Consider the following 115,343-nt stretch of genomic DNA (forward strand, 5'->3'; position numbering starts at 1 on the left):
CGTTGTCCAGTTCGATGAAAGGTTTTGGAAACTGAGTGCGGGACAGCGGCCAGAGCCGCTTGCCGGCGCCGCCGGATAGGATGACGGGAAGCAAATTCACGTAGGTAATTGCCTAGAATGCAATCACCTGATCGTAGCCCAAGTTGACCGGCCTGATAGACAAGATTCGAAAAGTCTGGCAACCCTGAGAAGCGCCAGCCGGCGCGGACGAAAAAAAGGCGGCCGAAGCCGCCTTTCAAGAGGGATGAGTTCTTATACGTTAGCGGATCAGGCCGCGCGCTGCTGAGCCTCTTCCCAGTAGGAGTAGGTCCGCAGCACGTGCAGTTCCAGAACCGCCTGGCCGCGCACGCCATGCAGGGCCGCCGGGATCACGGCGTCGCCGCTGGTCCAGCGCATCGCCACGCCATGCACATCCTGGGCCGCATGCAGCCCGCCCAGTTGCGAGTCGAGCAGGTCGATGTCGCGTCGACCGGCTTCGTCCTCGATGGTGATGCGGACCAGGCCCACGCCGATCTTGCGCAGGTCGCGGCGGGCATGCGCGGTGGTCTCGCGCACCACGGCCGAGCGCGACAGGATATGCAGGTCGCTGGCTTGCGCGCCGGCCGGCAGCACGAAACGCATCACGCCTTCCAGCTGGCCTTCCGTTTCGGCACGGACTTCCTGGCCGTTGACCGCGACGCGCAGGTCGGGATCGGCCACGCGCACCGAGCGGGTCATGGCTTCAGCACGCTTGAGCAGGCGCTTGCGCACGGCTTCGACCGCGGGGCCGGAGCTCAGCACTTCGATGCCGTCGATGGCCGGGCGGCCTTCGGCCGGACCGAAATCCGGGTTCATCGCCACGCTGTCGGCGTTCTGGAACATCGAACGGTTGCCGGTGTCGACATACGATTCCGCGGCGGCGCCTTCGGCCAGCAGGATGTCGAAGCGATCCAGCTCGACGTGGAAGTACTCGAACGACTGGCGCGAGAAGTCCTGCGTGATCGTCTTGCCGTTGACCAGCAGCATGGCCGGGATCAGCTTGCCGTCGAAGAACATGTGGTGGCCGGGCGACACCGTCAGGTCGCGATGCGGCACGTTATCGGCGATCGAGCCCTTCTGGAATACGATCGGAAAAGCCCGGATCGCGTCCTTGGCCGGAATGCGAGCCTTGCGCAGCGAGCGGTAGCCCAGCCACTTGACCGTGGCGACACCACCGCTGGCGGTGCGAACCTGGTCGCCTGCCTTCAGGTCTTCGACCTTGACTTCGCCGTTCGGAGTGGCGATATGCGTGCCCTTGAGGTAGCACGCATAAGTCATGGTACCACCCTGGAAGGTGACGAGATTGGGATCCAGCCCTTCAGCGTTGAAGCGGCCAACGACTATTCCCAAGTCATTCCGGAAGATCAGGTCGCCGCCGCTATACTCACCGCTGGTCGCGCCGACGACCTGCACCTGGTCACCTGCCGTAATCCCCGAAATATTGGGGAAGGCGGAAATGTCGATATTCAGACCAGTCTGGTCGTAGATGAAGGTAGACGTGCCGTCACCATCGAGATTGATGTTGATGGTGTTCAGCAGGCCGGCATTCAGGAAGGCCGGCGACATCGTCAGGGAGCCGCCGTCAGCAATGTTGTAGTTGAACGTAGTCAGCGCGCTGACACCGGCCAGGCCGCTCAACACGACGTCGGCGTTCTCCATTACGTTCACGGTGTGCGTGGCCCCAATGCCCAGCGCTACGGTCTGGCTGAGTTCCAGCGGGTCTGTGGAGCCGCCGGTGTTCGTGATGTTCAACGTGGTATTGCCAACAGCATTGATATTCGCAGTCAGCGAATCGCCTTCATATGAGCCCTGGTCGACAGTTCGGTTCGTGCCGGAGAGCAGGTTGAGGTCAATAGTGGCCATGAAGCACCTTTACACGTTAAGTGGTAGCAAAAGTAGGCGCAAACGTTCCCTGTGCGAGCCGGGCTGGATCGCAACGAAACTGGGTGAGAAGAGGGGGAGCGCTGCGGTCAGGAAGCGAACAGCCGTGCGCGTCAGGAAGGCGGCGACATCATCTTTCTCCCATATGGAAAGCTTGCTGTCTTGCTATTGGGGACGGGTTCGTCCGGTCGGGTAACTGGACATCACATAAATCGAGATGCAGTTACTGGGCTGAAGCGTATCGACTTAACTAGAGAGATAAATTGCAATTTATCTTTTATTGTTATTAAAAGGCTCTCTACGTCTCTACATGTGTGCGTTGCAACATCATGTAGTACTCGATAAATCTATGAGATTTGCAGGTAATTTGTTGCTTGTGCAAATGTAAGTATAGAAACTTTAATACTCAATATAATACATTTAGTTTCTTATGGAGTGGTAGTTGGCCCAGATATTGCATCATAAGTTCACAAGTTGAATCGGGTGAGCAGTCGAAAGACTGAGCGGAATAACCTCTTAATGAACTATTGTGAGATAAATTGAAATAATCGATGCAACAAAGCCCTTCCGCGCAAGCGAGGAAGGGCTTTGGGGTGCGGATTGTTGCGAAGCGGCCGCTAGGGCCGCATCTGACTGTGCGTCATGGCGCGCAAAGCGCGTATCGGTAGGCGCTTTCGACGATGAGCTGGGCCATTTCATTGCTGACCATGCTTTCGGCCGTCCGCTGTCGTAGGCGTGTCGCGGTTTCGGCGTCCGGCGCCATTTCCGCCAACGCACGCGCCAGCGACCCGGCTTCGCGCAGGTCGAACGTCAGGCCGCATTGGCCATGCTGGAGCAGGCAGTCGCTTTGCGGCGTGCGTTCGGCGAGCACCAGCGTACCCTGTCGACGCAGCGTATCCAGGTCGGATAGCCAGTCCGGGCGGCCGGCATGCCGGCCCGGCACCATGCGTATGACAAGATCCGGCGTCGTGTCGCCCAGTCCTGCGCCGCCACGCGCGTCGGCCGTCGCCAGGTGTGCCTGCATGCCGGCATTCATTAGCGCCGCTTCCAACTGCGCTACCGCGGCATTGGGCCCGATCACCTGCAATCCGAAGCCGGGCAAATCGATAGCCGCGGGCAGGGAGTCGCCCAGCGCAGATATCCGCTCGGACGACAGGTCACTGACATCCAGCAAGGCAATCCAGCGTCGGCTATCCGCCGGTCGAGCAGGCGCTGTCGAGCCAGCCGGGGCAGACCAGGGGGGAACCAGGAATATCCGGTCGCGGTGTATGCCGGCCTGCAGCAGCAGGGCCGCCTGCCAAGCATCTGTCACGATCACGGCGTCTGCCCGGGCGGCGCAGCGCAGTTGCTGGGTATACGCCTGCCGCCACCATTCGGAGTCGGGCGGCGGCGCCGAAGCGTCGGTGACAGGACATGGGCTTGCTGGCTCCTGCCATTGCATCACGATCGGAAGCCGGTACTGTGCGCCAAGCGCGAGGGCCCGCAAAGCCAGGTCGTATCCGGACCGGCCTATATGTGCGTGGATGAGGCCTACCCGTCTACGCGAGATCCAGTGAGAAGAGAGCAGGGTATCGAAACGCAATAGATCCGTTCGCTTGACCCGGGCATGAGCTGCCGGGGTCAGGCTGTCCAACTCGATGACCTCCACGCCGTCTTGCACGCGGTGTGTGTATGGCCCGTCCGGACTTGCCTGCTGGGTATATTCCGTCGGCACGATGACCAACGGTTTGAATCCCTGTTCATACTGTGCGGCGGCCAGCGCAATGGGATCGTACAGGCGGCCATTGGGCGACGCCTGGGGCGCCAAATGAGCGACAACATGGGCCAGGCCGGCATGTCGTCCGCATTGGGCGTTCGGGGCCAAAGGCAACCAATCCGACATTTCGTCCAGCGCGGCCAGGGCGTAGCGTGATTGTTGCCGCATATACCCGCGCACCTCAGGCGCCTGCTCGAGCAAATAACAGGCTTCCCGCAATAGCGCCGGCGCGCCAATGCGCCAGGCCAGGGCCTGGATTTCAAGCAAGTACTGGCGCTCGGTCTTGCGTGCAGTCAGCCAGTGCCAGGCGACGCGTTCTGCGCCTTCCGCATCGGTTGCTTCCAGTCTGGGCAGGTCGGGCAGGGTGTAATCGTAGGGTTCGGCCGTCAATTCGCCCGTGATGGGCGCCTGTTCCATGCCTGACCAGCGTTGTAGATGTAATTCCAGGCGAACCGCCTGCGGTGGCGGAAGCAGTGGCCGTAGCGTCACGGCGGCTATCGAGCTGTCTCCCACCGGCACATAGTGAAACCGCCGTTCCAGGTGCGTGGAATAGGTAAACCCCGAATGAGGCGCATCCAGCGGATCGCCGTGCACATCGTAAAACTGGAAGCACACCACGGCGCCCCTGGGAGCCGTCTTCGATACCTTGCCATGCACCCTTGCCTTCACTACCCAGCCCACCGCAAGGTCTTCGACCTGCAGTGTCAGTGATTGCAATACCGCAGTCGCCTCGGGCGCGCGCGGCCGCCGCGGCTGTGCCGTCGTTTCGGGAGCCAGGGTCAGCATGCCACGGATTCCTGCATCGATGAACTCAATACCTTGCGCACGGCGGTACAGAATTTGCCTGACAGCAATACCGGGTCGTGGCGGGCGAGAATATCGTCGAACAGGCCGGGCGGCGGCCGGTGACGCAAGGCACGCTGCAGGGCGCCAGCCAAAGCGTCTGGCTGGTCGTCTGCATACAGCAGAGTTGGATCATCGGCGAACACCTCCGCCATCCCACCCGTCGCCGGGGCAACCACCATGCGCCGGAAGGTGGCCGACAACAACGCCACGCCCGAATTCAACGTGGCCAGGTACGGAGCAACCACCACATTGCAGGCATTGAACAGGACCTGTACTCGCTGGTCGCGCACGTTGCCCGGCAGCAAGTGAATATCTTGGCGGCCCCGGGCCTTGGCGCGCAATTCGGCAAAATAGGCCTCGTCATCGACCTGTCCGGCAATCAGCAGGACGCAGCGTTTCGACGGTTCGCGGGACCGAAACGTATCGTAGGCGTCGATCAGCTCGGCCAAGCCCTTGTAGGGCTGGATGGATCCGAAACTCAGGAATACATAGTCATCGGGTTCCAGCCCAAGATCCTGGCGCGATTGATGCGTCGACACGACGTTAGCGTACCAATCGCCATAACTGGGATGTGGCACGCGCACCACTTTGCGTGGGTCGAGATGGAAGTAGGGCGCGACCAGGCGTTCCGTGTCGTCGTTCATCACGTGAATGAGGTCGGCTGCCTCCGCAGTCAGCCGGCGCAAGGCAAGCTCGGCATCATGCCACTTGATCCGGTGCGGCATGATGTTATGGATGGTCCACACAACGCGCAAGCCGCGGCTCCGCCACAGGGCCAGCTGCTCTTTATAGTGGGCGACGCAATTGTCGGCTTCGTCCGGGGTGGTGGCTTTCTGCAAAATGCCGGATAGCCAGTGCAAGTGGATGACGGCATGGTCGCGCCATGCCACCTGCCCGATATCGTCTAGGTTCAGCACCGGCAGTACCGAAAGCCCATGCGCTTCGGCTTCGGAGTAGAGCAACTGCTGATATGGGTTCACTTGTGCCACGGGGTAGTACATGAGCACGTCGGGCAGGCCATCATTCGCGGCGCTGCCTGCAAGAACGGCCGACACGAATGCATTGGGCCAGCTTTGCGCGCCGGAGGCCAGGTCGTCGATTCTCATGCGGCTTGTCCCAGTTCATCGAGGGCAGCGTCGACCCAATAGCGGCCGACGGCGGCAATGTGCAGTTCAATGGTTTCCCCGCCATGCAACTGGTGTACCTCGCTGGGCAGGCTTGCCAGGCCGTTGGTCCATCGTCGTGCCCGTCCGCGACGGAATTCCGGCTCGTGCAGGCCCGTCCATGCGGGATGACTGAGGTCCAGGTGGCGTGACCCTGCTGCACTGTGGATCACGATATCCGCAAGTGCCACGCCCAATATCCGGCTGTCTTCCAGCGGGAAAAGCGTGGTGTCGCGCGCGCAGGCACTGCGAGATACGATACATAATGGGCTGGTGGAGATACTTGCCGGCACCGTGGCGCGCCATATCCCGGGCTCGTAGGCTGCCAGGCCGACCGACTGCCTGCCCAATTCCAGGCGTAAGGCTGGGTCAGGCGACAAGCCGATGCGAAATCGAGAGGCCGTGTACTGCAATAACCGCTGTCGACACTGCTCCACTGCGTAATGGGGCGCGCATGGTGTGGCAGGATCCGCAATCAAGTCCAGCCCTGCCCATGGGATATCCGACAGTTCCATTTCAGGAGGGCGGAAGTAGCAGATTTGGTGGCTATCGGTACCTTGTCTGATCGACTGGCCGTTGACCAACTGGTTTGCCAACAAGATCTGGTCTCCGTGCCGAACAGGCTGTCCCGGCGCCAACGCAACGCGGCGCAAGGGGATTCCAGGAGCAAGGGCATCGGCTTCGAATACCACCGGGGCCAGGCGGGCCCACGTCACGGGCTCTATACAGGCACGCAGCTTCACTGTCGACGACGTGCTGGCGGGTGCATGGGCGAAGGGGGCATGATCGACCGGAAAAAGCGGGGCAGCGCTATCCACGCGGGTATCGTCCATAGCCGCACAAAGTCCAGATGGTAGAGATTCAATCTCGCCGTGGGTTGGCATGTTCCAATCGAGATGCGCGGTTTCCAAGCCTTTGACCGAGAGTGCGATGACAGCACCTTGGGCGCCGGCCATGCTGCTTGTACAAGTGCCGTTGAAGCTTCGCAGGGCGCCGCCCAGATCGCGGATTGCCAACCCGAGTCGGTCACCAGGCGACATGCCGGCGATCTGCAATGGGGGAGGGGACTGTGTTGCTGCCCAGGCCGCAGTCAGACAACCAGTGCCATTGGCATTGAAAGTGATGGAAAATTCGCTGTGTGGCGCGCTGGCGCTTGCCAGTGCTTCCTCGCTAATACCCACGCAGGCATGTGAGGCAACTTCTATGTGCACTCGTGTGCCAGATACCCGACTGTGCCAGCTGGCTATCCAGCCAGTAGCGCCTTCGTCAAGATGTATATGGGCCTGGCCGTTCGGTTTGCCTGCATATCTCAATCGCACGTTAGCGGCCGGATGCTTGATCAGCAGGCGGCTGTTCTCATGCAAGGTCACCTCGACTGGCGCGTCGTCTTTGCTGTGAGACGGAGCTTTCAGTATTCGGGTTCTAGCGGCTAGTACATTGAACCTGCGGGCTACCGATTGCTGGCGTGTCATCTGGCGATATCGTTATATTTGACGAAATTTGAAAGAATGTGTTGTGCGTCGTGCCATGGCCGCCACCACTGTCTCCAGCCATAGCGTGCATTTATACCGCAATAATTCAGTCAGAACGAGAGGATCGGCCGGCGGCCGTGTATCTTGCGCGGCACCCGGTTCAGCCGTCCTAGTAAAAATCGCCAAGCGTGCACATTACGCTGCTGGCTGATTCAAGCAAGTTCCCGCAGCTTTTCTACCGGGCTTTGCCGCATCAGGAGCCGGGGTATCGAGCCGGCGACGCTCATATCGATGCTCTGGCGACTATAGAAACCGCCATTGACCTGGGTTGTATGGATGACAGTATTTCGGAACCAGCGAAACAGTCGAGGATCTGGCCGCTTGTTATATCGCCAAAACTCGTCAAGGGATCCTTGAAACGTCAGCCCCGGCATGTCGTAGATTGCATCGCCCAAGGCAATCAGCGGTTTTGCGTGAACCAGCGCCGATCCTCCTACCGTGCTGTTCACGGTGACGACGCCGCGAGCATGGTTCAGCAGGGCCGGCAACGCTCCGCTTTCGAGATATACGATGCGTTGGAGGGGTAGGTCGAACTCTGCGCAAAGGCTTGCAATGATCTTCCGGTAATCCACCAGCCCGATGTCCAGGGGATGATTCTTGATCACCAAAACCGCGTCAGGCCGACAGGCACGGGCAAACGAACTTATCACCTCGCGCAACAGTTGTTGCATGTCGTCGAATGGGGAATGCAGGCGGATCTGCGTATCACTGTTCAGTTGCAGCGGCAGCAGCCAGAATGGAATACGGCCATAGATCAAGTCCTGGATGGCTTGTTCGTCGCGTTTTCTGGTGAGGAGAACGCAAAGTGCCCTGCGTAGATAGTTTGGATATTCAATGGCCGCCGAGACAGGCGCATGGGTGCGATAGCCGGGATAGCACAGTGGGTTGCGGATCCCGGCAACATGGTAGACGACGTCATGCCACGCGCGCATCAAGAATGCCGACGCAAACGACTGCCCATTTCCATAATCCGGAATACCCGGGCCGACACGACGGTACCAGGCTGGATCGCGGGGGAGTTGTGAATGTGCATTTACCCCATCGCGCTCGAGTGTGATCCAGTAAGGTCGGAAGTACCCTTCCTCGAACACATGGATGGGCAGGCCGCGGGCTCGCGCGAGTTCGATGGCAGGACGATGGAGAGGACGCTGATCACCGAACACGACGAGATCGGTGTGGCCTTGCCGATCAAACAGTTCGGCATAAAGCGCTGGCAAGCCTTCGGCTCCGGATCGATATGTGCGCTTATTGCCGTTGTTCCAATACCAGCTATCGCCCGCGTTGAAGTTCACCTTGGTAACGTCATGCTGCGCGGCCAGCAGCGCCTTGCCGAGCCGGCTGAAAAAGGGCGAACAGACTCCCTGCAGCAATAAGAATCGGCGCTTCATGGTTTGCGGAACGCTTTGGCGATCAGGCGGCGCAATGGGTGATATCGCGGCTCGTCACGCCATTCCAGGAGTTCCTGGAGTGCTCGCTCGACAGTGCAGAAATGGCGGGTCTTGCGGCTGACGTAGGTAGGATACAGAATCAGCGTTGCCGCAACCAGCTCATCGAGTGTCAAGCGGCGATTCCGCCGCGCCGCGACTTCGCTACTCAATCCACAGTCGCGCGTTAGCCCCCAGCCGGCAAAAAAGGGCTGCCCCCATGTCGTCACTGGCAAACCTCGCAGCAGTGCTTCGAATCCGGCGAGTGAGCTCAGTACATGCACTTCATCCACTTGATCCAGAAGCGTATGAAAGGGGATATCTCCGATGACCTCGTCGCACCATTGGTGTGCCTGGGATTCCTCGCTCCCTTGATTGCGCAGACCGGCCAATACATCAGGATGAGGTTTATAAACCAGCCAGGCGTGGGGATGCGCCTGGCGCACTGCTTGCAGCAGGTCAATGTTGCGCCGAATCCGGTTGGCACCATATTTGATTGCGGCATCGGTCTCGACTTGGCCGGGTACCAGGATGACGTTGCTAGCATGCGCCGGTCGATGCCACCGCTGCGATTGCTGCAAGTTGTACTTGGTGATGCCTTGTGCCACCAACGCGGCACGTAGCCGAGCGGCGCGAGAGGTCAGTTCGGCGTCGAACTGGGTGCGGGACAGCAAGAGCTCGAGGTCCGAGGAACTGCGCGCGTCGTAATAGATTCCCGTCTCGTCGATTACCCACGATAGCGGCCGTATCAGTTCGGCTCCCAATCCTACGGAGCGAATAAACCCGTCTTCGATGCGCAAGACGGCCGCCTGGCTGCCGTAGCCTCGCTCCGCCAGCTCAGAAGCGTGTTTGTGGCCCCATGTGACCAGTGGCGTGTCCGCCGGCGGGAGCGATGGTAGTGTATTGACGAACGTGATCTCGCTGCCTGCCAGGAAGTCGCGAACAAAAGTTTGCTTCCATCTCGAAAAGCCGTATGCAAGCATGTTGGGCGCAAAACGCTGGCGTTGTTGACGCTGTAGGCTTAGCCAAGTCAACACGGTCTCCACTTCGCAGGAGCGATTCGTCTCAGGATCAAAGTACCGTGGGTAATCCACCAGCGATGCATGGACCAACTGCTCCAATGTGGCTGCGCCCCTTCGGCCGGGCGCGGGCAACCGATCATGGGTGAGGCCCCAGCCAGCATAAAAGGGCATTCCGTACACATGCACAGGTTTATTCCACAACAAGGCTTCGAAGCCAACCTGCGATGTCACGGTATAGACCGCTTGAGCATGTTCTATCAGCGTGGCTGGATGGACTGGTTCCGCAATGATGCAAAGGCGCGATCGTCCAGCCAGCGCCGCAATATCGAAATGCCCGAGCTTTCTGCCGCTGGCCGCCTCTGGATGCATCTTCAGAACGACGTGGCAATCAGGATGGGCTGCCAGTGCATCGTTCAACATTGTCGAGAACGCTTTCGCATCCGCCAAGCCTCCCGAGATTGATGCATCGGCGGCCGTTTGGTCTGCGACCAGTACATAGCGTACAGGCAGCGCGGAAGGTGCCAAATCCCGCGTATGGTTGTACTTCGAAACCCTGCCTTGCTGCCAAGCGCGAATCAATCGCCGGGCACGGGAGACCTGCGTACTGTCCAAAGGCCGGCCAATCAGCCGTTCCAGGCGGGATGGGCGGGCGGCATCGTAATAGATGCCTTCATCGTCGACCACGACCGAGAGGCTGGGGCTGGTGCCGTCGCCCAGCGACCGAAGGAAGCCATCCTCCAGCAGCCAACATGGGCGCCGGTGGCGGTTCGCAAGGGTACGGGCACGTTGCCCGCTACGCTTCAGCCCCCAACCAATGTAGGCGGTATGCTGTTCGCAAGGTAACAAGCCGGCCGTGATGGACACCGGCACACCGAGACGGGCGGACAACTCGGACTGGCGCCATATGCCCCAGTCCAGCCAATGTACCGCCGCACGCTTCGCCGACATGAATAAGTCAGAATCGTTGGCCTAGCAGAATTGCTTGCAGAATAGGAGTAATAATTTTTTGCCACTCGTAGACTGCTGCATTTGTGACATAAATTGCGTCTTCTGGCTGTACCAGGAATTCCTTCGCCAAGAAAATGGACTCCGGGTTGCGCATGTTTAGTCGAAAAACTTGGGCGCGCGGGCTCTGAGGGTCTTCCTCGTTGAGGCGGAACACGAAAACCCCGGTCGGGTCGGCCTTTGACTCATCAAGTCCTCCAACTGCACCGAGTGTTTCCAGTAGACTGGGATTGGCTGATGGAAGATCATGCAGGCCTGGCTGCTTCACCGAACCCATGGCTACGAAGCGCTGACGCGCTCGTTCTACAACGATTTCAGAGCGAGGAGGGACCGGCTGGTTTCTACCTTGTAGCAAGTCTTGGTAGCTGTAGGTGTAAACCTTACTGCCGGTACGCACTATAACCTTCGCCAAATGCGGCTCAAGCAATGGGCCACCTGCTTGATTAATTGCGTCAAGTAATGTTAGTGGTCCTTGGAGTGCGGAGAAACGCCCTGGTGATTTGACTGCACCTGCTACAAGCACTGAACCGGACAGATCTCCGACCAGTTCTGCATGCACTTGAGGGTCGATTGCCTTGCCCTTTAGACGCTTCTGTACGGCGTGCTCCACCTGACCAAGAGTCATGCCAGCAACTTTGATATCCCCGACGTACGGCAGCGATATCTTTCCTGACGCATCCACACGCACCTTGGGAAATACAGTGCCCCCAGCGCTAAGCGGAGTGAATAGGGCGCCTTCCTGAGCGCTGTCAGAAATCATGATGCCGATGACATCACCGGGAATTAAATAAACATTACTCACCCGCAATTGGGAGACATCAGAGGTTAACGAAGGTGCAGGGGCACGTCCGTAGGTACCAATCGTAGTCGCGGTGATATCGACAACTTCATAGCGAGGATCGGTGCGTCCTTCTTCGACAGCGATAGTTGCTCGATACGGACCTGCTCCGGACAAGATGCCGCAACCTGCGAGCGATGAGACAAGTAATGCTGTCGCTACGTTACGACAAACGGTGCGCCAGTACGGAGGCGCCGGCCTCAGTCGGAGTTGTCCGAGTTTTGAAAAATTAGCTGCGTTCATGGCGTTACTGTTCAGTCGCGATGGTCTTCGATCGTGGCAATTACGAAACGCGCTACACCGTACAGTAGTAGCAGCAACACGAATAAGGTGGCCAAATTGTAAAGACGGTCTGGGTAGATTGCCCGCTGTGCAAGATTGGGACTGACAACAGTAACTAGGCTGCGTATCTTTTTTGAGGCTTCAATCCGGGCATTTTCTAGCGCGGTCACCGCAAGCTTATAACTTTCTTCCGCGATGCCCGCATCAATTGTGAGATTCTGAAACCTAGAGGCAATCACGTTTAGCCGATCTCCATCAGCTGCTGACACAAGATGTTTCTTCTCGCTATCGAGTTGCTGCTCGATGGCCCGGATTTTTGTGCGTTGCTGCTGAACTTGAGGGCTGGAAGAATTGAGCGCCGAGAGTAGGGCCTTCAAATGGGCGCGCTCTGTAGTTAGTAAAGTCTCGAGTCCGGCTATAATCTCCGAGCGAGATTGCGCGACGGCATTGGCGTCTAGCAAATTATTAACGCTTTGGAAGGCAATCAAGTCCTTCTTCTTTTCTTCATAGTTGCGCTTTGCATTTCCCAATTCGACTTCAAAAAATTTCATCTGATCACGAGCGATTTTATGGGAAATTTCGTTTACAAAACGCTCGCTCTCCTTGAGGATTCCTCCAATCATGTTCTCCGCCAATTGAGCAGTGGGAGCCTGTACCTCAATTTCCAATAACCCAGTTTGCACATCGAAATGGACCGTTACGATGCGGTTGTAGAACTTAAGCAGGTCTTCAGCGGGTTCATCTTCCGAAATAAAATACAGTGGATCAGTATTCTGTGTTGAATAAGCCTGGATCCAGTTAAATTCCCTTTGCAGATAGTCCATCATGTCTTTGGACTGTACGAATTCCTGTAAGAAAAGCGTCTCTTCGCGCGAAGTAGGATTAGTGCCGCCCATAAGAAGAGCTAGACTTGGAATGTTAGCAGCCTGACCGTCTTGAGGTTGGCGAACTACGACTTTGGAGATACTGACATATCTATCCACTGCAAAGAACGCATAGTACAAAGCCACAACGATCATCGGTATTATTACAATATAGATGAATAGTGGGACTTTTTTGAGTTTATCGAGGTTGATCACCGAGTGCCTCATGGTTAAGCTTGGTATGCGTTAATGCCTTCATTAACGTCTTCAAAAACTTCGACTGCTCCATCTTTGACTAGCAGCACTAAATTGCAGAGTCGTCGGATTTCTTCCATTGAGTGACTTACCAGGATAACATTCGACTTTTTGAGTTTCTCTGAAAATACTGCGTGAGACTTTCTTTTGAAGTGCGCATCGCCAACCGACATTATTTCATCGATGAGATAATAGTCAAAATCAAATGCCATGCTTAGGCCAAAGGCCAGTCGCGATCTCATGCCCGACGAATATGAGCGAACCGGCTCGTCAAACCATTTCCCAAGATCGGCAAAATCCTGGACATATTGAATCTTATCTCGCATTTCCTCGCGGATTGCGCCGTAGACTCGGCATACGAATTTAACATTGTCACGCCCGCTCATGCTTCCTTGAAAGCCGCCACTAAGCCCCACAGGCCAAGAAACACTCCGGTCTGTCACGACACGGCCGACGTCGGGCTGATCGACTCCTCCAAGCAAGCGCATTAACGTAGATTTGCCCGCACCATTTCGCCCAATCAATCCGATATTTCGGTTTGGCGGAACCTCAAGGCTCAGATTCCGAAAAACATAGCGACGCCCGCGAGGAGTCCAATATGATTTAGTGACGTTGCGAAGTTCGAACATTATCGAAGCTACAGAGCCATGAGTCTAAAGCGGCGAACGCGATAAATGGCGCAGGCCAAAAACATAAATACAATCGTACACTCGACTACATACATGGCGGATACCCCGTCATATGGCCGGTAGTGTTTAAAAGTGCTTTCGCGAATTAAATCGACGATATGGAGATACGGGTTCCACAGAATATATTTCATGTATTCTTCGGGAATTCGGTGGAGCGAAAATACGATGCCCGAAAGAAAATACAATGGCAAAAACAAAAGCGTCAATACGAATTTCGTCTCCGGGACGGCTTCTGCAATTAATGCGAGCAGAATGCCAAAGGCAAACGAAAATACAATTCCCAATCCTAAAAAAGTCAGCCATAAAATAGAATCGTGGATCGCAGTGTCATGCCCGTGCCATGTCAGGCCTATATACAAAAACATGAACACGATCGCCGAAATACAAAACTCGACTATAGTTCTGGCGGCAAACGCATCTGCCGGCTGAATTTGCTTGTATGAAAAAAGGGACTTGTTCGCATCCACGCTATTCATCAACTTAAGCGCAATGTTCTTGAATAGCAGAAAAGGAGCGATCCCCACCAGTAGCCATACAAAGAAGTCATAGCCAATAGAAGTCGCCCCACGGAGACTGACGAGCGTCGCGAGAGCGGCCATGTGCGCCATGGGCTCGAGCACCACCCACAGAGCTCCCAGTCGCATCCTGCCAAATCTGCTGCGCATTTCGCGCAGAACAAGTGCGAACACTACAGATCTTGTTATTTGAAACGGCGATCGTTGGCGCATAGGAAGGGGTGAACAGGGCAGAACTGACGCATTCTAACGTATCGGTACTGACATGGCACATTCTTTTCCATTAAAATTCACGTCAGAACACATCTTTCTCCCTATAGTCATTTTTTGTTTCGTACACATGGCCTATCAAGCGACGTGTATCGTATAACTGCAAAGGCCGCTTTGATGTTATTTTTGCGAAATCTTTTTCGGAAATCCACGGTGCGTCGCGTTGACGGAAGGTATGGCGCATTGAAAGTGGCGCTTATTGCTGACGAGTTGACCACGGCTTCTCTTTCCGTCGAATGCCAGATCCGTAACTTGACGCCACAAAACGCAGTTGAAGTGTTAAGAACCTGGCGGCCAGATTTGCTTTTTGTCGAGTCCGCGTGGCATGGCTATAGGAATGCATGGAAGTATCAGTTAGCTAGCTATGACGGATTTCCAAATCGAAACAACCGCAATCTGAAAAAAACTTTGGACGCTGCGGCAGCCTTGCAAATTCCATCCGTATTCTGGAATAAAGAAGACGGAGTCCATTATGCTCGCTTTATTGATACGGCCAGTCTGTTTGAAAATGTGTTCACCGTGGATGAGGGATGTTTAGAGCGATACAAACTTGATTTGCCGTCGTACAATCATGTAGGTACGCTAATGTTCTCGGTCCAGCCTCGATTTCACTACCTATTGGATGGCAAGCCCACGCAGCGAGGTTTTGGCTGCTTCGTGGGAAGCTATGGCACGCATGTCCATGCTCGCCGTCGCTACTGGCAGAATATGCTTTTTGAGATGGTAGCCCCCTATGGGCTCCATATATACGACCGCAACTATAGGCGTAAGGCGCAGTGTTATCGGTATCCAGTGATGCCTGGCCTGAAAGTATATCGTGGCGTTCCCCATCCCGAGACCGCACAGGTATACAGAAGCTATCGCGTGAACCTAAATGTAAATACAGTCGAAAACTCCAGTACAATGTATTCTCGGCGCTTGGCGGAGATTTTGGCGGTGGGGGCGGTAGCAGTTACTACACCATCGCTAGCAGCGCACCAACTATTTTCTGATTACTGTTTCATCGTCAATACGCCCGAAGAGCTTGCTGCAGTCCTTGAGGAGGTGAAGGGTAGTGGCTATTCAAAGGCTCAAGAGCGGGCCCATCACGGTGCCGATATGATTGCTCGTCACCATACTTGGGAACAGCGGTTGGCCCAGATCGAGTGCCTAGGCCTCTTTTAGTATTGAATTTCATGCCAACGCAGGTCTTGTGGTTTTCATCCTATTAACGAAATCTTGCACAGCCTTCAACGAAAATAAGGTGGACTCATCGTCAAAATGAAAAGGTGTTGGGGACCAGATATGGTTATCCGGGCATTTTCTCATGTTGCCATACTCAATGAATTGGGCTGATGACAGAGATTTACGTTGAACGGCAAACATCTGGTCAAACATTTCATTAGCTTGGTCAACCATTCGAGCGTCGAACGGAACGCCGCTTTCAGTGTGATATTGCCAATAGCTCTTATTGATCAAAACTCGGTCCCTTAACCCCTGGGCATCGAGCGTCTCGATGAACTTAAACCAACCGTCTTCCCAGTGGTGCATGAAAGAAGAGCCGCCACTGGGTACGAACGTAAGTTGCGGGCTTCGACGTAGGCCCGCAGCTTTCAGTTCCAGTGAGTAGGTACAGCGGCCAAACTTATTTGCGACCAAGTCGAAACGCTCATCCACTAAGTCAATTACAATGACATCCGGTTCAATGGTACGCAATCGAGGGATGGCCTGTTTGAGAATGTCCATGGCGACTGTGCGTCGTTGAAATGGAGACTTCAGATTGGCGCTCCAATGGTCGGCGAATGGGGAAGGGGCGAACAACGAGCCGAACGAACTGCGTGCGGAGTAAAGTAACAAATCGAAGCTGCTACGATCCATTTTATTGAAGATGTCTCGCGAAACGCAGCTTCCAAAAATGGCGACCTTCATCATTTCTATATCCTTCCATAACTTGACAATCAACTTCGATGGAAGCTTCCAAGTCAAGTTTATTCACGTCGTCTATCATTATTACGCGGCTTGCTTTACTCTAACCAACCGGACAGTATCGGTTGGCGCGTAAATTCGTATTGGCTTTTCTTGTTTATTTTTGAAAATCAAGCCTAGTACGAGGTTGTGTGCGGAAAGAACTTCGAAAATATTCTTAAACGCCTCTGGTTTCTTATAGGCCAACTCTATTACGGCCTCTTGATTGAAGCCGTCTTTTTCTAAATTGACGTGCTCCACCAGATGTTGGAATTGTTGCTGAATCTTGTCAAGCTCGCTCCAATGCCATTTTCTTCCCAACTTAAGCTGCGACTTTTTCCAATCCGAATGAGTGATGACTTTCTCGGCTCGCGACGCTGGCCGAGGAGCCTCTCTCGGATATTTTATGTGGAAATAGTGGATTTCTGGCTCTTTTTTTACAAGGTTGGGGCTGGTTCTGACAATCGATTTGACGCCCTTAAGCCTGCTTGTCAGGCTGGTTCCGCGATAAGCTGCCTCTGGCCAGACACGGTTTTCAAACGGTAGGCAGGCAACTTCCTGATCTAAAGCGGTCATCAGGCGGAACGTAATCAAGTGCTCTTTTCTTGATCTATCGTCAATCGAGAACCCTAGCCGGATGGTCGCAGCGCTATATAATGGATGTGCTTTTCCGCCAGTCACTCTGCCCCAGTGCTCGCACAACCCATTATGAAACCTTCCTCGATGCTCAATATAAAAACGATCGAGTGCCGCTGGCATTGTCATTCCCTGATTAATACTCCATTCGCGAAGCATCTGGTTAAAGTTACTCGTTATCTCCTCTCGCACAGGTTGTTGCAAGATATCGAGATTTGTAACCATGAGTTTTATTGCATCGTCTAGCGTCGCATCGGGTGCAAGTTGTTTGGAGTAGAGCGCCTTGTAAAACTCCGAGTTGCCACCTCCAAGTCGGAAAACTGCGTCATTCCGTATTAGCGTGGTGAACGCTCGGTCAAGATTATTCTTGCATCCTGACGAAGCGTATGAGAAGGCAAGTAGCTCCTCCGTCAGGTCCGTGCTTGTCAAGTTCCTGCGAAATTCGTCTACAACACGAATTTTTCGAAGATTGTATTTTTGGATAATAAAGTTGGAGACGTTGGCATCCGGAGAAGGGTATGAGCCATTAGTATTATAGTAAAAAGCGTCTTTCGTATTCGATTTCAATATCGCTGCAAATACCATGCGGCTATCCATGCCGCCGGTAATGTCAGCAATTTTTATCGGATAGGAGGCATTAGCGATAGCGCTCACATTATCGCAAATATCACTTACTGCCGCGTCCAGTAAGTTATCAAAGGACTCCTGTGCGCAATAAAAATAATCATCCCCTTTTTTTCGTTTAAATGAAAATTCGCCTTGGGGGCCGATGATTAGCTCATTATCGAATGGAAGGTAATAGAGGTTCTTATATGGCCCGACGTTCAGTGGCGCGCTTACAGAAATTTCGTTGACCAAGTGCTTCAAATGCCTGGTCATTTTATGGCCATACATTTCTGTCATGATGCTCTCAAGCAGCATGGGGTTATTTGTCACTGCATTAAAACGGTCGTTCTTATAGTAGAAGAGTGGGTACAGGCCCAATTGGTCGGTGGTTGCACGGAAATACTCCGAGTCATGTGCTTTAAAAAATCCGCCGATAAAAAAAGATCCTCGCCCGTTCTCCGAAAGGTCGAAGTAGCCTTTAGTCGATTTGATGTCTATATCTTTGTAGTGTTTTTTTTCAAATACCACTTCACCGTCAAAGAAAAACGTGGGCACCGTACGGAAGCTATTGCCAGTTGTGCTATTGATATATATATGCGAGCCTAAGACTTCATTGGAAAAAAAGTAGGTATGCGGATTATCTATCAATGAGCCATGAAACGTTCTTCCGATTACCATTTCGGGCGTTATCTTAAACTGACGTCCTTTCGGTTGGACGAACACAAATTCAATGCTCATGTTTTTCCATAATTCAAAAAAGCGAAACGTGGGGCGATCGCAAACTCGGAAAAAAGCGCCTTGTGGCAATTGGCTGAGAATTCTCGTTTTCTACGTGCCTTCAAAACTAATAATGGAAGTTATATCGTTTTCAGTTTGTGCAGGGAGACCGATTTCGATTACTTGAGAGGCAACATACTTATTGGCTAGAGTAGAAACAACAGAATATACCTTAGAGCCGGCGACCCCGCATTTTACGCTGATGTTAAGCGGAGCATCACTCTTAAAATCCATCAGCATGCAACGATTTGAAAGCTTCGAGGTGACCCGAACCTGGGTACCGACAGTCTCAATATTCTTATGTGCATCTACATGCCAAAGCAACTTGACGCCGCGTGCTTGGCCATCAGTACTGCGAATGATGTCCCTCACTCTAATGAAAGCATGCTCGAAGGCAATATGCCTATTCATTACTAGATCTTCAAACCCGGAGAAGGAAAAAGTGAGAGCTTGCTCACCCGTATGAGGACGCTCATCAACGAGCCACCAGCCATTTTTAATTTCCTCCCAAGGCTTATACCGTGCTCCATCTACGATCGCCACGTTATGTGCATCGCGTGATCGGACATAGCGGCGAATAGGATCGGATTTGTTGTAGTTGTACATACCGGAATCTATCAGCCAATCTTCCCCATATGCATAGATGATAAGATGACCTTCATCTTGCTGCCTATGATATTGGCTCAAAGGACCCGCTTTGAAGATCGTATGTGTGACCTGCGTAAAATCGGCTGGGCCAGCCCATTTATCCCGATGTATGGCATATCCGGATGTCGGGAAGACTTGGTAAGTAGATGTTGGACGTACCCCTGACTTCCCTTTCGTGAAGACGTAGAGAAATTCTCGATACTCCTTGGTATGCCCCAATATTTCTCGAAATGAATCCGTAGGGCGTAAAAGCTCAGAATCGCCGATTATGGGCGTAAATCCGTCAGGGCGAAGTATATGAATAATATAATTCATAATCAATTTCGCCTTCGACATGAACTCTGTGGCCAGGGTGCCGAGATCATGCTGATCGAATTCCTGAACAATGGAGATAAATACTTTAAATACGAAGATGTGATAAGCGGGACTATTTTCTACGTGGACCCCATCCTCTGTATAGGCAAAATGTAGCTCAGAGCGCAGCCGGTCTAACGCTATTGCGCGCCATTGATTTGCATCCTTCCAAGCGGCTGCGCCCACCGTACCCAATAGCAACAGCACACGTGCCTGCTCCAACCCATGGTTAGTGTGTTGAGAATAAAAATCATTTCTCATCAAAATCGAGCCATGCTTTTCCAGCAGCTCAACAGCTTGTGGGCAATTCTGGGCGAACGATTCTTCTGAGCCGATGGCGACCGAGTGCGCGTAGAACCACAGCACGTGCTCAGCTCGCAATGCTGTGCCGTGATCATGCCAAACAAATTCATTCAGATCGGTGCCACCAGGCTCAGTCGTCAGGAATTTGGCGCACCAGTGGTTGACCAGTTGAGCGCCAATCTCAAGGGCCTTTCTGTCACCAGATTGAGCATGATATGCAATCAAATAACCCAGAGCCGAAAGGGTGCCCCATCGCCACTGCCATGAGCGATTATGTACTGGATTTTGATCCCAATCCAAGCGATATGGGACAGACGGAAATGGGCCCAGTTGAATTTTTTTTTCGGTGACGATCTCCCGCCCACGTGCCGCAAAATCTGTATTCTTCTTTAAAAGAGAGAGCCTTTTTTCAATAAAGTCCAAGCGCATATTATATGGTTGCCGGCGCACGTGATGCCTATAATTAGAATTCAATTTTGAAAGGAACAGTTTTATCGCCGCTTTGAAGGAACCGCAATTTGCGCGTATGTATATACTCGAAGCGGTTGGTGCCTACGTAGATCTGTTCGGCGGTATCCCATTTTCCCTGGTGTGCAGGCGCCGAGATTCGAGCAATAAGACGGCCTTCACAGATAAGATCCGCGAAGTTGCTCGTCACTTTAGGCTCTATCTTCGGATTCAAGATAAAAGTATGGATGCTGGTAAACTGTTTTTCTGAGCTACTTTGGATCGTATCCTCAACGTCCAATGTATTATTGGATAGGCGAAATTGTCGCTTAATTTCGTAGCCTTTTATCCGTTCGTGCTTAGCTAGCAGGTGGAATCCTGAAGCAGTTTCTTCCCATTCCACCAAAGCACTGCCTTGCGCGTATTCGGTTCGGTCACAAAACGATTCGCCCATTATTGTGACCGTATTGTGCGCATCCGCGTCGCGTAGCTTCGTATCGAGATTATTTCTGTAGACAGTATATCCAACGTCGTCGAATAGCATCTTTCCATTAATTTCCAAGCAGAATGACAATTCGTCATCCTGCTTATGATTGTGCGAATTCCACGCACACGTGGCCGCAAAATGTAAATTTGTATTGGCGGTAGATTTGCGTTTGTAGAAAAACATTCCGCCAGCACAATAGAGGCGATTTCCCTCTTTTCCTATTTGCTCTCGCACCTTATCTGATTCTTTAATTTCAGTGCATGCTGAGAGAATGGAATTGTTGGGCTGTCTGAACGAATCTCCAAGTGGAAAATATTCTCCGCAATCGCGCAATGCAAAGGCCAGCAACTGCCGTGTGTTGGAAGTCAGCGCGGGTGCGTAAGCACTATTTCCCTTTAGCGAGGTATAGTGCTTGAGAAAATCTCGCGCTAACGGATAGTTATGTTCTTGATAAGAAACCGAATGTTCGCGTGTAATGCCGGTAGGGTCGAACATTTGCTTGAGTGTATTGATGCCTCGCTCCAAAATCTTTTCCTTATTGATTTTGGGCCTATAGCGATGATCTGCCTCATATAAGTCTAGTAGAGCGATATCTGCCATTAATCCATGGTTGTGGCCAGCACGATACATCGTCGGACTTTGTAAGTTGGCAATATCCCTGATAATGAGTCGATTGCACAATCCGACACCTGGCACATCATCCTTTGATTCGTAGTATCGCCTGAACGTAATTAATTGCTGTAAACGTATAGTCGCAGTATGATCGCCACGTAAATTATTATAATACGGGTTGTTTATTTCCTTCACGCAGTGGAAATTATAGAAACTACGAAGTACGGTGAGTAGGTTCTCTCCCAGTATTTCCGGGTTGATCCAACGAAGACTCATGAAGTGATGTTGCCATGATTTCGACTGGAACGGATCCATTCGCCACTCGATAGGAAGGTGAAGGGTGACATTATCGAATGCTTGATGACGAACGACAGCCAGTTTTTCATTGATCATAGCTATGGTGGCGGGATTTTATATAACAACGGGGAATTTAGTTTGATGCGGTAATGAATAATTCCAGTTCACGCTGAATTGTGCGTGCAAAATTCAAGTGATTGCTTATCCGTTTGCTGGCAGCGAGTGATTTTTCTAGAAATTCGGTTGGATGATTGAACGCGTGCTCGATCGCATTCGCGAGGGATGCAGCGTCTTCCGCTGGGCACATATAGCCTTCCTTTTCGGAAAAGAATTCGCTAACGGCAGCCACGTCTGACGTGATCGGCACCAATCCGCTTGCCATAGCTTCGTCTCGCGAAACCCCTTGAGTGTCCATACGAGTAGGGCAAAGAAGAATGCCGTATCCCTTGTGTTTTTTCGAAATTTCCCGGTGAGTTAGAAATTTCTTGGTAAGCGTGACATTGCTGAAACTAGCAAGAGGCCTCGTTGTATCGTCATACAATTCGCCATCCCCGCAAAGTTCGAAATGTAAATTCTCGAAAAATGGTTTTTTCGACAACGCAAGAATGGCGTTAACTGTTAGGTCATTTGCGTAAGTGCGGCCGGAGTATGGGCGGATTGATAGTATTTTTGTACGATCGGCCGCTGTTTTTTGAGAGTAGGTGAATATTGTGTTGTCGACAAAATTTGGAATTACCTGGAATTTGTCGTGTGCAAGTGATACGCCGATATCTTGCTCAGTAGTATTTTTGAGCCAATTCGAGACAAACACGATTGACAGATTCTTGCTGGGATGACTAAGTACTGTGCGCCAGAATGACTTCCGGTTGTCGCTCAACTTTTTCTTGCGGGCCACTTGCTCCGGTGTCATATCCACAAATTCATATGCACGTCGAGGCCATAGTTGAATTTCGGAACCGTGAGCCCATACCGTCACCTTGATCGTGTCGAGAAATTCTTTGAGCACATTCCACATATTCGTATCCAATATGTGGACCAGAACATGTTTGTAACGGCCAGATTTGAGAGTGTTGCGCAGCAGCGTGGCATCGCCTGACGCAACATCTATATTCTCGAACTCGCGATAGGGTTGGCTGGGTTGACTGGTGATGCGAAAGATCTCAACTGGATGGCCTTCCCGGACATAGGCTCGGACTCTCGTATGCAGGAAGCCATAGCGATATAGATCATCATAGGCAGGATACTGCTTGGTAAGCACCAGGATAGGCGAGCGTCCGGCGATGACGGCCGGCTTCTCGCCATGTGTACCGAGCACCAGTTTGTGGATTTTAATGTCCGCCGCTCCCAGAACCCGAAGGCCAAAGCGGATGTAGACGCATTCGTTCGGGATGGCCAAGGCATGAGTACCACTGGCCCCCATCATGGAGTGCGAGATCTTCTTGCCGTCCTTGTCCTGAAATTCGAAGACGGTCCTGACGTCACCAGGATCATCGCAGACCAGTTGAAACTGGCTATTGAGGACCATGTTGATATCTTCTCGCCGATACGCAGTGCGCACATACATATAGGCGTGCTTTTCGGGCGGCAAGCGCGACGTGATTCGAAGGGCGTTGCCATTCATCTTGAGGGTGATCAGCTTGGATGCTGGCGGCACAATTGCTTCTGCCAGCTCGGCGGCTGATATGGAAGGCAGGTCATCGTCCGAATCGCCATTCAGTGTTTCAGCAGGAACCATCGATTCCGCCAGCGGAGCGAGATCGCGCACCAATGACACCCCGCCTAGCGCGAACTTGAGGTCCCTGACTAGAGCAATAGACTCGTCCGGCGCGTCGGCGCCGCTGGCGAGATAATTGAATTCGTCGATAGCCAACGTATTGCGCTGTTCTGTCGTCGCGCCGTCGGCGTTCGTAAGCCACGCTGTGAGTTGGTGGTCATTCACCGTGGTAATGCGTACGGCAGCGGCGCGCAGCGGAAGCTCTTTCATGAACTTATATTGTTGGCCGTCATTGCGCAACGAGCTCTGACCCGCCTCGTATCGATATTGGGCTGCTTTGCCATATGCATCGGCGGCGGAACAATAGGTAGCTGCCCAAGCCAGATCGTCGGCGTAGTGTTCGCCATAATAATCTTGTGGGTGCATCAGCCCCAGCAATTCCAACTGGCTGGCATTGGTGCGAATCGCCGCAATCAGCGATTCGGCCGAATCGTGGTGACTGATTCGAGTATCTGTCCGGTCAATTTCTGTCATAGACAGGGTAGTCAGCACGAATAAGCGGCAGCCTGGATGCTTCTGGCGGCGCAAGCCGTCTGCCAGCGTACGCAGCTCCGCTTGATTGTTTGCTGTTGCGACAAACCCAATTCCGGGAATCTGGCTGATGTAGCTAGTGTTCGAGAGTTTCGCCCTGATATAGGCCAGTCGGTGCCTGTACGTATGCTCGGCCATGACCTTGCGGAGACCTGCGAGGCGAAACTTCCGATACATAAGTTCGTCGCCACATAGCTCGCGTACTCTGTTGTCGATCTGATCCGCGCTATCTGAAGAGATCACTAGGTCACCGAACAGCAGGCGCATGCCACGCGAGAAGTTGCTGACGACGACTGTATTAGACGCCAGTAGTTCGAACACCCGGCGTGCAAACATTGTTTGCGACTGCTTGATGGTGTTCATATTGATGCCATATCGATAGCCCTTATAGGCGCGATCGATTTCATCGAACTTCAGGGTACCCAGGATATATCGGCTGTACTTTTCCGGAAACTGATAGTGCGGATGCGGTTTCTCGTAGTTGCGGTCGTAGATCTCGACGGGACGGAATTGCTGCACGGTGTCGATCAACGCAGCGAAATCACGTTGGCGTTCCGGGTAGCGTAGGTAATACGAGCCGGCGAAGTTGAAGGCGTCCTTTCGGTCGTAGATCTCTATGGGATTATGCGTCGCAGGTTGGGCAGCAAAGGGCAGAAGATAAACCCGATTGTGTCCAAGGATCTTCTTGTATTTTGGAATGCAGTCAATATCGGTAGTGAACACGTGGTCCACTAGCGAAGCCAATTCGATGAACGTGCTGAAGTGGACCGGGTCCTCTTTATTCCAGAACATGCTGGGAACTTGATTGGCCTTTGCCCATTGCAGCAATGCCCGAACTTCCTCGGTGCAGTTGCTGACCTTGCGCGCCCAAAGATCTTCCACACCCTTCCAGGCCGATTCGATGAAAACAAGGTCAGGCTTGAATGCTTCGATTTCTTGCTGCCAGCTTTCCGGACGCAGTTGTAGCAAGTCGCATTCTGGCGCATAGGAATGGAACGTGAATTCATCCATGATTGCCGCGATGCGGGTTTTGGCGGCCTGTTCCCCAATCGTGACGGCGGGTTGGCTGACCAGCATGGTCGGCGACTGGGGGGGGCGTATGACAGGCCTGCTTGGCGCTGCGGTAGTAGTGGCCTGTCCTTGAGCTGATAGCTTGCGCTGTTTGCGTTCGCGACGTGCCTTTGCTTCGCGGCGGATGCGCATCAGATCAGAGGGGAGCCTGGAGAAAGCAGACCAGGACTTGAAACCATGTAATAGCGCGTACCCAAGCTGGAACGACTGGGTGTTGCGGGTTTGCTCTACTTGATGCAGCGCCTGTTCTTTTTCATGCTGCAGGTTGCGTACGCGACGCTCCAAATGGCGGATCTTTCCTTCAGCCTCTTTCTCCCGGCCCTGGGCATCTCGATATTGACCGAGCGCGTCCCGGTATTTGAGTTGTGCGTCCTTTAACTGTGTGGACACAGTGGTCAGTTCCATCTGCGCACGGGCGAGCTTGTCCTGCAGCTCTTTGGCCTGTGCCGCTGCCCGGGTTTGGGTTTGCTCGTTCTGGGTGCGAACTTGTAGTAGTTGCGCGTTGAGTGTCTTGAGTGACAGTTCCGCCTGGCGATGCTGGCCAGCCAGTTGTTCTCGGGCTGTGCGCAGCCCTGTTACTTCCGTTCGCAGGGCCGCCATTTCTGTTTGCAGCATAGCCAGCTGCTTTTCAGATTGGACTTTGTCTGCTTCCAGCGATGCGAGCCGTTGCGCCGCTTGTTGCTGATCTTGTTCGTATTGAGCGCGCAGAGCGGCGTACTCCGCGAGCCTTGAGTCCAGGGATACTCGCAGTTCTTGAATGCGCTGCTCGAACTGGGTCCTTTGGGTGTGGGTAGCCGTCTCGCTGGCGTGAAGTTGCTGTGCGGCCTCTTCGCGCGCCGTTTGCGCATCCCGCAAGGCCTCGGCCGCCTGGGCTTCCAGTTCCCGTGCCCGGGCTTCCAGGTCCCTAATGCGTGACTCGAATTGTTCCCGTTGAACTTTGGCCGCCACTTCGCCAGCCAGCAGGCTCTGCTTCGCGGCATCTCGAGCGTTTTCGGCGTCGCGCGCATCTCGCTGGGCATCCGCCGCGCGGCGCTCGAGCTCCTGGATACGCAGGTCGCGTTCGAGTTTTTCGTGGCGCAGCACTGCGATCTGCTGGACTTGCTCCAACTCGAGAATGCGGGATTGCGCCTGCACCTGGGCAACTGCCTGGGCCGCCTGGTCGGCGGCGGATTGGCGAGCCTGGAGTTCAGCCTTCAGCTCGGCGATCTCTTGCTGGGCCGCAGCTTCCGCATCTTTCTGGGCGTGTTGAACGGCTTCGAGCTGTGCGCGCAGGGTGGTTGCTTGCGATTCATGTTCGGCTTGCAGGCTGTCCAACGCCGCCAGCCGCTCCGTGGCGTCGTCGTACTGGGCCTGCATGGCCAGGAGCTGCTCATGCGCGGCGTGGAGCTTGTCCACGGCGGCTTGTTCGGCGTCTTTAAGTGCAGCTTCCAGGTCTTTGACCAGGGCGTCCGGCCATGTAGTCGTGGCGGGGGTGCGTGCCAGCACCTTCTTGCGCGCTTTGCTGACAAACGCGATGGCGTCGCCGAAGACACGGGTTTCCTGGGTATCGAAATGACGTCCCAGGTGGCGTGCCGGCTCACGCACGAAAAATGTATGGCGGGCGCGGATGGTGTCTTGTACGCCCAACGGCCACAGGGTGATCAGCCTGCCTTCGGGCTTCAGCTTGCGGTAGGCGAGTTCGATCAACTCGCGCGGCTTGCTCGCCTGGGCAATGCTCTCGGTCAGGATGATGGTGTCGAAGCTGCGGTCGATGAGAGAGGGCACTTCATCCAGGTTGCCTTCATGAAGCGTCACCGCGCGCTGCACCTGCGCGGGTTCCTGGCCGATGAAAGCGCGCGCCTGTTTATAGACGACAGGGTCGCTGCACAAGCCTACGACGGTCTTGCCATCACGAGCCAGCAGGATGAGCGCGGCTGCCTGGCCGCAATCTGCTTCAAGTATGTGGTCGCCCTGGACCTGCTCGCAGAGCCACGCCAACCGGTCCTGGGCCTTCTGCATGAGGTCCGTGCCCAGTTTGCCGGCGTACGCTTCCCATCCTTGTTGCTGCATCGTAAGTATGGCTGACATAGCTATCGTCGTATTCCAAATCCAAAAAAGGGCACTTGCACCGGGACCATGCCGGTGCCAGTGCCCACAGGCTTCCAGTGGCGGCGGCGAGGCGCCGCCGCCGGTGTCGAGTGGTGCGTCAGGCCGTGGGCAAGCCTACTACGTCGACGACATGCAGGCCCTCGCGCTCGGGCCAGGTGATCTCGGTGAACTGGCCATGCTTGACAAGTACGGCGATTACGTCAGCATCGGCCAGGGCTTCATCGAGCGTGGCCAGGCGGCCACGCTTGAGCGTCGCCGGCAGCTTCTCGATGTAGGGTTCGACATAGAGCACGTCGCACGGCACCTGCTCGCTGATGTCCTGTGCGATGTGCAGGGCAGGGCTCTCGCGCAGGTCATCGATGTTCGGCTTGAAAGCCAGGCCAAGCAGCGCGACCTTGATTTTTTCCGGCGCGGTTCCACGGGCCTCGACTTGGCTGATTGCGGCCTTGATCTGCGCCGCGACCCAGTGCGGCTTGCTGTCGTTGACCTCGCGGGCGATACGGGTCAGGCGGGCCTGTTCGGGGGTCTTGTTGACGATGAACCACGGATCCACGGCGATGCAGTGTCCACCGACGCCGGCGCCCGGCTGCAGGATGTTGACGCGCGGATGATGGTTGGCCAGCTGGATCAGTTCCCAGACGTTGATCTGCAGCTTGTCGCAGATGAGGGAAAGTTCGTTGGCGAACGCGATATTGACGTCGCGGAACGCATTTTCCGTCAGCTTCGACATTTCGGCGGTGCGCGCATTGGTCTCGAGCAGTTCGCCCTTGACGAAGGTGCGGTAGACCTCCTTGGCCTTCTCGGCCGAGATGGCGTTGATGCCGCCGACGATGCGGTCATTTTCGACCAGCTCGCGGACGACCTGGCCGGGCAGCACGCGCTCGGGGCAGTAGGCGACGTAGATGTCGCTGTCGGTGCTGCCTTGCAGCGGCAACTTCAGGTCGGGGCGCAGTTCGGACAGCCATTGGACCATCTGCTCCGTAGTGCCGACCGGCGAGGTCGATTCCAGGATGACGATGTTGCCCGCTTTGAGCACCGGGGCGATGGCTTCGATGGCGGCCTGGATATATGACAGGTCGGGCTCGTAGTCGCCCTTGAACGGGGTGGGGACGGCGATCAGGAAGGCGTCGGCGGCTTCGGGCTTGGTGGTGGCTCGCAGAAAGCCCTCTTTGACTACCGACTGGACGATTTTTTCCAGGCCGGGTTCGACGATGTGGATGGCACCCCGGTTGATGGTGTCGACGGCGTGCTGGTTGATGTCTACGCCGATGACCTTGACCTGGCGGGAGGCCAGCATGGCCGCGGTCGGCAGGCCGATGTAGCCCAGGCCGATAACCGAGAAGGTGGGAGAAGTCATGTTCGAGCTCATTTCTGGGTCTGCGAGGATTGGAAGTGTTTCAAGAGCGCCTGGACAATGCGCTGCGAGGCCTGGCCGTCACCGTAGGGGTTATGGGCATAGGCCATTTTCTGGTACGAGATGTCGTTGTCGGTCAGGTCGGAAACGGCCTGGACGATGCGTTCGGTGTCCGTGCCGACCATGCGCACCGTGCCGGCCGCCACGGCTTCGGGGCGCTCGGTGTTGTCGCGCATGACCAGCACTGGCTTGCCCAGCGAGGGGGCTTCTTCCTGGATGCCGCCGGAATCGGTCAGGATGATGAAGCTCTTGCCCATGAAATACACGAACGGCTCGTACTCCAGCGGTTCGATCAGGTGCACGTTCTCCAGGCCCTTGAGCAGGCGGTTGACCGGCTCGCGGACATTCGGATTCAGGTGCACCGGATAAACGAAATGCATATCCGGATAGCGCTGGGACAGCTGCTGGATGGCGCGGCAGATATTTTCGAAGCCGTTGCCGAAATTCTCGCGCCGATGGCCGGTGATCAGGACGATGCGATTATCGCCAGTCAGGTACGGATATATCGCTCTGCGAGATCGCGCTGCAGTTCGGCATTGGCGTCCACTTTGGCCTTGACCGTAAGCAGCGCGTCGATGACGGTATTTCCGGTTACCAGGATGGCGCTTTCGGGTTTGCTTTCGCGCAGCAGGTTCTGGCGCGACTGTTCGGTGGGCGCGAAATGCAGGCTGGCCAGGTTGCCGGTGAGCTGCCGGTTGGCCTCTTCGGGCCACGGCGAGTAGATATTGTGTGTACGCAGCCCTGCCTCGACATGGCCGATCGGCACGCGGGCGTAGAAGGCGGCCAGCGAGGCGGCCAGCGTGGTCGTGGTGTCGCCATGGACCAGCACGTAGTCCGGCTTGAAATCGTCGAGTACGCCGCGCATGCCTTCCAGTACACGCGCCGTGATGCTGTGTATAGATCCTGCCCCGGACGCATGATGTCCAGGTCGTACTGGGGCGTGATGGCAAACAATTGCAGTACCTGATCCAGCATGTGGCGGTGCTGGCCGGTAACGCAGACGCGCGCCTCGAAGTCGCCGTGGGCATTCAGCGCTGCGACGACGGGAGCCATTTTGATGGCCTCTGGTCGGGTCCCGAAGACTGTCAGGATTTTCATATTACTGGGAACTTCTCCAACAAAATACAGAAGAGGCCGAACATGTCGTCGGCGACGGGCCACGGAAGAGAGCGGAATGGCGAACCTGGAGTGTCTTGCTGCACCTCTGTCTTCAAACCGCGCCTGCTCGATTGTTATTGAGCGGGCAGGCGCAGCAGAACCGGAGTGATGGTTTCACCTCTGAGTAGGGGCTAGGTGCATGCATGTACATCGATAGCTGCTCAAAAATGAGAGCCTATCAATAAACTAGCCCTGCCATATGACTGCGATGTGGCGCAGATTGGCATGTTGCAAGTAATTGTTTTGTTGCCTGCAAAATTGGCCATAGTTGTTAACGTTGTTTACATATGGACGCGGTTTTGAAGCTAGCCTGTAGGAATTGTAGATCGTCCGTGCATAAAAATTACAGAATAATTTGGTCAATAAAAATAAAGGGCTAGGGGGGAAGCGGCGCAGGCGAGCCGGCCTCGGGACGCAGGAAATAAAGTTGCTGCCAATCGTCGAGCTGGGTCCGGATAATGCCGCTGAACAGGTCGTCCAGCTCCCGCGCGAGGCGAAGCTGCCCGGCGTCGTCGCCAGCGGACGGGATGGGCCGGTCCTCGAGGATGTGCAGCTCGAAGCGGGCGCCTTTGCTGCGGCGCAGGTAGACGGGCACCAGCGGCGCGCCGGTGGCGGCCGACAGGCGTATGGCCAGGCTGAGGTTGCTGCCGTAGGGCAGTTCGCGGCCGAAAGTGGGGAAATACACTTGGCGGCCGCGGGCTTCATCGAGGTGTATCAGTACTGAACCGCCCGGTTTGCGCAAGTGCTCGACCAGTTGGCGGGCCGCCTTGAGGCCGGGTTCCAACACGGCGGCGCCGTGTTTGCCGCGCAGTTTTTCGCTGAGGCGTTGGCGGAAGCGGTTCGGCAGGCGGCGGCTGATGGTCATGCCGGGAGAACGGATGATGCGCATCAGGCACATGCCGAGCAAGTCGCCCAGGTTGCCGGTGTGCACGGATACGAAAATGCGCGACGTCGGCTCGGTTTGCAGTTGCCGCAGGCGCTCGGCGGGCAGGGCGGTGACCCGGCCGCCGTCCCAGATGCGGTCCATGACCAGGGTTTCCAGCAGGGCACGGCCGGCATTGCGGTGCAGGCGCTGCAGCAACTGGTCGATTTCGGCGCCGGCCAGGTTCGGCGCTACCAGAGCCAGTGCCTGGCGCGCCTGGGCTTCGGCGTTTTTCCTGGCCTGGCCGAGGTAGCGCCCGCGCAACGCCCCAAAGGAGGAGCACATGCCGACAGGCAGGCTGCGGAACAGGTAGTAGGCGCCAAACTCGCCCGCGCCCGCCAGCGGCTCTTCCAGCCAGTATTTGCGCCAGCGCCGCAGGCTCCCGGCGTCGCGCCAGTCCGGGAGCAGGGCGGGCGCGTCGGCCGCCACAGCCGCGGGCGGCTTGACGCGGGGAACGTTGCGCTGGCGGCGAGCCATGTCTGGCTACAGCGCGGCGCGCAGCGCGGCGACGGTGTTGCGCAGGTCTTCCTCCGTATGCTGGCACGATACGAAGAAGCGCAAGCGGGCCGATTTTTCCGGTACGGCCGGGTACAGGATGGGTTGCACGTTGATGCCGCGCTCGAACAAGGCGGCCGACAGGCGCGCGGCCCTCAGCGAACTGGCGGTGATGGCGGGAACGACCGCGAAGCCGGCGCTGCCGCCGGTGTCGATGCCGGCGGCCTGCGTCAATTCCAGGAAGTACCGGCCGCGCGCCTGCAGCGTGGCGACCCGTTCGGGCAACTCCTGCATGCGCCGCAGCGCGGCCAGCGAGGCGGCCGCCACGCTGGGAGGCATGCCGACGCTGTAGAGGAATCCTGGCGCCAGGAATTTCAGGTGTTCGACCAGTGCGGCCTCGCCGGCGATGTATCCGCCGCAGCCGGCCAGCGTCTTGCTGAGCGTGCCCATCCAGATGTCGACGTCCTTGCCGGCCAGTCCGAAGTGCTCGCGGATGCCATAGCCGCGCTTGCCCATGACTCCCAGCGAATGGGCCTCGTCGACCATCAGGAAGGCCTTGTGGCGGCGCTTGATCTCGACGAAGCGCGGCAGGTCGGGGAAGTCCCCGTCCATGCTGTAGATGCCTTCGAGCACGATGAGGACCCGCTCGAACTGGTGCCGCTGGTCCTGCAGGATGGCGTCCAGGGCGGCCCAGTCGTTATGGGCGAAGGGCAGGCGGCGCGCGCCGGAGAGCTGGATGCCCTGCAGGACGCTGTTGTGGATGAGTTCGTCGTGCAGGACCAGGTCGCGCGGGCCGAACAAGTATCCGATAGTGGATACATTGGTGGCATGGCCGCTGACGAAGGTGACGGCGTCCTCGACTTCGTATACCTCGGCCAGGGCGCGTTCCAGCTCGCGATGGATGGGGCGCTCGCCCGACACCAGCCGGCTGGCCGAGACCGAGGTGCCGTAGCGGTCGATCGCGTCCTTGGCGGCCTGGGCGACTACCGGGTCGCCCGACATGCCCAGGTAGTTGTAGCTGGCGTAGTTGATGTAGGGCTTGCCGCCGATGCGCGTGGCTGCGCTGGCGGTGGCTTCGTGCAGCTTGAAGAAGGGGCTGCGCACGCCCATGCGCGCCGCTCCTTCGTTCAGGATGCGCAGCTGCCGGTAGCCGGGATGCAGCTCGAAGCGGTAGTACTCCTCGGGGATCGCGCTGCGCTGGGCGGCAGGCCCGGACATGGAGCGCGTCTCCTGTTCCTGGCCCGCTTGCCGCAGCTTGCGTTCGAGCGCCTGCTGAATCAGTTTGTCCTTGATGCTGGCGGACAGGCCAGGCAGTCCTTTCTTTGCTTGGCTCACGGTGCTCAATGGATCATCCGCTGTTTCGGCGCGCCGGCCTCGAGTTCGCTGGCAAATTTCGCCATGAGTTCGCTGGGCACTTCATCGGTATGCTGCGAGACGACATGCTCGACCTGCGCCAGCAGCGTGTCCTGCGCGGGCGTTTCGCCGTCGTTGCGCAGTAGCTGGATCAGCCTGCCCGCCAGTTTGACCAGCGTCGGGCTTTCGTTGAGCGCCATGACCGGCAGGCGAATGCCGAAGCGGTTTTCCAGGGCCACGACGAGTTCCACGCCCATCAGGGAATCGAGGCCCATGTCATAGACCGACACGTCGGGGTTGATCTTGTCGGCCGGCACGCGCAGGATCTCGCCGACCTCGCTCTTGAGCATGTCGACGAACAATGGATGCAGCGCCTCGTCGTCCAGGGTGGCCAGCAGGTGGGCGATGTCCCGCGCGTCGCCTTCGTCTTCGCCGCTTTCGCCCGCATGGTGGGCGAGCATGCTGAACTTGGGCGTGGCGGCGCTCGGCAGGAAGCGTCGCAAGGCGCGCCAGTCGAGTTCCAGCACGCCCAGGCCGCTGGCGTTGGCCAGCAGCATGTCTTCCAGCGCCCGCAGCGCGATGTCGGAGGCCAGTGCCGCGCCGCCCATGCGGCTTTGCAGGGCATCCTTGACTTTCTTGTTGCGGGCCAGGTAGCCGACGTCGTCGATGGCGCCCCAGCGCACGCAGGTGGCCGGCAGGCCCAGCGAGCGGCGCTGGCGCGCCAGGCTCTCCAGCCAGTTGTTGGCCGCCACGTAGTTGGCCTGTCCGGGGTTGCCGAACAGGGTGGTGGCCGACGAGAAGATCACGAAGAAGTCCAGCGGCAGGCTGCGCGTGGCGGCATCCAGGTGCAAGGCGCCCAATATCTTGGGCGCCAGCACGCGCTGGATCTGCTCGGCCGTGGCGCCGCGCACCAGGCCGTCGTCGATCACCATGGCGGCATGCACGATTCCCTTGACTGGCGGCATGGCCTGGCTCAGGTCCTGCAGCAGCGCGGCCACTGCCGGCGCGTCGGTCACGTCGCAAGCGGCGGCGTGGACGGCCACGCCGCGAGCCTGGAGGGCGGCGATGGCCTGCTGGGCGGTGTCGGAGACAGGGCCGCTGCGGCTGATCAGCGCCAGGTGGCGGGCGCCCTTGTCGGCCAGCCACTGGGCGGTGCGCAGGCCGAAGCCGCTCAGGCCGCCGGTGACCAGGTATGTCGCCTGGGCCGGCAGGGAGAGCCCGGCGGGTTCGCCCTGGGGCGGCGAGGCCACATGTGCCTGGCGAATGCCATTGCGGTAGGTGATGACGATCTTGCCGATCTGGCGCGCCTGTTGCATGTAGCGGAACGCGTCGACGATGTCGTTGGCATCGAATTCCTGGTAGGGCAGCGGATGCAGCACACCCTCGGCGAAGAGCTCCATCATCTCGCCGAACAGGCGGCGCGTCAGGGCGGGGCGCTCGTGCATCAGCTGGTCGGCGTCGATGCCGAAATAGCTGATGTTGTTGCGGAATGGGCGCAAGCCGATGCGCGTGTTCTCGTAGAAATCGCGCTTGCCCAGTTCGAGGAAACGGCCAAAGGGTTTCAGCACGCGCAGGTTGCGGTTGATGGCTTCGCCGGCCAGCGAGTTGAGCACCACGTCCACGCCCCGCCCGCCGGTGTCGGCCAGGATCTCGTCGGCGTAGGCGAGCGAGCGCGAGTCGTAGATATGCTGCACGCCCAACAGGCGCAGGAAGTCGCGCTTTTCCTCCGAACCGGCGGTCGCGTAGATTTCCGCGCCGCGCCATTGCGCGAACTGGATGGCGGCGATGCCCACGCCGCCGGCGGCGCCGTGGATCAGCACTTTTTCGCCTTCTTCGAGCTGGGCCAGGTGGTGCAGCGCGTAGTAGACGGTGAAGAAGGTGCTGGGAATGGTGGCGGCCGCCTCGAACGAGATGCCCGGCGGAATGCGCGCGATGGCGCTCGATTTGGTCAATACCCGGTTGGCGAAACTGGCCGGGCCAAAGCCCACCACGGCATCGCCCGGGCGGTAGTCGCCATCGGCCTGGGAGCCGACGCGCACCACCGTGCCGGCGAATTCCAGGCCCAGCGTCGGGCCGGCAAAGCCATTCTCGATGGCTTCGTCCGACAGCAAGCCGAGGGCATACATCACGTCACGGAAGTTCAGCCCGGTGGCATGCACCTGGATTTCCAGCTCGTCGTCGGCGGGCGTCGCTTCCGGCGCGGCTTCCCAGCGCAGGTTGCGCAGCTGGCCGGGGAATTCGAAGCCCAGCCGCACGGCGGTGTCCGCGCCGGCCGGCTCCGCCAGCCCGGCGGGGCGAGGTACGGTGCGCAGGCGCGGCACATAGCGCCGGCCCTGCGCGGTGAGCGCGGCTTCTTGTTCGGCGTCGGGCCAGCGCAGCTCGCGCTCCAGCGCGTCAAGGACGGCGTCGGCGACCGGAGCGCCGGCGGGCAGGTCGAGCAGGCGCACGCCGAATTGCCCGGCCTCGTTCATCATGGTGCGACCGTAGCCCCACAATACGGCATCGTCTGCGCTGGCCGCTGCCGCGCCGGCGCCTGCCAGGTGCTGCGCCGCGCCGCAGGTCAGCAACCACAGCGTGGCGGCGCTGCCGCTGCGCTCCAGGGCCTGGAATGCGGCGGCTGCCAGGGCGCAGCGGCGCACCTGGTTGTGCAGCACATCATCGGGGGTGTCCGCCGGGGATGCCAGTCCGTCGAGGTGGACAATGCCGTCCAGGCGCGCCAGTTGCGACTTGGCCTGCGAGAGTACGGCGTCGAACTTGGCGGGATCGGCATTGCGCTGGATGACCGTGCGGTGGCCGGCGGCGGCGAGGCGCGCCGACAGGGCCGCGGCCAGGCCGGCGTCGGCATCTGCCGCGCCGGTCAGCAGCAGCCAGCCCGTCGGTGCCGGGGCCGCCTGCGCGGCCGGGGCGGCGGCGAGTCGGTCGGCGGGGGCCGCCAAGTCGCCGGCGGCCGCCGCCAGCAGATAAGGGCCGGTCAGCGTGCCGGGAGCGAATTCCAGCAGCGGGCCGCAGGTCCAGCCGGGCTGTTGCGTGATCGCGTCCTGCCAATAGCGGGCGGGATACTGGCACGAGGCTTTGCCGTGGTCGTCGGTGCCGGCGGTCCACCAACTGGCGTCGGCGCCCGCAATGAAGTCGAGCCAAGCCATGGGATGCATGGCCGCCAGCAACAGCGTGCCGCCGGCTTTCAGATGCGTCTGGGCGTATTGCAGGCTGCGCTGGGCGTCGTCGGCATTGGCGTTGTCGGCATGCAGGATGACCAGGTCGTGGAGCCGCCGATCGGACTCCTCGTTGTCGGATCCGATCAAGTCGTACGCGGTTTGCGGGTAGGCATCCAGCAGACGCTGAGCCTGCTCGAGGGCGCCGGCCGAGGTCGAGGCGTAGCGATAGTCGGACAGGTCGGTGTCGAGCACCGCATGGCAGTCGACCGCGAAAGCGGGCGCGTGGGCGCTGATTTCCAGCACGCCCAGGCGCGCGCCGGCGGGCAGGGATGCCTGGGTGCGTGCCAGCAGGACCTGCAAGGCGCTGCCCAGCCGTTGGCGCGCCTCGGCGCCGAAGATCTGCCGGACCAGGGCCGCGGGCGAGGCGTCTTGCGGGCAGATGTCGGCCAGCTTGGCATGTCCCTGCAGCAGAGCCGGCAGGTGCAGGCCGATACGGCCCACGGCATGGACGATATGCGCGTAGTCGGGATATTCGCGCACCAGGCTGTTCCAGATATCGACCACGCCGGGCGCGCCGTCGTCCTGGTCGCGCACGGCCCAGCCGGAGGGGGTGCGTTCCAGCAGGCCGGCATCGGTGGCGCGAGCCAGCAAGTGGTTCAGCAGGGCGGCCGAGTCAGGCGCGGCCTGGCGGCAGCGCTCGATCGCGTCGTCGTAGATATGGCCACTGCCGCCGAGTTCGCGTAGCGCCTGTACCAGGAAACGGTCGCACAGGCTGTCGAGCAATGGCTCGATTTCATGGGCGTAGCGCGCATGCGTGCCGTCCTGCGCGGCGCCTGCGGCTGCCGCCGCCAGGGCATCGGCGGCCGCGACCGCATCCAGGATGCTCGCGCGACTTTGCGCGTCGTGAGCGTGCGGGCAGGGCACGCCCGGGTCGTCGAGGAAGTCCAGCGTGCCGGCGTTGGCCTTGGACAGGCGTATGCTGCGAAAGCGCGCTTCGCGCACCGCGGCGATCTGCTCGCCCTCGGCGTTGAACAGCGCGAACTCGGCCGTCAGCGAATGCGGGCCGCGCCGCAGCAGCCGGGCGCGCACCAGGCGCGGGGCGCCTCGGTCGGTGCGTAGCGCCAACCGGCCAATCTTGGCGGGCACGAAGGCCACCCCGCGGCCCATGGCCGGGTCGTCGCGCAGCAACTGGATGATCAACTGGAAGGTGCAGTCGAGCAGGGCCGGGTGCAGATGGCTTTGCTCAAGCTGGGCCTGGACGTCCGCCGATGGCTCCAGGACGGCCAGCACGCTGTCGCGGTCTTCGTTCCAGCCGTGCTTGACGGCGCGGAAGGCCGCGCCATAGTCCAGCCCGACGGCGCGCGTCAACAATGCATGGGTTTCGCCGGTGAAGTCATGGGCCCGCTCGGGCAGCTGGAGCGCAGCGTCGTTCAACAAGGCCTGGCCGGGCTCGCGCAACACCCGGCCGACCGCATGCAGGGCCCATGGCTCGGTGCTGCCCAGGTCCTTGCCCTGGATGCGCAAGCCGCCGTCGGCGATATCCAGGCTGCACCGGATGCGTTTCGAGGGAGAGGCCGCCAGCAGCAGGGGCGCGCGTATCTCCAGCTCTTCGATTTCGGCGTATGGGCCAGGCTGCCATTGCAGCGCCGCGGCCAGGGCCATTTCGGCGAACCCCGTGCCGGGAAAGACGACTGCATCCCCGACGACGTGGTCGGCCAGCCAGGGGCACAGCGCCGTATCGAGCTGGTTTTCCCACAGGCCTTCGTGTTGCCGCAACGGGTAGCCCAGCAGGGGATGCACCTTGGCGCGCTGCAATTGGCCCAGGGATTCGGGCGTGACAGGGTGCCAATGCCGTTCGCGCTGCCAGGGATAGGCGGGCAGGGCGACGTGGCGGCCTGCCCACGGGAAAAGGTCCTGCCAGTCGACCTGGGCGCCGCTCAGCAAGGCCTGGCCGGCGGTTTCGCGGATTTTTGCGGGTTCGTCGTTGCCGCGGCTCGCGGTGATGAGTACCCGGCCCTTGCGATCTGCAGCTGCGAGGCTGTCGTTGACGTACGAGCGCAGCACGGGGTGCGGACCGACTTCGATGAACACGTTGTCGCCGCGCGCCACCAGGGCGTCCACGGCTTGCTGGAAGCGCACGGGTTCGCGGACGTTGCGCCACCAATAGTCGGCGTCCAGCTGCCGGCCGTCCAGCCGCTCGCCGGCGATGGTGGAATAGAACGGCACGTGCCCGGACTGGGGGTGCAGATTCTCCAGCGCCTGCCGCAATCCTGGCCGGATGGCGTCCATGGCGGCACTGTGGAAGGCGTAGTCGAGATCCAGGCGTTTATAGAAAACGCGGCGTTCGGCCAGGACTCCCTCGACCGTCGCCATGGCGGCCGGGTCGCCCGCCAGTGTCGCGCCGCGCCCGCTGTTGAAGCCGGCGACGCACACCGCGCCGGTGAGCTGCAGTTCGGCCAGCAACGCCTGGGCGGTGCCGCCGTCGATGCCGACTGCCGCCATGCAGCCCTGGCCTTTCGTGGTGCCTTGCAAGCGGCTGCGATGGAAAATGACCTGCACGGCGTCGGCCATCGAAAGCGCGCCGCAAGCCCAGGCCGCAGCCACTTCGCCCACACTGTGGCCGACCACCGCGCTGGGCAGGATGCCGCGTTGCGCCAGCATGCGCGTGATGCCCACCTGGATGGCGAACAAGGCGGGCTGGGCGATTTCCGTACGCTCGTACTGGTTGGCGCTTTCGGCGCGTGCCAGTTCGTCGGCAAGCCGGTAGCCGGCCAGCGGCGCAAAGAGGTTGTCGATTTCGTGCACGGCTTCGGCGAAGACCGGCTCGGCCAGCAGTTGCCGGCCCATGCCGGCCCATTGCGAGCCGTTGCCCGAATACACGAACACCGGCCCCTGGGCATTGGCGACGGCGCTGCCGGTGGCCACGCTGTAGCGGGGCGCGTTGTCGTCGGCGAACTGGCTGAGGGCCTGCGCGATGCTTTCGCTGTCAGTGCCGTACACGACGGCGCGTTCGGCGTGCCATTCGCGCCGCATGACGGAGTGATAGGCGATGTCGTACAAGGCGCGCGCCGGTTGCCCCTGCAGCACGCCGGCCAGGTGGCGGGCGCTGGCCCGCAGGGCCTCGGTGGTCTTGCCGGAGACGATGACCGGCACGGCGGCCGTGTTGGCCAGCTTGTCCGCCGGATCGGCATCCGGCTCGGGGGGGGGCTTTGCAGAATGACGTGCGCATTGGCGCCGCCGAACCCGAACGAGTTCACCCCGATGGTCAACGGCCCTTCGCGGCGCAGTGGGTAGTTCTGTGTAGCAATCTCGATGTTCCAGCCATCGAAGTCGATTGCCGGATTGGGATTCCGGACGCCGATGGTGGCCGGTACGGTGCGATGTTGCAGGCTGTAGATGGCCTTGACCAGGCCTGCGACGCCGGACGCCGCTTCCAGGTGTCCCAGGTTGCTCTTGACCGAGCCGATCGGCAGCGGGTTGCCGGGCCCCCGCGGCTGTCCCAGCGCGGCCCCGATGGCGCGCGTTTCGACCGGATCGCCGACCGCGGTGCCGGTGCCGTGCGCTTCCAGATAATCGATTTCAGTGACGGGGATGCCGGCCTTTTCATAGACTTGCTGCATCAGCGCGATCTGCGCGTCGGCATTGGGCACGGTCAGGCCGGACTTGCGGCCGTCGGTATTGACGGCACTTCCCGGGATTACCGCCAGGATATGGTTGCCGTCGGCCACGGCCTGGTCGTAGTCCTTGAGCAGGAACAGGCCCCCGCCTTCGGAACGTACATAGCCGTCGCCCGATGCGTCGAAGACCTTGCAGCGTCCTTCGGGCGAAAGCATCGATGCTTTCGAGAAGGTAATGAAACCGTAGGGATGCAGGTGCAGGCTGACGCCGCCGGCGATCGCCAGGCTGGTTTCACCGGTGACGATGGCACGGCACGCCTGGTGGAACGCCACCAGGGACGAGGAGCAGGCGGTATCCACCGCCATGCTGGGTCCATGCAGGTCGAACAGGTAGGACAGGCGGTTGGCGGCGATGCTCGACGTGTTGCCGGTGGCCATCGAAGCGTCGATCGCACCGGTATCGTCGGACAGGCGGTAGGAATAATCCGCGCTCGCAATGCCGATATAAACCCCGCAATCGCTGCCCCGCAGGCTGGATGGCTTGATTCCGGCGTGTTCGATGGCTTCCCAGCACAACTCCAGCAACAGGCGCTGCTGGGGGTCCATCAACGCGGCCTCGCGCGGGGAAATGCCGAAAAAGTGCGCATCAAAGCCCGACACGTCGCCGATCGAGCCGGCGGCGAAAGTGTAGGCGGTGCCGGGGTGGTCCTTGGCGGGATGCAGGTAAGCGTCCTGTTGCCAGCGATCGGGGTCGACTTCGGTGACCAGGTCGCGCCCGGCCAGCAGGTCGGCCCAGTACCGATCGGTATTGGTTTGCGGGAACCGGAACGACAGCCCCACGACGGCAACGCGCTTTGCCATGTATTTCTTCCTTCGAACAACAGCTCTCGAGAGCTTCTTGATTTTCTTTTGTTAGGGACAGACGACTCAGGGGCCGGGCGCCATGGCGCGGGGCGGGCTGGGTCTACAGGCAATGACCAGAAGAGCGGCCGCTTCGGGGCGGCTTGGCGGATAGGAGATGCAAAGATTCCTTGAACGGTAGGGAGCAGGATTTTTCCGGGACGCCGGCATTTGCTGCGTTGCCCGCGCCAAAGGAAAGCGACTCGGCCATTATGGTCAGGTTGTCCGAAGAATTCGAGAGTCAGATTTTACTGTTTATAGTGCGAATGGAAGACAGGTGGCGATGCTTGGCAAAATACAGATACAAAACGCTGCGGAATGCCCAAGGAATTGCAGCCAACTGCGCAAATTTTCCCGGATTTCCCCGATTTATACGATTTCTATACGCCGCGCCGCCTTTATTGACTAGCTGCTTATTGCAAATCATGTAACCAAATGAACAAAAAACAGGGAAAACAGCGTGGCGGGAAATCCCGCGTTTCGATTATCCCGGCCTTGCTGTTGCATCGCAACAATTGTTCTCCATAAAAAGAGGCCCGGATGGGCCTCGAATGCCGGCCTGTTGGCCGGCATTAATAAGATGGCGGAAGCCGGAGTTTATTTAAAGGCCGTCTTGCTGCCGTCCTTGTGCCAGGTGAATACCTGGAATTCGAAATCGTTCAGGTCCCCTTGCTTGTTCCAGGACGTCTTGCCGATGGGGGTGTCGAACGAATTGGCGTGCAGATACTCGGCGACCTTGGTGGGGTCGGTGCTGCCCGCGCCCTTGATGCCTTCGGCGATGACCTGGGTGGCCGCGTAGGCCGTCAGCTGGAACGCGCCGCCGGCATTGCGCTTCTTGGCTTCGAAAGCCTTGACGATTTCGGCGTTGGCGGGATTCTGGGTGAAATCGGCGGGCAGGGTCAGCAGCATGCCTTCGACGGCGTCGCCGGCGATGGCGTTGATGTCGGGGTTGCCGACGCCTTCCGGCCCCATGAACTTGGCATTCACGCCTTGTTCGTGGGCCTGGCGCAGCAGCAGGCCCATTTCGGGATGGTAGCCGCCGTAGTAGACGAAATCGACGTTATTCGACTTGAGTTTGGTGATGACGGCGGAATAGTCGCTGTCGCCGGCATTGATGCCCTCGAACATCACGACTTTGACGCCGCCTTTCTCGAGGTTGTCCCTGACCGCCGTGGCGATGCCCTGGCCATAGGACTGCTTGTCGTGCAGGACGGCGACCGTCTTGGGCTTGATTTTTTCCAGGACGAACTTGGCGGCGGCCGGGCCTTGCTGGTCGTCGCGGCCGATGGTGCGGAAGATGAACTCGTAGTTCTTGCCGTCGGTCAGGGCGGGCGAGGTGGCCGAAGGGGTCACCATGACCACGCCTTCATTGTTGTAGACGTCGGCGGCGGCAATGGTGGCGCCGGAGCAGACGTGGCCGACGACGAAGCCGATTTCGTCGTTGACGACCCGGTTGGCGGCGACCGGGCCCTGCTTGGGTTCGCAGCCGTCGTCGATCACCACGGTTTCCAGCTTCTTGCCGTCGATGCCGCCCGCGGCGTTGATGCGCTCGACCGCGGTGTCGACCCCTTCGCGCACCATGGCGCCATATTGGGTAACAGGGCCGGTGGTGGGGCCGACCACGGCGATCTTGATGCTTTGCGCCTGTGCGCCGGCCGCGCAGGCCAGGCCCGCCGCCAGGCCCAGCGCGGCCAGGACCGGCGTGAGGCGGAATGCTTGTTTCATGGGGAATCTCCTTTGCGTCGTTATATAAGCCTGGCGCCCGCTGGGCGCCGCGAGGCTTGTGGTGGCAAGCATACCTGAAAGCCAGCTTGATTTGCGTCGGCGGGGTAGACAATCCGCGGCGATTGGGCGATGGTCGCTTTATGCGCATCCGCGTATATGCAAAAGACGATTTGTTCGTTTGCCTTCATAAGGCAGCAGGGCATTATTGACGCCATGAGATTCCAACCGATCATCGTTCCGGGCTGGAAAGACTCCGGGTCCGGCCATTGGCAGACGTTGTGGGCGCAGTGCCTGCCTCACGCCCAGCGCGTGCGCCAGCCTGACTGGCATACCCCGGATCCGGCGGTCTGGAATGCCACCGTGGCCACCTACGTGGATGCGGCCGCCTGCCCGGTGCTGCTGATCGCGCACAGCCTGGGCTGCCTGGCGGCGGTCGGCCTGCCGGTGCCGCTGCGGGCCAAGGTGGCGGGGGCCTTGCTGGTCGCGCCGGCGGACGTCGAGCGGGCCGGGGCGCCGGCGTGCCTGCGCGGCTTCGGCCCGGTGCCGCGCCATTCCTTGCCGTTCCAGTCCGTGGTGGTGGCCAGCGACAACGACCCCTATTGCCAGCTGGAGCGGGCGCGCCAGTTCGCCGCCGACTGGGGCAGCCGCTTCGAGGTCGTGCCGGGCGGCGGGCATATCAATGCCGAAGCGGGCTTCGGGGAGTGGCCGCAGGGGCTGAAGATCCTGGCCGCGCTGCGGCGGCGCGCCACCTGGCGCGTGACGGCTCCCTTGCCGCGCGTATCGCCGGTGCCGATGTCGCTGGCGTCGTAGCGCGGGCGCTGTCAGGTGCCCTGCACCCGGCGCCCGGTATCGGTCTCGAACCAGTGCAGCGCGTGGCGTCCGTCCGGGCCCACGCTGACCTGGTCGCCAGCCCTGGCGGGCGTCTCGGCCAATTGGCGCGTGGCGCAGCGCACCACGACGGAATTTTGCCCGCAGCGGCAGTGCACCAGTTGCTCCGATCCCAGCGTTTCGACCATTTCGACTTCGGCCGGCAGGCCCTGGGCGTTGAGCAGCATATGCTCGGGCCGCATGCCCATGATGACGGCGCGGCCGCGCACCGCAGCGGGCACCTGCAGCGGCGAGATATCCAGCGCGACGCCGTCCAGGGTTTGCAGCGTGCCGTCGCCGGCCGCGTTGACGGGGACCAGGTTCATGGGCAGGGAGCCGATGAAGCCCGCCACGAAAGTGGACGCCGGCTTTTCGAAGACCTCGGTCGGCGTGCCGATCTGCTCGGGCACGCCCTGGTACATGACGATCATGCGGTGGGCCAGCGTCATGGCCTCGACCTGGTCGTGGGTGACGTAAAGGCTGGTGGTGCGCAGGCGGCGGTGCAGCTTCATGATTTCCAGCCGCATGGCCACGCGCAGCTTGGCGTCCAGGTTCGACAGCGGTTCGTCGAACAGGAACACCTTGGGCTCGCGCACGATGGCGCGCCCCATGGCGACCCGCTGGCGTTGCCCGCCGGACAGCTGGCGCGGGCGGCGGTCCAGCAGCTGGTCCAGTTCCAGGGTGCGCGCGGCCGACTCGACCCGCTTGCGGATTTCGTCCTTGGACAGCTTGCGGATTTTCAGCCCATAGGCCATGTTCTGGAACACGCTCATGTGAGGGTAGAGCGCGTAGTTCTGGAACACCATGGCGATGTCGCGCTCGGCCGGCTCCAGGTCGTTGACCACCTTGCCGTCGATCAGGATTTCGCCGCTGGTGACGGTTTCCAGGCCGGCCACCATGCGCATCAGCGTGGACTTGCCGCAGCCCGAGGGGCCGACGATGACGATGAACTCGCCGTCCTGCACCTCGACGTCGATGCCGTGGATCACGGCGACGTTGCCGGCATAGGTTTTCTTGACGTTGCGGAAGCTCAGGGTAGCCATGGAATGTTCTTCGTGTAGACGGGTGAGGGCGGGGCGGCGGGCTATTTCTCGGTGTCGACCAGGCCCTTGACGAACCATTTCTGCATCAGGATGACCACCAGCGCGGGCGGGATCATGGCCAGCATGGCGGTGGCCATGGTGATGTTCCATTCGGTGACGCTGTCGCCGCCGCTGATCATGCGCTTGATGCCGATCACTACGGGATACATGTTTTCCTGGGTGGTGATCAGCAGCGGCCAGAGATACTGGTTCCAGCCGTAGATGAACTGGATCACGAACAGCGCGGCGATGCTGGTGCGCGACAGCGGCAGCAGCACGTCGCGGAAGAAGCGCAGCGGGCCGGCGCCGTCGATGCGGGCCGCCTCGACCAGTTCGTCGGGCACGGTCAGGAAGAACTGCCGGAACAGGAACGTGGCGGTGGCCGAGGCGATCAACGGCAGGGTCAGGCCGGCGTAGCTGTTGAGCAGCCCCAGGTCGGCCACGACCTTGTAGGTGGGCGCGATGCGCACTTCGACGGGAAGCATCAGGGTGACGAATATCATCCAGAAGAAGAACATGCGGCCGGGGAAGCGGAAGTACACGACGGCGAAGGCCGACAGCAGTGAGATGGCGATCTTGCCGAGCGAGATGACCAGCGCCATGATCAGGCTGACGTACAGCATGCGTCCCACGCCGGCGCCGGCCAGGGCGCGCGCGTAGTTCTCGGCGAAGTGCGGACCGGGCAGCAGCGACATGGGCGCGGCGGCGACTTCCTGGGCCGTCTGGGTCGAGGCGACGAAGGTCACATACAGCGGGAAGGCCACCAGCGCCACGCCGCACAGCAGGATCAGGTGGGCCAGGATGTCGAGCCAGGGGCGGCGTTCAACCATGGTGTCGTAGCCTTGTGGGGAGGATCAGTACTGGACCTTGCGGTCGATGTAGCGGAACTGCACGACGGTGAGCGCCACCACGATGGCCATCAGCACCACCGACTGCGCGGCCGACGAGCCCAGGTCCAGGCCGTGGAAGGCGTCGCTGTATACCTTGTAGACCAGGATCGAGGTGGCCGTGCCCGGGCCGCCCTGGGTGGTGGTGTCGACCACGGCGAAGGTATCGAAGAACGCGTAGATGATGTTGACCACCAGCAGGAAGAAGGTGGTGGGCGACAGCAGGGGGAAGACGATGGTCCAGAAGCGCCGGGCCGGGGAGGCGCCGTCGATGGCCGCCGCCTCGATGAGCGAGCGGGGGATCGACTGCAGGCCGGCGAGGAAGAACAGGAAGTTGTATGAGATCTGCTTCCATACCGCGGCGATGAGCACCAGGGTGAGCGCCTGGTTGCCGTCCAGGCGCGGGTTCCAGGCCACGCCCAGGCTGTGCAGCGCGACGGCCAGGATGCCCACCGAGGGCGAGAACAGGAACAGCCACAGCACGCCCACGACCGCGGGGGCCACGGCATAAGGCCAGATCAGCAGGGTCTTGTACAGGCCGGCGCCGCGCATGACGCGGTCGGCCATGACGGCCAGCAGCAGCGAGACCGCCAGGCCGACGAAGGCCACCAGCGCCGAGAACACGGCCGTGACGCGGAACGAGTCAAGGTAGTCGGACTGGCGGAACAGCTCGGCGAAGTTGGCCAGCCCGACGAACTCGGAGGACAGGCCGAAGGCGTCCTGCAGTTGCATGGACTGCCACATGGCCTGGCCGGCGGGCAGGAAGAAGAACACCAGCGTGACGGCGATCTGCGGCGCCAGCAGCAGGTAGGGCAGGGTCTTGTGCCGGAATATGACGCGTTTTTCCATGGAGACAAGTCCCAGGAGCGAAGATGGCGGCGCGCGGGACGCCGCCGCCTGTGGTGTCGCGGGGCGCCGGCGGCCGACTGCCGGCGCCCCCGCGGCTTACTTGGCGCTTTTCTCGAATTTCTCGAGCAGTTCGTTGCCGCGCGTGACCATGACTTTCAGGCCATCCTGGGCGGACGCCTTGCCCGACATGATGCGCTCGATTTCCTGGTCTTCGATTTCGCGGATCTGCGGCAGGAAGCCCAGCCGCAGGCCGCGCGACTGGGCGGTCGTTTCGACGTTGAGCTGCTTGACGCCGACTTCGGTGCCGGGGTTCTTGTCGTAGTAGCCCTGCTTCTTGGTCAGTTCATACGCAGCCTTGGTGACGGGCACGTAGCCGGTCTGCTGGTGCCAGCGGGCGGCGATTTCCGGGCTGGCCAGGAAGTGGAAGAACTCGGTCACGCCCTTGTAGACCTCGGGCGACTTGTTGGCGAATACCCACAGCGAGGCGCCGCCGATGATGGTGTTCTGCGGAGCGCCCTGGACGTCGGCGTAGTAGGGCAGGGTCGAGGTGCCGAACTCGAACTTGGCGTTCTTGGCGATGTTGGCGCGCAGGCCGCTGGAGCCGGTGATCATGGCGCACTTGCCGCCGATGAACAGCGAGTTGGGCTGGTCGCCGCGCCCGCCGTACATGAAGATGCCTTCCTTGGCGAGCTTGGCCAGGTTGTCCAGGTGGCGCACGTGCAGCGGCGTGTCGATGGCCAGGCGGGCGTCGAGGCCGCCGAAGCCGTTGTCCTTGGTGGCGTAGGGCACGTTGTGCCAGGCCGAAAAGGTCTCGAGCTGGACCCACGACGGCCAGGAGGTGGTGTAGCCGCATTCCTGGCCGGCTGCCTTCAGTTTCTGGCCGGCGGCGGCCAGCTCTTCCCAGGTCTTGGGCGGCTTTTCGGGATCCAGGCCGGCTTTCTTGAAGGCGTCCTTGTTGTAATAGAACACCACGGTGGAGCTATTGAACGGCATCGAGATCAGCTTGCCGTCCTGCGAGGAGTAGTAGCCGGCGACCGCGCCGATGAAGGCCTTGGGGTCGAGCGGCTTGCCGGCTTCTTCGGACATCTGCTGCACGGGCTTGATGGCGCCCTTGGCGTACATCATGGTGGCCGTGCCCACTTCGAACACCTGCAGGATGTCGGGGGCATTGCCGGCGCGGAACGCGGCGATGCCGGCATTCATGGATTCGCCGTAGTTGCCCTTGTAGACGGCGTTGACCTTGTAGTCGGGGTTCTTCTTGTTGAAATCCTGGACCAGTTCGTTGACCCGTTCGCCCAGCGCTCCTTCCATTGAGTGCCAGAACTGGATTTCGGTGGCGGCGTGGGCCGAGGCACCGGCAAAAGCCGTCATCAGGACGGCGAAGGTGAACGCGAGACGCTGGGGTCGCATGGGAAGGTCCTCCGGGTTGCGTGGCTGCGGCGCGGGGGTGTCCGGCCGCAGGGAACACGACACCTTATGTATGGCTTGTGACAGAGACGTGACTTTTACACCACCGGCGGGGCCTGTCAAATATGGAATACGCGGGAGGGGGCGGGTTTGTTCGCCCTATCGTGGGGGGCGGCCCGGGCCGCGGCGGGGTCAGGCGCCGGAGCGGGCCGGCTGCTCGGCCGGCCGGGCCAGGTTCCACATCAGCGCGCGGAACGGCGCCAGCATGCTGACGTTGACGGCCAGCTTGATGGCCAGGTCGCCCAGCAGCCAGGTGACCCAGGGCAGGCCCGAGCCGGCGAACGCCACGCTGAAGAACACGGCCGTGTCGAGCAGGGCGCCCACGGTGCCGGACAGCAGCGGCGCGCGCCACCAGCGTTGGTCGCGCAGGCGGTCGAAGACCTGGATGTCGGCCAGCTGGGCGCAGATATAGGCCAGGCCCGACGCCAGGGCGATGCGCGGCGAGGCGACCCATACCGATATCGCCAGGGCGGCGGCGAACCCGACCCAGGCCACGCGGCGCGCGGCCGCGGGGCCGAAGCGGCGGTTGAGGACATCGGTGACCAGGAAGGCGACTGGATACGACAGGCCGCCCCAGGTCAGCCAGTCGTTCAGCGGCACCTGGACCAGGATGTTCGAGCCGACCACGATCAGGCCCATGCAGCCCACGGCCACGGCGAAGTGCCGGGGCGTCATGGGTTGGAAGCGCCGCGCCGTGCTCATTTGCCGAACTCGTCGGCCAGCTCGCGCGAGCGCTGCGCGGCGGCTTCGATGGCCTGCTGCACGATGGCGGGCAGGCCGGCCTGCTGGAACACTTGCAGGGCGGCGGCCGTGGTGCCGCCCTTGGAGGTGACGCGTTCGCGCAGCACCGCCGGCGGCTCGTCGGACTGCGCCGCCAGCCGGGTGGCGCCGGCCAGCGTGCCGAGCGCGAGCTGGTGGGCCTGGTCCGGGCTCAGGCCGGCGGCCACGCCGCCCGTCACCAGCGACTCCAGGAAAAGGAAGACATAAGCGGGGCCGCTGCCGGACAGCGCGGTGACGGCATCGAGCGCGGCATCGTCGGCGACCCACACGACCTGGCCCACCGAGGACAGCAAGCGCTCGGCCAGCTCGCGGCCGGCCTGGTCGACGCCCGGCAAGGCGGCCAGGCCGGTCACGCCGGCGCCGACCAGGGCAGGGGTGTTGGGCATGCAGCGCACCAGGTTCTGCCAGGGCTTGCCCGGCTCGCCGAGCCAGCCGGCCAGTGTGTCGGCCCGGATGCCGGCCGCCACGCTGATGACCAGGGTGTCGGGCCGCAGCCAGGCGCGTGAGGCGGCGACCGCTTCGCGCAGCTGCTGCGGCTTGACGGCGTAGATCCAGACCCGGCATGCCTGCAGCGCGGCATCGGGGGCGGCGGCGGCGCTGGCGCCGCGGCCGCGCCAGGCTTCTTGCGCCGCCGCGGTCGGGTCGACGACATGCAGGTTCGCGGCCGGGCAGGTCTTGCCGGCCAGCCCGCTGGCCAGGGCCGTCGCCATGTTGCCGCCGCCGATGAAAGCGATAGTCAGATCTTGGTCCATGGGGCAGGATTGTAGCCCTCTGGGTGGCGGCAAGCGTGGTGTAAGGATGTTGTCAGATACTGGCGCCGACTTGGCGCGCCGCCGCGGGGGCGGTCCGCGCCGGACAAGGTGTGTCCCCATTTGTTTTTTGCTTGGAAATATTGGGGATTACACGCAGTGACACCGTGAGGCCCTGCTTTCAGAATACCGCCCACGCTGTACTTTTGCCCAAGAAGCCGGCAATGGTCGCCTCGGGCCGCCGGGTATCCCCCGGCGATGCCGACGTTCCCAAAGCCGCTCATCCCTCTCGCCGGAGAACTCCGTATGAAGCTGCTGCATCGTGCAACTCCCGTGGCCATGGCATTGGGAGCGTTGCTCCTGGCCGGCGCCGCCCAGGCGGCCGACACTATCAAGATCGGCATTCCCCAGCCCATGACCGGGCCCAACACCCAATACGGCACGCAGATCCAGGCCGGCGCGCTGACCGCCATCGAGACCATCAATGCCAAGGGCGGCGTCAAGGGCAAGAAGCTCGAGCCCATCCTGATCGACGACGGCTGCGAACCCAAGCAGGCCGTGCCGGCCGCCAACCGGGTGGTCAATTCGGGCGCCAAGTTCGCCGTCGCGCACGCCTGCTCGGGCGTGACCGTGCCGGCGGTCAATGTCTACGAGCAGGAAGGCATCGTCGCCATCACCCCGGGGGCCACTTCGCCGCTGGTGACCGACACCATCAAGCCGCACTTCTTCTTCCGCACCATCGGCCGCGACGACCAGCAGGGTCCGTTCGCCGCGCGCTACATCGCCAACACCCTCAAGCCCAAGAAAGTGGCCGTGCTGCATGACAAGCAGACCTACGGCTCGGGCGTGGCCACCCAGGTCAAGGACACGCTGGAAAAGAACAAGGTCAACGTGGTGATGTTCGAAGGCATCAACGTCGGCGACAGCGACTATTCGGCCGTGATCACCAAGCTCAAGACGGCCGGCGTCGACCTGGTCTACTTCGGCGGCTACCACCCCGAGCTCGGGCTGTTGCTGCGCCAGTCGCGCGAGCAGGGCCTGGACGTGCAGTTCATGGGTCCCGAGGGCACCGCCAACCAGGACCTGGTCGCCATTGCCGGCCCCGCCATCGAGGGTCTGCTGGTGACGCTGCCGTCGGACTTCACCAAGCTGCCCGGCAACGAGGGCATCGTGAAGGCTTTCCATGACGCCAAGCGCGATCCGGACGGCGCCTTCCAGATGCCGGCCTATGCCGCCGTGCAGGTGCTGGCCAAGAGCATCGAGGCGGTGGGCGAGGATCCCGCCAAGGTGGCCGACTATATGCACAAGACGTCGTTCGACACGGCCATCGGCAAGGTCGAGTACGACGCCAAGGGCGATCTCAAGGACTTCGAATTCGCCGTCTTCAAGTGGGACAAGAACGGCAAGAAGACCCAGCTGTAAACACGCGCCGCCCCGGCCATCCGCCGGGGCTTGAACGCACGCCCAGGTTTCCGGCTCCGGGTCGCTCCACCGGGGCCGGAACCATTTGGAGCATAGGTAATAATCCATGTCAGACCTTATCCCCCAACTCACCCAGCAGGTCTTCAACGGCCTGTCGCTGGGCGCGATCTACGCGCTGATTGCCATCGGCTACACAATGGTCTACGGCATCATCGGTATGATCAACTTCGCCCACGGCGAGATCTATATGATCGGCGCCTACGTGGGCCTGGTCACGCTGACCGCCATCGGCACCAACAGCGGCCTGCCGCTGCCGTTCATCATCGCGGCCATGCTGGTGGTGGCCATCCTGGTCACCGGCGTATACGGCTTCAGCGTCGAGCGCGTGGCCTATCGGCCGGTGCGCGGCAGCCAGCGCCTGGTGGCGCTGATCTCGGCCATCGGCATGTCCATTTTCCTGCAGAACTGGGTCGCCCTGGGCCAGGGCGCGCGCGACATGGCCGTGCCGTCGCTGATCTCCGGCTCGCTGCAATTCAATATGGGCTCGGGCTTCGACGTGACCCTGCCGTATTCGCGCATCATGATCATCGTGGTGACGGTGCTGCTGATGATCGCGTTGTCGCTGTTCATCAAGTATTCGCGCATGGGCCGCGCCTCGCGCGCCTGCTCGCAGGACATGCACATGGCCAACCTGCTGGGCATCGACACCAACCGGGTCATCTCTTTCACCTTCGTACTGGGCGCCATGCTGGCGGCCGTGGGCGGCGTGCTGATCGCCATCACCATCGGCAAGCTCAACCCGTTCATCGGCTTCCTGGCCGGCATCAAGGCATTCACCGCCGCGGTGCTGGGCGGCATCGGCAGCATCCCCGGCGCCATGCTGGGCGGCGTGCTGCTGGGGCTGGCCGAGACCCTCGCCGCGGCCTACATCTCGTCCCAGTACAAAGACATCGTGGCGTTCGCGCTGCTGGTCCTGATCCTGCTGTTCCGCCCCACCGGGCTGCTCGGCAAACCTGAGGTGGAAAAAGTCTGATGGCCAACAACACCCTGAAAAACGCCACGATGGCGGCCATCCTGACGGCTGTCATCGTCATGCCGGTGTTCGGGCTGCAACTGGTTCGCCAGGGCGCCCGCACCAACCTCGAGACCCACTGGGACATGGTGGCCCTGGCCGCCGCGGTGGTGTTCGTCTTCCAATTGCTGCGCCCCTGGATCGCGCGCCCCTTCCAGCGGCTCAAGACCAGCATACCCGTGCTGCCCGCCGCGCCCGCCAAGGGCAACAAGTGGATCATCGCGCTGGTCATCGCGGCCGCGGTGATCTGGCCGTTCTTCAGCGGCCGCAGCTCGGTCGACATTGCCACGCTGGTGCTCATCTACGTAATGCTGGGCCTGGGCCTGAACATCGTGGTGGGCTTCGCCGGGCTGCTCGACCTGGGTTTCGTGGGCTTTTACGCGGTCGGCGCGTATACCTACGCATTGCTGTATCACTGGGGCGGCTGGGGCTTCTGGGAAGCGCTGCCGTTCGCCGGCGCCATGGCGGCGCTGTTCGGGTTCATCCTGGGCTTTCCGGTGCTGCGGCTGCGCGGCGACTACCTGGCCATTGTCACGCTGGGCTTCGGCGAGATCATCCGCCTGCTGCTGATCAACCTGAATTTCCTGACGGGCGGCCCGGACGGCATCTCGGGCATTCCCAAGCCGTCGGTCTTCGGCATGGAAATGGCGCGCCGGTCCAGCGAGGAGGGCGTGCGCACGTTCCACGAGATCATGGGCTGGACCTTCGACAACCAGCACATGGTGAATTACCTTTACCTGATGGCGCTGGCGCTGGCACTGGTGACGCTGTTCGTGTCCACCCGGCTGATCCGCATGCCGGTGGGCCGCGCCTGGGAGGCGTTGCGGGAGGACGAGATCGCCTGCCGCTCGCTGGGCCTGAACCCCACTCGCATCAAGCTGTCGGCGTTCACGCTGGGCGCCATGTTCGCGGGTTTCGGCGGCGCCTTCTTCGCGGCGCGCCAGGGCATGGTCAATCCCGAGTCGTTCACCTTCATCGAGTCGGCGCTGATCCTGGCTATCGTGGTGCTGGGCGGCATGGGTTCGCAGGTGGGCGTGATCCTGGCGGCCATCCTGCTGACGGTGCTGCCCGAGGTGGCGCGCGAGTTCGCCGAATACCGCATGCTGATGTTCGGCCTGGTGATGGTGTTGATGATGATGTGGCGTCCACAGGGGCTCCTGCCCATGAAGCGTCCCCATGTGGAGCTGGCCAAATGAGCGAGGCATTGCTGAAAGTATCCGGACTGACCATGCGCTTCGGCGGCCTGCTGGCCGTCGACAGCGTGGGCTTCGAGGTCCTGCGTGATGAAGTGTTTGCCATCATCGGCCCCAACGGCGCCGGCAAGACCACCGTGTTCAATTGCGTGGGCGGCTTCTACAAGCCCACCGCCGGCGAGATCATGATGGACGGCAAGCCGATCACCGGCCTGCCCAGCCACAAGGTGGCGCGCCATGGCCTGGTGCGCACCTTCCAGAACGTGCGGCTGTTCAAGCAGCTCACCGTGCTGGAGAACCTGCTGGTGGCCCAGCACACCCAGGTCGAATCGCGCCTGCTGCCGGGGCTGCTCAAACTGAAGTCATACCGCCAGTCGGAGGCCGACGCGCTGGCGCGCGCCGCGCAATGGCTGGATTTCATGGGCCTGCGCCAGTATGCCAACCGCGAGGCCGGCAACCTGGCCTACGGGCACCAGCGCCGGCTGGAAATCGCCCGCTGCATGATCACCAAGCCGCGCCTGCTGATGCTGGACGAGCCGGCCGCGGGCCTGAACCCCCAGGAAAAGCGCGACCTGCAGCAACTGATCGACCAGTTGCGCCGCGAGTTCGGCGTGGCGGTGCTGCTGATCGAGCACGACATGAGCCTGATCATGGGGATATCCGACCGGATCCTGGTGATGGAGCACGGCAAGCCCATCACCACCGGCACGCCCGAGCAGGTGCGCAGCGACGAGCGCGTCATCAAGGCGTACCTGGGGGAAGAATGATGCTGAAGCTGGACAACATCCATACCTACTATGGCGCCATCCAGGCGCTCGATGGCGTATCGGTCGAGGTCAACCAGGGCGAGATCGTCACCCTGATCGGCGCCAACGGCGCCGGCAAGACCACGCTGCTGATGACGGTCTGCGGCAACCCGCGCGCGCGCGAGGGCACCATCACGTTCGAGGGCGAGGACATCACGCACAAGGACACCCACCACATCATGCGCAGCGGCATCGCCATCTCGCCGGAAGGGCGCAGAGTCTTCAAGGACCTGACGGTGGCCGAGAACCTGATGATGGGCGGCTTCTTCGCCAGCCGCGAGGCCATCCAGGCGGGGCTGGAGCATGTCTATGGCCTGTTCCCGCGCCTGAAGGAGCGCGCCAACCAGCGCGCCGGCACCATGTCCGGCGGCGAGCAGCAGATGCTGGCGATCGGCCGCGCGCTGATGACCCGGCCCAAGCTGCTGCTGCTGGACGAGCCCACGCTGGGCCTGGCGCCGCTGATCATCGCGCAGATCTTCGACATCATCCGCACCATCCGCGACCAGGGCGTGACGGTATTCCTGGTCGAGCAGAACGCCAACAAGGCGCTGCAGGTGGCCGACCGCGGCTATGTGCTGGAGAACGGCAAGGTGGTGCTGCAGGACACCGGCGCCAACCTGCTGGTCAACGCCGACGTGCGCAAGGCATACCTGGGGGCGTAGCGCCTGCCGCTAGGCGGCCTGCCGGTGCAGCGGCGCGTCGAAGTAGTAGTCGATCGCCGCGCGCGCCAGCGCGTCGATGGAGTCCGTCAAGGGCACGTCCAGCGCCGCGCGCCGGTCGTGCGGCAGGGCCAGCGGCAATTCGGTGCAGCCCAGCACCACCGCGTCGGCCCCGCGGGCCCGCAGCCGGCGCGCGCCCTCCGCGGCCGGCTCCAGGGCTGCGGCGACGGCGTTGGCCTTGACGGCGCGGATCGGCGCGACGCAGTGGCGGTCGATTTCGTCGGCCGTGGGCACGATGCACTCGTAGCCGTGCCGCGCGAGGCGGTCCTGGTAGAGATTCAGCGCCAGGGTGGCGGGCGTGCCCATCAGGCCGATGCGGCCGCGCGCGATGCCCATGCGGCGCAGGTCGTCGATCACGGCATCGATGATGTGCAGGATCGGCAGCGCGGTGGCCGCGGCCAGTTCGTCGTACCACAGGTGCGCCGTGTTGCACGGGATGGCGATCACGCGGGCGCCGGCCGTCTCGAGGAAGCGCAAGCCTTCCCGCATGTAGGGCAGCGGGTCCTCGCCGCCGCGCATGCGCGCATCGCTGCGATCCGGGATGCGCGGGTCATTGCGCAGCAAGGTGGGCACATGCTGCTGGTCGGTGGCGGCGGGCGTCAGGGCCGCCACGCGCATGGCGAACGTGGCGCCGGCCAGGGGGCCCATGCCGCCGAGGACGCCCAGGTAGCCCGGATGGGAAATGTTCATGCGTGTCCCGGCTCCAGTACGTGGCCGGGCCGGGCAGCGCCCGGCTGGCGGCCGTCCCAGACCTGGGCGCCATTGACCCACACGCCATGGATGCCCTGGCTGACCTGCACGGGTTCGCTGAAAGTGGCGGTGTCGGTGACGGTGGCCGGGTCGAACAGCACCAGGTCGGCGTAGTAGCCGGGGCGCAGCAGGCCGCGGCCGGCCAGGCCGTACTGGGCGGCCGCCAGCCCGGTCATCTTGTGAATGGCGCCCTCGAGCGTGAGGAGATTCTGTTCGCGCACCATTGTGCGCAGCACGTTGGTGAAGGTGCCCCACTGGCGCGGATGCGGGTGCGGGTCGAACGGCAGGCCGTCCGAGCCCACCATGGTGAGGGGGTGGCCGAAGATGCGGCGCACGTCCGCCGGATCCATCAGGAAATAGATGGCGCCGGCCGGCTTCAGGCGCTCCAGCGTGGCGGCGTCGTCCAGGCCCAGTTCGGCCATGACGTCGGCGAAATCGCGGCCGGTGGCCGCCGGATAGCCCTTGGACCAGGTGACCAGGGTGCGCTGCGCTAGCCGCACGCGGTCGAGCCGCAGCATGGTCGAGGTGGCGGGGTAGGGGTGGCAGTCCAGGCATACCGGCTGCCGCCGCGCCGCCTGGCTGATCAGGTCCAGGGTTTCGCGCGAGCGGCCATGGTTGCGTGCGCCGGCCAGCTTGTGGTGCGAGAACACCACGCGGCATTGCAGCGCCCGGCCGATCTCCAGCGCTTCTTCCATGGCGGGCACGATGTGATCGGCCTCGTCGCGCAGATGGGTGGCGTAGATGCCGGCGCGCCCGCGCAGCGGCTGGCAGACGTCGATGATTTCCCGCGTGGTCGCGGCCGCCGCCGGAGGATAGAAGGTCCCGGTGGACACGCCGAAGGCGCCGGCCTCCAGCGCTTCCTCCAGCAGGCCGCGCATGCGGCCGATCTCGGTCGCGTCGGCCTCCCGCGCGACGTCGCCCATGGTGGCCACGCGCAGGGTGGTGTGGCCCACCAGGGGCACCACGTTGACGGCGGCCGGGGTGGCGCGCAGCGCGGCGATCCAGCCGGCGAAGCTGTCGAAGCGGAACAAGGCCGGCGGGCCGAGCAGGTCGAGCGGTTGCGGAATGGCCGCGCCGGCCAGCGGGGCCAGGCTGATGCCGCAGTTGCCCGTGACCACCGTGGTGATGCCTTGCGATACCTTGGGCGTCATGTCGGGATGCGCCAGCAGGTAGCCGTCGTCGTGGGTATGCGAATCGATGAAGCCGGGCGCGGCCACCAGGCCGCGGGCGTCGATGACCGGCACGCCGGCGGGGATGGCGAAGTCGCCGACCTGGGCGATGCGCTGCCCGGAGACGGCGATATGGGCCCGCTGGCGGGCGCTGCCGCTACCGTCCACGACGGTAGCGTCCGACAGGATGAAATCGGCTTGCATGCGGGCGGTCAGTCCAGTTTCTCGATGCCGGCCTGGTCGATGATCTGCCGCCATTTGGCGGTTTCGCTGTCGATCAGCCGCTTGAAGTCGGCCGGCGAGCCCTGGACGGGCTCGGCGCCGAGCTTGGCCAGGCCGGCCCGCACCGTGGGTTCCTGCAGTGCCTTGTTGAAGGCGCCATTCAGGCGTTCGATGACGGCGGGCGGGGTGCCCTTGGGCGCCACGACGCCGCCCCAGGCGACCGTCTCGTAGCCCTTCAGGCCGAGTTCGTCGAGCGTCGGCACATCCGGCAGCAGTTCCAGGCGGCGCAGGCTGCTCACTCCCAGCGCGCGCACCCGGCCGCCCTGGATCAGCGGCACCGCTTCGGACGAGTTCACGAAGATGAAGTCCAGGCGGCCGCCCAGCAGGTCCTGGATGGCGGCCGGGCCGCCGTTGTACGGAATGAACATGACGTCGATGCCGGCCATGCTCTTGAACAACTCGCCGCCCATGTGGCCGGTAGTGCCGACGCCCGAGGCCCCGTACGACAGCTGGCCGGGCTTGGCGCGGGCGCGTTCGATAAGGTCCTGCACGGACTTGTCGGGCGAGCCGGCCGGCACGATCAGCACGTTGTACAGGTTGAACAGGTGCGCCACCGGCTCCAGGTCGGCCTCGACGTCGTAGGGCAGCTTGTTGAAGAGCGTGCGATTGACGGCCAGCGTGTTGATGTTGCCGTAGCCGATGGTGTAGCCGTCGGGCGCGGCGCGCTTGATCAGCGCGATGCCGATGTTGCCGGCGGCGCCCGGGCGGTTTTCGACGACTACCGAGGTGCCCAGGTCCTGGGCCAGCTGGTTGGTGACCAGCCGCGACAGCACGTCGGGCGAGCCGCCGGCGGCGGACGGGACGATGAAGTCGACCGGTTTGTCGGGCCAGGCATGGGCGCCGGAGACGAGTCCGGCGGCCAGCGACAGGGCGGCGATGCTGCGAGCCAGTGTGTGGCGCATATTGGTTTCCCCTTGTGTTGATGAAGCCCGGGCAGATTAGCACCGGCGCCGCCGCACTCCCTCATCGAAAATTGTCCCCGCCCTATAATCCGCCGTTATCGAGGGACAGAGGGCAGACATGGACGCAGGGCAGGCCGAGGACATGCCGGACGCGCGGCCGGGCCAGGGTGGCCGGGCCGCGCCGCCGTTGAGCCTGCGGCAGATCGAGGTGTTCCGGGCCATCATGATGGCCGGCTCCATCAGCGGCGCCGGCCGGATGCTGCATGTCTCGCAGCCGGCCGTCAGCCGCGTGCTGGCTCTGACCGAAAGCCGCCTGGGCTACCCGTTGTTCGAGCGCGCCAAGAGCCGGTTGCTGCCTACGCCCGAGGCGCGCCGCCTGTATCAGGAGGTCGAGCAGGTGTATGGCGGCATCCAGCGCGTCAACGACCTGGCGGCCAGCCTGGGGCGCCAGGGGGCGGGCATGCTGCGGGTGGTGGCCAGCGCCAGTTTCGGGCAGGGCATGATCCCGCGCGCGCTGGAGCGGTTCCGCGCCCGCAACCGCACGGCGCGGGTCGATTTCCGCAGCGTTACTTTCGACGAGCTGGTGGGCTATTTCCTGAGCGACCGCGCCGATATCGGCATTTCCATGTCCGCGCCGGACCATCCCAATCTCAGTTCGACCCGGGTGGGGGAGGACGCCATCGTCTGCGTGCTGCCGCAGGGCCACCCGCTGGCGGCGCGCGCGGTGATCCGCGCCGACGACCTCGCGTCGGCGGCCTGGATCGGCTACCCGGCCGGGACGCCGCTGGATCGGGCCCTGGAGGGCTTCTTCGGCGCAGGCCCGCTGGCGCCCGCCACCATCGAAGTGCATTCGCCGGTGACGGCCCATGCCTTCGTGCAGCAGGGGCTGGGGCCGGCGCTGGTGGACCGCTGGTGCATTCCGGCGGAATCCAGCGTGATCGTGCGGCCGATCGAGCCCGCGGCGCGGGTCGAGATCTGGGCCACCCATTCGAACCTGGCGCCGCTGCCCCTGCTGGGCCGGCGCTTTCTCGCGGCCTTGAAGGACGTGCTGGCCGATGCATCGAATTTTGTCGCACGCACATAACCTGGCGCTATTGCGCGCCCGCCGCTGCCGCGCCCAATCGCCCGCAAACCGTTGAGCGGCGCGGCCTGGCGCGGCAATGGCCAGCCCGTGACGCGCGTACGGCGGCGGGTTTACGGCGGCTGGCCGGCCCGGCATGCTTCTGCCTTTTGGCAAAGCCGCATAGGAGCGACAGGATGAGCAAGGGGCAAAGAAAGATCGGACTGGCCGTGGCCCAGATGGGGCCGGTGCATCTGGCCGATACGCGCAGGACGGTAGTGGCGCGGCTGGTCGAGATGCTGCGCGAGGCGCACGGACGGGGCGCAGAGCTGGTGGTGTTTCCCGAACTGGCGCTGACCACATTCTTTCCGCGCTACTGGATGAGCGACGCCGAGGCGCAGGCCCGCTTCTTCGAGGCGCAGATGCCCAACCCCGAGGTGCAGCCCCTGTTCGACGAGGCGCGGCGGCTGGGCGTGGGATTTTACCTGGGCTATGCCGAACTCACGCCCGAGGGAGTGCCGTTCAACACGGCCATCCTGGTGGACCGTTCGGCGCGCATCGTGGGCAAGTACCGCAAGGTCCACTTGCCCGGGCATGACGACCACAAGCCCGACGCGCCGTTCCAGCACCTGGAGAAGAAGTTCTTCCAGGTCGGCGACCAGCCTTTCGGCGTGTGGGACGCCATGGGCGCGAAAATCGGCATGTGCCTGTGCAATGACCGGCGCTGGCCGGAGACCTGGCGGGTGATGTCGCTGCAGAGCGCGGAACTGGTGCTGCTGGGCTACAACACCCCCTCGGTGAACATCCATTGGCCCGAGCCGGTGCACTTGCGCATGCACCACCACCTGATCACCCTGCAGGCCAGCGCCTATCAGAACTGCGTCTGGGCGGCGGCCGCCGCCAAGTGCGGCTCGGAAGACGGGCACCACATGATCGGCGGCTCGGTGATCGTGGCGCCCACCGGGGAAATCGCGGCGCAGGCCAGCACCGAAGAGGACGAGGTCATCGCCGTGCGCGCCGACCTGGGGCTGGCCGAGACATTCCGCCGGCATGTGTTCGATTTCGCGCGGCACCGGCGGCCGGAGCACTACGGCCTGATCGTCGAGCGCACCGGGCCGGGCGCGCCGCTGCCGCGCGATTGAGCAAGGGCGTCCCGACTAGAGGCCTTCGGCCTTGAGCGCGGCCTGCACGCCCGGGTCGCGCTCCATGCGGTCGAAGAAGGCCGCCAGGTTGTCCATGCCGGACAGGTCGATGTTCTTGGCGCGCGCCCAGCGGGTCACCACGTACAGGTAAGGATCGGCGATCGAAGGGGCGGTGCCGGCCAGGTAGTCTTGGCCGGCCAGCTGCCGGTCCAGCAGGCCGAACTGCTTGCTCAGCATGGCGGCCGCCGAGGCCCGCAGCTCGTCCTGGGCGGCCTCGTCCGACAGGAATCGCTGCGCGCCGAAGAGCAGCGAAAAGGTGCGGTGCAGGTCGGAGTTGATGAAGCCTAGCCAGCGACGCACCTCGGCGCGCGAGCGGGCGCTGCCGTCGCCCAGCAGCTTGAGCTGCGGGGCCTGTTCGGCCAGGTACTCGAGGATGGCGGCGTTCTGGGTCAGCGCCAGGTCGCCGTCGACCAACGCGGGGACCGCGCCCAGCGGATTGATCTGCAGGAATTCGGGCTGCTTGAGTTCATCGCGCGCCAGCTTGCGGGTGTCGTAGGGCTGGCCGATCCATTCCAGCACGATATGCGCGGCCAGCGAGCAGGCACCGGGCATGTAGTACAGTTTCATTGAGCGTTTTCTCCAGAAGAACAAGACGGCCGCCCGTCTCTCGCACCCATGGTACCCCTTCGGCGCGAGGCAGGCTGCCGCGTTCCGACCACGACCATCGACACCGCCGCGGGAGGTGCTTCATGTCGAGATTGCGATCATGGCGGGCGGCGCGCGCCGCCCCACTGGCCGGCGCCATGCTGGCCGCGCTGCTGGGCGCGACCGCGCCGGGCGCGCCGCGGGCCCAGATGCAGGCGCCCGCGCCCACGCGGGCCGAAGTCCGGGCCGTCGAGGTGGTCCGCGGGCTGGAGCATCCTTGGTCGCTCGCGTTCCTGCCCGACGGCGGCATGCTGATCACCGAACGCCCCGGCCGCCTGCGGCTGCTGGATGGCCAGGGCAAGTTGTCGGCGCCGCTGGCGGGCGTGCCCAAGGTGCATGCCGAGGGGCAGGGCGGCCTGCTGGACGTGGCGCTGTCGCCCGATTTCCGCGATGACCGCCTCGTGTACCTGTCGTACGCCGAAGCCGATGCCAAAGGCGAGCGCAGCGGCACGGCGGTCGGGCGGGGCCGGCTGGCCGACGACGCGCGCGGGCTGGAGGATTTCCAGGTCATCTTTCGCCAGGAACCCAAGCTGTCCAGCGGGCAGCATTACGGCAGCCGCCTGGTGTTCGGACGCGACGGCATGTTGTATGTCTCGCTGGGCGAGAACAACCGCCGCCCGACCGCGCAGGACCTGGACAAGCTGCAGGGCAAGATTGTGCGGCTCAAGCCCGATGGCTCGGTGCCCGCCGACAACCCGTTCGTGGGCCGCGCCGGCGTACGTCCCGAGATCTGGACCTACGGCATGCGCAACCCGCAGGGAATGGCGCTGAACCCCTGGACCGGCGAGCTCTGGGAACACGAGCACGGCGCACGCGGCGGCGACGAGATCAACATCATCCGGCCAGGCCTGAATTACGGCTGGCCGCTGGCCACGCACGGCGTCAATTATTCCGGCTTCGCCATCCCCGAGGCCAAGGGCGAGACCGTGCCAGGCACGCAGGCGCCGTTGTACTGGTGGAAGAAATCGCCGGCGGTCAGCGGCATGGCTTTCTACGATTCGGACCGCCATCCGGCCTGGCGCGGCTCCCTGTTCATCGGGGCGTTGGCCGAGCAAGTCCTGATCCGCCTGCAACTCGACGACGGCAGGGTGGTGGCCGAGGAGCGCCTGCTGCACGACCTGGGCGCGCGGGTGCGCGACGTACGGCAAGGGCCCGATGGCGATGTGTACGTATTGACCGACGCGGGCGACGGCGCCTTGCTGCGCCTGGCGCCAGCCGGCAAAGGAGAAGGCAAATGAGCACTTACGAATTGATCGGTTCCCGCGGCTGCGGATCGGCCATCGTGGAAATGGCGCTGACCTTGGCCAACGTGCCGTATACCCTGACCGACTTGCCCTACCTGAAGCCAGGGCCCGGGCGCGAACGGTTGCTGCGCCTGAATGTGACCGGCCAGGTGCCCACGCTGGTGCTGCCGGACGGCGAGGTCATGACCGAAAGCGCGGCGATGATCCTGCACTTGAACGATGTGGCGCCGGCGGCAGGTCTCGCGCCGCCGCCCGACAGCCCGGAGCGGACGCGCTTCTGGCATTTGCTGATGCGCCTGGTCGGGGCGGTGTATCCCACCTTCACGTATGCGGACGACCCGCCCAAGTGGACCACGGCCGGCGAGCCCGCCGAGCTGCTGCGTACCCGCGTGCATGATCGCCGCGCCGAACTCTGGCAGGAGATCGACCGCCACGCCGGCGCGCCGCACGTGCTGGGCCGGCGTTTCAGCGCGCTGGACCTGTACGTGGCGGTGATGGTCCGCTGGCGGCCGGGCATGTCGTGGTTCCAGCAGTATTGCCCGGCGCTGTACGCCGCGGCCGGCGAGGCCGCCCGGCAGCCCGACGTGGGGGCCGTCCTGGCGCGTCATTTCGACCCGCCGATGGAATAGCCGCGGCGGGCGTCAGGCGGCTCGCCAGGCGGCCCACGCCACCAGGGCCCAGGCGGCCAGGAAGGCCACGCCGCCCAGCGGCGTGACCGCGCCGAGCCAGCGCGTGCCCGTCAGCGCCAGCAGGTACAGGCTGCCGCTGAACAGCACGATGCCGGCGAACATCACCGCCCCGGCGGTGGATAGCAGCGCCGAGCCGAAGCGCGCGCCCAGCAGGGCCACCACGAACAGGCCCAGCGCATGGACCAGGTGATACAGCACGCCGGTCTGCCATATGGCCAGCAAGTCGGGCGCCAGCATGCGCTTGAGCCCGTGCGCGCCGAAGGCGCCCGCGCCCACGGCGGCGATCATGTTGAGGGCTGCCAGAATGGTCAGTTGGCGGTCGGTCATGGCGATGTCGTCCTGTGCAGTCGCGGAAACGGCGCGGCCCGGCCTGGTCAGGCAGCCAGGACCGCGCGACCCACGACTTTACCCTGCCGCAGCGCGTCCAGCACCGAGTCGGCTTGCGGCAGGGGGTAGCGGCTGACCGGGATGGGCGGGACCCGGCCGGCGCGTACGAGCTCCATGAGTTCGCGCAGCTCGGCCAGGTTGCCCACGTAGCTGCCGAGGATCGACAGGGCCTTGAGCGGGATCAGGGCCAGCGGCCAGTTCGAGCCGCCGCCGAACAGGCCCACCATGACCAGCTTGCCGCCCTTGGCCAGGCAATCGAAGGCCAGCGCGGTCGTGGCGGGCGCGCCCACCAGGTCGATGGCGCCGTAGAGGGGGCGCCCGCCAGCCGCCTGCAGCAGCTGCGCGGCCGCGTCGGGGGCGGCGCCGTCGATGGCCGCCAGGGCGCCGGCATCGAGCGCCGCCCGGCGCTTGGCCGGGTCGATGTCGACCACGATGGCGCCGGCGCCGTCCAGCGCCTTGAGCAGCGACAGGCACATCAGGCCCAGGCCCCCCGCGCCGAAGATGACGATGGGGTGCTGGCGGTAGAGGTCCGGGCCGAGCTTCTTCAGTGCGGAGTAGGTGGTCAGGCCGGAGCAGGCGTATGGCGCGGCCAGCGCCGGGTCGAGGTCGCCGATGTCGATCAGGTAGCGGGCGTGCGGCACCAGCACATATTCGGCGTACCCGCCGGGACGATGGATGCCCAGGCAGGCGGGCGCCGGGCAGTGGTTTTCCTGGCCGGCCTGGCAGGCCGGGCACTGGCCGCAACCGATCCAGGGGTAGACCAGGTAGTTGCGCCCCGGCTGCAGGCCGGCGGCGTCCGGCCCGGCCGCGGCCAGCGTGCCGACGGTTTCGTGCCCCATGGTCAGGGGCAGCGTGACGCCCCGGTCTTTCAGAGTGAGCGTGCGTCCCTGGCCGAGATCGTAGCCGCCTTCCCACAGGTGGATATCGCTATGGCAGACGCCGGCCGCCCGCACCTGCAGGAGCACTTGCGCGCCCTGCGGCTCGGGCATGGGCAGGTCGAGCGGCTCGAGCGGCGCGCGGAAGTTGACGACGCAATAGCATTTCATGGGGTGCCTCCTTGTGGGAATCAGGAATTGCGGCGTGGCGGGCGCCGGATCAGCGTGGATTTGCCGAACAGGCTCTGCACCAGCTCGGTGGCGAGCATGGCCGTCTTGTTGCGTATGTCGAGCGCCGGGTTCAGTTCGACGATGTCCAGCGACCCCAGGCAGCCAGTGTCGGCGATCATTTCCATGCACAGCTGCGCTTCGCGATAGGTGGGGCCGCCGGGAATGCTGGTGGCGACCGCCGGCGCGATTTCCGGATCGAGGAAGTCGACGTCGAAACTGACGTGCAAGTGGGTATCGGGCGCCAGGCCGGCCAGCGCTTCTTCCATGACGGCGCGCATGCCGATCTCGTCGATGGCGCGCATGTCGTGGATTTCGATGCCGGCGGCGGCGATCAGGCGCTTTTCGCCTTCGTCGACACTGCGTATGCCGATCTGGCGGACCCAGTCGGGCTGCAGCGCCGGCGTATGTCCGGCCAGGCTGGTGAGCGGCTCGGGGCCGTGGCCGCACAAGCAGGCCACCGGCATGCCGTGCAGGTTGCCGGAAGGGGTGAGCGCCTGGGTGTTGAAGTCGGCATGGGCATCCAGCCACAGCACCCGCAGCGGCCGGCCCACCCGCCGGCAGTGGCGCGCCACCGCGCTGATGGAACCGACGCCCAGGCAGTGGTCGCCGCCCAGCAGGATGGGCAGGCGGCCGCGTTCGAGCTCGGCGTGAATGGCGTCGTGCACCGCGACGTTCCAGGCGACGACTTCGGTCAGGTGGCGGTAGCCGTGTTCGGCCGGCAGGCCGGGGTTGGCGGGGCCCGACAGATTACCGGCGTCTTCGACGTCGTAACCCAGGGCCTGCAGGGCCAGGTCCAGGCCGGCGACCCGCAGGGCTTCCGGCCCCATGGAGGCGCCGCGCGAGCCGGCGCCTACGTCGGTGGGCGCGCCGACCAGGGTCAGTGCACGGCGGGCGGCGGGGCGGGCGGCGGTCAGGGACACGATGGCGGGCTCCTGGCGGCCCGGGGCCGCCTGCTTCGATGTACCGGTATCTTTATCGATGTGCGGCCGCGGCGCAAGCGGCGCCGCCGGTGCCCCGGTCGACGGCAGGGGCATGCGCGGGACGCCGCCCGGCCTGCGGCACAATGCGGTTTTCGGATACTGCCGCCCATGGCGGCCGCTCAATCATGTTCCGCTCGTTCATTTCGCGCCTGGCCGGCCTGCTGTGCCTGCTGGCGCTCGCCGCGCCGGCGGGCGCCGCCCAGGACGCCCCGTTGCGCATCGGCGTCATTCCCAGCGTGGCCAACGAGGCCACGGAGATCGCCATCGCCCAGGCGCGCAAGCAGGGGCTGCGCGTCGAGCTGGTCGAATTCAGCGACTGGGTCATGCCCAACATCGCCGTCGCGGAAGGCTCGGTGGATGCCAACTTCTTCCAGCACGCGCCTTTCCTGGAGTTGTTCAACCGCAGCCGCGGCACCAACCTGGAACCCATCGCCTATGGGTACTCGACCACCATCGGGCTGTTTTCCAAGCGGCTCAAGCGCGGCGACCCGATTCCCGAGCGCGCCACCATCGCCATACCCAATGACCCGGTCAATACCGGGCGGGCGCTGCTGCTGTTGCAGTCGATGGGATTGATCACCTTGCGCACCTTCGCCGACCATCAGGCCACCATGCAGGACATCGTGGCGAACCCCCATCAGCTGGCGCTGATCCAGGTGGAAGGTTCGCAGTCGGCGCGCACGTTCGACGATGTGACCGCGTCGGTCACCTACACGACCTTCGCCAAGCACGCGGGCATCGACGAGAAGGACGGCCTGGCATTCGACAATACCGATCCGGAGAACGTGCGGCGGTATGCCATCCGCTGGGTGACCACGCCCGAGCGCGCGCAGGATCCGCGCCTGCTGGCGTTCATCCGGATTTATCAGCAGTCGCCGGAGGTCAAGGCGACGCTGCGCCGACTGTACGGGGACCTGATCGATTTCCCGTGGTGAGCCTCAGGCGGGCAGGGCGAGCAGCTCGCCCATGCGCACAGGGCCGCGCACCGACGGCGTGTCGGTCCAGCGGATGCGCCCGGGGCCGAATAGCACGATGACCGTCGAACCCAGGTTGAAGCGGCCCATTTCGGCGCCCTTGGCCAGGCGGATGGGGCCGCGCGCCGCTTCGTCGTAGCGCTCGGCGCGCACCATGCGCTTGTGCGGGGTGACTTGTCCCGCCCAGACGGTCTCGATCGAGGCGACGATCATCGCGCCCACCAGCACCAGGGCCATCGGCCCGTGTTCGGTGTCGAACAGGCAGGCCACCCGCTCGTTGCGGGCAAACAGTTCGGGGACGTGGCTGGCGGTGAGCGGATTGACCGAGAACAGCCGGCCGGGCACGTGCACCATTTCCCGCAGCGTGCCGTCGCAAGGCATGTGCACCCGGTGGTAGTCGCGCGGCGACAGGTACACCGTGGCGAAGTCACCGTTCATGAAGGGTTCGGCGCGGCGCGGATCGCCGCCCAGCAGCTCGGTCAGGCTGTATGAGTGGCCCTTGGCCTGGAAGATGCGGCCGTGCTCGATGCGGCCGAGCTGGCTGATGGCGCCGTCGGCCGGGCAGAGCACCGAGCCGGGATCGGGATCGAGCGGGCGGGCGCTGGGCCGGAGCGCCCGGGTGAAGAAGTGGTTGAACGTTTCGTAGGCCAGCGGATCCTGCACCAGCGCCTCGCTCATGTCGACCCCGTAGCGGCGCACGAAGCGCGAGATCATCCAGTTCTTGACGGCGGGCGTGCGGCAGTCGGCGGCCAGCCCCATCAGGCGCGACACCAGGTGGTGGGGAGCGAGGTACTGGCTGGCGAGAAAGAGCTGGTCTTTGAAGAGCATGGATTCGTGTAGGGGCCTGCTGGCCGTCCGTGGGGCTAGGATGTTACTTGGTATGGCCGGGCCGCGCCAGGGTGGCGCCTTCGGAAGCCGCCGCCGGCGCCGGCGGGTTCGGGACGCGCGGCAGCGGTTCGATCGGCACGCCGTCCGGGATGTGCCGCACGCGGTCCCGGTGGACCTGGCGCGCAGCAAAGCCGTGGTGCCGGCTGGCTGCGTTGCGCAACAGCACCGACAGCACGGAACCCTTGTCCTGGATCCAGCGCGTGCGGCCCTGCAGCAGCCGGCAGGCGCTTTCCGGCGTGCCCATGCGGTAGGCCGTGCCGTTGATGGTCAGCCGGCGCTTGCCGTCGAACTCGGCCGGATCCTGGTCGATGATGGCCACGGCATCGAGATTGCCCGTGCCATGGTCGATGCGATAGAGGAAAGTGATCCGGCTATGCGGGTCGTGCACCGCGACCAGTTTTTCGGCGCCGGAAATGTCGGAAAGCATTCCCACCACGGGCGATTCCACCAGCAGATTGCCGCGCTGTTCTTCCGTATACAGCAGAATGGTCGGCGGGGCGGCGGGCGGGGAAGCGGACATGGGCGGGCGGCGGGCTGGGAAGCGGGGCAGGCGGCCCGATTCTAGCGTATCGCGCCGGTTGGCCGGCGGGCATGCAGCTTGCGGCGACCCGGGCGGTCGCGCGCGTGGACGCGGCCGCCCATGCCAGGAGGACAACCCATGCCAACTACCCCCACCCCGCAGGCGAGCGACGACGGCAAGCCGCGCGAACAGGCCCAGCCAGGACGCCAGGACCGCATGGAGCCGCCGCCCGAGGGCGAAGAACGCGCCTATCAGGCCGCCGGCAAGCTGCGCGGCCGCTGCGCGATCATCACCGGCGGCGACAGCGGCATCGGCCGGGCCATTGCCATCGCCTACGCCAAGGAAGGCGCCGATGTGCTGATCACCTATCTGGAAGAGCACGAGGATGCGCGCGAGACCGTCCGCCTGGTGGAGCAGGCCGGCCGGCGTTGCCTGTCGATCGCGGGCGACCTGGGCGACGAGGCGCATCTGCAGCGCGTGGTCGAACTGGCGCGCAAGGAATTCGGCCGCCTGGATGTGCTGGTCAACAACGCCGCGGAGCAGCACGTGATGCAGACGTTCGAGAATATCGGGCGCGACCAGCTGGAGCGCACCTTCCGCACCAACTTCTTTGCCATGTTCCGCCTCTCGCAGGAGGCGCTGCCGTTGTTGTCCGAGGGCGGGTCGATCATCAACACGACCTCCGTGACGGCATACCATGGCAACCCCAAGCTCATCGACTACTCCGCCACCAAGGGCGCGATCGTGGCTTTCACGCGCTCGTTGTCGATCGCGCTGGCCGAGCGCGGCATACGGGTGAACGCGGTGGCGCCGGGGCCCATCTGGACCCCGCTGATCCCGTCGACATTCCCGGCCGACAGCCTCGAGTCATTCGGGAAGAATACGCCGATGAAACGGCCCGGCCAGCCGGACGAAGTGGCGCCGTGCTATGTCTTCCTGGCCAGCGACGATGCCAGCTATATGTCCGGCCAGGTGCTGCATCCCAACGGCGGTCAGATCGTCAACGGCTGACGGCGCGCGCTATTGCCGCGGAGTGCGTATCTGGATGTCGTTGCGTACTTCCTTGACGCCGGATACGCCGCGCGCGGCCTTGACCGCCTGCGCGGCGGCATCCTGGCTCTGCACGAATCCGCTGAGCTGCACCACCCCGTTGTAGGTTTCCACCTGCACGTCGTTGGCCGAGACGCCCGGCGCTTCCACCAAGGCGGCCTTGACGCGGGCGGTCGTGGCCGTATCGTCGGTGTACTGGCCGGTGCTGCGGTGGCCATCCTGCCCGGCGCAGGCTGCCAGGACGGCAGTGAACGCGACGGCGATGAAACTGCGGAGAATGCGGGAAGTGCTCATGGCTTGCTCCTGGAAAGTGGCGACCGTCGGATACGGCCCCCGGCACCAAAGCAAGCGCCGTTCCCGGCCCTGCCGGGCGGATTTACCACTCTCTGCAAAGATGGCGCGGCGTCGGCGGGCAGCGCGCGCCGGCGGGGCCGTGGCAATTCATGGGCATGCGGGTTGCGGTACGGAAGTTCCCTACATCCGTTTTGGAGACTCGCATGAAACGTGAACTATTTTCCTGGACCGCGGCCGTGGCCGTCATGGGTGCGCTGGCGGGCGGCGCGTATGCGCAGTCCACGCCGGATACCGGCAAGCCGTCGAGCACGTCGCCTTCGACCACCCCGAATGATGGCTCCGCCGTGCCGCCCAATACGCCCGTGCCGCCGGGACAAACGCCGCCCGCCGGCGAAACCAATCCGACCACGGCGCCGGGACGGGGCGGAATGGATTCGGGGCACACCAGCCCCGGCGGCGATGCCAGCCCGGGCTCCAAGACCGGCCTGCCGACCGACAAGAACCACGTGCCGGAACGCAATGAGCCGGGCACGACCGAGCCCCAGATGCCCAACACGGGCGGCAAGTAGCGAGCGAGGGTGGCGGCGCGGCGCACGCGCCGCCACGATGCGCCTGGCAGATCAGTACTGGCGCCGCATTTCCGCGGGCGGGCGCTTGATCTGCGCGCGGTATTTCGACACCGTGCGGCGCGCCACCACGATGCCGTCGGCGGCGAGCTTGTTGGCCAGGGCCACGTCCGACAGCGGCATGCGCGGGTCCTCGTTGTCGATGAGCTCGGCGATCAGCGCGCGCACCGCGCCAGCCGAGCACGATCCGCCGGTATCGGTGGCCAGTTCGCGCGAGAAGAAATATTTGAACTCCAGGATGCCCATCGGCGTGGCCATGTACTTGTTGGCGGTGGCGCGCGAGACGGTCGATTCGTGAATGTCCAGTTCGGCCGAGACTTCGCGCAGCATGAGCGGACGCAGCGCCACCGGGCCGTACTCGAAGAACATGTGCTGCAGCCGCACGATGGCCTCGGCGACGCGCTGGATGGTGCTGTAGCGCTGCTCCACGTTGCGCACCAGCCAGCGGGCTTCCTGCAGTTCCTGCGCCATCGGGCCGCGGTCGCGGTGGCGCGCGGTGCGGAACAGGTCGGCGTAGACCTTGTGCAGGCGCGGCTGGGGCACCGCGCCGCGATTGCAATAGACGCGCCACTGGCCCTGGTCCTTGCGCACGATGACGTCGGGCACGATGTAGGCGGGCGGCGCCTGGTCATAGCGGCGGCCGGGGCGGGGGTCGAGCGAGCGGATGATGTCGCAGGCCTGCCGCAGTTCGCTCGCCTGGCAACCGGCCGCGCGCTGCAGGGCCTCGTAATCGTGGCGCGCCAGGATATCGAGGTGTTCGTCGACAATGCGCTGCGCCAGCGCGACACCCGGCCGCGCGCTGCCGGCCATGGCCTGCAGCTGCAGTGTCAGGCATTCGCGCAGGTCGCGCGCCGCCAGGCCCGGCACGTCCAGTTGCTGGACCAATTTCAGGGCCGCGCGCCATTCGCTCTCGTCCGGCGCGACGCTGAAGACCGACGCGTCGGCCAATTCGGCCAGCGGCAGGCGCAGGTAGCCGTCTTCGTCCAGCGCCTGCACGATGTACTGGGCCAGCAGGCGATCGCGCGGCGACAGGCGGTAGGTGCGCAGTTCCTGGTCCAGGCGCTCCTGTAGCGATACCGAGGCCCCCACCCATTGCCCCATGTCCATGGGCGCGCCATCGTGGGTGGCGCGCGAGGACGGGTAGTCGCCCGAATACTCGGAAGGCGGCGCGCCTTCGGACGGCGCGGTCGCCTGGGCGGGTAGCTGCTCGGCCGGCTCCGCCGCGCCGCGCGCCATTTCGCCATCCATGGCGGGGAACGCCGCGGCAGCTTCTTCGTCTTCCTCCAGGAACGGATTCTCGACCAGTGCCTGGCGGACTTCCTGATTGAATTCGAGCGCCGACATCTGCAGCAGCTTGACCGACTGCTGCAGACGAGGCGTGAGGGCGGTTTGCTGGTGCAGGCGCAGCTCATGGGCGGCGTGGATCAAAGTCGTCTCCTTGTCGTGTCGATGCTGGGTGGCTTTACAGAGTCATGCAAAAACCATGCCAGCTGCTTTTCCCCCCGCCTGCGCAAGCCGGCGCGGGCACGCCCGCGCTCATTCTTACGGCGCCATGTAAGAAGTGCCGGATTGGCGGCGGGGCGGCGCGGCGGTGCGAGAGACGGCATACCGCTTGCTCATGATGAGGTCGGCCCCGGCTGGCAGCGTGCCGGGATGACTATCCTAGGAGAGCCCATCATGAAGAAGATCGCGATCGTCAGTGAACATGCCTCGCCACTGGCTTTGGCCGGCAGCGTCGACAGCGGAGGCCAGAATATTTATGTGGCCCAGACGGCGCGCCAGTTTGCGGCGGCGGGACACCAGGTCGACGTCTTCACACGCAAGGACAACGCATTTCTGCCCGCAGAAGTGTCGTGGCATCCGAACATACGGGTGATCCATGTGCCCGCCGGGCCGGCGCGCTATGTGCCCAAGGAAGACCTGCTGCCGTACATGGACGACTTCGGCGCATTCCTGTCGCGTCATTTCGCCCGGCAGGCCCGTCCCTACGATGTGGTGCATGCCAATTTCTTCATGTCGGCGCTGGCATGCCTGCCGGTGGCGCGCCGTCACGGCGTGCCCCTGGCGGTGACTTTTCACGCGCTGGGCCGCGTGCGGCGGCTGCATCAGCGCGAGGCCGACCGCTTTCCCGACAGCCGTTTCCAGATCGAGGCCGACATTGTGCGCGAGGCCGACCGGATCATCGCCGAATGCCCGCAGGACCGCCGCGACTTGTTGAACTTGTATGACGCGGATCCTCGCCGCATCAGCGTGGTCCCGTGCGGCTATGACCCGGCCGAGATGGCGCCCATGGACGAAGGCGAGGCGCGCGCCGCCCTGGGCTGGGGCGCCGACAAGTTCCGCATCCTGCAGCTCGGCCGCATGGTGCCCCGCAAGGGCGTGGACAATGTGATCGAGGCGCTCGGGCTGCTGCATGCGCAGCACGGGGTGGCTGCGCGCTTGTGCGTGGTGGGCGGCAACGACGTGCGGCCCGACGAGCGCACCACGCCGGAGCTGGCGCGCCTGCGCGGCATCGCCGAGCGGGCGGGCGTGGCGCCGTTCGTCGAGTTCACGGGGCGGCGCGACCGCCAGGAGCTGTGCCGCTACTACTGCGCCAGCGATGTGTTCGTGACCACGCCCTGGTACGAGCCGTTCGGCATTACGCCCGTGGAAGCCATGGCCTGCGGCCGGCCGGTGATCGGTTCCGATACGGGCGGCATCCGCACCACCGTCAAGGACGGCGCGACGGGCTTTCTGGTGCCGGCGCGCGACCCCGCGGCGCTGGCCGGGCGCCTGGCCGTTCTGGCGCGCGATCCCGTGCTGCGTCGTCGCATGGGCCTGGCGGGAGCGCGCCGGGCGCGTCGCTTGTTCACCTGGCAGCAAGTGGCCCGCGACCTGCTGGCCGTGTACGACGGCTTGTACAGCGGCACCACCGCGCCGCCGCTGGTCGCCGGCCATTCGGCGGTGCTGGCCGCCTGAGGCGGCCGGCAGGGGCCGGGCCCTGTCCGGGCGGCGCCGGCCCCGCCCGGTCACAGGCCCTAGTGCAGGCCGCGCCGCTTCAGGACGCTGATATTGCCGTCCGGCTCGATGTAGGCGCGCCGGATTTCGGACAGGTGGCCGATGCCGCGCTGCCGCAGCTCGCTCATCAGTTCGTCGGGCGTAATGTATTCGCGCCGCATGCTGCGCTGGAGCATCTTGCCGTCGCGCACCAGGCATACCTTGTCCGCTTCCAGCAAGCGCCCGAAGGACGGCACGAAATAGCTCAGCCGGTCGATCAGCGCCACCCAGCCGATGATGGTGGCCACCAGGATGGCTCCGTCAGTGATTGACTCGTACTGGCCGGCCATGCCGTTCTGGGCCGCGTCCGCGATGAGCACAAGGACCAGCATGTCGGCCACGCCCAGCGAGCCCACGTCGCGCCGGCCCGCCACGCGCAGCAGCACCAGGATGAACCAGTACATGATGGTGCCGCGCACGATCAGTTCCAGCGGCGATACGGTGAGGCGGAACAGGTCCAGCCAATTGACGTCCATGGACGGTCTCCCTGGAATAGGTCAGAAGGAACGCCCCGCAGGCGGGCGGGGCGGGTGGCGATGGCGCGGCCTATTCGGTCCGTCCGCCGTTGCGCGCCGGGTCGGGCCGCGTGTGAGCCAGGCCCGCCTGGTCTTCGTCGACGATGCGGTCGGCCTGGATGTCGGTCCCGCTATCGTCTTCCAGCGTAGGCTCGACGCTTTCCCGTTCGCCCGTGCCCTGGGCGTCCGAGTCGTTCTGGCCGGCGGTGCCGGGCAGGTCGCTGCCGGAATCTGACGAGTCGCTGGGGCCCAGGCCGGGCTCCCGCGGCGCAACATGGAAGGGGAAAGGCGAAAGACGCAAAAATTGCAGTTTCATGGCGGACTCCATTGCGACTGTGCGTGCGCCCCACGGCGCCGCCCGTTCTGCTGCAAGCGGCGTGCCAGCCCCGCGGGAACGGCGCTTGCGGCCTGGGGCGGCACCCTTGTCCTTATCCAGGAGCCGCCATGAAACACACTGCTGGTACCTCGTCGGAGGACCGCCCGGATGAACGCCGCGCCCGGGAGGACGAGCGCATGCGGCGCAAGGACACCGACCGCACCTTGAACGATAAGCCCGCCGATCCCAACCGCGCCGGCGCCAAGGTCCGCATACCGCCGGGCGTCGACGCGGAGGACTTCCGCGACCCCGGCCGCCAGACGCCCGACGCGCCGCCGGTGGACAATCGTTCGTGAACTGGCTGGGGCCTGCGCGGTGGGGCTCGCGGTGAGGTGTCATACACCCTGCGAGGGGGCCGGGCAAGTTTGTAGGCTGTCTGCCCAGGGTGTCTGACACCTGGGGGAGTTCCTGGCCATGTGGCGGAGGTGTCAGACACCCTGCGGGGAGGCCCGGCAGGTTATAGGCCGTCTCCCCAGGGTGTCTGACACCTGGCGGGAGTTCCTGGTCATGTGGTGAGGTGTCAGGCACCCTGCGAGGGGGCCGAGCAAGTTTGTTGGCCGTCTCCCCAGGGTGTCTGACACCTGGGGTGACGCCTGGGGTACCTAGGTGGCGGTCCGCTGGCCGGCCAGGTCCAGCAAGGCCTCGCGCAGCACCGCGGCGTTGTTGTGTTCGGTGTCGCGTGCCGCGTAGACGAGCGTCAGGGACCCGCGGCCGCCGGCCCGTAGCAGGGCGCCCAGGCTGTCCTGGCGGGCCGGGTCGGCCAGTTCGGCCAGGTAGCGCTTGCGGAACTCGGGCCAGTGGGCCACGTCGTGGCCGTACCATTTGCGCAGGGCCGCGCTGGGCGCCAGCTCTTTGTGCCATTCCGCCGCGAGCTCCGCCTTGGCTACGCCGCGCGGCCACAGCGCGTCCACCAGGGCGCGGTAGCCATCGCTCTTGGCGGGGGGATCGTAAGCGCGCTTGAGCTGGATTTTCCTGGCCATGAGAGTCTCGCGGTGGGGGCGTCAGCCCGGCTGGCGTTCGAACACGCGGCGCAGCACGTCGATCGGCACGGGGAAGACGATGGTCGAACTCTTGTCGCCGGCAATATCGTACAGCGTGGACAGATAGCGCAATTGCATTGCCTCGGGGGTGCTGGCCAGCGTGTGGGCGGCTTCGACCAGTTTCTCGGCCGCCTGCTGCTCGCCCTCGGCGTTGATGATGCGCGCGCGCCGGTTGCGTTCGGCTTCGGCCTGGCGGGCGATGGCGCGCACCATGCTTTCGTCGATGTCCACATGCTTGATCTCGACGGTGGCCACCTTGATGCCCCAGTCCTCGGTCTGGCGGTCCAGGATTTCCTGCAGGTCGGCATTGAGCTTGTCGCGTTCGGACAGCATTTCGTCGAGGTCGTGCTTGCCCAGCACCGAACGCAGCGTCGTCTGGGCGAGCTGGCTGGTGGCGTCCATGTAGCGCTCGACCTGAATCACGGCGCGGTCGGCGTCCATCACGCGGAAGTACAGCACCGCGTTGACCTTGACCGAGACGTTGTCGCGCGAGATGATGTCCTGCGTGGGGATATCCATCACCACGGTGCGCAGGTCGACCCGCACCATCTGCTGCACCACGGGAATGAGCACGATCAGGCCGGGGCCCTTGACCCCGGTGAAGCGACCCAGGGTGAAGACGACGCCGCGTTCATATTCGCGCAGCACGCGGATCATGGACAGGGCGAGCAGCACCAGCAGTGCCGCGACAATCAGGTAGATGATGAGGGTCATGGGGTTTTCTCCGTGGATGCGGTGTCGGCGCGGACCGTCAGCACCAGGCCCTGGCGCGACTCGATGACCGCCTGCTGGCCGGCGGATAGCGGCGCGGCCGAGCGGGCCTGCCAGGTTTCGCCGCCGGCGCGCACCAGGCCCGTGTGCCCGTGCCACGACAGGACTTCGACACGCTGGCCCGCCCGGGTGCCGTCGCCGGCCACGACGCGGCGGCGCTGGGCGCGCAGCGCAAGGGCGAAGATCGTGAACAGCAGCAGCGCGCTGGCCGCCGAGGCGCCGATGATCAGCGGCAGCGACAGGGAGATATCCGCGGCGCCGGCGGTGTCGTAGAGGAACAGCGAGCCGAAGGCGAACATGGCGATGCCGGCCGCGCCCAGCAGCCCGAAGGCAGGCGTGAAGGCCTCCGCGGCCATCAGGCCGATGCCCAGCAGGACCAGCCCCAGCCCGGCGTAGCTGACGGGCAGCATGTTCAGCGCGAACAGGGCGGTCACCAGCGCGACTACGCCGACCGCGCCCGGCAGCACGGCGCCCGGATTCATCATTTCGAACAGGATGCCGTAGATGCCCAGCAGCAGCAACAGGTAGGCGATGTTCGGGTCGGTGATGATGGCCAGCAGCCGGGTGCGCCAGTCGGGCGCGATCTCCTGGGACGGCGCGTCGCGGGTGGCCAGCGTGAGGGCCGAGGCATTGGCCCGCACTTCGCGGCCGTCGGCCTGCGCCAACAGGTCGCGCAGGTCGCCCGCCACGATGTCGATCACGCGCTGTTCCAGCGCCTCGCGGGCGGGCAGGCTGGCGGCCCCGCGCACTGCCTGTTCGGCCCACTGGGCATTGCGCCCGCGCATTTCCGCCAGGCCGCGGATGAATGCGGCGGCATCGTTGACGGCCTTGCGTTCACGCGCGTCGGCGGGCCGGGCCGCGCTGGCGCGCTGGTCGGCATTCTTGTCCCCGGCGGCCGGCGGCTGCGGATCGCGCGGGGATTCGTCGCGGCCATTGCCGATCTGCACCGGCGTGGCCGCGCCCAGATTGGTGCCGGGCGCCATCGCGGCCACGTGGCAGGCGTACAGGATATAGGTGCCGGCGCTGGCCGCGCGGGCGCCGCCCGGCGCGACGTAGCCGATGACGGGCACTGGCGAGGCGATGATGGCGCGCACGATGTCGCGCATGGAGGAATCCAGGCCGCCGGGCGTGTCGATGCGCAACACCACGGCCGCGGCGCGGCGCGCCTCGGCGGCGGCCAGGCCGCGTCGCAAGTATTCGGTGGTGGCCGGCCCCACGGCGCCCTCGAGCTGCAGGACGACGACGGGCGCCGGCTGCCCGGCAAGCTGCGCCGCCCGGGCGTGGCCGGGCATGGCGAGCGTCGCGGCGACCGCCAGCCACAGGCCGGCCGCCGCGCGCAGCAGCCGGGCGGCGGGGCTGGCGTGAGTCGGATGGCGTAGCCTGCATTGCGGCATCGCGGCGCTCCTTGTGGGCGGGCCCGCGGGCGGACCCTGTTCCCATGGTAGTGCCTGCGCCGGCCACTGCCAAGGCGCGTATTCGTCAGGCCGGCGGCGCGGGCTCGAGCGAATACAGATAGTGGCGGAAGCGGTCGTAATGATTGACCAGGTCGGCCACGACCTGATCGGTGTGGTAGCCGTAGATATCGTAGCCGCGCCCGCCCTTGTTGAGGAATACCTCGGTGCGGTAGTAGCGCCGCTTCTCGCCTTCGCGGCGGGCCCCGTCGCTGAGCGCGAAGGCGGGGATCGGCTGGCCGACCAGGCGCACGGCGTAGATGAAGTCCTCGGCCGTGCCGCCGTGCTGCACGGTGAGCTGCGCGCCGTCTTCGAGGCGCACCGCCTCGGTGGCGATGTCGCGTTTCTGGAGTTCGGCCGCCACCAGGCCGAAGGCTTCCATTACGGTCTTGTCGATGAAGGCGTTGGCCTGCGCCTTGGTGGGGTGGCTGACGATGCTGTGCAGGCGCTGGCGCAGCGACAGCCCGCCCTGCGAGGCGATCAGCGGGGCGGTGGGCAGGCTGCGGCTGAGATTGATGACGACTTCGTCGCGCAGCCCCTTGAGTATGCCGTAGCACATCAGCAGCATCACGACCGACAGCGGCAGCGCGGCGATGATCGCGGCCGACTGGACCGCCTCGAGCCCGCCCGCCAGCAGCAGGCCGGCGGCCACGCCGCCGCAGGCCAGCGCCCAGAAAATGCGCAGCCACAGCGCCGGCTCCTCGTCGCCCTTGGAGGTGATCATCGACACCACCAGGGCCCCGGCGTCGGAGGCCGTCACGAAATAGACAGCCACCAGCAGTCCGGTGATCCAGGCCAGCAGGCCCGACCAGGGCAGGTAGTCGAACACGGTGAACAGCGCGATCGGCAGATTGTCCCCGACGGTGCGCGAGATATCGCCATTGGCCACGTTGGCGTCCAGCCAGATGGCCAGGTCGCCGAATACGGTGAACCACACGAAGCTGAAGCCGGCCGGCGCGAACAGCACGCCCACCAGGAATTCGCGGATGGTGCGGCCGCGCGAGATGCGGGCGATGAACATGCCCACGAACGGCGACCAGGAGATCCACCAGCCCCAGTAGAACAGCGTCCATTTGCCCATCCAGTCGGTGGGCTCGTAGGCGCTGATGTGGAAGGTGCGCGCCACGAAGGCATGCAGGTAGAGGCCGATGTTCTCCACCAGCGCCTGCAGCAGGAAGCGGGTCGGCCCGAGGATGAGGATGAGCAGCATCAGCCCGACCGAGACCAGGATGATGAATTCGCTGAGGCGGCGGATGCCGTTGTCCAGGCCGGTGGCGACGGTGATGGTGGCCAGCGCGGTGACGATGGCGATGAGGATGAGCTGGGTGCCGAGGGTCTGGGGGATGCCCATCAGGTAGTTCATGCTGGCGTTGAGCTGCGATACGCCCAGCCCCAGCGAAGTGGCCAGGCCGGCCAGCGTGCCCACCACTGCGAAGATGTCGATGAAGTCGCCGATGGGCCCGTGCACGCGTTCGCCCAGGATGGGATGGAAGGCCGAGCGGATGGCCAGCGGCATGCCGCGCCGGTAGCCGAAATACGCCATGGCCAGCCCCAGCACCGCGTAAATGGCCCAGGCGTGCACGCCCCAGTGGAAGAAGGTGATTTCCATGGCGTCGCGGGCCGCCTCGGCCGAGTGGGGCGGGGCGTTGGGCGGTTGCGAATAGTGCATGATGGGCTCGGCCACCCCGTAGAACACGATGCCGATGCCCATGCCGGCGCTGAACAGCATGGCGACCCAGGTGCCGTACTTGTAGTCAGGAACCGAGTCGTCGGGCCCCAGCTTGACGGTGCCGAGGCGGCTCATGGCCAGGCCGAGCAGGAAGATGACGAAGATGCCCACTGCCAGCATGTAGAACCAGCCGGCTTCGTTGGTGATCCAGGTATTGACGACGTCGAAGTGGGCGGCGGCGGATTCCGGGGCGACGACCGCGTAGATGATGAGTCCCAACGCAATGATGGCCGAGCCGATGAAGGTGACCGGCGCGACTGGCGCGGTATTGGTCTGCAATATCTTCCCCTTGGAGTCGTGGCGGACGCAGGTTCGGAAAACGCGCGCGGGCCGCCCGCGAGCGGCCCTTCTTCAGCTTATACCTGGACACCCCGATAATGCAACGAGCCTGGAGATTCGATGCAACAATCAGCGGGCCAGCAGGGACGCCAGGTGCGGCACGGTGGTCTGCGGCGAGGCGGCTTCCAGGCCGCGCTCGAACAATTGCCGGATGGCGTCGGCCGCGCCGTGCACCGCGCCGGCTTCGTCGGCCATGGTGGTGTAGTAGCTCAGGTCCTTGCGCGCATTGGCCAGCGAGAACCGCAGGCCGGAGTCGTCACCCGCTTCCAGGAACGGGCGCATGCGGTCCAGGGCCGCGCCGCCGCCGCCGCCCTTGGCGAGGATATCGACCAGCACCGCCGGGTCGATGCCGGCGCGCTCGGCGCAGGCGGCGGCCTCGGCAATGATGGCGGCGCACCCCAGCGATACGTAGTTGTGGATCAGCTTCATGCGGCGGCCGGCCCCGACCGGCCCGGCGTGCATGATGTTCTCGGCATAGCAGCGCAGCAGCGGCTCGCATCGTTCATACAGCGCGCGGTCGCCGCCGACGATGAGGTTGAGCCGCCCCGCGGCCGCTTCTTTGGGGGTACGCGTCATGGGCGCGTCGAGGAATTGCCCGCCGGCCTCGGCGACCGCCTGCGCGATGCGCACGGTGGACGACGGGATGGCGGTGGAGCAGTCGATGACGATCGTGCCCGGCCGCAGCCCCTGCAGCAGCCCGTCGGGGCTGAACAGCACATCCTCGACCTGCGGCGTGCCCGTGACGCACAGTATGACCACGTCGGCCTGGCGGGCCACTTGCGCCGGGCTGGCCACCTTGGCGGCGCCGGCCGCCAGGAGGCCGTCGACCGGCTGGTTGCCGGGGTGGTCGAGCAGCACCAGCGGATAGCCGTGCTTGATGATGTTGCTGGCGATGCCGTGGCCCATGAGGCCCACGCCGATCATGCCGATGGTGTCTTTGCCGCTAGTCATGAGATGGATGCGCGCTGGAGTTGAACGAGGAGCGCCCGCCGCAGTTCCGTGCGGCGGGCGTCGATCATCATACAAGTAAGCGGAAAGTCTGTGCCAGCGCGCGCCGGTAGGCGATCAATGCCAGCGCTTGCCCCGGGCCGCGCCGATGACCGTGCCGCACACCAGCGCGGCCGCGCCGGCCCACAACAGGCCGCGGCCGCCGGTGGTCAGGTGGGTGTAGACGCTGCCCCGCCGCACATGCGGCACATCGCCATCGCCGCGCGCCGTATCGGCGCGCGACGGCGCGCCGGCCTCATAGAGGGCGTCGGCGCGATCGCCGGCGGGCCGGTCGCTGCGCTGGTGGCGGATCAGCCATCCGGCCATGCGGTCGGCCAGTCCGGGCATGCACTGGCCCATCGACGAGATGGCCTTGGAGGCGCTGCCGACGTAGATGTCGCGGCGCGGATGTTCGGCGGCATAGAGAATGGCGCGGGCCACTGTCTCGGCCGAGTAGAGCGGCGGCGGCAGGCGCGGCTCGACGTCCATGTAGTTGCGCGCATGGTCGGCATAGCCGGTGGCGATGGAGGCCGGCTTGATCAGCGTGACCGAGATCGGCGCCGCCTCGGCCTCCAGTTCCATGCGCAGCGCGTCGGTATAGCCCTTGACGGCATGCTTGGATGCCGAGTAGGCGCCTTGCAGCGGCACGGCCCAGTCGGACACTTCGCTGCCCACGTTGATGAGCGCGCCGCCGTGCTTTTTCAGGTGCGCGGCCGCCGTGGTCGAGCCGTACACGACGCCCCAGTAATTGGTGTCGAACAGCCGACGCTGGTCTTCGATGGGCACATCCTGCAGGCGGCCGAAGATCGAGACCCCGGCGTTGTTCACCCAGGTGTCGATCTGGCCGTAGCGCTCGATGGCGGCGCCCAGTATGCGGTCGTGGTCGGCCGCCACGCCGACGTCGGCCGGCACGGCGAGGGCGTCGCCGCCGGCGGCGCGGAGCTCGTCGACGACCTGGTTCAAGACCTCCTGGTTGCGGCACGCCAGCACCACCTTGGCGCCCCGGCGGGCCGCCAGGCGGGCGGTGGCCAGGCCGATGCCGCTGCTGGCGCCGGTGATGACAATGACCTGGTCATGCAATTTTTTCAAACGGACTTTCATGAGGGGCTCCTGTGCCTGAAGAGGGGCGGACCAGGCGGGGATGTCGTCGCGGGTCCGCGCCAGGGCAGTGAATGCCGCAGTTCGGCTTCGATGCGGCGGTGTTCTTCCATGGGCACGTGGCGTGCCAGCCGCAGGCGGAACGAGCCGTAATGCAGCCACAGCGAACCCGGCGCGTCGGGCGGCCGCACCAGCCGGGCCCAGTTGCGGTTGAACACGTGGCGGGTTACGGCCGGCCCGCTTTGCACGTCCACCACCAGCCGGCCGTCGGCCAGCAGCATGACGGTCTCGCCGTCGCGCACATGGCGCGCGAACGACAGGGCCGCGCAAGCGAGCAGCAGAATCTCCGCCGCGCCGTAGACCGCCACCGGCCACAGGCCGCGCAGTGCGAAGCCCAGGCTGACCGCCAGCGCGATGCCCGCGGTGAATCCCATGCCGAGCAGGAACTGGCGAGGCGTGACGCAGCAGGTGCGCCGCAGTTGCCAGCAGCGTTCGACCGGCAGGCCGTCCGGCGGCTGCGCCGCGCGAGGCGGGCACGGGATGGGCGGGGCGGCGGGCGGCTGCGCGCCCGCCAGGGACGGGGCGGGTCGCATGGGCTCAACGGATATCCGGCGGAACGGCGAAGGTATGGTGCGGCGCCGGCGAGGGCACCGTCCATTCCAGGCCCTCCGCGCCTTCCCAGGGCCGGGCGGCGGCGCGCTGGCCCTTGCCGCGGTAGCAGCTCAGCATGGCATACAGGAACAAGAGCTGCGACAGGCCGAACCAGAAGGCGCCGATGGTGGCCACCTGGTGGAAGGTGGTGAATTGCGCGGCGTAGTCGGCATAGCGGCGCGGCATGCCCGCCAGGCCCAGGAAGTGCATCGGGAAGAACGCGACGTTGAACGAGATCATGGTGGACCAGAAGTGCAGCTTGCCGAGCTTTTCGCTGTACATGCGGCCGGTCCACTTGGGCACCCAGTAGTACGCGCCGGCGAACAGGGCGAACAGCGAGCCCGCCACCAGCACATAATGGAAGTGGGCCACCACGTAATAGGTGTCCTGCACCTGGATATCGATGGGAGCGATGGACAGTATCAGCCCGGTGAAGCCGCCGATGGTGAACACGAAGATGAAGCCCACGGCGAACAGCATGGGGGTCTCGAAGCTGAGCGCGCCGCGCCACATGGTGGCGACCCAATTGAAGACTTTCACGCCGGTAGGCACCGAGATCAGCATGGTCGCGTACATGAAATAGAGCTGCCCGGGCAAGGGCATGCCGGTGGTGAACATATGATGCGCCCAGACCAGGAATGACAGCACCGCGATGGCGGCGGTGGCGTATACCATCGAGGCATAGCCGAACAGCTTCTTGCGGGCGAACGTGGGCACGACCATCGAGATGATGCCGAACGCGGGCAGGATCATGATGTAGACCTCGGGATGCCCGAAGAACCAGAACACGTGCTGGTACAGCACCGGGTCGCCGCCGGCGGCGGCGTTGAAGAAGCCGGTGCCGAAATGGCGGTCGGTGAGGATCATCGTGACCGCGGCGGCCAGCACCGGCATCACGGCCAGCAGCAGGAACGCGGTGATCAGCCAGGTCCAGCAGAACATCGGCATCTTCATCAGCGTCATGCCGGGCGCGCGCATGTTCAGGATGGTGACGATGATATTGATCGCGCCCATGATGGACGAGGCGCCCATGATGTGCACGGCGAAGATGGCCAGGTCCATGCCAGGCCCCATCTGGGTGGATAGCGGCGCGTACAGCGTCCAGCCGGCGGCGGTGGCGCCGCCCGGCACGAAGAACGAGGCGGTCAGCATGATGGCGGCCACGGGCAGCAGCCAGAAGCTGAAGTTGTTCATGCGGGCGAAGGCCATGTCGGCCGCGCCGATCTGCAGCGGAATCATCCAGTTCGCGAAACCGACCAGCGAGGGCATGATCGCGCCGAAGATCATGATCAGGCCGTGCATGGTGGTGAACTGGTTGAACAGTTCGGGCCGGAAGAATTGCAGGCCGGGCTCGAACAGTTCGGTGCGCAGCAGCAGCGCCAGGACGCCGCCTTCCAGCAGCATGACGAACGAGAAGATGAGATACATCGTCCCGATGTCTTTGTGGTTGGTGGCGAACAGCCAGCGGCGCCAGCCATGAGGCGCCGCATGGCCATGCGGCGCCTCGTCGTGGGTCAGTGTGTCCATGGCGGATCCCGGGAAGAGGGGCGGAATGGCGCAGGCGGCAGCAAGCGCCATGCCGGGACGACGGCGCGGTGTCGTGGCGGGAAATTGTTTCAGCTGGCTGCGGCCCGTCGTGCGCCGCCGCGCCGCAGCCGCGCTTCCAGCGCCGCATAGGCGACCAGGGCCACCGCCAGGGGCGCGAGGTAGTAAAGCGCGCGGTAGGCCAGCAATGTGCCCAGTACCTGGCTTTGCGGCACTTCCGAGGCCAGCATGGTGACGAACACGGCCTCCAGCACGCCCAGGCCGCCCGGGATGTGGACCAGCGCGCCGGCGATGCTGCTGATGAGCAGGGCCGCCAGCACCAGGGTGTAGGAAACCTGGCGCTCGAACAGCAAGTACAGGATGCCGGCGATGGCGCCCCAGCACAGCACCGCGGTGATGCATTGCAGCAAGGCCAGCCGCAGCGACGGCAGCGGGATGTGGCGGCCGGCCAGATGCAGGTGGCGGCGGCGCGACACCGCGCACAAGACCAGGTACGCGCTGGCCGCCACCAGCATTGCGCCGCCGGCGATCTCCAGGGCGAGGCTGCTCAGGTGCCAGGCGGTGGGGGCCTGGTGCAGCGTGAACAGCACGCCGAACAGCCACAAGTACCCCAGCCAGTTGGTGAAGATGCTCATCGCCAGGATCTTGGAAATGACCGATACGCGCAGTCCCAGCTTGCCATAGAGCCGGAATCTCAGGCCTACCCCGCCGATCAGGGCGCCCAGGTTGACGTTGATGGCATAGCTGACGAACGCCACGGCCATGGTCGTGGCCGCGCCCAGCCGGTGGCCGGTGTACGCCCGGCCGATGAGGTCGAAGGCGCTGTAGGCGACGTAGGCCACCGGCACCAGGCAGGCGCTTTCCAGCAGGGCCGTATTGGACATGCGCTGCAGCACCTGCCACACCTCGTGCCATTGCACATCGCGCGCCAGCTGCACCAGCAGGACGATGGCCGCCACCATGAACAGGCCGGTCCAGACGCGCCGCGTGCGGCGCCAGAAGCGGCGCGTGCCGCGCCATGCCGTGCGCCAGGCCGGGCGGACAGTGTCAATGTCAGTCATGGCGCGGTTCCTCGGTATCCATGGCGGGCTGGGCGGGATCCACCCGCTGCAGGCGGGCAGGGCGCGCCGGCAGGCTGCCGGCCCAGGCGGGAAAGCGATGCAGCACATGGAAGACCGCCACGCCGAACCAGAGCCGCCGCAGCACGCGCTTGAACCCGTGCTTGGGGACGATCTGGCGGCAGTGGCGCTCGATCAGGGTTTCGAGCGAGTCGCGTAGTTCGGCGGTGAACGCGCGGTCGCGCACGATCACATTGGCTTCCAGGTTGAGAGCCAGGCTGAGCGGATCCAGGTTGCTGGAGCCCACGGTAGCCCATTCATCGTCCACGCAGGCCACTTTACCGTGCAGCGGGCGCTCGCAGTATTCGTAGATGGTCACGCCGGCCGACATGAGGTAGTCGTACAGCGTGCGGGCGGCGAGTTGCGCGATGGGCATGTCGGGTTCGCCCTGCAGGATCAGGCGGACCCGTACGCCGCGCCGGGCCGCGTTGCGCAGGTCGCGCAACAGCCGGTAACCGGGGAAGAAATAGGCATTGGCGATGATGATGTCCTGCTGGGCGGTGCGGAAGCCGGCCCGGTAATAGCGCTCGATATCGGTGCTGTGACGGTCGTTGTCGCGCGTGACGAACAAGGCCGAGCCCTGGCCGCGGGCGCCGTGCGCCGGCCCGCGGCGCGCCGGCCAGCGCTGCCGGCGTCCGCCCCGCACGGCGGCCTGCGCGAAGCGGCGGATGTCTTCCACGACCGGGCCCTGCAGCTCCACCGCATAGTCCTGCTTGGCGGTGGGACCGAATTCGGTCAGGTGGTCGGCCGAGAAGTTGATCCCGCCGACGAAGGCCGTCTGGCCGTCGACGACCACGATCTTGCGATGCATGCGGCGCAGCGCGTTGACGCGGAACCCGAACACGCGCGGCTGGGGGTCGAAGATGTGGAAGCGCACGCCGGCCTTCGCCAGGCCGCCGATGAATGCGTCGTCGAGGCAGTCAGAGCCGTAGCCGTCCACGGTGACATCGACCTCGACGCCGCGCCCGGCCGCCTCGATGAGGACCGCGCGCAGTTCCTGGCCCACTTTGTCGTCGAACAGGATGAAGGTCTCGAGCAGGATCTCGCGCCGCGCCGCGCGCAGCGCTTCGAATACCCGCGGGAAGAACTCCTCGCCGTTCTCCAGCAAACGCACGGTATTGCCCTGGCGCCACGCGGCGGTCATAGCCGGACCTCCGCCGCCAGCGGGGCATGGTCGGACAGGTGGCGCCAGACACGCGAGGCCAGGGGCACGGGACGGGCGCCCGCCACGTCGCGCACATAGATGCGGTCCAGAGCCAGCATGGGCCAGCGGGCCGGGAAAGTGCGCGGCTCGCGGCCGAGCGCGGTGCGGAACACGTCGCGCGCCGAGCAGGCGGCCATGAGCTGGCCGGCGCGGCGGCGCCAGTCATTGAAATCGCCGGCGATGAGAACCGGCGTGCCGGCCGCGATGCCCCGCACCAGCCCGCACAGGCGTCCCAGCTGTACCCGCCGGTGGGCTTCGCGCAGCCCTAGGTGTACGCATATGACATGCAGTTCGCGGCTCAGGCCCGGATGGCGTACGGTGCAGTGCAGCATGCCGCGGCTCTCGTGGCTGCCCACCGAGACGTCGTGGTTTTCATGATGGAGGATCGGCCAACGCGACAGCACCGCGTTGCCATGGTCGCCGTCGGGATACACCGCGTTGCGGCCGTAGGCGAAATCGCTCCACAGGCTATCGGCCAGGAACTCGTACTGCGACGTGGCGGGCCATGCCGCCAGGCGCCGCGCGTGGCGGTGATGCGAACCGATGACTTCCTGCAGGAAGACGATGTCGGGGCGCGCGTCGCGCAACGCGGCGCGCAGTTCGTGCAGGATGAACCGCCGGTTGAAGAGGGTGAAGCCTTTGTGGACATTGACCGTCAGCACCTTGAGTGTGGCGGGCGTGCAGCTTGCCGTTTCCTGGCCAGGCATGTAGCTCTCCGTTGGGCGATGCCGCCCGTCATGCAAGCGCCGTGCCAGCGTCCAGCCGAGCCATGGAGAGGGCCGGCAGGCTCTTTTTTACCAACCGATGCAAAAAATACCGGCCGTGGCCGGCGGCGTTGCGGCCCGGCCGCGTCCGGGGCGGGCACGCGACATGCTGGGGGCAGCGCCTGCGTTGCGGGGTGTTACGCTGTTTGTTTGCGCGAGGCTGCAAGAGTGCCCTAAAGTCTTGCAAGTCGAGGCCTCGCGACTTGTGCCGCCTCCGCGACCCGCGCACGAGGGTGTAATGTTCAGCAAGCAAGACCGCGTTCGTAATCCATGGACCGACACGCGCGCCCGGCTCGAGGACGAGCGTGTCATGCTGCACCGTATCGCCACCGGCATGCCGTTGGACGAGGTGATGGATCAGGTCTTGCGCAGCATCGAGCAGCAGTCCAGCGTGGAGCTGATCACGTCGATCGCGTTCGTCGACGAGGCCAATCATTGCCTGCGCCATGGCGTGGCGCCCGGCCTGCCCGCCGAATTCGTGGCGGCGATCGACGGCGCGGAGATCGCGCCGGATGTCGCTTCGTGGGGCGCGGCCGCATACTTCGGCAGCCCGGTGTACATAGACGACATCGCAGTACACCCGAATTGGCAGCGCTGGCGCGACCTGGCGCTCAAGCACGGCCTGCGGGCGTGCTGGTCCACGCCGATCAAGGGCACCGACGGCGGGGTGCTGGGGGTGTTCTCCAATTATTATCGGGTGCGGCACCTGCCGTCCCCGAGCGATATCGACGCCATGGCGCTGGTCACCCGCATGGCGGCCTTGGCCATCGAACGCCATCGCACCGAGCAGGCGCTGCGCGATAGCAGCGAGCGTTGGCGCGGCATGTTCAACCGGATGCAGGAAGGCTTCTTCCTGGTCGAGGCCATGCGCGGCGCGGACGGCAAGGTGGCGGATTTCCGCTTCCTGGAAGTCAATCCGGCGTTCGAACAGCAGAGCGGCCTGCAGTCGGGCGACACGCTCGGCCATTCGCTGCGCGAGATGATCCCCGGCGTGCCGGACCTCATCATGGAGACCTTCATCAATGTGGTGGAAAGCGGCGAATCGGCGCAGTTCGAACTGGCCGCGCCGCACCAGGGTCGCGAGGCCTGGTACGAAGCCCGCGTACACAAGGAGGGGCCGGAGCGCATTACCGTCCTGGTGCTGGACATTACCGCGCGCAAGGCGGCCGAGGCCGAGCTGTGGGCCGAGCAGCATCGCAAGAACTTCCTGCTGTCGCTGTCGGACCAGATGCGGGAGATCCACCAGCAGGCCGATATCGAACATGTAGCATGCGAGGCGCTGGGGCGGCACCTGGAACTGAGCGTCGCGGCCGTGCTGGACTTTTCCGGCGATGCGCCGCCGCGCATCGCCACCTGCTGGATGTCGGAACAGGCGCTCGCCGAAGGGGATACTTTCGAGCCGGGCCAACTGGGCGAAGAGTGCATCCAGGCTTTCGAGAATGGCCGCACGGCGTATATTTCGCCGTTGTTGACCAGCGCGCGGGGTGACACCAGCCCCAAGGCCATCGCCGTGCCGCTGCGCCGCTGGGGCTGGCCGTCCGGCATGCTGTATGTGCGGCCGCACCCGAGTCACCGGCTCAAGGGGCCGGATATCGCTTTCATCGAGGGAGTGGCCGAACGCCTGTGCGAGGCGATCGAACGGTCGCAGTACGCGCGCGTGCTGGAGCAGCGCATCGAGTCGGCGATTGCGGAACGCGACCGGATCTGGCGCCTGTCGCCGGAGCTGCTGGCGGTGGCCAATGCGCGCGGCCGTTTCGTCAGCGTCAATCCGGCGGTGCGCACGATTCTCGGCTGGACCCCCGAGCAATTCCTGGCCATGCCGCTGGCGGAGCTGGCGCATCCGGACGACCAGCAGACCATCAAGGCCAGCCTGCTGCGCGGCGACGGCGCCGAGCCGCCGGGCGTGCGGCACCTGGAGTGCCGCCTGTTGAACAAGCAGGGCACTTATAACTGGATCACCTGGACTATCTCCTGGGCCCACGACAACTTCTATCTGGTCGGCCGTGACGACACCGATTTCAAGCTGCAGGCCGAGCAGCTGCGCCAGGCCCACGCGGCCTTGCTGCAGTCCCAGAAAATGGAGGCAGTGGGGCAACTGACGGGCGGCATTGCCCATGATTTCAACAACATGCTGCAAGGCATCAGCGGCGCGCTGTATCTGATCCAGCGCAAGCTGGACGCGGGCAAGTACAGCGAAGCCAACCGGTTCATCGAGACGGCCATGGACTCCACTGGCCGCGCCGCGCGGCTGACGCAGCGCCTGTTGAGTTTTTCGCGGCGCCAGCCGCTCGATCCCAGGCCGCTCGATCCCGCCGCGGCGCTGGTCTCGATGGAAGACCTGTTTCGCCGCTACACCGGCGAAGGGATAGCGCTGGTCTGTCGCGCCGCGCCCGACCTGCACATGGTCAAGTGCGACGTCAACCAGTTCGAAAGCGCGTTGCTCAACCTGGTGATCAACGCCTGTGACGCCATGCCGGATGGCGGCCAGCTGACGGTGGAGGCGCTGAACACCCGCCTGGATGCCGATTTCCTGCGGCGCTATCCCGACGTGCTGCCGGGTGAGTTCGTGGAGGTCCGGGTGGCCGACGAAGGCTGCGGCATGGCCCCGGAGGTGCTGGAACGGGCGTTTGAACCGTTTTTCACCACCAAGCCGCTGGGCGAGGGTACCGGCCTGGGCCTGTCGACGATCTACAGTTTCGCCCGCCAGGCGGGCGGCCTGGTCGCCATGAGCAGCGAGCCCGGCGCGGGCACCGTGGTCAGGCTGTGCCTGCCGCGCTACGAGGGCAAGCCCGAGGACGCCCGGCCCGGCGCGGAACCGGAGCGCGGCGATGCCGGCGAGCTGCCCGCCGAGGCGGTGGTGGTGCTGGTCGAGGACGATGTCAATGTGCGCGAGATGGTGCGCGAAAGCCTGGTCGGCCTGCGGTTGCGGGTGCTGGCCGCATCCGATGGCGAAGCCGGCGCCAAGCTGGTCGCCGGCGCGCCCCGCGTGGATCTGTTGCTGACGGATGTGGGGCTGCCCGGCCTGAACGGCCGCCAGCTGGCCGACATGGCGCGCGAATCGCATCCCGGGCTCAAGGTGCTTTTCATGACCGGTTACGCCGAGAATGTGGTCGACGGCAGCGAATTCCAGGGCGACGGCCTGGAAGTCATCCTCAAGCCGTTTTCGCTGGGCGAGCTGATCAAGCGCATCCGCAAGATATTGCGCAGCGTGCCGCCGGCGCAGCCGGCGGCACGGGCCGGGGCTCCCGGCGCCGCGCGGGAAGGCACGGCCCTCAGCCAGCCATGCGCACGGTGACCGGCAGCGCCTGCAGGAGCGGCGCCACCGGCACATAGCCGTGCGCATCGGCACGCGCGACATCCTGCGTACGGAGATCGCGCCAGGGCTGGCGGACCAGGCCGGCCGGCAGCCGCACCCGGGTGTCGGCCCAGAATTCGGCCGCCCGGGCCGGCTCGCCGCCAGCGGCCAGCCGCATGCCGCACAGGCGCGGCACCACCACCAGCGCGTGTTGCTCGCCGTGGCTGCGCACATACGCCACGACATGGGCGGCCCGCGCGCCGTGGACCGAGAGCGGCAGGTATGAACCGTGCCCGAACAGCAGCGGATAGCCGGCCCGCAACTGCAGCAGGTGGTGGATGAGGGCCTGCTTGACTTGCCCGGATCGCCATGGCGGCGGCAGGCCGGCCCAGTCCTGGCCGGTCTCCGGCACGGGCGCCGCGGCGGCCGCCAGCGTGGCGTGGCGTAGCGGGTAGTCGACCGGCCGGCGGTTGTCGGGGTCCACCAGGCTGAAATCCCACAAGTCGGTGCCTTGATAGAGGTCGGGCACGCCCGGCACCGTCATGTGGAGCGCGACCTGGGCCAAGCTGTTGACCAGGCCGGCCGGCGCGATGTGCTGCACGAACGCGCCGATCTCGCCTAGCGGAGTCGCCCCGCCTTCGCCCTGTCGCAGGCGTTCCAGATAGTCCGCGCAGGCGGCTTCGTAAGCCGGGTCGGGCTCGGTCCAGCTCGAATGCTGCTTGGCTTCGCGCACCGCCTTGGTCTGCCAGGCGCGAACCCGTTCCAGGAACGCGTCCAGGCCGGCGGCGTCAGCCGGGTCCAGCCCGACCGGCCAGGCGCCCACCAGGGTCTGCAGCAACTGGTAGCGGTCCGCCGCGGACGGGGCCGCGCCGGCCGCGCCGAGCCAATGCTGGACGCGCCGCAGCCATTCCAGAGGGATCTCGGCGAGTACGGCCAGGCGCGCGCGCGCGTCCGCGCCGCGCTTGTGGTCATGCGTGGCGGTCGCCAGCATGGCGGCGGGGAAACGCCGCGCCCGCGCGGCGCAGGCGCGATGGAAATCGGCCACCGACAGCCCGAACCGGTCCGGCGAGGCGCCCACCTCATTGCGCGACAACAGTGGCCCATAGCGGTAGAACAGCGTATCTTCGAGCGCCTTGGCGGCCAGCGGCGGCGTCAGTTGCTGGAAGCGCCGCAAGGCTTCGCGCTGCACGGCCGGTTGCGGCGAGCCGCCGGCCAGCCAGCGATTGACTTGGTCGAGCAACCGCGCGTCGGCGCGCGACCAGGCCAGCCCCGGCAGATGGCGCGCGCGCGCCGCGGCCGCCTGGCAGCGCGCCTGGTCGGCCGCGTCGCGGCCCTGCGGGCCCGCATAGGTGCGATAGACCGTGAACGCGGCGAGCCAGCGCGTCAGCACGCGGTCGATGGCATCTTCGCTCCAGTCGCGCGTGTCGGGGTCCAGCCGCGCCACCTGCAGCAGCGCGCGCGCCAGGGCGCGCCGTTCGGCGGCGAAATGGCGCGTCAGCATGCGCAGGCGCGCCGCTTCCAGCTGCTCGCGCACCGGCCGGGCATCGCGCGCGAGGACCTGCCAGGCCTGCGTGAGCACGGGCTCGGCGGCGGCGTCGTGCAGCAGCGCGCCGACCTGGTCCATGAAATCGTAGCCGGTGGTGCCGTCCACGTCCCATTGCTCATCCAGGGTTTCGTCCGGGGCGAGGATCTTTTCCACGACCACGTAGGGATCGCGCGGCAGGCCGGCGGCCAGGCGCGCCTGGCCGCAATCGCGCAAGGCCTCCCGCAGCCGCCTGCAGTAATCCTGGGGCTCGGCCAGCCCGTCGATGTGGTCCACCCGCACCCCGTCGATGAGGCCTTCGGCATACAACCGCAGCGGCAGGGCGTGGACCGCGTCGAAGACCTCGGGCCGCTCGACCCGGACGCCCACCAGCGTGGCGATTTCAAAGAAGCGCCGCCAGTTGATCTGGTCCGCCGCCGTGCGCCACCACGCCAGCCGGTAGTGCTGGCGCTCCAGCAGCGCGTGCAGGCGGGCGCGGCCATCGGGGTCGGCCGGATCGTGTGACGCGCGCGGCTCGCCGGGCGTGGCCTGTTCGGGCTGCGTGCCGGCCGCCAGGGGCAGGCGGGCGTCGCCGACCTGTACCGCGAATTCGCCGCTGCCTGGTTCGCGGACCAGCACGATGCCGCCTGCGCGCAGCGTCTCGCCGTACGGCTCCGCCAGGCACGGCAGCAGCACTTTGCCGTGCAGGGCCGGGTCGGCCGGCCGCCAGTCGATGTCGAACCATTCCGCGTAGCGGCTGGCCGGCCCGCGCGCCAACACGTCCCGCCACCACGGATTGGCGCTGTCGGCGGCCATGTGATTGGGCACGATATCGGCGATCAGGCCCATGTCGTGCTTGCGCAGGGCGTTCACCAGGCGTTCCAGCGCGGCCTCGCCGCCCAGTTCGGGGTTGACGCGGCTGTGGTCGACGACGTCGTAGCCATGGGTCGAGCCGCGCCGCGCGCAGCCGAGCGGCGACAGATAGAAATGGCTGATACCCAGCCGCGCGTAGTACGGGACTTGCCCGGCCGCATCGTCCAGCGTGAAGCCGGCATGCAGCTGCAGGCGGACGGTGGCGCGCGGGATCATGGCGTGCTCCGGCAGGTCTTGATCGTGTCGATGCGGGCACGCACGGATGGGTCGGCCAGCAACTGTGCGCAGCCGCGCGGCAGGCGCTGGCGCCAGTTGGGATGCCCGGCGGTGGTGCCGGGCAGGTTGGGCTGGTCGGCCAGCCCGGCCAGGTCTTCCAGCGGCGCGAGCATCAGCGGGGCGGGCGTGGCGGCGACAAAACCCAGCATGGCCGCGACCGGCGCTTCCCGCGGGGCTGGCCCGGCGTGCGCCAGCCCGGCCGCGCGCAGGGCCGCCCACAGCGCGTCGCGCTCGCGCCGCCGGGCCTGGCGGGCGGCGGCGCCCGGCATGGCGCCGAGCCGCTCGCGCCAATCCAGGTCGCGCCCTTCCCACCAGCCGCGCAGGGTGGGGAGATCGTGCGTATCCGGCATGGCGAGCGCATCGGCCGGCCAGCGGTCCGGCGGGATGAAGGCGGGCGGCTGGTCCGGGCCGGAGGCGGTCTGGAACCACAGCACGCTGGTGCCCAGCACGCCGCTCTGCGCCAGGCGGTCGTTGAAGCCTTCAGGTACGGTGCCGAGGTTTTCTCCCACGATCAGAGCCCCATGGCGCCAGGCCTCCAGCGCAACGAGGCGCAGCAGGTCTTCGAGGGGGTAGCGCAGGTAGGCGCCTTGCGCCGGCGTGGCGCCGCGCGGCACCAGCCACAGGCGCGCCAGCCCCAGGATGTGGTCGATGCGCAGTCCGCCGGTGTCGGCCAGCGCGGCGCGCAGCATCTCGATGAAGGCGGCATAGCCGGAGGCGCGCAGCGCGCGCGGCGAGAAGGCCGCCAGGCCCCATTGCTGGCCGGCGTCCTGGAACAAGTCCGGCGGCGCGCCGATCGTCACGCCGTCCAGCATGTCGGCCTGGCGGCTCCAGGCGTGGCTGCCGCAAGGGTCGGTGCCGACCGCGAGATCGGCGATCAACCCCAGCCGCATGCCCGCGCCGCGCGCCCGGGACTGGGCGCGGGCCAGGCTGGTGCGCGCCAGCCACTGCATGAAGACGTGGAAGGCCACCTCGCGTTCGTGCGCCGCGCCGAACCCGCGGGCGCGCGGCGAACTGGGATCGCGCAATTCTTCCGGCCATTGCCGCCAGTCCCGCGCGGCGCCGGGGCCCGCCCCGTGGCGCGCGTCCAGCACCTCGAACACCGCGTGGCTCTGCAGCGCGTCGCCGCCGGCCTGGCGGAATTGCGCGAAGGCATCGCGCAAGGCCGGCCCGGCTTCGTCGAGCCGGTCATAGAGTTGGCGCAGCAGCGCCAGCCGCAGTGCGCCCGCGGCCTGCCAGTCGATATGGGCGGCGCGCTCGAGCCGGGCGGCGCGTTCGCTGCCGCCGATGGCGGCCATGGCCGCGCGTACTGCGTCCGCGCCGAACACGGCGCACGGGTCGGCGTACAACGCGTTCAGGAATAGGCGGCTGGAGGGCGCATACGGGCTGCAGGCCGCGGGATCGGCGCTGAACATGGCGTGCACCGGGCTGATGGCCAGCGCATCCGCGCCGCGGCGGCCCGCCTGGACCGCCAGGTCGGCCAGCGCGCCGAAGTCGCCGTAGCCGCCCGCCGCCGGGTGGGCGGCCGGGTCGTGGTGGCGCAAGCTGTAGATCTGCGCCGCGACGCCCCAGGCGCGCGGGCTTTCCTGCTGCAGCAGCTCCGCTGGCGACGGGCAGCGCGGCGGCGCCGCGGCCAGCACGGTCGATGCGCCGCCGAGTTCGAGGCGGTGATATCCGGGCCGTTGCGGAATGGGCAGGTAGCCGCGGCCGTCCTGGCTGAGCGTGTGTCCGTCCAGGACGGAGCCGTCTTCGCATTCGATGCGGTAGGGGCGCGGGCGGTTTTCGGGCAGCGGCAGCCGCCCGCCCGCGTCGACCACCGCCAGGGCGGGCGCGGCGGCGGGCTGGCGCAGCCGCGCCAGGCTGTCGCGCGCCAGGGCGGGAGTGCCGGCCGGCAGGTCGAGGGCCTCCAGCACGGCGCGCAATGACTCGGCGGAAACGGTTTGCGGCCGCTCGTGGGCATCCACCCACCGTACGGCAATGCCGGCCGCCTCGGCCAGCAGCGCCAGCGGATCCGAGGCCGCCGGCGTGTTCATTGTGCTTCCTCCAGCAGGCAGATGGTGCAGGCGCCGGGCAGCGCGCCGCGCCGCAAAGCGTCGAGCGCGCCGTGGCAGCTCTCGAACAGCAGCACGCCGGCGCCGCTTTGCGGCATCGAGGCGGGTATGGCCGCCTCGTCGTCGCCCAGGTTGGCGTACAGCGACAGGCGCGCGCCGTCGTTCATGTGCCAGTGCGCCGCCACCGCGCATGGTCCCAGGGCGTCGGCGCGCTCGGCGCGGGCGCCGGGCAGGCGCGGCACGACAAAATGCCGGCGCACCGCCAGCAGGGCCCGGTAGTACTCCAGCCATTGCGCCGCCTCGGCGCCGTCGGTCCAGGGATAGCAGGCCGCGTAGGTGTCGTATTCGTTGGGATCCGGCAGGGCCCGGGACGTGCCGCCCGCGCCCGCGTCGAAGCGGAATTCGCGCTGGCGCCCGGCCCGCACCGCCTCCGCCAGCGCGGGGTCGGCATGATCCGTGAAGTACAGGAAAGGCGCCTGCGAACCGCATTCCTCGCCCATGAAGATCAGTGGGATCTGCGGCGCCAGCAGTTGCAGCGCGACGGCCGCCCGCAACGTATCCGGGTGTTCGCCGACCAGCGTGCGCAGCCGCTCGCCTAGCGCCCGATTGCCGATCTGGTCGTGGTTCTGCAGGAACAGCACGAACGCGGTGGGCGGCAGGTCCGCGCTCGGTTCGCCGCGCCGGCGGGCGGCATCGCGCCGCGTCGGCTCGCCCTGGTAGGCGAACCCCTCGGCCAGGCAGCGCGCCAGCATCGCGGCGGGCGCCTCGGTGTAGTCCGCGTAGTAGCCGTGCGTCTCGCCGGTCAGCAGGTGGTGCAGCACGTGGTGGCCGTCGTCGTTCCATTGAGCGTCGTAGCCCTGGACCAGCAAGGAGGCGCGATTGTCGTCGTTTTCCACCACCAGGTGGATGTGGCGCTGCGCCGGAATGTGGCTGCGCACGTAGCGTGCCAGGTCGGGCAGCCACTCGGGGTTGGCGATGGCGTGGACCGCGTCCAGGCGCAGGCCGTCGAAGCGGTATTCGGTCAGCCAGTACAACGCATTCTCTTCGAAGAAGCGCCGCACTTCCGGCCGGCGGAAATCGATGGCCGGGCCCCACGGGGTTTCCAGGTCGCGGCGGAAGAATGGCTCGGCGTAGTCCGCCAGATAATTGCCGTCCGGGCCGAAGTGGTTGTAGACCACATCCAGCATGACGCTCATGTCCAGGGTATGGGCGGTGTCGATCAGGTGTTTCAGCTGCAGCGGCGTGCCGTAGCGTGTATCGGGCGCGAAAGGCAGCACGCCGTCGTATCCCCAGTTGCGCCGGCCGGGGAAGTCGGCGATGGGCATCAACTGCACGACAGTGATGCCCAGCGAGGCCAGGTGCGGCAGGCGTTCTTCGAGCCCGGCAAAGCCGCCCGCCAGGCCGGCATGGACTTCGTAGATGACCGCTTGCTCCCAGGGGCGGCCCGACCAGTCGGGGCGGGACCAGGTATAGCCCCCGGGCGCCGTGACGACGCTCGTGCCGTGCGCGTCGTCGGCCTGCTGGCGCGAGGCTGGGTCGGGCACCCGGCGCTCGTCGTCGAGGCGGTAGCAATAGCGTGCCCCGGCCGGGCACGCCACCCGCGCCTCGGCCCAGCCCTGGGCGTCCGGTTGCAGGGGGATGGGGTCCATGCCCTCGATTTCCAGCGCGAGCGTGGCCGGCGCGGAAGGCGCCCACAGGCGGAAGCAGGTCGTGCCGTCGGGCATGAGCAGCGCGCCGAAGCGCGGCAGGGCATCGTCCACCGGTGCGCCCGGCATGGCGGGCGCGCGGAGGGCGGGGCTGGCGGGCGAAATATTCATGGCTCGACTCCGGGGACGCGGGCGCTGAGCAGCGTCAGGCTGTGCGCCGGCACCTCGACCTGCGCGCCGGTCGCCGGCCGTGCTTCGTCCTGGGCGTGGGCGCTGTTGACTTCCAGCGTCCATGTCAGCGCGGGCTCCGGCAGGTGGAAAGTCACCGGCGCGTCGCTGGCGTTGAGCAGCAGCAGGGTGACGTCGGCCTCGTCGCCAACCGGGCAGGCGCGTCGCATGGCCAATGCGCGGCGGCCCGCGTCCTGCCAGTGCGCCGGGTCCATCGGTTCGCCGTTCTCGGTGAACCAGCCCAGCGCCGGCACGCCGGGCGCCGCTTCGCGGTTGGCGTCGCCATAGCGGTCCGCGCGCAGGCTGGGATGGGCGCGCCGCAGGGCGGCGAGCCGCCCGGCATAGCGCGCCAGGCTCGCGCCGGGCTCATGGGTGGCCTGGGTCCAGTCGAGCCAGCTGATGGGGTTGTCCTGGCAATAGGCGTTGTTGTTGCCTTCCTGCGAGTTGCCGAATTCGTCGCCGGCCAGCAGCATGGGCGTGCCGTCGGCCAGCAGCACCGTGGCCAGCATCGCGTGCTGGACCCGCGCGCGCAGCGCCTGCACGGCCTCGTCGCCGCCCGGACCTTCGTGGCCCCAGTTGGCGCTGAAGTTCTCCGCGTGGCCGTCATTGCCGTCCTCGCCATTGGCCTCGTTGTGGCTGGCGCCGTAGCTGACCAGGTCCTGCAGGGTAAAGCCATCGTGCGAGGCGACGTAGTTGATGCTGGCCCAGGGACGGCGGTGGCGCCGGTCGAACAGGTCGCGCGAACCGGCCAGCCGGGCCGCCAGTTCGCCCACCATGCCGTCGTCGGCGCGCCAATAGCGACGCACGCCGTCGCGGAACTTGTCGTTCCATTCGGCGAAGCCGGGCGGGTGCTGGCCAAGTTGATAGCCGTTCGGCCCCACGTCCCAGGGTTCGGAGATCAGTTTCAGGCGCGCCAGCTCCGGATCCTGCAGGATGGCGTCGAAGAAGCCCGAGCCCGGATCGAAACCCGTGCCTTCGCGCCCCAGCGTGACGCCCAGGTCGAAGCGGAAGCCGTCCACCCGGTAGGCCGAGGCCCAGTAGCGCAGCGAGTCCATCACCATCTGCAGCACTCTGGGATGGGAAATATTGAGGGTGTTGCCGCAGCCCGTGTCATTGATGTAGTGGCGCTCCTCGCCCGGCACCAGGCGGTAGTAGCTGGCGTTGTCCAGGCCGCGCCACGACAGGGTGGGGCCCAGTTCGCTGCCCTCGCACGTATGGTTGTAGACCACGTCGAGGATCACCTCGATGCCGGCGGCATGCAGGCGCCGCACCGCCTGCTTGAGTTCGTTGGGACCGCCGTGCGGCACGTAGGCTGGCTCCGGCGCGAAGAACGACAGGGTGCTGTACCCCCAATAGTTGCGCAGCCCGCGCTCGACCAGGAAGCGGTCCTGCAGGAACGCATGCACCGGCAGCAGCTCGACCGCGGTGATGCCCAGGCGATGCAGGTGGTCGATGAAGCGCGGATCGGCCAGCGCGGTGGCGGTGCCCCGCAGCGGCGTGCGCAGGTCTTCGCGCTGCATCGAGGCGCCGCGCAGGTGCACCTCGTACAGTATGGTCTCGTTCCATGGCGTGGCGGGCGGCACGCTGCGGCCCCAGTCGAAGTAGTCGTCCACGACGATGGCCTTGGGCATCGCCAGCGCGCTGTCGCGGCGGTCCATGCTGAGGTCGGCCTTGGCGTGCTGCAGGCGATAGCCGAACAGCGCGTCGGACCAGCGCGGCGAGCCGGTCAGGCGCCGTGCGTAGGGATCCAGCAGCAGCTTGTGCGGATTGAAGCGGTGGCCATTGCGGGGATCATACGGGCCATGGGCGCGGTACCCGTACACCAGCCCCGGCTGCGCGTCGGGCAAGTAGCCGTGCCAGACTTCGTCGGTGCATTCGGGCAGCGGCAGGCGGCACAGTTCCTTGCGGCCGCGGTCGTCGAACAGGCACAGCTCGATGCGGGTCGCATTGGCGGAGAAGACCGCGAAATTGACGCCCAGCCCGTCGCTGGTGGCGCCCAGCGGGTAGGGCGCTCCCGCGGTCAGCCGGCGTTGTGCGGGAATGGCCATGTCATACCTCGTGTCGTAGCAGCAGAGTCGATAGCGGCGGCAGGTTCAGCACCACCGATTGCGGCTGGCCGTGTGCCGGAGCGTCTTCCGTGTGGGCCAGGATGGGGCCGGCCAGCCCGGCGCCGCCGTAGGCCGCATCGTCCGTGTTGATCCGCTGGCGCCAGCGGCCGGCCAGGGGCACGCCGATGCGGTAGTCGTGGCGCGCCACCGGGGTGAAATTGCAGATCGCCAGCACATGGTGCTCGCCATCGGTGCGCACGAACGCCAGCACGCTGTTGGTCTCGTCGTCGCCTACCATCCAGGCGAAACCCGCCGGGTCGGCATCGCGCCGGTGCAATTCCGGCAGCTCGCAGTACAGGTGGTTCAGGTCGGCCACCAGCCGCTGCATGCCGCGCCGGGCCGGATCGTCCAGCAGGTTCCAGTCGACCGGGACGTCGTGGTTCCATTCGCTTTCCTGGGCGATCTCGCCGCCCATGAACAGCAGCTTCTTGCCTGGATGCGCCCACATATAGCCGTAGTACAGGCGCAGCTGGGCCATCCGGTCGGCCGGGCTGCCGGGCATCTTGCCCAGCAGCGAGCCCTTGCCGTGCACCACCTCGTCGTGCGACAGCGGCAGGATGTAGCGCTCGGAGTAGGCGTACATCATGCCGAAGGTCACGTCGTGGTGATGGTAGCGGCGGTGCACCGGGTCGTGGCGCATGTAGCGCAGCGTGTCGTGCATCCAGCCCATGTTCCACTTGTAGTCGAAGCCCAGGCCGCCGTCGCGCGCCGGCGCGGTCACGCCAGGCCAGGCGGTCGATTCCTCGGCCACCGTGATGGCGCCGGGGCATTCGCACGCCACTACGGTATTGAGCTCGCGCAGGAAATCCACCGCCTCCAGGTTCTCGCGCCCGCCGTAGCGGTTGGGCACCCATTCGCCCGGCGCGCGGCTGTAGTCGCGGTACAGCATCGACGCCACGGCGTCGACGCGCAGGCCGTCCACGTGGAAATCGCGCAACCAGTGCAGGGCGCTGGCGATCATGTAGGCCTTCACTTCGGTGCGCCCCAGGTTGTAGACCAGGGTGTTCCAGTCGGGATGGAAGCCTTCGCGCGGATCGGCGTATTCGTACAGGGCCGTGCCGTCGAAGCGCGCCAGCCCATGCGGGTCATCGGGGAAATGGGCCGGGACCCAGTCCAGGATCACGCCCAGCCCGGCGGCGTGGCATTGATCGACGAAGCGCGCGAAGTCGGCCGGCGTCCCGTAGCGCGCGCTGGGCGCGAACATGCCGAGCGGCTGGTAGCCCCAGGAGCCGCCGAACGGATGCTCCATGATCGGCATCAGCTCGATATGGGTGAAGCCCAGCGCGCGGGCATAGGCCGGCAGGCGGGCGGCCAGCCTGTCCCACAACGGCCCCGGAGCGGGGTCGTCCAGCCATGAGCCGACGTGGACTTCGTAGATGGCGAGCGGCGCGTCCGGGCCCTGGCGGGCCGCGCGGCCGTTCATCCAGGCGCTGTCGGTCCAGGCGAAAGGCGCCGCGTCCGGCACGATCGATGCCGTGGCGGGCGGAACCTCGGCCTGCCGGGCCATTGGATCGGCGCGCAGCGTGGTGACATCGTCGGCGCCGAGGATCTGGTACTTGTAGCGGCTGCGCGGCGCCACGCCGGGCACGAAGATCTCCCAGACGCCGGCGGCATGGCGCAGCCGCATGCCGTGGCGCAGGCCATTCCAGCCGTTGAAATCGCCGACCAGCGCCACGCGCCGCGCGTTGGGGGCCCACACCGCGAACCGCACGCCGGCCACGCCGTCGATCTCGCAGTTGCGGGGGCCCAGGCATTGCCCGGCATACAGCCAGGAGCCCTGGGCCAGCATTTCCAGGTGCGATTCTTCCAGCAGCGGCCCGAAGGCGTAAGGATCGACCAGCAGTTCCGAGCCGCCGTCCGGCCAGCGCACCCGCAGCCGGTAGCGGGGCCGGCCGGCCCCGCAGTGCGCACTGATATCGGCAGCGTACAGCCCGTCGCCGACCGGCGGCAGCGCCAGCTCGGCGCCGTCCTCGAAGACGGCATCGACACTGAGCGCGCAGGGCATCAGCACGCGCAGCACGGTGCGGTCGTCCAGCCGGTGGGGGCCGAGCACCCCGAAGGCGTCGGCGTGCCGGCCGGCCAGCAGGGCTTCCTGGACGGATGGCGCGATACCGTGGCTGCGCACAGCAGGACTGGCAGCGTCGCTCATGGGCGGTGTTCCTCGTGGTCGATGGCGGCGGAAATCAGAAGCGAACGCGCGAGCTCGGCCAGCCCGCACAGGGGAATGGAGACCCAGTCCGGACGATGCCTGGCCTCGTAGCCGATCTCGTAGGCCGCCTTCTCGATCAGGGCGGCCTGGATCAGCGCCTGTTCGCGCTGCGGCGGCAGTTTCAGCGCGTCATCGGCGCCGCTGTGATAGCCCTGCATGAAGGCTTGCTCGGCGCGCGCGCGGAACTGCTCCAGCAGCATGCCGCGCCGGTCCTGCTGGGCATCGGCCGCCGCGCCGGCGCCGGCCGCGCCGGCCGAGGGCGGGCTGCCCAGCGGGTCGCCGCGGCTGACCGTGGCCGCGGCATAGTCGAACGAACGGAGCATGCCGGCCACGTCTTTCAACGGGCTGGTCTTGGCCCGCCGCGCCGACAGCGGCCGCCCGGGTTCGCCTTCGAAGTCGATCAGATAGGCATCGGTCTGCGCCAGCAGCACCTGGCCGAGGTGGAAGTCGCCATGGATGCGCAGGTGCGGCGTGCCGGTCTCGGCCTGCGCCAGGACGGCGATCCGCTCGACCAGCCGGTCGCGGTGTTCGTCCAGCCAGGCAGCGCATGCGCGCGCGCCGGGTTCCAGCGTGTCGCGCAGGCCGCGCAGGGTGTGCAGGGCGCGGTCCAGCATGGCCACGATCTGCTCGGCGCGCGCCTGCGCGTCTTCGCTCTGCGCGACCTCCGGGGCGAAGGCCGGGTCGTCGCAGGGGCGCGCCAGCACGCTGTGCAGTTCGGCCAGGCGGCGCCCCACCGTGCAGGCGACGGTGGCGTAGCCCGCCAGTCCCTCGTTGAATTCTTCGACACTGGCGTCGCGCAGCAGGGCATCGTCGAGCGCGCGCTTGAGGTAGTCGATGGTCCAGACCCAGGCGTCGCCTTCATGGATCAGGTAGGCGTGCAAGAGGGCCAGCGTGCGGGTCGAGCCGTCGGCGTCCCGGCGCGCCACTTCGCCCAGCAGCGCCGGCGTATTGGCATAGCCGGCCTGGGTCAGGCGGCGCGACATCTCCACTTCGGGAAAAACGCCGGCCTCCACGCGACGCAGGATCTTCAGGATGGCGGCCTCGCCGATCGTCACCGAGCTGTTGGTCTGCTCGCCGCCGTGCCAGTGCAGCGGCGCGTCGGCCGGCAGGTCCAGGTCGCGCAACCCGGGTTCGGCCAGGAAACACAGGGTGGACTGCGATTCGCCGCCGGCCGGCTGCTCGCGCCCGGCCCGCAGCGCGGCCACCAGGGTGCGCACGAAGCCTTCCTGCAGCGATGCGTCGGTCAGCACGCCGACATCGGCGCCGCGCCGCGTGCGGGCCAGCACATAATGCTGCTGCGACGCCGGTTTCCAGGCCACGGCCAGCGGCACATGCAGGCGCTGGCGCGCGGCGCCCGTGCCAGTCTCGATCTCGGTGACCAGGTATTCCTCGGTGCCGCCGCCGGCCAGGGGCGTGCTGTCGACCAGGCGCGCCTCCTCGATGCGCCGCTCGGCCGGGAACCAGCGCTGCCGCTGCAGGAACGTGGGCAGCACGTCATGCTCCAGCGCGCGGCGCGACGATTCCGTCAGCGCGAAGCCGCTGCGCCCGCGCAGCACCAGGGTGGTCAGCTCGGGCATGCGCGCCGGCGCCTGCGTGTGCCAGGCCGGCGAGGGCCGGTCGCTCGACAACTCGAACCAGTAGAAGGCATAAGGCGGCAGGGTCAGCAGGTAAGGCAGCTTGCCGATGTCCGGGAACGGGCTTTCGCCCAGCATCTCCACCGGCACCTTGCCGTCGAACTCGGCCAAGTCCAGTTCCACCGGCTGGGCGGTATTGGACAGGTTGGCCACGCACAAGACGGTGGTTTCGCCGTCCTGGCGCAGATAGGCGAGGATCTTGCGGTTGCCGGGATACAGGAAACGCAGCGTGCCGCGTCCGAATATTTTCGACTGGCGGCGGATCGCAACCATGCGGCGGGTCCAGTTCAGCAGCGAGTGCGGATCGCGCTGCTGGGCCTCGACGTTGACCGCCTCGTAGCCGTAGAGCGGTCCCATCAGGACGGGCAGCGGCAGGCGCTCCGGGTCGGCGCGCGAAAAGCCGCCATTGCGGTCGGGCGACCACTGCATGGGCGTGCGCACGCCGTCGCGGTCCCCCAGGTGGATGTTGTCGCCCATGCCCAGTTCGTCGCCGTAGTAGAGCACCGGCGTGCCCGGCATGGACAGCAGCAGGCTGTTCATCAATTCGATGCGCCGCCTGTCCCGTTCCAGCAGCGGCGCCAGCCGCCGGCGGATGCCCAGGTTGATGCGGGCGCGCGGATCGGCCGCATAGACATTCCACAGATAGTCGCGTTCTTCGCTGGTGACCATTTCCAGCGTCAGCTCGTCGTGGTTGCGCAGGAAAATCGCCCACTGGCAGGTCGGCGGGATCTCCGGCGTCTGCTTGATGATGTCCGTGATGGGAAAACGGTCTTCCTGGGCGATGGCCATGTACATGCGCGGCATCAGCGGGAAGTGGAACGACATGTGGCATTCGTCGCCATTGCCGAAGTACTCCTGCGCGTCCTCGGGCCACTGGTTGGCCTCGGCCAGCAGCATGCGGCCCGGGTACTCCGCGTCGATCACGGCGCGGATGCGGCGCAGGATCTGGTGCGTTTCCGGCAGGTTCTCGTTATTGGTGCCCTCGCGCTCGACCAGGTAGGGCACGGCGTCCAGCCGCATGCCGTCCACGCCCATGTCGAGCCAGTAGCGCATGACCGACAGTATCTCCTTCAGCACCTGCGGATTGTCGTAGTTCAGGTCGGGCTGGTGCGAATAGAACCTGTGCCAGAAGTAGGCCCCCGCCACCGGGTCGCGGGTCCAGTTGGATTTTTCCGTATCGCAGAAGATGATGCGGGTGCCGGCATAGGCCTGGTCGTCGTCCGACCATACGTAGTAATTGCGCGCCGCGCTGCCCGGCCGGGCGCGCCGCGCGCGCTGGAACCACGGATGCTGGTCGGAAGTGTGGTTGACCACCAGTTCGGTGATGACGCGTAGGCCGCGCGCATGCGCGGCGCGGATGAAGCGGCGCGCGTCGGCGATGGTGCCGTAGTCGGGATGCACGCCGCGGTAGTCGGCGATGTCGTAGCCGTCGTCGCGCCGCGGCGAAGGGTAGAACGGCAGCAGCCAGATCGTGTCCACGCCCAGGCTGGCGATGTAGTCCAGTTTCTCGGTCAGGCCGGGGAAATCGCCGATGCCGTCATTGTTGGCGTCGTAGAACGACCGGATGTGCAACTGGTAGATGACCGCGTCCTTGTACCAGAGCGGCGTAGCGTGTGGCGGCGGCAGGGCGGAGGAGGCTGGAGACATGATGGCTTCCATGTTTCAGTCGTGCGCCGACAGGCGCCACAGGCGGTAAGGTTGCTCGGGCCGCAACGGGATCTCGCGCCACTTGCCGTGCCACGCTTCGCGCGTGTCGGCAAGCAGGTCGTCGGCCTGCAGCACGCCATGGTCGGGCTGGCCGAGCAGCCAGAAGGGCGCTTCGATGCGGGCGGTCTGCGGCTCGTGCGGGTCCAGGCTGATGACCGCCAGCACCACATTGCCGAGGCAGGGTGTCGCTTTCCAGAAGCACAGCACCTGCTCATTGCCGCTTTCGAGCGCGTTGAACCCGCTGTGGGTCTGCAATGCCGGGTTGGCGCGGCGGATGGCATTGAGCCGGGCGATCTGCGCGATGATGTTGCCCGGCGCCTGCCAGTCCCGCTGGCGCAACTGGTATTTCTCGGAATCCAGGTATTCCTCCTTGCCGGGGACCGGCTGGAATTCGCACAGTTCGAAGCCGCTGTAGACGCCCCACAGGCCGGACGTGGTGGCGGCCAGCGCGGCGCGGATCAGAAACCCGGGCCGGCCCGAGGTCTGCAGGAAGTACGGGTTGATATCGGGCGTGTTGACGAAGAAATTCGGCCGGAAGAAGTCCGCCGCCGGAGCGCTCGACAATTCCTGGAGGTACTCGGTCAGCTCGCGCCGGGTATTGCGCCAGGTGAAGTAGGTGTACGACTGCGTGAAGCCGACCTTGGCCAGGCGGTACATCATCTTGGGGCGGGTAAACGCTTCCGACAGGAAAATCACGTCGGGATGGCGCCCCTGCACCTCGCCGATCAACCATTCCCAGAATGGCAGCGGCTTGGTGTGCGGGTTGTCGACCCGGAAGATGCGCACGCCATGCTCGATCCAGAACAGCACGATGTCGCGCAGCGCCAGCCACAGCGATGATTTGCGCGCACGCCGTCCGCTGCTTCCATAGAACGAGACATTGACGATGTCCTCGTACTTCTTGGGCGGGTTCTCCGCATAGCGGATCGTGCCGTCGGCGCGGCGCTCGAACCAATCGGGATGGCGCGCCAGCCAGGGATGGTCGGGCGAGCACTGAATGGCGAAATCGAGAGCGATCTCCATGCCGTGCTCGCGCGTGCGCCGCACCAGGCGCAGGAAATCGGCCAGCGTGCCCAGCTCCGGATGCACCGCGTCGTGCCCGCCTTCGGGCGCGCCGATGGCATATGGGCTGCCCACGTCGTCGTCCAGGCTCTCCAGGCTGTTGTTGGGGCCCTTCCGGTGGGTGCGGCCGATAGGGTGGATGGGGGGCAGGTAAAGCACGTCGAACCCCATGTCGCGCACCTCGGGAAGGCGCGCGATCACATCGTCGAAGGTGCCGTGCACGCCCGGCGTGGCGGCCTGCGAGCGCGGGAACAGCTCGTACCAACTGGCGAAGCGCGCCAGCGGCCGGTCTACCCATAATGGATACGGCGCGGGACTGAGGTAATGGAACGGCTTGTCGCTGAGCGCGTGCATGGCCGCCGCCACGCCATCGTCCAGCAGCGCGGCCGCGCGTTGCGCAGGATCCGCGCCGGGGCCAGCCTCCAGGGCCGCTTTCAGCGGCGCCAGCACGACCTCGTCGGACGCCATGTCCTGGCCGCGCGCCAGCGCGTCGCGCAATAGCGCCGCGCCGTCGAGCAGGTCGGCCTGCAGGTCCTGGCCGGCGTCGCGCTTCTTGACCAGGTCAGCCCGGAAGGTCTGCCAGGTATCGCGCCAGGCGCTGACCAGGAATTCATGGCGGCCCACCCGGCACGGGCTGATGTGCGCTTCCCAGCGGTCATTGGCCAGTTCGCGCATGGGCGCGCTGCGCCATTCCGTCTCGTCGGCGGCGCGCCAGAGAACCTGCGCGGCCAGTTTTTCGTGTCCGTCGGTATAGATGTCCGCCTGCACGCGCACTCGGTCGTGCGCGACGCACTTGGCTGCGAACAGGCCGCCGTCGACCGCCGGCGCGACGTTCTCGACCGCGATGCGCGCGCCCCGCTGCGCGCGCGGGCCGGCGCGCCGCCCGGTGGCCGGCACCTGGACCGGGCGGGCCGGCTTGACCGTGAACACGGCGGCGGCGCCCGGGCCCAGGGCGTCGCCGCGCAGGCGCAGCTCGGCGGGCACGCCGTCGAGCTCCAAGGCGCCCGCGGGCAGCAGTCGGCCGATGCGGTCCCAATCGACGCGGGCCGGCGCGTCGGCGGCCGGGTTGGCCAACAGCACGCGCGCGCCCCCGTCGGCCGGGCCGGTGGCGGCGTCCTGGCGCACCAGCACGCTGCACCGGCCATCGCCGCCGCCGGCCACGCGCAGCGGGCCGGCGGGCGGCATGGCGCACAGCCAGGCATTGAGTTGCGCGTACGCCTCGGGACGGGTATCGATGCCGTCCGCGATCATGATGCCATCGCCGCTGACGGCGGCCGCCCACAGCGCGCGCAGCGCCTGGGCGTCGGGCAGGCCGGCCGCCGTGTCCGGGGCACTGGCGATGACCGGCGCGACCGCCTGCAGGCGCGCATGCTCCTCGGCTAGCCAGGTCGACTTGAAGTCCCACCATGGCAGCGAAGAAAACACTGCGTCGAAGCCCGCGCGCCGCAGCGCCTTGACCTGCTGCGGGTCCAGCCCCGGCGTCCAGGCCAGGAACAGGCGATCCGGAAATGCCGCGCGCAGCGGCGCCAGCAAGGCGTGCCAGTCGTCGGCGCCGATGCGTTGCGGCGCATCGCAGCGGAAGCCGCCCAGGCCGGCGTCCAGCCAGCGCGCCAAGCGTTCGCTCCAGGCATGGATGAAAGCGGGCGGCAGGGGGCCCGCCCGCAGGTGCCGGACGCCGCGCTCGGCCAGGGCGGTGCGGGGATCGCGGGCCGGGTCGTGGGCGGGCGCGCGGTACCAGTCCGGGTCGTGGCGCGCGGCGTCCGGGCCGACGGCCACGCGATCGAGCACCAGGTCCATCAGCACCGCCACGCCCCGGTCGGCGCCGCGGGCCGCCAGCCGCCGCAGGGAGGCCTCGAGCTCCGGGCCGTCGTCGAAGCCGGGGTCCGGGCGATCGAGATCGAGCGGTACCGGCGAATCGGCCGATCCGGGCGCGCGCAGCCACAGCGGGTCGGTCAGCAGCAAATTGAATCCGGCCTCGCGCACTTGCCGGCACAGGGCATCCCAGGGGCAATCGGGTGGCTCGCGCAGGCGGCCGACGCGCCCGCCGCGCGCATAGTAGATGCGCAGCGGCTGGCCCGCCGCTGCGGCGGGGTCGGGCGGGGCGCCGGCATGACGCGGGGGGCTTTCCATGCGCACCCCGCGCTCAGTAGCCGACGGCAACAGGCATGCCGTCCAGCGGCCTCGGATAAGCGGGAGCGGCCGCGGGCCGGATGGTCGGCGCCGGCACCTGGCCGCGCAGCGGGCCGCCCACCAGCGATTGGAACAGTTCCAGATACGGCGCAGCCGCGCTGTCCCAGCCGAAGTCGCCCGCCATCCCGTTGCGCTGCATGGCCTGCCACAGGCGCGGCTGCGCGCGCAGGCGCAGCGCGCGATCGATGGCGGCGGCCATGGCCTGCGGCGTGTCGCCGTCGAACAGTACGCCGGTAGCGGCGAACATGGCTTTGTCGGGCTGCTCCGCGCCCGGGTCGACGATCGTATCGGCCATGCCGCCGACCCGCGAGCCGATCGGCACCGTGCCATAGCGCATGGCATACAGCGGCGTCAGGCCGAACGGCTCGAAGCGGCTGCCGTGCAGCAGCATGTCGGCGCCGGCATGCAGGCGGTGCGCGGTCGGTTCGTCGTAGCCGATGCGCACCGCGCAGCGGCCCGGATAGCGCTCCGCCAGCGCCTGGAAGGCCTGCTCGTAGCGGCGTTCGCCGCGGCCGATCACCGCGACCTGCAGTCCCGGGTGGCGGTGCAGGGCGTCGGGCAGCGCCTCGATGGCGACATCGGCCATCTTCTGCTCGGTCAGCCGGCTGCCCAGCGCCATCAGGGAGGCATCGGGGCTGACCTGCAGGCCGAACGATTTCTGCAGGGCGGCCTTGGCGCGCCGTTTGTTGGCGGGCCGGCGCAGGCAATAGCGCATGCTGCCCAGGTGCGGATCGCTGGCAGGATTCCACAAGGCGTCGTCGATGCCGTTCGGGATGGCCTGCAGATCAGCGGCGCGCGCGCGCAGCAGCGGATCCAGGCCGCAGCCGAACTCGGGGGTGAGAATCTCGCGCGCGTAAGTGTTGCTGACGGTGGTAATGCGATCGGCGTAGCGCAGTCCTGCCTTCAGGAAACTCAGCTGCCCGTAGTGGCGGGCGCCGTCGTCCGTGCAGTAGCCCTCCGGTACCCCCAGCTCGCGGGCGCAGGCCAGCGGGAAGACACCCTGGAACGCCAGGTTGTGCACGGTGAGCACGGTCTTCACATAGCGCAGCCCGCTTGCCCGCGCCAGCAGCGGCGCCAGCCCGGCGTGCCAGTCCTGGGCATGCAGCACGTCGGGTTGCCGTATGCCCGGCAGGCCGGTGGCAATGCGCACGGCCGCGTGGGCCAGGGCGGCATAGCGCAAGGCGTTGTCCGGATAGGGCGTGCCGCCCGCGTCCATATACAAGTCGTCGCGGTCGTACAGCGCGTCGTTGCACAGCAGGTACACGGGCAGGCCCGACTCGCCGCACAAGGCGCCGGCCAGCGTCGCCTCGCCGCCCGGCATGCCCGACAGGCGCGCGATGTGGCGCACCCCGGTCACCTTGGCGAGCACGCCGCGGTAGGCCGGCATCAAGATCCCGACTTCCATGCCCGCGCGGCTCAGCGCACGCGCCAATCCCGTCACGGCATCTCCCAGCCCGCCACTCTTGGCCAGGGGAAATGCCTCGGATGTCACCATCAATACTCTCAGTCGCGCCATGTCCGCTCCCGTCTGTTGCGATGCGTCCCGATGAAAAAAGGGGACGCGCTCAGTGCCCGCGCCCTTCATCGCAAGCGGTGTGCCCGGGGCCGGCGCCCGCGGTTTCGGAACCGCGAGGCTCGCGCGACAGCCTGACGCGGCGTTCGGGCACGGCGAAGGCGATGTCGGCTTCGCCCAGCTCCCGCAGCAGGCCGAGATTGATGCGCTGCTGGATATCCATGTAGCGGTTGTAATCGGCGCTCATGACGTAATAGACGGCCTCGAACACCAGGCCGCTTTCGCCAAAACTGGCGAAATGCGCGCGGTCATAGCGGGTGTCGGATTCGTTCTCGATCTGGCGCCGCACAATGTCCGGCACGGCGGCCGCCTGGTCGGGCGCGGTGCGGTAGGAGAGGGTGAAGCCGAACACGATGCGCCTTTGTTGCATGCGCTTGTAATTTTGTATGGTTTGCTTGAGCAGCTCGGTGTTGGAGCACACGATCTGTTCGCCGCCCAGGCTGCGGATGCGGGTGGTCTTGAGCCCGATGTGCTCGATACTGCCGGCGACCGAGCCGAACACGACGAAGTCGCCCACTTCGAAGGGTTTGTCCAGGCCGATGGCAATGGAGGCGAACAAATCGCTCAGGATGGTCTGCACCGCCAGGGCGACCGCGACGCCGCCGATGCCCAGGCTGGCCACCAGGGCGGTGATGTTGACGCCCATGTTGTCCAGCATCGCCAGCACCGTCATGGCCCAGATGACGATGCGCAGCAGCAGGGCCAGCAGGGCGGCGGTCACCGCGCGGGCTCCGGCCCGCCCGGTCAGCGCCCGCACCAGGCCTACCGTGACGGCGCGATCGGCCCACAAGGCTGCCTGCAGGGCCGCCAGCACGAACCACAGGTGCGCGGCCGCCACCGCCCACGGCGCGATGACGCCCGTGACCCGCGCGCTGAACAGCACCGCGATCAGGGCCAGGATCAGCCAGTTGGTGCGCCCGATGATCTCCAGCGCGGCGGCGCTGCCCGGCCCGGCGCCGGCTTCCAGCCGGCGTCGCAGCCGTTGCCTGGCCATCCGCAGGGCGAACAGGGCGGCAAGCAGCAGCACGACCGCCATCGCGGCGGTCAGCAGCCATGCCCAGACGGGGCTGCCTCCCAGGGTGTAGTCAACCAGCAAGCGCACGCGTATCCCCCGTCATGAACGAGGCGGCGCGTCATGCAAGCGGCGTGCCGGCGGGCCGGCACGCCGTCAATGGGCGGACTACTGCGGACCGTCCGCGCTGTAGGCGCCCAGGCGGTTGTAAAGGGTCTTCAGGCTGACGCCCAGGGTGTCGGCGGTGCGCTGCTTGTCGCCGTCGTGGTGCGCCAGCGTGGCGAGGATCACGTCGCGCTGCGCCTGGCTGAGCGGCGTGCCGACCGGGAACTTGAGGGTGCCGTCGGATACGTCCGGGCCGGTGGCGGCCGGTGTGCGCCGGCGGAATTCGGCTTCGACCACCGAATCCGACATGATGAAGGCCCGCTGCACCACATTGCGCAATTCGCGCACATTGCCCGGCCAGTCGTACAGCGCCAGCGCGTCCAGCATGCGCGGCGAGAACCGCTTGCGCGTCTGGTGCGCCGCGTTGAGCTCGTCCAGGAAGCGCTGCGCCAGCAGCAGGACATCGTCCTCGCGCTCCCGCAGGGGCGGCACGCGCAGCGGCACCACCAGCAGGCGGTGCAGGAAATCCTGCCGCAGTTCGCCGTTATCGACCGCGGCGTAGGGATCGCGGTTGGTGGCGCAGACGATGCGCACGTCGGCGCGCAGCAGCTCGGTGCCGCCGACGCGCTGGTAGGTGCCGCTTTCCAGGACCCGCAGGAACTGCACCTGCAGGGCGTCCGACATCTCGGTCACTTCGTCCAGGAACAGCGTGCCGCCGCTGGCCGTCTCGAAGTAGCCGGCGGTCTGCGCCAGGGCGCCGGTGAAACTGCCTTTCTCGTGTCCGAACAACTGGGCATGCACCAGCGAACTGCTGATGGCGCCACAGTTGACGGCGATGAACGGGCTGGCGTGGCGCGCGCTCGCGTCATGGATGGCGCGCGCCACCATTTCCTTGCCGGTGCCGCTTTCGCCGGTAATGAAGACCGTGGCGTCGGAACGGGCCGCGCGCTCCAGCTGGGTTCCAAAGTCCCGCATGGCGGCGCACATGCCGTCGAACGCGTCGATTCGCGCAGCCGTGCGGGACGCCGGCCTGGCATGCGCGGGCGATGAAACGTGCATAGGGTGTTCCCCCGGGATTTCGCACGGGCCCGGAAAGGGCCCGCGATGCTCTATAGTGAGCAGTCGGTTTGATGATACGGCAGCGTTTGGAGCGATTTGCAACCATGTGCAAATATTGGCAAACGTTGGTGGTGCGAACCGGTACGGCCCGCCCGCGAGCGCCCGCCGCGAGGTATGCTCAAAAGCCTACTGGTCTGTCTTTGTAACGGAGAAGAAATGCCTCATCTGCTCGTTCTGGACGATGACGAAGCGATACGCGAGGTGCTGGCCGAAATCGCCCGCGAACATGGTTATTCGGTTGCACAGGCCGCGACCATGAAAGATGCGTTGATACAACTTCAACGCCAGCAGCCCGACCTGGTCCTGACCGATGTGCGCCTGCCGGGCGCCAGCGGCATGGAGATCTTCGGCCGCCTGCCGAATTCCGACGCCGAAGTGGTGGTGATCACCGGGCATGGCAGCATGGACAATGCCGTGGAGGCCCTGCGGCTGGGCGCCACCGATTACCTGGTCAAGCCGGTGTGCCTGGACCGCCTGACGGAAATCCTGAACCGGGTCGCCGCCGACCGCGGCGCCTCCGGCGACGAGGGACCATTCCAGGAGCCCGGCCGCTTCGGCAAGATGCTGGGCCAGTCCGCGGCCATGGAAGACCTGTACAAGCAGCTGGCGCGCGTGGCCGTCACCGACGTCACCACGCTGCTGATCGGCGAGAGCGGCACCGGCAAGGAACTGGCCGCCCACGCGGTGCATGAACTCAGCAGCCGCAACAAGAAGCCGTTCATCGCCGTCAATTGCGGCGCCATTTCGCCGCACCTGATCGAAAGCGAGCTGTTCGGCCATGAGCGCGGCAGTTTCACCGGCGCGGACCGGCAGCACAAGGGATACTTCGAGCGCGCCGATTCCGGCACGCTGTTTCTCGATGAAGTGACCGAGATGCCGCTGGACCTGCAGGTCAAGCTGTTGCGCGTGCTCGAGACGGGCCGCTTCATGCGGGTCGGCACCAACCGCGAGATCGCCTGCGATGTGCGCATCGTCGCGGCCACCAACCGCAACCCGGAGCAGGCCATCCAGGAAGGCAAGCTGCGCGAGGACCTCTATTACCGGTTGAGCGTGTTCCCGATCGAGCTGCCGCCGCTGCGGGACCGCGGCAGCGACATCGTGTTCCTGGCCGAGCGGTTCCTGCAGGCGCTCAACGAGAAGTACGGCGAATCGAAGCAGTTTTCCGAGCAGGCCCGCCAGGCCATCACCGAATACGAATGGCCGGGCAATGTGCGCGAGCTGAAGAACTATGTGCGCCGTGCCTTCATCATGGCCGAGGACGGCGTGCTGGGCGCGGACGCGCTGCAGCCGCAGATCGCGCCGGATGGCGGCGGACAGTCGGCGCGGGTCACGGTGCCCCTGGGCGTGACCCTGGCCGAGGCCGACCGGCGCCTGATCATGGCCACTCTCGAGCGTTGCGGCGGCGTCAAGAAGCAGACCGCCGCGGTGCTCGGCATCAGCGCCAAGACGCTCTACAACCGCCTGGAAGAATATTCGCGCGCCGGCTACGCGGTGCCCAGCGAAGAGAAGGTGTCGCGCTCCGAAAGCTAGGGCCTAGCCCGCGCCGAAGGACGCGCGACGCCGGCCGGCTGCGCGTGGCCGCCGGCCCTGGCACAGGGTTTGCTGCATCCCGTCCCCATGAGGATCTATCTCTGGGAGCATGCATGCAAACCGTGTCGGATTTCATCCTGTCGCGCCTGGCGCAGTGGGGCATTCAGCGCATCTACGGCTACCCCGGCGACGGCATCAATGGCCTGATGGGCGCGTTCGGGCGCACCAGCGAACCGCTTGAGTTCGTCCAGGCGCGCCATGAAGAAATGGCCGCCTTCATGGCCTGCGCGCACGCCAAGTTCACCGGCCAGGTCGGCGTCTGCATGGCCACGTCGGGCCCGGGCGCCATCCACCTGCTCAATGGCCTGTACGATGCCAAGCTCGACCACCAGCCGGTGGTCGCGATCGTTGGGCAACAGGCGCGCACGGCGCTCGGCGGCGACTACCAGCAGGAAGTCGACCTGGTCAGCCTGTTCAAGGACGTGGCGCACGATTTCGTGCACGTGGCCGCGAGCCCGGTGCAGGCCCGCCACCTGGTCGACCGCGCGATCCGCATCGCCATGGAGCGGCGCGCCGTCACCTGCGTGATCGTGCCGAACGATGTGCAGGACCTGCCCGCGGTGGAGGTGCCGCCGCGCGAGCACGGCACCGTGCACACGGGTATCGGCTTTACCTCGCACGCGGGCGTGCCGGGCGCCACGGCGCTACAGAACGCCGCCGAGATTCTCAACCGGGGCGAGAAGGTGGCCATCCTGGCGGGCGCGGGCGCGCGCGATGCCGGCGACGAATTGCTGCAGGTCGCGGATATCCTCGGCGCCGGCATCGCCAAGGCCTTGCTGGGCAAGGCGGTAGTGCCCGACGATGTGCCCTATGTCACGGGTTCGATCGGCTTGCTGGGCACCCAGCCGAGCTGGCGCATGATGAACGACTGCGACACATTGCTGATGGTCGGCACGGCGTTTCCGTATAGCGAATTCCTGCCGGCCGAAGGCCAGGCGCGCGCCGTGCAGATCGACCGCGACGGCCGCATGATCAGCCTGCGATACCCGGTCGAGCAGGGCCTGGTGGGCGACAGCAAGTCCACCTTGCAGGCGCTGTTGCCGCTGCTGCGGCCGAAGAGCGCGCGGCGCTGGCGCGAGACGATCGAGAAGGATGTGGCGCAGTGGTGGAAGACGGTCGAGGCGCGGGCCATGGTGGCGGCGCAGCCGATGAACCCGCAGCGGCCTTTCTGGGAGCTGTCGGCGCGGCTGCCGGATCGCAGCATCATTACTTGCGATTCGGGTTCGGCGGCCAGCTGGTATGCGCAGCATCTGCGCCTGCGCAAGGGAATGGAGGCGTCCTTGTCGGGCGGCCTGGCCACCATGGGCAGCGGCGTGCCGTATGCGCTGGCGGCCAAACTGGCGCATCCGGACCGTCCCGTATTCGCGCTGGTCGGCGACGGCGCCTTGCAGATGAACGGCATGAACGAGCTGATTACCATCGCGCACCGGTGGCGCCAATGGTGCGACCCCACGCTGGTGGTCATGGTGCTCAACAACGGCGACCTGAACATGGTGACCTGGGAACAGCGGGTCATGGGCGGCGATCCGCGATTCAAGGATTCGCAGCTGCTGCCGCCGTTTCCCTATGCCGAGTACGCACAGCTGCTGGGTCTCGAAGGCATCCGCGTGGAGGACCCCGAGCAGGTCGGCCCGGCCTGGGAGCGCGCTATCGGGGCGGGCCGCCCGGTGCTGCTGGAGATGGTCACCGACCCGGAAGTGCCGCCCATTCCGCCGCACATTCCCCTCAAGCAGGTCAAGAAGTACATCCAGGCGCTGCGCCACGAAGATGCTTCCGGCGGAGCCGCCCTGCGTGCCACCTTGAAGCAGTGGTGGGCGGGCTGACCCGTCCGCCGCCCCTGTATTGCCGATCCAAGGAGCTTGCCATGATCTATACCCCACACCCGATGCCGGCCGCCGACGCCCGCGGCCATTCCCGTCCGCCGGCCGAGCCGGTGCGCGACCCGCAGCGCGACGAGGAAACGCCGGACCGCCCGCCCGAGGAAGCGCCGCACCGCGAGCCCTATCCGCCGGGCAGCATTCCCAATCCCATGCCAGGGTTGGACCCCCAACAGACCCCGGGCATCGACCGCTGGCAGGACGATGCTTTCGAGGCCGCCTGGCGGCGCGCCACGCGGGAGCTGTGATGGGCGGCGAATCCTTGCGCGGCGCGGCGGCCTATGCCGACCGCGAGGCCGCCGCCGAAGCGGTGCGGCTGGTGATGCCGATGATCGAGCGCGCCATGACCGACCCACGAGTCGGCGAAAGCGGCTTCCTGCACATCGTGATCATGGACCCGGCGGCGCGGCCGGGCATCGACGCGCCAGAGCAGGCCATCCTGTACGAAGAGAGCGTCGGCGACCGCGCCGCCTGGGACGCCGACTACGGGGCCTACGCGCGCGCCAAGGCAGCCATATCGTGGCGTACCGGCCTGGACAGCCACACCGTATGCGAAACGCGCCCGCATTTGCTGCGCCCCGCCGATGGCACCGTGTGGGGCAGCGTCTGCGTGGAAGGCATCGTCGTGGGCGTCAGCGGCGCCAACCCGTGGTACGACGAAGCATTCGCCGGGGCCATCGCGCACGCGTTCAAGGCCCTCGCCAAGGCGCGCAGCCGCGGCTTGCCCCGTTGAGCGCCGGCGCGGCGCATGCGGCGGCACAGCATTTGCGGCAATCACAGACCCGCGCCGGCACGGCCGGCGGTTTTCCAAGGAGTCAACAATGAACCTGCATTCCCACCGCAACCACGATTCGGACGAAGCCCGCCATCGCGTCAAGGGCGGGTTGCGCGAACTGGTGTCAGGGGTCGAAGACCTGCTGCGTTCCACCGCCTCGTATAGCGGACCCGATATCGAATCAACGCGGGATCGCCTGAAGCGCCAGCTGGACGCCGCCCGCGAGCAGGCCGAAGCCTGGGAGCGGTCCGCCGTGGGCCGATACCGCCGGGTGTCGTCCGCCACCGACGGCTATGTGCACGACCACGCCTGGAAGACGGCGGGACTGGCGATTCTGCTGGGCGTAGCGATCGGCGTGTGCCTGGCGTCCGACCACTGGCGCCGCTGAGCGCCGAATCCCAGCTCGCCGATGACGCGGGGGAGGGGCCGCCGTCCCCCGCAGGAGCGCCCTTATGCCGGCCGACAGCAGCGCGGCGCAAGCCCGCCGCGAGGTGACCCGCAGCATCCTGACCGCCCTGTGGCAGTATCGCGGCCGCACGGCGGCCGCGATCGGGCTGCTGGTGGTCGCCAAGCTGCTGATGGTGGCCGTGCCGGCCGTCCTCAAGCGCATCGTCGATGCGCTGAGCGAGCCGGGCACGCTGCTGACCCTGCCGGTTTTCCTGTTGCTGGGCTATGCGCTGCTGCGCTTTGCCGGCAGCCTGTTCACGGAATTGCGCGATGTGGTGTTCGTGCGCGTCGCGCAGCGCGCGGTCGCGGACTTCAAGGTGCGCATGTTCGAGCACCTGCAGCGGCTGGGCGCGCGCTTTCACGGCGCGCGCCAGACCGGCGTGCTGGCCCGCGATGTCGAGCGCGGCACGGCCGGGGTCGGCTTCCTGCTGGGAACCGCCTTGTTCACGTTGTTGCCGACGCTGGTGGAGATCGTGTCGGTGCTGGTCATCCTGATCGCCGGCTACAGCATCTGGTTCGCCGTCATCGTGGCGATCACCTTCGTCGTTTATGCCGTGGTGACGACCGTGCTGACCGAGCGGCGCGCGCCCCTGCAACGCGGCATCAACGACCTGGATTCCAAGGCCAGCGGCCGCATGGTCGACAGCCTGATCAATTATGAGGCCGTCAAGCTGTATGCCAATGAGTCGCTCGAGTCGGGGCGCTTGCAAAGCGTGTTGCAGGAGTGGGTCGGCAAGGGCATCGTCAACCAGCGCACGCTGTCGACCCTGCATGTCGCGCAAAGCGGCATTATTGCGTTCGGGGTGGCGGCCGTCATGGTGCTGGCGGGCCAGCAGGTGGTCGACTATCGCATGAGCGTGGGCGACCTGGTGCTGGTCAATGCGTACATCATCCAGATCTGCCTGCCGCTCAATACCCTCGGGCTGATTTTCCGCCAGGCCAAAGAGGCCATGATCAACGCCGAGCGAGTCTGCGCCCTGTTGCAGATCCAGCCCGAGGTCGGCGACGAGAGCGGCCTGCCGCCGCTGCGGGTGCGCGATGGCGCAATACGTTTCGAAGCGGTGAGTTTCGGCTACGAGCCGGGCCGGC

Annotated in this window: 85 protein-coding genes and 2 pseudogenes (2 of these 87 running past the window's edge); 24 read left to right on the plus strand and 63 right to left on the minus strand. The window is 65.2% G+C overall.

Going from position 1 to position 115,343, the window contains the following annotated elements:
* The 11 genes from CAL24_RS24310 to CAL24_RS10820 all read right to left on the minus strand — a co-directional run.
* On the minus strand, positions 1-100 hold the beginning of the coding sequence (locus tag CAL24_RS24310; protein WP_249278525.1) for a sugar phosphate nucleotidyltransferase. The gene continues 1,736 nt to the left of window position 1, outside the view; only the first 100 of its 1,836 coding nucleotides appear in the window; its start codon is at positions 98-100; its stop codon lies off the left edge, out of view.
* Positions 101-267: 167 nt separating this feature from the next.
* On the minus strand, positions 268-1,881 hold the full coding sequence (locus CAL24_RS10775) for a Hint domain-containing protein (protein WP_094806690.1): 1,614 nt from the start codon (positions 1,879-1,881) through the stop codon (positions 268-270).
* 658 nt (positions 1,882-2,539) lie between these two features.
* A complete protein-coding gene (locus tag CAL24_RS10780; protein WP_094806691.1) occupies positions 2,540-4,441 on the minus strand; it encodes a glycosyltransferase in 1,902 nt (633 codons plus the stop codon).
* Positions 4,435-5,607: a glycosyltransferase family 4 protein gene (locus tag CAL24_RS10785; RefSeq protein ID WP_028356209.1), complete on the minus strand. Its 1,173-nt coding sequence runs from the start codon at positions 5,605-5,607 to the stop codon at positions 4,435-4,437. Before CAL24_RS10785 ends, CAL24_RS10780 begins: the two co-directional genes overlap by 7 nt.
* Positions 5,604-7,028, minus strand: a complete 1,425-nt coding sequence (locus CAL24_RS24005) for a hypothetical protein (protein WP_141218074.1) — start codon at positions 7,026-7,028, stop codon at positions 5,604-5,606. Before CAL24_RS24005 ends, CAL24_RS10785 begins: the two co-directional genes overlap by 4 nt.
* Before the next feature lie 320 nt (positions 7,029-7,348).
* Positions 7,349-8,584: a capsule biosynthesis protein gene (locus tag CAL24_RS10795; protein ID WP_094806692.1), complete on the minus strand. Its 1,236-nt coding sequence runs from the start codon at positions 8,582-8,584 to the stop codon at positions 7,349-7,351.
* A complete protein-coding gene (locus CAL24_RS10800) occupies positions 8,581-10,590 on the minus strand; it encodes a capsular polysaccharide biosynthesis protein (protein ID WP_094806693.1) in 2,010 nt (669 codons plus the stop codon). Before CAL24_RS10800 ends, CAL24_RS10795 begins: the two co-directional genes overlap by 4 nt.
* A gap of 7 nt (positions 10,591-10,597) precedes the next feature.
* The gene (locus CAL24_RS10805) at positions 10,598-11,728 is read right to left on the minus strand and encodes a polysaccharide biosynthesis/export family protein (RefSeq protein ID WP_094806694.1); all 1,131 of its coding nucleotides are present in this window, start codon (positions 11,726-11,728) and stop codon (positions 10,598-10,600) included.
* Positions 11,729-11,739: 11 nt separating this feature from the next.
* Positions 11,740-12,846: an ABC transporter permease gene (locus tag CAL24_RS10810; RefSeq protein ID WP_094807244.1), complete on the minus strand. Its 1,107-nt coding sequence runs from the start codon at positions 12,844-12,846 to the stop codon at positions 11,740-11,742.
* Between the two features lie 14 nt (positions 12,847-12,860).
* Complete coding sequence (locus CAL24_RS10815; protein WP_094806695.1) at positions 12,861-13,514, minus strand: ABC transporter ATP-binding protein; 654 nt, start codon at positions 13,512-13,514, stop codon at positions 12,861-12,863.
* A gap of 8 nt (positions 13,515-13,522) precedes the next feature.
* Positions 13,523-14,263, minus strand: coding sequence for an ABC transporter permease (locus tag CAL24_RS10820; protein ID WP_170947068.1), 741 nt, complete (start codon positions 14,261-14,263; stop codon positions 13,523-13,525).
* Between the two features lie 249 nt (positions 14,264-14,512).
* On the opposite strand from CAL24_RS10820, the gene CAL24_RS10825 reads away from it, so the two are divergent.
* Entirely contained in the window at positions 14,513-15,523 is a 1,011-nt protein-coding gene (locus CAL24_RS10825; protein ID WP_170947069.1) for a CgeB family protein, read from the plus strand.
* A 9-nt stretch (positions 15,524-15,532) separates the two neighbouring features.
* Here CAL24_RS10825 and CAL24_RS24010 read toward each other — a convergent pair whose 3' ends face one another.
* The 7 genes and pseudogenes from CAL24_RS24010 to wecB all read right to left on the minus strand — a co-directional run bounded on the left by CAL24_RS24010 (position 15,533) and on the right by wecB (position 29,401).
* Positions 15,533-16,270: a DUF6270 domain-containing protein gene (locus CAL24_RS24010; RefSeq protein WP_141218075.1), complete on the minus strand. Its 738-nt coding sequence runs from the start codon at positions 16,268-16,270 to the stop codon at positions 15,533-15,535.
* A gap of 78 nt (positions 16,271-16,348) precedes the next feature.
* Positions 16,349-18,283 (minus strand): hypothetical protein, encoded by a 1,935-nt coding sequence (locus CAL24_RS24015; protein ID WP_141218076.1) that lies wholly within the window; start codon positions 18,281-18,283, stop codon positions 16,349-16,351.
* A gap of 90 nt (positions 18,284-18,373) precedes the next feature.
* Entirely contained in the window at positions 18,374-20,056 is a 1,683-nt protein-coding gene (locus CAL24_RS10830; protein WP_094806698.1) for a heparinase II/III domain-containing protein, read from the minus strand.
* Between the two features lie 34 nt (positions 20,057-20,090).
* Positions 20,091-21,566: a heparinase II/III domain-containing protein gene (locus CAL24_RS10835; RefSeq protein ID WP_094806699.1), complete on the minus strand. Its 1,476-nt coding sequence runs from the start codon at positions 21,564-21,566 to the stop codon at positions 20,091-20,093.
* Between the two features lie 37 nt (positions 21,567-21,603).
* On the minus strand, positions 21,604-26,895 hold the full coding sequence (locus CAL24_RS10840) for a glycosyltransferase family protein (protein WP_170947070.1): 5,292 nt from the start codon (positions 26,893-26,895) through the stop codon (positions 21,604-21,606).
* Between the two features lie 136 nt (positions 26,896-27,031).
* Positions 27,032-28,291, minus strand: a complete 1,260-nt coding sequence (gene wecC / locus CAL24_RS10845; RefSeq protein WP_038854054.1) for a UDP-N-acetyl-D-mannosamine dehydrogenase — start codon at positions 28,289-28,291, stop codon at positions 27,032-27,034.
* An 8-nt stretch (positions 28,292-28,299) separates the two neighbouring features.
* A pseudogene (gene wecB / locus CAL24_RS10850) lies at positions 28,300-29,401 on the minus strand (non-hydrolyzing UDP-N-acetylglucosamine 2-epimerase).
* Between wecB and CAL24_RS24315 the strand changes: the two are divergent.
* Complete coding sequence (locus CAL24_RS24315; protein ID WP_249278564.1) at positions 29,303-29,587, plus strand: hypothetical protein; 285 nt, start codon at positions 29,303-29,305, stop codon at positions 29,585-29,587. The pseudogene wecB and the gene CAL24_RS24315 overlap by 99 nt on opposite strands.
* Positions 29,588-29,882: 295 nt before the next feature.
* Here the strand turns inward: CAL24_RS24315 and CAL24_RS10855 are convergent, their stop codons facing one another.
* The 5 genes and pseudogenes from CAL24_RS10855 to CAL24_RS10870 all read right to left on the minus strand — a co-directional run bounded on the left by CAL24_RS10855 (position 29,883) and on the right by CAL24_RS10870 (position 41,673).
* Positions 29,883-30,905, minus strand: a complete 1,023-nt coding sequence (locus tag CAL24_RS10855; RefSeq protein WP_094806701.1) for a lysophospholipid acyltransferase family protein — start codon at positions 30,903-30,905, stop codon at positions 29,883-29,885.
* Between the two features lie 6 nt (positions 30,906-30,911).
* On the minus strand, positions 30,912-32,258 hold the full coding sequence (locus tag CAL24_RS10860) for an aminotransferase class I/II-fold pyridoxal phosphate-dependent enzyme (RefSeq protein WP_038854052.1): 1,347 nt from the start codon (positions 32,256-32,258) through the stop codon (positions 30,912-30,914).
* Between the two features lie 5 nt (positions 32,259-32,263).
* Complete coding sequence (locus CAL24_RS10865; RefSeq protein WP_249278526.1) at positions 32,264-38,584, minus strand: SDR family NAD(P)-dependent oxidoreductase; 6,321 nt, start codon at positions 38,582-38,584, stop codon at positions 32,264-32,266.
* A gap of 92 nt (positions 38,585-38,676) precedes the next feature.
* Positions 38,677-39,909, minus strand: a pseudogene (locus CAL24_RS24320) (type I polyketide synthase); the annotation flags it as partial.
* 636 nt (positions 39,910-40,545) lie between these two features.
* Positions 40,546-41,673 carry a branched-chain amino acid ABC transporter substrate-binding protein gene (locus CAL24_RS10870; RefSeq protein WP_028356197.1) on the minus strand — a complete coding sequence of 376 codons (1,128 nt, stop codon included), beginning with the start codon at positions 41,671-41,673 and terminating at the stop codon, positions 40,546-40,548.
* A gap of 213 nt (positions 41,674-41,886) precedes the next feature.
* Here CAL24_RS10870 and CAL24_RS10875 point away from each other — a divergent pair, with 213 nt between their 5' ends.
* Positions 41,887-42,483 (plus strand): RBBP9/YdeN family alpha/beta hydrolase, encoded by a 597-nt coding sequence (locus CAL24_RS10875; RefSeq protein ID WP_094806702.1) that lies wholly within the window; start codon positions 41,887-41,889, stop codon positions 42,481-42,483.
* Positions 42,484-42,494: 11 nt separating this feature from the next.
* Here CAL24_RS10875 and CAL24_RS10880 read toward each other — a convergent pair whose 3' ends face one another.
* The 6 genes from CAL24_RS10880 to proC form a co-directional block, all read right to left on the minus strand.
* The gene (locus CAL24_RS10880) at positions 42,495-43,583 is read right to left on the minus strand and encodes a sn-glycerol-3-phosphate import ATP-binding protein UgpC (RefSeq protein WP_094806703.1); all 1,089 of its coding nucleotides are present in this window, start codon (positions 43,581-43,583) and stop codon (positions 42,495-42,497) included.
* 41 nt (positions 43,584-43,624) lie between these two features.
* Entirely contained in the window at positions 43,625-44,452 is an 828-nt protein-coding gene (gene ugpE / locus CAL24_RS10885; RefSeq protein ID WP_094806704.1) for a sn-glycerol-3-phosphate ABC transporter permease UgpE, read from the minus strand.
* A 24-nt stretch (positions 44,453-44,476) separates the two neighbouring features.
* Entirely contained in the window at positions 44,477-45,358 is an 882-nt protein-coding gene (gene ugpA, locus CAL24_RS10890) for a sn-glycerol-3-phosphate ABC transporter permease UgpA (protein WP_028356193.1), read from the minus strand.
* Between the two features lie 96 nt (positions 45,359-45,454).
* Positions 45,455-46,768 (minus strand): sn-glycerol-3-phosphate ABC transporter substrate-binding protein UgpB, encoded by a 1,314-nt coding sequence (gene ugpB / locus CAL24_RS10895; protein ID WP_028356192.1) that lies wholly within the window; start codon positions 46,766-46,768, stop codon positions 45,455-45,457.
* A 189-nt stretch (positions 46,769-46,957) separates the two neighbouring features.
* On the minus strand, positions 46,958-47,527 hold the full coding sequence (locus tag CAL24_RS10900) for a queuosine precursor transporter (protein WP_094806705.1): 570 nt from the start codon (positions 47,525-47,527) through the stop codon (positions 46,958-46,960).
* Complete coding sequence (gene proC, locus CAL24_RS10905) at positions 47,524-48,357, minus strand: pyrroline-5-carboxylate reductase (RefSeq protein ID WP_094806706.1); 834 nt, start codon at positions 48,355-48,357, stop codon at positions 47,524-47,526. Before proC ends, CAL24_RS10900 begins: the two co-directional genes overlap by 4 nt.
* A 303-nt stretch (positions 48,358-48,660) precedes the next feature.
* Between proC and CAL24_RS10910 the strand changes: the two genes are divergently transcribed.
* The 5 genes from CAL24_RS10910 (at position 48,661) to CAL24_RS10930 (ending at position 53,509) form a co-directional block, all read left to right on the plus strand.
* Positions 48,661-49,776: a branched-chain amino acid ABC transporter substrate-binding protein gene (locus CAL24_RS10910; RefSeq protein ID WP_028356189.1), complete on the plus strand. Its 1,116-nt coding sequence runs from the start codon at positions 48,661-48,663 to the stop codon at positions 49,774-49,776.
* 106 nt (positions 49,777-49,882) lie between these two features.
* Positions 49,883-50,809 carry a high-affinity branched-chain amino acid ABC transporter permease LivH gene (gene livH / locus CAL24_RS10915; RefSeq protein WP_028356188.1) on the plus strand — a complete coding sequence of 309 codons (927 nt, stop codon included), beginning with the start codon at positions 49,883-49,885 and terminating at the stop codon, positions 50,807-50,809.
* Positions 50,809-52,044 (plus strand): high-affinity branched-chain amino acid ABC transporter permease LivM, encoded by a 1,236-nt coding sequence (locus CAL24_RS10920; RefSeq protein ID WP_028356187.1) that lies wholly within the window; start codon positions 50,809-50,811, stop codon positions 52,042-52,044. Before livH ends, CAL24_RS10920 begins: the two co-directional genes overlap by 1 nt.
* On the plus strand, positions 52,041-52,808 hold the full coding sequence (livG, locus tag CAL24_RS10925) for a high-affinity branched-chain amino acid ABC transporter ATP-binding protein LivG (RefSeq protein ID WP_028356186.1): 768 nt from the start codon (positions 52,041-52,043) through the stop codon (positions 52,806-52,808). The genes CAL24_RS10920 and livG overlap by 4 nt, the downstream gene beginning before the upstream one ends.
* Positions 52,808-53,509: an ABC transporter ATP-binding protein gene (locus CAL24_RS10930; RefSeq protein ID WP_028356185.1), complete on the plus strand. Its 702-nt coding sequence runs from the start codon at positions 52,808-52,810 to the stop codon at positions 53,507-53,509. Before livG ends, CAL24_RS10930 begins: the two co-directional genes overlap by 1 nt.
* 9 nt (positions 53,510-53,518) lie before the next feature.
* Here CAL24_RS10930 and CAL24_RS10935 read toward each other — a convergent pair whose 3' ends face one another.
* Genes CAL24_RS10935 through CAL24_RS10945 form a run of 3 tightly spaced genes read right to left on the minus strand, consistent with a single transcriptional unit; the run spans position 53,519 to position 56,669 of the window.
* Positions 53,519-54,256, minus strand: coding sequence for an aspartate/glutamate racemase family protein (locus tag CAL24_RS10935; RefSeq protein ID WP_028356184.1), 738 nt, complete (start codon positions 54,254-54,256; stop codon positions 53,519-53,521).
* Positions 54,253-55,689 carry an N-acyl-D-amino-acid deacylase family protein gene (locus CAL24_RS10940; RefSeq protein WP_094806708.1) on the minus strand — a complete coding sequence of 479 codons (1,437 nt, stop codon included), beginning with the start codon at positions 55,687-55,689 and terminating at the stop codon, positions 54,253-54,255. The genes CAL24_RS10935 and CAL24_RS10940 overlap by 4 nt, the downstream gene beginning before the upstream one ends.
* Positions 55,690-55,697: 8 nt before the next feature.
* On the minus strand, positions 55,698-56,669 hold the full coding sequence (locus tag CAL24_RS10945; RefSeq protein WP_028356182.1) for a Bug family tripartite tricarboxylate transporter substrate binding protein: 972 nt from the start codon (positions 56,667-56,669) through the stop codon (positions 55,698-55,700).
* Between the two features lie 118 nt (positions 56,670-56,787).
* Here CAL24_RS10945 and CAL24_RS10950 point away from each other — a divergent pair, with 118 nt between their 5' ends.
* Together CAL24_RS10950 and CAL24_RS10955 are read left to right on the plus strand one after the other, a co-directional pair.
* Positions 56,788-57,753 (plus strand): LysR family transcriptional regulator, encoded by a 966-nt coding sequence (locus tag CAL24_RS10950; protein WP_028356181.1) that lies wholly within the window; start codon positions 56,788-56,790, stop codon positions 57,751-57,753.
* Positions 57,754-57,926: 173 nt separating this feature from the next.
* The gene (locus CAL24_RS10955; protein ID WP_094806709.1) at positions 57,927-58,871 is read left to right on the plus strand and encodes an N-carbamoyl-D-amino-acid hydrolase; all 945 of its coding nucleotides are present in this window, start codon (positions 57,927-57,929) and stop codon (positions 58,869-58,871) included.
* Positions 58,872-58,886: 15 nt separating this feature from the next.
* On the opposite strand, the gene CAL24_RS10960 is transcribed toward CAL24_RS10955, so the two are convergent.
* Positions 58,887-59,498 carry a glutathione S-transferase family protein gene (locus tag CAL24_RS10960; RefSeq protein WP_094806710.1) on the minus strand — a complete coding sequence of 204 codons (612 nt, stop codon included), beginning with the start codon at positions 59,496-59,498 and terminating at the stop codon, positions 58,887-58,889.
* A 122-nt stretch (positions 59,499-59,620) separates the two neighbouring features.
* Between CAL24_RS10960 and CAL24_RS10965 the strand changes: the two genes are divergently transcribed.
* Together CAL24_RS10965 and CAL24_RS10970 are read left to right on the plus strand one after the other, a co-directional pair.
* Positions 59,621-60,814, plus strand: a complete 1,194-nt coding sequence (locus CAL24_RS10965) for a PQQ-dependent sugar dehydrogenase (protein ID WP_094806711.1) — start codon at positions 59,621-59,623, stop codon at positions 60,812-60,814.
* Positions 60,811-61,449, plus strand: a complete 639-nt coding sequence (locus CAL24_RS10970; protein WP_028356177.1) for a glutathione S-transferase — start codon at positions 60,811-60,813, stop codon at positions 61,447-61,449. Before CAL24_RS10965 ends, CAL24_RS10970 begins: the two co-directional genes overlap by 4 nt.
* A gap of 12 nt (positions 61,450-61,461) precedes the next feature.
* Here the strand turns inward: CAL24_RS10970 and CAL24_RS10975 are convergent, their stop codons facing one another.
* The 3 genes from CAL24_RS10975 to rocF are packed head-to-tail and all read right to left on the minus strand — an operon-like array spanning position 61,462 to position 63,922.
* A complete protein-coding gene (locus tag CAL24_RS10975) occupies positions 61,462-61,836 on the minus strand; it encodes a DUF423 domain-containing protein (RefSeq protein WP_094806712.1) in 375 nt (124 codons plus the stop codon).
* A 47-nt stretch (positions 61,837-61,883) separates the two neighbouring features.
* Positions 61,884-62,942, minus strand: coding sequence for an alcohol dehydrogenase (locus tag CAL24_RS10980; protein WP_094806713.1), 1,059 nt, complete (start codon positions 62,940-62,942; stop codon positions 61,884-61,886).
* 20 nt (positions 62,943-62,962) lie between these two features.
* Positions 62,963-63,922 (minus strand): arginase, encoded by a 960-nt coding sequence (gene rocF, locus CAL24_RS10985; RefSeq protein WP_231501770.1) that lies wholly within the window; start codon positions 63,920-63,922, stop codon positions 62,963-62,965.
* A 185-nt stretch (positions 63,923-64,107) separates the two neighbouring features.
* Here rocF and CAL24_RS10990 point away from each other — a divergent pair, with 185 nt between their 5' ends.
* Complete coding sequence (locus CAL24_RS10990) at positions 64,108-64,917, plus strand: MetQ/NlpA family ABC transporter substrate-binding protein (protein ID WP_051439577.1); 810 nt, start codon at positions 64,108-64,110, stop codon at positions 64,915-64,917.
* Between the two features lie 3 nt (positions 64,918-64,920).
* Here the strand turns inward: CAL24_RS10990 and asd are convergent, their stop codons facing one another.
* Both asd and CAL24_RS11000 read right to left on the minus strand, forming a co-directional pair.
* Positions 64,921-65,784 (minus strand): archaetidylserine decarboxylase, encoded by an 864-nt coding sequence (gene asd / locus CAL24_RS10995; RefSeq protein ID WP_094806714.1) that lies wholly within the window; start codon positions 65,782-65,784, stop codon positions 64,921-64,923.
* Positions 65,785-65,827: 43 nt separating this feature from the next.
* The gene (locus CAL24_RS11000; protein WP_249278527.1) at positions 65,828-66,364 is read right to left on the minus strand and encodes a hypothetical protein; all 537 of its coding nucleotides are present in this window, start codon (positions 66,362-66,364) and stop codon (positions 65,828-65,830) included.
* A gap of 138 nt (positions 66,365-66,502) precedes the next feature.
* On the opposite strand from CAL24_RS11000, the gene CAL24_RS11005 reads away from it, so the two are divergent.
* Positions 66,503-67,375 carry an SDR family oxidoreductase gene (locus CAL24_RS11005; RefSeq protein WP_170947071.1) on the plus strand — a complete coding sequence of 291 codons (873 nt, stop codon included), beginning with the start codon at positions 66,503-66,505 and terminating at the stop codon, positions 67,373-67,375.
* A gap of 9 nt (positions 67,376-67,384) precedes the next feature.
* On the opposite strand, the gene CAL24_RS11010 is transcribed toward CAL24_RS11005, so the two are convergent.
* Positions 67,385-67,708, minus strand: coding sequence for a BON domain-containing protein (locus tag CAL24_RS11010; RefSeq protein WP_028356170.1), 324 nt, complete (start codon positions 67,706-67,708; stop codon positions 67,385-67,387).
* Between the two features lie 203 nt (positions 67,709-67,911).
* Here CAL24_RS11010 and CAL24_RS24325 point away from each other — a divergent pair, with 203 nt between their 5' ends.
* The gene (locus CAL24_RS24325; protein WP_051439575.1) at positions 67,912-68,277 is read left to right on the plus strand and encodes a hypothetical protein; all 366 of its coding nucleotides are present in this window, start codon (positions 67,912-67,914) and stop codon (positions 68,275-68,277) included.
* Positions 68,278-68,328: 51 nt separating this feature from the next.
* Here the strand turns inward: CAL24_RS24325 and CAL24_RS11020 are convergent, their stop codons facing one another.
* Complete coding sequence (locus tag CAL24_RS11020; RefSeq protein ID WP_094806716.1) at positions 68,329-69,762, minus strand: RNA polymerase factor sigma-54; 1,434 nt, start codon at positions 69,760-69,762, stop codon at positions 68,329-68,331.
* Between the two features lie 249 nt (positions 69,763-70,011).
* Here CAL24_RS11020 and CAL24_RS11025 point away from each other — a divergent pair, with 249 nt between their 5' ends.
* Complete coding sequence (locus CAL24_RS11025) at positions 70,012-71,292, plus strand: glycosyltransferase family 4 protein (RefSeq protein ID WP_094806717.1); 1,281 nt, start codon at positions 70,012-70,014, stop codon at positions 71,290-71,292.
* A gap of 59 nt (positions 71,293-71,351) precedes the next feature.
* Here CAL24_RS11025 and CAL24_RS11030 read toward each other — a convergent pair whose 3' ends face one another.
* Complete coding sequence (locus CAL24_RS11030; protein WP_028356167.1) at positions 71,352-71,846, minus strand: DUF421 domain-containing protein; 495 nt, start codon at positions 71,844-71,846, stop codon at positions 71,352-71,354.
* A 70-nt stretch (positions 71,847-71,916) separates the two neighbouring features.
* Complete coding sequence (locus CAL24_RS11035; RefSeq protein ID WP_028356166.1) at positions 71,917-72,201, minus strand: hypothetical protein; 285 nt, start codon at positions 72,199-72,201, stop codon at positions 71,917-71,919.
* Between the two features lie 128 nt (positions 72,202-72,329).
* On the opposite strand from CAL24_RS11035, the gene CAL24_RS24020 reads away from it, so the two are divergent.
* A complete protein-coding gene (locus tag CAL24_RS24020; RefSeq protein ID WP_141218077.1) occupies positions 72,330-72,557 on the plus strand; it encodes a hypothetical protein in 228 nt (75 codons plus the stop codon).
* A 306-nt stretch (positions 72,558-72,863) separates the two neighbouring features.
* On the opposite strand, the gene CAL24_RS11040 is transcribed toward CAL24_RS24020, so the two are convergent.
* From CAL24_RS11040 to CAL24_RS11090, 11 genes are all read right to left on the minus strand, one after another.
* Positions 72,864-73,241: a DUF488 domain-containing protein gene (locus CAL24_RS11040; RefSeq protein ID WP_094806718.1), complete on the minus strand. Its 378-nt coding sequence runs from the start codon at positions 73,239-73,241 to the stop codon at positions 72,864-72,866.
* A gap of 21 nt (positions 73,242-73,262) precedes the next feature.
* A complete protein-coding gene (locus tag CAL24_RS11045; protein WP_094806719.1) occupies positions 73,263-74,015 on the minus strand; it encodes a slipin family protein in 753 nt (250 codons plus the stop codon).
* A complete protein-coding gene (locus tag CAL24_RS11050; RefSeq protein ID WP_094806720.1) occupies positions 74,012-75,466 on the minus strand; it encodes an NfeD family protein in 1,455 nt (484 codons plus the stop codon). Before CAL24_RS11050 ends, CAL24_RS11045 begins: the two co-directional genes overlap by 4 nt.
* Positions 75,467-75,551: 85 nt before the next feature.
* Positions 75,552-77,531, minus strand: coding sequence for a BCCT family transporter (locus CAL24_RS11055; RefSeq protein WP_249278528.1), 1,980 nt, complete (start codon positions 77,529-77,531; stop codon positions 75,552-75,554).
* Positions 77,532-77,660: 129 nt separating this feature from the next.
* Positions 77,661-78,542, minus strand: a complete 882-nt coding sequence (locus tag CAL24_RS11060; protein ID WP_094806722.1) for an NAD(P)-dependent oxidoreductase — start codon at positions 78,540-78,542, stop codon at positions 77,661-77,663.
* 114 nt (positions 78,543-78,656) lie between these two features.
* Complete coding sequence (locus tag CAL24_RS11065) at positions 78,657-79,679, minus strand: SDR family oxidoreductase (protein WP_094806723.1); 1,023 nt, start codon at positions 79,677-79,679, stop codon at positions 78,657-78,659.
* The gene (locus tag CAL24_RS11070) at positions 79,676-80,269 is read right to left on the minus strand and encodes a DUF2244 domain-containing protein (protein ID WP_094806724.1); all 594 of its coding nucleotides are present in this window, start codon (positions 80,267-80,269) and stop codon (positions 79,676-79,678) included. The genes CAL24_RS11065 and CAL24_RS11070 overlap by 4 nt, the downstream gene beginning before the upstream one ends.
* A 4-nt stretch (positions 80,270-80,273) precedes the next feature.
* Positions 80,274-81,854 (minus strand): cytochrome c oxidase subunit I, encoded by a 1,581-nt coding sequence (gene ctaD / locus CAL24_RS11075; RefSeq protein ID WP_028356159.1) that lies wholly within the window; start codon positions 81,852-81,854, stop codon positions 80,274-80,276.
* An 89-nt stretch (positions 81,855-81,943) separates the two neighbouring features.
* A complete protein-coding gene (locus tag CAL24_RS11080) occupies positions 81,944-82,933 on the minus strand; it encodes a lysylphosphatidylglycerol synthase domain-containing protein (RefSeq protein WP_170947072.1) in 990 nt (329 codons plus the stop codon).
* Entirely contained in the window at positions 82,926-84,134 is a 1,209-nt protein-coding gene (gene clsB, locus CAL24_RS11085) for a cardiolipin synthase ClsB (RefSeq protein ID WP_038853988.1), read from the minus strand. The genes CAL24_RS11080 and clsB overlap by 8 nt, the downstream gene beginning before the upstream one ends.
* Positions 84,131-84,901 (minus strand): endonuclease/exonuclease/phosphatase family protein, encoded by a 771-nt coding sequence (locus tag CAL24_RS11090; protein WP_094806726.1) that lies wholly within the window; start codon positions 84,899-84,901, stop codon positions 84,131-84,133. The genes clsB and CAL24_RS11090 overlap by 4 nt, the downstream gene beginning before the upstream one ends.
* A gap of 295 nt (positions 84,902-85,196) precedes the next feature.
* Between CAL24_RS11090 and CAL24_RS11095 the strand changes: the two genes are divergently transcribed.
* Entirely contained in the window at positions 85,197-88,253 is a 3,057-nt protein-coding gene (locus tag CAL24_RS11095) for a PAS domain S-box protein (protein WP_094806727.1), read from the plus strand.
* Here the strand turns inward: CAL24_RS11095 and treY are convergent.
* From treY to CAL24_RS11145, 10 genes are all read right to left on the minus strand, one after another.
* Positions 88,231-90,864, minus strand: a complete 2,634-nt coding sequence (gene treY / locus CAL24_RS11100) for a malto-oligosyltrehalose synthase (RefSeq protein ID WP_094806728.1) — start codon at positions 90,862-90,864, stop codon at positions 88,231-88,233. The two genes, CAL24_RS11095 and treY, sit on opposite strands and share 23 nt — an antisense overlap.
* Complete coding sequence (malQ, locus tag CAL24_RS11105; RefSeq protein ID WP_094806729.1) at positions 90,861-92,954, minus strand: 4-alpha-glucanotransferase; 2,094 nt, start codon at positions 92,952-92,954, stop codon at positions 90,861-90,863. The genes treY and malQ overlap by 4 nt, the downstream gene beginning before the upstream one ends.
* Positions 92,951-94,789 carry a malto-oligosyltrehalose trehalohydrolase gene (gene treZ, locus CAL24_RS11110; protein ID WP_432759288.1) on the minus strand — a complete coding sequence of 613 codons (1,839 nt, stop codon included), beginning with the start codon at positions 94,787-94,789 and terminating at the stop codon, positions 92,951-92,953. Before treZ ends, malQ begins: the two co-directional genes overlap by 4 nt.
* On the minus strand, positions 94,786-96,894 hold the full coding sequence (gene glgX / locus CAL24_RS11115; protein WP_094806730.1) for a glycogen debranching protein GlgX: 2,109 nt from the start codon (positions 96,892-96,894) through the stop codon (positions 94,786-94,788). The genes treZ and glgX overlap by 4 nt, the downstream gene beginning before the upstream one ends.
* Position 96,895: 1 nt before the next feature.
* Positions 96,896-99,103, minus strand: coding sequence for a 1,4-alpha-glucan branching protein GlgB (glgB, locus tag CAL24_RS11120; RefSeq protein WP_094806731.1), 2,208 nt, complete (start codon positions 99,101-99,103; stop codon positions 96,896-96,898).
* Complete coding sequence (gene treS / locus CAL24_RS11125; protein ID WP_094807247.1) at positions 99,100-102,444, minus strand: maltose alpha-D-glucosyltransferase; 3,345 nt, start codon at positions 102,442-102,444, stop codon at positions 99,100-99,102. The genes glgB and treS overlap by 4 nt, the downstream gene beginning before the upstream one ends.
* A gap of 15 nt (positions 102,445-102,459) precedes the next feature.
* The gene (locus tag CAL24_RS11130; protein WP_094806732.1) at positions 102,460-105,696 is read right to left on the minus strand and encodes a maltotransferase domain-containing protein; all 3,237 of its coding nucleotides are present in this window, start codon (positions 105,694-105,696) and stop codon (positions 102,460-102,462) included.
* 13 nt (positions 105,697-105,709) lie between these two features.
* On the minus strand, positions 105,710-107,272 hold the full coding sequence (glgA, locus tag CAL24_RS11135) for a glycogen synthase GlgA (protein ID WP_094806733.1): 1,563 nt from the start codon (positions 107,270-107,272) through the stop codon (positions 105,710-105,712).
* Positions 107,273-107,321: 49 nt separating this feature from the next.
* The gene (locus CAL24_RS11140; RefSeq protein WP_231501769.1) at positions 107,322-108,431 is read right to left on the minus strand and encodes a mechanosensitive ion channel family protein; all 1,110 of its coding nucleotides are present in this window, start codon (positions 108,429-108,431) and stop codon (positions 107,322-107,324) included.
* 78 nt (positions 108,432-108,509) lie between these two features.
* Complete coding sequence (locus tag CAL24_RS11145) at positions 108,510-109,421, minus strand: sigma-54 interaction domain-containing protein (RefSeq protein WP_094807248.1); 912 nt, start codon at positions 109,419-109,421, stop codon at positions 108,510-108,512.
* A gap of 300 nt (positions 109,422-109,721) precedes the next feature.
* Here CAL24_RS11145 and CAL24_RS11150 point away from each other — a divergent pair, with 300 nt between their 5' ends.
* From CAL24_RS11150 to CAL24_RS11175, 6 genes are all read left to right on the plus strand, one after another.
* The gene (locus tag CAL24_RS11150; RefSeq protein WP_028356147.1) at positions 109,722-111,095 is read left to right on the plus strand and encodes a sigma-54-dependent transcriptional regulator; all 1,374 of its coding nucleotides are present in this window, start codon (positions 109,722-109,724) and stop codon (positions 111,093-111,095) included.
* A 113-nt stretch (positions 111,096-111,208) separates the two neighbouring features.
* Positions 111,209-112,978, plus strand: a complete 1,770-nt coding sequence (locus tag CAL24_RS11155) for a thiamine pyrophosphate-requiring protein (protein WP_094806734.1) — start codon at positions 111,209-111,211, stop codon at positions 112,976-112,978.
* Positions 112,979-113,019: 41 nt separating this feature from the next.
* Positions 113,020-113,280: a hypothetical protein gene (locus CAL24_RS24025; protein ID WP_141218078.1), complete on the plus strand. Its 261-nt coding sequence runs from the start codon at positions 113,020-113,022 to the stop codon at positions 113,278-113,280.
* The gene (locus CAL24_RS11165; protein WP_094806735.1) at positions 113,280-113,765 is read left to right on the plus strand and encodes a hypothetical protein; all 486 of its coding nucleotides are present in this window, start codon (positions 113,280-113,282) and stop codon (positions 113,763-113,765) included. Before CAL24_RS24025 ends, CAL24_RS11165 begins: the two co-directional genes overlap by 1 nt.
* Positions 113,766-113,853: 88 nt before the next feature.
* Positions 113,854-114,195 (plus strand): DUF883 family protein, encoded by a 342-nt coding sequence (locus CAL24_RS11170; protein WP_028356143.1) that lies wholly within the window; start codon positions 113,854-113,856, stop codon positions 114,193-114,195.
* 64 nt (positions 114,196-114,259) lie between these two features.
* Positions 114,260-115,343, plus strand: the 5' end (the start) of a protein-coding gene (locus CAL24_RS11175) for an ATP-binding cassette domain-containing protein (protein ID WP_094806736.1). Its footprint extends 1,616 nt past the window's final position; 1,084 of the gene's 2,700 nt are visible here — the first part of the coding sequence; the start codon lies at positions 114,260-114,262; its stop codon lies off the right edge, out of view.

The organism is Bordetella genomosp. 2, assembly GCF_002261345.1.
In the GTDB taxonomy this organism is placed as follows: domain Bacteria; phylum Pseudomonadota; class Gammaproteobacteria; order Burkholderiales; family Burkholderiaceae_B; genus Bordetella_A.

Excerpts from the sequence above, each read along its gene's own strand:
- CAL24_RS10775 (WP_094806690.1), bottom strand. The coding sequence starts at position 1,881 with ATGGCCACTATTGACCTCAACCTGCTCTCCGGCACGAACCGAACTGTC.
- CAL24_RS10780 (WP_094806691.1), bottom strand. The coding sequence starts at position 4,441 with ATGCTGACCCTGGCTCCCGAAACGACGGCACAGCCGCGGCGGCCGCGC.
- CAL24_RS10785 (WP_028356209.1), bottom strand. The coding sequence starts at position 5,607 with ATGAGAATCGACGACCTGGCCTCCGGCGCGCAAAGCTGGCCCAATGCA.
- CAL24_RS10795 (WP_094806692.1), bottom strand. The coding sequence starts at position 8,584 with ATGAAGCGCCGATTCTTATTGCTGCAGGGAGTCTGTTCGCCCTTTTTC.
- CAL24_RS10800 (WP_094806693.1), bottom strand. The coding sequence starts at position 10,590 with ATGTCGGCGAAGCGTGCGGCGGTACATTGGCTGGACTGGGGCATATGG.
- CAL24_RS10805 (WP_094806694.1), bottom strand. The coding sequence starts at position 11,728 with ATGAACGCAGCTAATTTTTCAAAACTCGGACAACTCCGACTGAGGCCG.
- CAL24_RS10815 (WP_094806695.1), bottom strand. The coding sequence starts at position 13,514 with ATGTTCGAACTTCGCAACGTCACTAAATCATATTGGACTCCTCGCGGG.
- CAL24_RS24010 (WP_141218075.1), bottom strand. The coding sequence starts at position 16,270 with ATGATGAAGGTCGCCATTTTTGGAAGCTGCGTTTCGCGAGACATCTTC.
- CAL24_RS24015 (WP_141218076.1), bottom strand. The coding sequence starts at position 18,283 with ATGAGCATTGAATTTGTGTTCGTCCAACCGAAAGGACGTCAGTTTAAG.
- CAL24_RS10830 (WP_094806698.1), bottom strand. The coding sequence starts at position 20,056 with ATGCGCTTGGACTTTATTGAAAAAAGGCTCTCTCTTTTAAAGAAGAAT.
- CAL24_RS10835 (WP_094806699.1), bottom strand. The coding sequence starts at position 21,566 with ATGATCAATGAAAAACTGGCTGTCGTTCGTCATCAAGCATTCGATAAT.
- CAL24_RS10840 (WP_170947070.1), bottom strand. The coding sequence starts at position 26,895 with ATGCAGCAACAAGGATGGGAAGCGTACGCCGGCAAACTGGGCACGGAC.
- wecC (WP_038854054.1), bottom strand. The coding sequence starts at position 28,291 with ATGACTTCTCCCACCTTCTCGGTTATCGGCCTGGGCTACATCGGCCTG.
- CAL24_RS10855 (WP_094806701.1), bottom strand. The coding sequence starts at position 30,905 with ATGGCTCGCCGCCAGCGCAACGTTCCCCGCGTCAAGCCGCCCGCGGCT.
- CAL24_RS10870 (WP_028356197.1), bottom strand. The coding sequence starts at position 41,673 with ATGAAACAAGCATTCCGCCTCACGCCGGTCCTGGCCGCGCTGGGCCTG.
- CAL24_RS10875 (WP_094806702.1), top strand. The coding sequence starts at position 41,887 with ATGAGATTCCAACCGATCATCGTTCCGGGCTGGAAAGACTCCGGGTCC.
- CAL24_RS10880 (WP_094806703.1), bottom strand. The coding sequence starts at position 43,583 with ATGGCTACCCTGAGCTTCCGCAACGTCAAGAAAACCTATGCCGGCAAC.
- ugpE (WP_094806704.1), bottom strand. The coding sequence starts at position 44,452 with ATGGTTGAACGCCGCCCCTGGCTCGACATCCTGGCCCACCTGATCCTG.
- ugpA (WP_028356193.1), bottom strand. The coding sequence starts at position 45,358 with ATGGAAAAACGCGTCATATTCCGGCACAAGACCCTGCCCTACCTGCTG.
- ugpB (WP_028356192.1), bottom strand. The coding sequence starts at position 46,768 with ATGCGACCCCAGCGTCTCGCGTTCACCTTCGCCGTCCTGATGACGGCT.
- CAL24_RS10900 (WP_094806705.1), bottom strand. The coding sequence starts at position 47,527 with ATGAGCACGGCGCGGCGCTTCCAACCCATGACGCCCCGGCACTTCGCC.
- proC (WP_094806706.1), bottom strand. The coding sequence starts at position 48,357 with ATGGACCAAGATCTGACTATCGCTTTCATCGGCGGCGGCAACATGGCG.
- CAL24_RS10910 (WP_028356189.1), top strand. The coding sequence starts at position 48,661 with ATGAAGCTGCTGCATCGTGCAACTCCCGTGGCCATGGCATTGGGAGCG.
- livH (WP_028356188.1), top strand. The coding sequence starts at position 49,883 with ATGTCAGACCTTATCCCCCAACTCACCCAGCAGGTCTTCAACGGCCTG.
- CAL24_RS10920 (WP_028356187.1), top strand. The coding sequence starts at position 50,809 with ATGGCCAACAACACCCTGAAAAACGCCACGATGGCGGCCATCCTGACG.
- livG (WP_028356186.1), top strand. The coding sequence starts at position 52,041 with ATGAGCGAGGCATTGCTGAAAGTATCCGGACTGACCATGCGCTTCGGC.
- CAL24_RS10930 (WP_028356185.1), top strand. The coding sequence starts at position 52,808 with ATGCTGAAGCTGGACAACATCCATACCTACTATGGCGCCATCCAGGCG.
- CAL24_RS10935 (WP_028356184.1), bottom strand. The coding sequence starts at position 54,256 with ATGAACATTTCCCATCCGGGCTACCTGGGCGTCCTCGGCGGCATGGGC.
- CAL24_RS10940 (WP_094806708.1), bottom strand. The coding sequence starts at position 55,689 with ATGCAAGCCGATTTCATCCTGTCGGACGCTACCGTCGTGGACGGTAGC.
- CAL24_RS10945 (WP_028356182.1), bottom strand. The coding sequence starts at position 56,669 with ATGCGCCACACACTGGCTCGCAGCATCGCCGCCCTGTCGCTGGCCGCC.
- CAL24_RS10950 (WP_028356181.1), top strand. The coding sequence starts at position 56,788 with ATGGACGCAGGGCAGGCCGAGGACATGCCGGACGCGCGGCCGGGCCAG.
- CAL24_RS10955 (WP_094806709.1), top strand. The coding sequence starts at position 57,927 with ATGAGCAAGGGGCAAAGAAAGATCGGACTGGCCGTGGCCCAGATGGGG.
- CAL24_RS10960 (WP_094806710.1), bottom strand. The coding sequence starts at position 59,498 with ATGAAACTGTACTACATGCCCGGTGCCTGCTCGCTGGCCGCGCATATC.
- CAL24_RS10965 (WP_094806711.1), top strand. The coding sequence starts at position 59,621 with ATGTCGAGATTGCGATCATGGCGGGCGGCGCGCGCCGCCCCACTGGCC.
- CAL24_RS10970 (WP_028356177.1), top strand. The coding sequence starts at position 60,811 with ATGAGCACTTACGAATTGATCGGTTCCCGCGGCTGCGGATCGGCCATC.
- CAL24_RS10975 (WP_094806712.1), bottom strand. The coding sequence starts at position 61,836 with ATGACCGACCGCCAACTGACCATTCTGGCAGCCCTCAACATGATCGCC.
- CAL24_RS10980 (WP_094806713.1), bottom strand. The coding sequence starts at position 62,942 with ATGAAATGCTATTGCGTCGTCAACTTCCGCGCGCCGCTCGAGCCGCTC.
- CAL24_RS10990 (WP_051439577.1), top strand. The coding sequence starts at position 64,108 with ATGTTCCGCTCGTTCATTTCGCGCCTGGCCGGCCTGCTGTGCCTGCTG.
- asd (WP_094806714.1), bottom strand. The coding sequence starts at position 65,784 with ATGCTCTTCAAAGACCAGCTCTTTCTCGCCAGCCAGTACCTCGCTCCC.
- CAL24_RS11000 (WP_249278527.1), bottom strand. The coding sequence starts at position 66,364 with ATGTCCGCTTCCCCGCCCGCCGCCCCGCCGACCATTCTGCTGTATACG.
- CAL24_RS11005 (WP_170947071.1), top strand. The coding sequence starts at position 66,503 with ATGCCAACTACCCCCACCCCGCAGGCGAGCGACGACGGCAAGCCGCGC.
- CAL24_RS11010 (WP_028356170.1), bottom strand. The coding sequence starts at position 67,708 with ATGAGCACTTCCCGCATTCTCCGCAGTTTCATCGCCGTCGCGTTCACT.
- CAL24_RS24325 (WP_051439575.1), top strand. The coding sequence starts at position 67,912 with ATGAAACGTGAACTATTTTCCTGGACCGCGGCCGTGGCCGTCATGGGT.
- CAL24_RS11025 (WP_094806717.1), top strand. The coding sequence starts at position 70,012 with ATGAAGAAGATCGCGATCGTCAGTGAACATGCCTCGCCACTGGCTTTG.
- CAL24_RS11030 (WP_028356167.1), bottom strand. The coding sequence starts at position 71,846 with ATGGACGTCAATTGGCTGGACCTGTTCCGCCTCACCGTATCGCCGCTG.
- CAL24_RS11035 (WP_028356166.1), bottom strand. The coding sequence starts at position 72,201 with ATGAAACTGCAATTTTTGCGTCTTTCGCCTTTCCCCTTCCATGTTGCG.
- CAL24_RS24020 (WP_141218077.1), top strand. The coding sequence starts at position 72,330 with ATGAAACACACTGCTGGTACCTCGTCGGAGGACCGCCCGGATGAACGC.
- CAL24_RS11040 (WP_094806718.1), bottom strand. The coding sequence starts at position 73,241 with ATGGCCAGGAAAATCCAGCTCAAGCGCGCTTACGATCCCCCCGCCAAG.
- CAL24_RS11045 (WP_094806719.1), bottom strand. The coding sequence starts at position 74,015 with ATGACCCTCATCATCTACCTGATTGTCGCGGCACTGCTGGTGCTGCTC.
- CAL24_RS11050 (WP_094806720.1), bottom strand. The coding sequence starts at position 75,466 with ATGCCGCAATGCAGGCTACGCCATCCGACTCACGCCAGCCCCGCCGCC.
- CAL24_RS11060 (WP_094806722.1), bottom strand. The coding sequence starts at position 78,542 with ATGACTAGCGGCAAAGACACCATCGGCATGATCGGCGTGGGCCTCATG.
- CAL24_RS11065 (WP_094806723.1), bottom strand. The coding sequence starts at position 79,679 with ATGAAAGTCCGTTTGAAAAAATTGCATGACCAGGTCATTGTCATCACC.
- CAL24_RS11070 (WP_094806724.1), bottom strand. The coding sequence starts at position 80,269 with ATGCGACCCGCCCCGTCCCTGGCGGGCGCGCAGCCGCCCGCCGCCCCG.
- ctaD (WP_028356159.1), bottom strand. The coding sequence starts at position 81,854 with ATGGACACACTGACCCACGACGAGGCGCCGCATGGCCATGCGGCGCCT.
- CAL24_RS11080 (WP_170947072.1), bottom strand. The coding sequence starts at position 82,933 with ATGACTGACATTGACACTGTCCGCCCGGCCTGGCGCACGGCATGGCGC.
- clsB (WP_038853988.1), bottom strand. The coding sequence starts at position 84,134 with ATGACCGCCGCGTGGCGCCAGGGCAATACCGTGCGTTTGCTGGAGAAC.
- CAL24_RS11090 (WP_094806726.1), bottom strand. The coding sequence starts at position 84,901 with ATGCCTGGCCAGGAAACGGCAAGCTGCACGCCCGCCACACTCAAGGTG.
- CAL24_RS11095 (WP_094806727.1), top strand. The coding sequence starts at position 85,197 with ATGTTCAGCAAGCAAGACCGCGTTCGTAATCCATGGACCGACACGCGC.
- treY (WP_094806728.1), bottom strand. The coding sequence starts at position 90,864 with ATGATCCCGCGCGCCACCGTCCGCCTGCAGCTGCATGCCGGCTTCACG.
- malQ (WP_094806729.1), bottom strand. The coding sequence starts at position 92,954 with ATGAACACGCCGGCGGCCTCGGATCCGCTGGCGCTGCTGGCCGAGGCG.
- treZ (WP_432759288.1), bottom strand. The coding sequence starts at position 94,789 with ATGAATATTTCGCCCGCCAGCCCCGCCCTCCGCGCGCCCGCCATGCCG.
- glgX (WP_094806730.1), bottom strand. The coding sequence starts at position 96,894 with ATGGCCATTCCCGCACAACGCCGGCTGACCGCGGGAGCGCCCTACCCG.
- glgB (WP_094806731.1), bottom strand. The coding sequence starts at position 99,103 with ATGAGCGACGCTGCCAGTCCTGCTGTGCGCAGCCACGGTATCGCGCCA.
- treS (WP_094807247.1), bottom strand. The coding sequence starts at position 102,444 with ATGTCTCCAGCCTCCTCCGCCCTGCCGCCGCCACACGCTACGCCGCTC.
- CAL24_RS11130 (WP_094806732.1), bottom strand. The coding sequence starts at position 105,696 with ATGGAAAGCCCCCCGCGTCATGCCGGCGCCCCGCCCGACCCCGCCGCA.
- glgA (WP_094806733.1), bottom strand. The coding sequence starts at position 107,272 with ATGGCGCGACTGAGAGTATTGATGGTGACATCCGAGGCATTTCCCCTG.
- CAL24_RS11145 (WP_094807248.1), bottom strand. The coding sequence starts at position 109,421 with ATGCGGGACTTTGGAACCCAGCTGGAGCGCGCGGCCCGTTCCGACGCC.
- CAL24_RS11150 (WP_028356147.1), top strand. The coding sequence starts at position 109,722 with ATGCCTCATCTGCTCGTTCTGGACGATGACGAAGCGATACGCGAGGTG.
- CAL24_RS11155 (WP_094806734.1), top strand. The coding sequence starts at position 111,209 with ATGCAAACCGTGTCGGATTTCATCCTGTCGCGCCTGGCGCAGTGGGGC.
- CAL24_RS24025 (WP_141218078.1), top strand. The coding sequence starts at position 113,020 with ATGATCTATACCCCACACCCGATGCCGGCCGCCGACGCCCGCGGCCAT.
- CAL24_RS11165 (WP_094806735.1), top strand. The coding sequence starts at position 113,280 with ATGGGCGGCGAATCCTTGCGCGGCGCGGCGGCCTATGCCGACCGCGAG.
- CAL24_RS11170 (WP_028356143.1), top strand. The coding sequence starts at position 113,854 with ATGAACCTGCATTCCCACCGCAACCACGATTCGGACGAAGCCCGCCAT.